Origin of the sequence: Citrobacter enshiensis, assembly GCF_029338175.1 — a bacterium.
GTDB lineage: Bacteria > Pseudomonadota > Gammaproteobacteria > Enterobacterales > Enterobacteriaceae > Citrobacter_D > Citrobacter_D enshiensis.
Window position 1 is genome coordinate 3,391,983 of sequence record NZ_CP119862.1, and the last position, 115,343, is coordinate 3,507,325.

A 115,343-nucleotide genomic window follows, 5' to 3' on the forward strand; every position below is an offset into this window, starting at 1 on the left:
GCAAAGCCTGTTGTAAATCAACGCCCTTCCGGTCACAGCGTAACAGAAGATAATTCGCCTGACCGGGATACACCGTCAGTCCCGGTAATTCACGCAAAAACGCATAAAATCGCGGCCCCTCTTGCGCCAGCCACCGCCACGTCGCCTGTTGATAAGCGGTATCCTGCAAGATAATCTCACCGGCCAGCGCCGCAAACGCATTGATAGACCACGGCATTTGCTGATTGCGCATCTTCGCCACGGCACATTCGTCACTGTTGACCAGATACCCCAGACGCAGACCCGGCATGGCGTAAAATTTGGTGAGCGAGCGTAGTACCCAGATGTGCGGATGTTTTTCCAGCAGCGGAATAAATCCCTGCTGGTCAGAAATAAAATCAATAAACGCTTCATCCAGGATCAGGGCGATCCCCAACGTTTTACAGCGTTCAGCGATCGCCAGGATCAAATGGGGGTCAGGTAGCAGCCCGGTCGGGTTGTTGGGCGTACAAAGAAAGAGGCAATCCAGCTCAGGCGTCAACGCGTCAAGGATCGCGTCAGTCAACTGCCAGCCATCGGCTTCGCGTAGCGCAAACTCATGTATAGAACAATCCCCCCACTGTAGCGCCCGACGGTATTCGGCAAACCCTGGGGTCACAATCATCGCATGGCGTGGCCTGAGACCTTTCACCAGCGTAAAAATAGACTCCGTTTCACCATTGCCCGCCAGAATCCACGCAGCAGGAATGCGGTGATGTCGCGCCAGCGCCTGATGCAGGCTGAAATATTCCACATCAGGATATTTCTCTGCACTGGCAAGATTGTCGATGATCGCGCGTTTTAGACTCTCAGGCATACCCAGGGGATTGATATTTGCGCTAAAATCCAGCAGCTGTTCAGGCAAGATGCCCAACAATGCGGCGGCTTCCCGGGTGTTACCGCCATGTTCACTCTTCAGTAGAGACATCGTGCCGCTCCGGTTAAAAGCGTCTAGTTTATTGAAAAAACCTTGAGCAATCAGGGCGAATATCATGTTTTGCGTGAATCAGGTATCAAGAGGGGAAAAATGCGACTCTGGTTAGTACGTCATGGGGAAACCGAAGCTAACGTAGCCGGGCTATACAGTGGCCATGCTCCAACACCGCTGACAGACAAAGGAATAGCGCAGGCCAGCACGTTGCATACATTGCTGCGTGAAGTGCCTTTCGAGAAGGTGTTTTGCAGTGAACTGGAGCGCGCCCGCCACACCGCGCGGTTAGTCCTGCACGAACGCGACGTTCCGCTGCGTATTTTGCCGGAGCTTAATGAGATGTTTTTTGGCGACTGGGAAATGCGACACCACCGCGATCTGGCACGTGAAGACGCAGAAAGCTACGCCGCCTGGTGCGCAGACTGGCAAAACGCCATTCCCACCAATGGCGAAGGTTTCCAGGCATTTTCGCAGCGTATCGAACGTTTCATCGCACAATTATCTGATTACAAAGAATATAATAACTTACTGGTGGTCAGCCACCAGGGCGTGTTGAGCCTGCTGATTGCACGGCTATTATCGATGCCCGCCACCTCAATATGGCATTTCCGGGTCGATCAGGGCTGCTGGAGCGCCATTGATTTCTGTGAAGATTTTGCCACCTTAAAGGTATTGAACAGTCGGGCAGTCTGGAAGCCGGGTGAGTAAAACGCTCTTTTTTCACCTCAACGGCGTCGCGATCATTGACACCCCCTGACAGGCTGATATCCTCCGCAGCCAGACTTTTTTCGTCTTTCAGAGCTTCGCAGAAATTGTTTTACAAAAATGGCGATGCATTCTGTTGCGCGGGGTGGGATGATAGCCCACTTTCTAAAGCCTGTTCGGTGACTTTTGTCCCGACATCGCCTCTGGTTCAGGTATACTAACGGACCTTTTTATCTCTATTCATACCCCAGGGGGAAAACTTGCAGGGTAAAGCACTCCAGGATTTTGTTATTGACAAAATTGATGACCTGAAAGGTCAGGACATCATCGCCTTAGACGTTCAGGGTAAATCCAGTATCACCGACTGCATGATTATCTGCACCGGTACATCCAGCCGTCATGTTATGTCCATCGCCGATCACGTGGTACAGGAATCTCGCGCTGCCGGTATGCTGCCGCTCGGCGTTGAAGGTGAAAACGTCGCGGACTGGATCGTCGTTGACCTGGGCGATGTCATCGTTCATGTCATGCAGGAAGAGAGCCGTCGTCTGTACGAACTGGAAAAACTCTGGAGTTAATGCGTGAAGCTTCAACTTGTCGCTGTTGGCACGAAAATGCCTGACTGGGTACAAACGGGATTTACGGAGTACCTTCGGCGTTTTCCAAAAGACATGCCTTTTGAGCTGATAGAAATTCCAGCGGGAAAGCGCGGCAAGAACGCGGACATTAAACGCATACTCGATAAAGAGGGTGAGCAGATGCTGGCCGCCGCAGGCAAAAACCGCATCGTCACCCTCGATATCCCGGGCAAACCCTGGGATACGCCGCAACTGGCGACAGAACTGGAACGCTGGAAGCTGGATGGCCGCGACGTCAGCCTGCTGATTGGCGGCCCGGAGGGGTTATCTCCTGCCTGTAAAGCGGCGGCAGAACAAAGCTGGTCCCTCTCTGCGCTAACGCTTCCCCACCCTCTTGTTCGGGTGCTGGTCGCAGAGAGTCTGTACCGGGCGTGGAGCATTACCACCAATCACCCTTATCACCGTGAGTGATCGTTTAAGCCTTGAGTAGATTAAGCAGCGGATGAAACTACAGAATTCTTTTCGCGACTATACGGCTGAGTCCGCGCTGTTTGTGCGCCGGGCGCTGGTTGCCTTTTTGGGTATATTGCTGCTAACCGGCGTGCTCATCGCCAATCTTTATAATCTGCAAATCGTGCGTTTTACCGATTACCAGACCCGCTCAAATGAAAACCGTATAAAACTGGTGCCTATCGCCCCCAGTCGCGGGATCATATACGACCGCAATGGTATCCCCTTAGCCCTTAACCGCACCATTTACCAGATAGAAATGATGCCGGAAAAGGTGGATAACGTTCAGGAAACGCTGGATGCGCTGCGCAATGTCGTCGATTTAAACGACGACGATATCGCTGCCTTCAAAAAAGAGCGCTCACGCTCCCACCGCTTTACGTCTATTCCCGTTAAAACAAACCTGACAGAAGTTCAGGTGGCGCGTTTTGCCGTCAACCAGTACCGTTTTCCCGGCGTGGAAGTGAAAGGCTACAAACGTCGCTACTACCCGTATGGTTCTGCGCTGACCCACGTCATTGGCTACGTCTCGAAGATTAACGACAAAGATGTCGAGCGCCTTGATAAAGACGGCAAACTGGCCAACTATGCCGCGACGCATGATATCGGTAAGCTCGGTATTGAACGTTATTATGAAGAGGTCCTGCACGGTCAGACGGGTTACGAAGAAGTTGAAGTCAACAACCGTGGTCGCGTGATCCGCCAGCTCAAAGAGGTGCCGCCGCAGGCCGGGCACGACATCTACCTGACGTTGGATCTTAAACTTCAGCAATATATCGAAACGCTGTTAGCAGGCAGTCGTGCCGCCGTCGTGGTGACCGATCCCCGAACGGGCGGCGTACTGGCGATGGTCTCCATGCCAAGTTACGATCCTAACCTCTTTGTCGATGGCATCTCCAGCAAAGATTATTCAGGTTTGCTCAACGATCCGAATACGCCGCTGGTTAACCGCGCCACTCAGGGTGTTTACCCCCCGGCCTCGACGGTTAAACCGTATGTAGCGGTATCTGCGCTCAGCGCTGGCGTGATCACCCGCAATACCGGTCTGTTTGACCCAGGCTGGTGGCAGTTGCCAGGTTCCGAGAAGCGCTACCGCGACTGGAAAAAATGGGGGCATGGCCACCTTAACATCACGAAATCACTGGAAGAGTCGGCGGATACGTTTTTCTATCAGATTGCCTATGATATGGGGATTGACCGCCTCTCCGAGTGGATGAGTAAGTTTGGCTACGGCCATTATACCGGGATCGACCTCTCCGAAGAGCGTTCCGGCAACATGCCGACCCGTGAGTGGAAGCAAAAGCGCTTTAAGAAACCGTGGTATCAGGGCGACACCATTCCGGTGGGTATCGGTCAGGGTTACTGGACTGCGACGCCAATCCAGATGAGTAAAGCGCTGATGATCCTCATCAATGACGGTGTGGTGAAGGTTCCCCATCTGCTGATGAGTACGACAGAAAACGGTAAACAGGTTCCCTGGGAACAACCGCACGAAAAACCCGTCGGTGATATCCATTCGGGTTACTGGGAACTGGCTAAAGACGGGATGTATGGCGTGGCAAACCGTGGGAACGGTACTGCGCATAAATACTTCGCCAGCGCGCCTTATAAAATTGCCGCAAAATCCGGTACCGCGCAGGTCTTTGGTCTGAAAGCCAATGAAACCTACAACGCGCACAAAATTGCCGAGCGTTTACGTGACCATAAACTGATGACGGCATTCGCGCCATACAACGAGCCCCGGGTTGCCGTGGCCATAATTCTTGAAAACGGCGGCGCAGGCCCGGCGGTGGGGACGATTATGCGTCAAATCCTCGACCACATTATGTTGGGTGACAACAACACCAATTTGCCTGCGGAAAACCCAGCGGTTACAGCGGCGGAGGACCAATAATCATGACGGATAATCCGAACAAACGAACGTTCTGGGATAAGATTCATATCGATCCCACCATGATGCTTATTCTGCTTGCGCTGCTGGTTTACAGCTCTCTGGTTATCTGGAGCGCCAGCGGCCAGGATATTGGCATGATGGAGCGAAAAGTAGGGCAAATCGCCATGGGTCTGGTGATCATGGTGGTGATGGCGCAGATCCCCCCTCGTGTTTACGAAGGCTGGGCTCCTTACCTGTATATTTTCTGTATTATTTTGCTGGTGGCGGTCGATGCCTTTGGCGCAATATCGAAAGGGGCGCAACGCTGGCTTGATCTTGGTATCGTGCGCTTTCAACCCTCTGAGATTGCAAAAATAGCCGTCCCCCTGATGGTCGCGCGCTTTATCAACCGTGATGTCTGCCCACCGTCATTGAAGAACACGGCGATCGCGCTGGTATTGATCTTCATGCCTACGCTGCTGGTTGCAGCGCAGCCCGACCTTGGCACCTCAATTCTGGTCGCGCTTTCCGGTCTGTTCGTGCTGTTCCTTTCCGGCCTGAGCTGGCGCCTGATTGGCGTTGCCGTGGTGCTGGTCGCCGCGTTTATCCCCATCTTGTGGTTCTTCCTGATGCATGACTATCAGCGCCAACGCGTGATGATGCTTCTCGATCCGGAAACCGACCCTTTAGGTGCGGGTTATCACATTATCCAGTCTAAAATTGCTATTGGCTCTGGTGGTCTGCGCGGTAAGGGCTGGTTACACGGTACTCAGTCGCAGCTGGAATTCTTACCCGAACGCCATACTGACTTTATCTTCGCGGTGCTGGCGGAAGAGCTCGGTCTGGTCGGAATATTAATTCTGCTCACACTTTACATTTTGCTGATCATGCGCGGGCTATGGATTGCCGCCAGGGCGCAAACTACCTTTGGCCGGGTCATGGCTGGCGGTTTGATGTTGATATTATTCGTTTATGTTTTCGTAAATATTGGTATGGTGAGCGGTATTCTGCCCGTTGTCGGGGTTCCACTCCCGCTGGTCAGTTACGGAGGCTCCGCACTGATAGTGCTGATGGCCGGGTTCGGGATTGTTATGTCGATCCACACCCACAGAAAAATGTTGTCGAAAAGCGTGTAAGGGGTACGCAATGCGTAAGCAGTTGCCTGGAGTCTGCGTCGCAGCAGGAATTATGCTGCTCGCGGCATGTACGAGTGATGATGGTCAGCAACAAACGACCGTCGCACCGCAGCCAGCGGTATGTAATGGGCCGATTGTTGAAATCAGCGGAGCCGATCCGCGTTTTGAACCGCTCAACCCAACGGCAAATCAGGATTATCAGCGCGACGGTAAAAGCTACAACATCGTGCAGGATCCTTCTCGCTTTAGCCAGGCTGGGCTGGCCGCTATTTATGAAGCCGAGCCGGGCAGCAACCTGACCGCGTCAGGCGAAGCGTTCGATCCTATGCAACTTACCGCCGCGCACCCGACACTGCCGATCCCCAGCTATGCGCGAATCACTAACCTGGCTAACGGTCGCATGATCGTCGTTCGCATCAACGATCGCGGTCCTTACGGTAATGATCGGGTGATTTCACTCTCCCGTGCCGCTGCCGACCGACTGAACACGTCGAACAATACCAAAGTGCGGATTGACCCAATTATCGTGGCTCAGGATGGCTCGCTCTCCGGACCCGGTATGGCGTGTACGACCGTTGCGAAACAAACTTACGCTCTGCCCTCTCGCCCTGATCTCAGCAGCGGCATGGGAGGCGCGTCTTCCGCGCCAGAACCGACACAGCCACAAGGTGATGTTCGCGCGATCAGCAACTCGACGCTGAAGAGCGATGACTCTGCGGGTGCGCCAGTCAGCAGCAGCGGTTTCCTCGGTGCGCCGACCACGTTAGCGCCGGGCGTGCTGGAAGGTAGCGAACCCACGCCAGCCCCTGCACCCGCCACGACGACGCCCCCCGTCACCACACCAGCATCAAGCGCGGCAGTAACGCCAGTCTCATCGGCGTCTACCGGCGGCCGCTTTGTGGTACAGGTCGGTGCCGTGAGCGATCAGGCACGCGCACAACAGTATCAACAGCGCTTAAGCCAGCAGTTTGGTGTACCGGGTCGCGTGGTGCAAAACGGTGCCGTCTGGCGTATTCAACTCGGGCCTTTCGGCAGTAAAAACGAAGCCAGTACCTTGCAGCAACGTTTGCAATCCGAAGCTCAATTACAGTCCTTTATTACCGGCGCGTAGCGGTGTAAAGCAGGCATCTGAACTGTCAATTTTTGTTAATGACGTTAACAAAGTCATGCCGAAAGTCAGATGCCTGCGGGTATAGCATTTGCTATAGTAGGGCACTTTTTTTAATTCCATCACGGATGTCGTAGTTCAGACCATGAAGACCACTTTTTCCGCTCGTTTCCTGCAGCGCATGGCGCTCACCACGGCTCTTTGTGCAGCCTCCATTTCCGCTGTGCATGCCGATGACCTGAATATCAAAACCATGATCCCGGGTGTTCCGCAGATCGATGCGGAGTCATACATCCTGATCGATTACAATTCCGGAAAAGTCCTGGCAGAGCAGAATGCTGACATGCGCCGCGACCCGGCAAGCCTGACGAAAATGATGACCAGCTATGTCATTGGTCAGGCAATGAAAGCCGGTAAATTTAAAGAAACCGATCTGGTTACTGTCGGTAACGACGCCTGGGCGACAGGCAACCCGGTATTTAAAGGTTCATCCCTGATGTTCCTGAAACCCGGCATGCAAGTTCCGGTTTCACAGTTGATCCGTGGTATTAACCTGCAATCCGGTAACGACGCCTGCGTCGCGATGGCTGATTTCGCCGCGGGTAGCCAGGACGCCTTCGTCGGCCTGATGAACAGCTACGTTAGCGCACTGGGCTTGCAAAACACGCATTTCCAGACTGTTCATGGTCTTGATGCTGACGGTCAATACAGTTCTGCACGCGACATGGCGCTGATCGGTCAGGCCTTAATCCGCGACGTTCCTAACGAATACTCCATCTACCGGGAAAAAGAGTTTACCTTTAACGGTATTCGTCAGTTAAACCGTAACGGTCTGCTTTGGGATAACAGTCTGAAGGTCGACGGTATCAAAACGGGCCACACTGACAAAGCGGGTTATAACCTCGTCGCTTCTGCGACCGAAGGCCAGATGCGTTTGATTTCTGCGGTGATGGGCGGTCGTACTTACAAAGGGCGTGAAACAGAAAGCAAAAAACTGCTGACCTGGGGCTTCCGTTTCTTTGAAACTGTAAACCCATTGAAAGTCGGCAAAGAGTTTGCTTCTGAACCCGCCTGGTTTGGTGATACCGATCGCGCCTCGTTAGGCGTAGATAAAGACGTCTACCTGACGATCCCGCGCGGCCGAATGAAAGACCTGAAAGCCAGCTATGTTCTGAACACCACCGAATTACATGCTCCACTGCAGAAAAACCAGGTGGTCGGCACAATCAACTTCCAGCTTGATGGTAAAACCATTGAGCAACGCCCGCTGGTAGTGCTGCAGGAAATTCCTGAAGGTAACTTCTTCGGCAAAATCGTTGATTACATTAAGTTAATGTTCCATCACTGGTTTGGTTAAAAATTGAACACTTGAAAGTGTGATTTCCATCCCCATATACTAAGCATCAGTAAAACTCCCGCTTTTGGCGGGAGTTATTATTTTATTTACGTTACGCCGGAGCTGACATGAAAACCAAACTTAACGAACTGCTTGAATTCCCTACACCATTTACTTACAAAGTAATGGGGCAGGCGTTGCCTGAGCTGGTTGATCAGGTGGTTGAAGTGGTACAGCGCCATGCGCCAGGTGATTACTCCCCGACGGTAAAACCAAGCAGCAAAGGCAATTACCACTCGGTCTCTATCACCATCAATGCTACCCACATTGAGCAAGTAGAAACCCTGTATGAAGAATTAGGCAACATCGACATCGTTCGTATGGTGCTGTAAGTCGTATTACCGTGGTTACCCGGCGTCGTCCGGGTAACAGCATTCCCCTCTGTGTTATACTCTCCCCTCTTTTATTCATTCTCTACGGAGATGCCGTTTTGTATCAGGATAAAATTCTTGTCCGCCAGCTCGGTCTTCAGCCTTACGAGCCCGTTTCCCAGGCTATGCACGAATTCACCGATACCCGCGATGAAAACAACAATGATGAAATTTGGCTGGTTGAGCACCATCCTGTCTTCACGCAAGGTCAGGCCGGTAAAGCGGAGCACGTATTAATGCCGGGAGATATTCCCGTGATCCAGAGCGATCGCGGCGGGCAAGTCACTTACCACGGCCCTGGCCAGCAGGTGATGTATGTGCTGTTGGATCTTAAGCGCCGTAAGTTGGGCGTGCGTGAGCTGGTCACGTTGCTGGAACAAACTGTCGTCAATACTCTTGCAGAGCTGAATATCGAAGCGCATCCGCGTGCCGATGCGCCAGGTGTTTATGTTGGCGAAAAGAAAATTTGCTCATTGGGTTTGCGCATCCGTCGCGGCTGCTCATTTCATGGTCTGGCGCTTAACGTAAATATGGATCTCTCGCCATTCTTACGTATCAATCCTTGTGGTTACGCAGGGATGGAGATGGCTAAAATATCGCAATGGGATAGCGAAGCGACAACCGATAATGTACGCCCCCGATTACTGGCGAACATGTTAGCTTTACTTAATAATCCAGCACATGAATATATCCAGGCTTAATCCGTGAAATATAATGACCCAGATATTTTATGGGTCATTAACCATATACTATTTGAATGCTTTACTTCTCCGCCCGCTTTCTATATTTTCAATCAATCGACTATAACGTCATTAGGGGATACCCCTCATCTAACTGCATGATAAAATGACAGGTTATATGAAAAAAAGAATTTTTTATCGACTGCCTTATTGAACGGAATACAGATAGCAATACTGATTAATATTTAATCAAAAATATATATACAGAAGATGATATTTATTATTTTATTCACAAAATGAATAACTCCGGAGCAAAAAAGTGAATGACAATAACCCGTCTGAAAAACGAGCACCCGAGCATCTGCTAGAGGACAAACCTCAAATATTCAGGACGCTAAGAAATATCGACCTTAATCTTTTGACTATTTTTGAAGCGGTTTATGTTCATAAAGGTATTGTCAACGCCGCCAAAATTCTCAATCTGACGCCGTCTGCTATTAGCCAGTCTATTCAAAAACTACGGACGATATTCCCGGACCCATTATTTATTAGAAAGGGTCAGGGCGTTACGCCGACCACTTACGCCACACACCTGCATGAGTATATTAGCCAGGGCCTGGAGTCGATTCTCGGCGCACTGGATCTGACCGGCAGTTACGATAAGCAACGCACGATTACCATAGGCACAACCCCTTCGGTCGGCGCGCTGGTCATGCCAGAAATCTACAAAGCCATCAGAGCGCGTTACCCGCAACTTCTGCTGCGCAACATTCCCATCAGCGATGCGGAAAACCAACTGACCCAGTTTCAGACGGACCTGATCATCGACAACCATACCTATGACAATCGGGCGATACACCGCCACGTCTTGTTTACAGACTCCATGGAGCTCGTCTGTCGTCAGGATCATCCTTTGCTTTCGGCATCACTTACCGAAGACACTCTGAATAATGCAGAGCATACCCTGCTGATGCTGGAAGGTCAGAATCTGCACCTGTTACGTCAGCGCGTGCAAGAGATGTTCCCGGAACGACAGGTCAGCTTTAGCAGTTACAACATCTTTACTATCGCGTCGCTGATTGCGAACAGCGACGTGATTGGCATGATGCCTGCACGCTTTTACGCGTTGTTTAGCCATTGCTGGTCGCTTAAAAATATTCCTTACGCTGTTCTCAACGATGAAAAAATCGCATTTTCTCTGCATTACAACAAAGTGAGTCTGCGCGACCCTATTCTTGAGAACGTTATCGACATCATACGTGATGCTTTCCAGAATGAAGATGTTGCTGCTTAGCCACCAGGGATAGTGGATGAAGGGCACAAAACAACAACTATTTTACATTTTGCCAGCCACTCAGGCTGCTTTATGGCCCGTATCAATGATATACTGCGTATAGTTAATTCAAAAATAGTTGATAAATACAACATTTCCTTGAATTGAAACGCTTACCTTCGTTATTCGCAACTGGAACACGCACGCTATGAGTAAACCCATTGTGATGGAACGCGGTGTTAAATACCGCGATGCCGATAAGATGGCCCTTATCCCGGTTAAAAATGTGGCAACAGAGCGTGAAGCCCTGCTGCGTAAACCGGAATGGATGAAAATAAAGCTTCCAGCGGACTCCACTCGTATTCAGGGCATCAAAGCAGCAATGCGTAAGAATGGCCTGCATTCTGTCTGCGAGGAAGCCTCCTGCCCTAACCTGGCTGAATGTTTCAATCACGGTACAGCGACGTTCATGATCCTCGGCGCGATTTGTACCCGCCGTTGTCCGTTCTGTGACGTTGCACATGGACGTCCGGTCGCCCCGGACGCCAACGAACCGTCAAAACTGGCGCAGACGATTGCTGATATGGCGTTACGCTATGTTGTCATCACCTCCGTCGATCGCGACGATCTGCGTGATGGCGGCGCTCAGCACTTTGCTGATTGCATTACGGCCATTCGCGAGAAAAGCCCGACGATCAAAATTGAGACGCTGGTACCGGACTTCCGTGGTCGTATGGATCGCGCGCTGGATATCCTTACCGCAACCCCGCCGGATGTCTTTAACCATAACCTTGAAAACGTTCCGCGTATCTATCGCCAGGTGCGCCCAGGGGCTGACTACAATTGGTCCCTGAAGTTACTGGAACGCTTCAAAGAAGCGCATCCGGAGATCCCAACCAAATCGGGTCTGATGGTCGGCTTGGGTGAAACCAACGCTGAAATCATTGAGGTTATGCGCGATTTGCGTCGTCATGGCGTGACCATGCTGACGCTGGGTCAGTATCTGCAGCCAAGTCGTCACCACCTGCCGGTACAGCGCTATGTCAGCCCGGATGAGTTTGATGAGATGAAAGCGGAAGCAATGGCGATGGGCTTTACCCATGCCGCGTGTGGACCGTTTGTTCGTTCCTCTTACCATGCAGACCTGCAGGCAAAAGGACAGGAAGTTAAGTGATCGCGTAACACTCACTTACATTTCAGGCAAAAAAAACCGGCAAATCGCCGGTTTTTTTCTCTGTAGAGTATAACGTGCGGACATCCTGCTCCGGGTATTACTCTTTGTGAGAGAGTTTCTCTGCCTGAACGTCGCCGCTTGCGTCTTTCTTCGCTCCGGCATCTTCATCGTTCATCGCTTTCTTGAAGCCTTTAATTGCCGATCCCAGGTCTCCACCCAGCGTACGTAACTTCTTGGTACCAAACAGCAGAACAACCAGTGCGGCAACCACCAGCAATTTGGTAATACTAATCTCACCCATAGATACCTTCTTAACTTGAAACAGGCTGCGTAACGCGCCGTATTAACCTGAGAATTTTAACGGCCTTTTGGCGCGCGCACACAATAACAATCTGTAACAAGGTGAATCAAGCATTGTTTAAATAAACGTCATAATAATTGCGGTGGCGCAAATCGTCGGTTATGTAACACCGGGAGTTGCGCCCGGACCTGGCGAACCCGTTGCGCGGAAACCTCCGCCATAATCAATGTCGGCGTCTCGGCGGCGGCGGCTATCGTGACGCCAAACGGATCGATGATACGGCTTTGACCAATATTTTTGTTGCCGCACTCCCCTGCAGCAATCATATAGCATGTTGAGTCCAGCGCTCTGGCAGCCAATAACGTTGACCAATGATGCTCCTTAAGCGTCCCCCTGACCCACGCAGCAGGAAGCACCAGCACTTCCGCTCCCTGAAGCGCCTGCGCCAATGCCAGCTCAGGAAAGCGCAAATCGTAACAGGTCATCAAGCCAACCTTCATGTCATCCACCTCCAGCAGCGGCGCAATAGCGTCTCCTGCGTCCACATTGCGGGACTCCTGTATCGAGAAGGCATCGTAAAGATGAAGTTTCGCGTAATGTGCAACAATCTTGCCCGCACGCAGAGCGACCAGCATATTAAATGCCCGCCCCGGCGTGGAGGGAACATGAAGGGTCAGAATGGTCGTCATGGCATTGCTGGCGCTCTCACCTAACAAGTGGGTCAAAAAGCCCCCTTCCAGAAGTTGCGCTGATTTTACCGACAAGTCGGGGTCAAGATCGTCACGCGCCAATAACGCCTCTGGCAACACCAATAACGCTACCCCATTTTCTGCCGCCTGAGACATCAAGGAGACGCATGTTTGTGCATTCTTCTCCCACAGGGGACTCACCGCAAACTGCCCTGCTGCAACGAACATATTCCCTCCACTTACGTTTGTTGAACTCGCCAAAGAGGATTATTCAGCGTTACACTCACCCCTATACCAATCAAATAGCAGGATTGTGTTGTGTTACAACTTCTTTTAGCAGTTTTTATTGGTGGCGGTACAGGTAGCGTTGCACGCTGGCTGTTGAGTATGCGGTTTAACCCGCTGCATCAGGCGCTCCCTGTTGGCACACTCGTGGCGAACTTATTGGGCGCTTTTATCATTGGTATGGGGCTTGCGTGGTTCAATCGCATGACTCATATCGACCCGATGTGGAAGGTACTCATCACCACGGGTTTTTGCGGCGGTTTAACGACATTCTCTACATTCTCAGCTGAAGTCGTTTTTCTGCTACAGGAAGGACGTTTTGGCTGGGCTATGCTCAATGTGCTGGTCAACCTGTTAGGGTCTTTTGCGATGACAGCAATGGCCTTCTGGCTTTTTTCAACGTCAACAGCGCACTAGGAGCGAAAAAAAACCCGCAATTAAGCGGGTTTTGAATTCTTGCTGTCGTATGCTTACAGAGCGGTTACGTTTGCAGCAGAAGGGCCTTTGGCACCGTTAGTGATTTCGAACTCTACACGCTGACCTTCAGCCAGAGTTTTAAAACCATTGGTCTGGATTGCAGAGAAGTGTACGAACACATCTTTGCTGCCATCTTCCGGAGTAATGAAACCGAATCCTTTGGACTCATTAAACCACTTAACGTTACCTTTAATCTTAGACATCAAAATTACCTTTACATGAAAAATAGACACAAATGCTGTGTCGGGTATCAGTACATCAATTGTGGTGCATTTTGTCCAGTCGAACTTTGCCAAAAAGTGATAAATGTCGCGTTATTTTTTAGTGTGATGTTGTTACCATTTGTTTTTATTGATGTTTTTAGCTTAAGAAAAGTCCGGAGCTCAGGCATCAGAACTGAAAGCGCATCCATGCAAAGTAGACATTGCCGTTGTTATAGGTCCCAGGGATGTAAGTCATCTGGAACGTCGCGGGTCCATAGCCAATGGAAGCCAACGGTAATACAACGGGAACAGGGATATAATTCCAGTTATCACGCGCTGTGGCGCCCGCCGTAAAACCTAAACCCATATGAAAATTCTCATCCGCTAGCGGCCGCCAGGTTTTTTCCCAACCATAGCCTCCAATCGGCTCCCACTTATTGTAAGAATCCTTAAAGGCCATAATATAAAGACCGTGCCAGTTGCCTTTATCATCCCAGCGTGATTGACCAAACCCCGCGCCCCACGGACGTTCATTGTAACGATCCGTTTTCTCTTTATCGTAGGCAAATCGCGCATGCCAGGTAATCGCAGGGACATAAAGATCATAATGTTCAGGCTGTTGCCAGGTTTGCGCAACATTATCCTTCAGCGTATCAAACCACCCTTTATCCTCTGCAAAGACCTGAGGCAGGAGAATCAACTGAGCAAACAGAAATGAATAAATAAGAAGATATTTTTTAGCGACAATCACAATATAATTACCATTCTTGGGTTCGGCGGCGATCGTAGCAAAGCCAACTCAAATGAAACCTTAACAAAAAGGGAACTGAGAAAAATCGCAAAGTTCTGATTTTCTATTGTCTTCGACTGTATTTCTTCGCGGGAATAATGCTCACAGATGGCCTTTATTATTGTATGGAAATAGACTTAACCTTATTTAAATCCAGCCGCTCATTACTCAATTAACAATATTGCATCAAATTCATATCAAATTAAAAACAAATTAAACCTTATCTAAAAAAAGAGGCTGTGCGGCGTTGAATCCGTCTTTTTATTGATTTCAATCAGCAAGAGAATACGGTTTATTCGGCACATTTTTACCCTATTTTGAAGTCATTTGCTTCGTTTTCACTTTCTGGGTGTCCATGCGACAGGGGAAATAATGTTGACATTTATTGAACTCCTTATAGGAGTTGTGGTTATTGTGGGTGTAGCACGCTACATCATTAAAGGCTACTCAGCCACCGGCGTATTATTTGTGGGCGGGTTGGTACTGCTGATCATCAGCGCGCTCATGGGGCACAAAGTTTTACCTGCCAGTGAAACTGGTACAGGCTATACAGCCACAGATATCGTTGAATATATTAAAATTCTGCTGATGAGTCGCGGTGGCGATCTCGGCATGATGATCATGATGCTGTGTGGTTTCGCCGCCTATATGACGCATATTGGCGCCAACGATATGGTCGTCAAATTAGCGTCTAAGCCCCTGAAGTATATCAACTCACCCTATTTACTGATGATCGCCGCGTATTTTGTTGCCTGCCTGATGTCGCTGGCCGTCTCCTCCGCAACAGGGCTTGGCGTACTGCTGATGGCGACCCTCTTCCCTGTGATGGTCAACGTCGGTATTAGCCGTGGCGCGGCCGCGGCAATTTGTGCTTCTCCGGCAGCAATTATCCTCTCGCCAACCTCTGGCGATGTCGTATTGGCCGCAAAAGCAGCGGAAATGCCGCTGATCGATTTTGCATTTAAAACCACGCTGCCTATCTCAATCGCCGCCATTATCGGCATGGCGATCGCCCACTTTTTCTGGCAGCGTTATCTGGATAAAAAAGAGAATATTTCACATGAAATGCTCGATGTGAATGAAATCACCACCAGCGCGCCCTCTTTTTACGCAATACTGCCCTTTACGCCGATCATTGGTGTTCTGGTATTTGATGGCAAATGGGGCCCGCAACTGCACATTATTACCATTCTGGTTAGCTGCATGTTGTTAGCAGCTTTGCTGGAATTTGTTCGTGGCTTCAATACGCAAAAAGTATTTTCCGGACTGGAAGTGGCGTATCGGGGAATGGCGGACGCCTTTGCGGGCGTGGTCATGCTGTTGGTGGCGGCGGGTGTTTTCGCTCAGGGTCTGAGCACCATCGGTTTTATTCAGAGTCTGATCTCTATCGCTACTTCTTTTGGCTCAGCAAGCATCATTCTGATGCTGGTCCTTGTGATTTTGACCATGCTTGCGGCCATGACGACAGGCTCCGGTAATGCGCCTTTCTATGCCTTTGTGGAGATGATACCGAAACTGGCGCACTCTTCCGGCATTAACCCGGCTTATCTGTCGATTCCCATGCTGCAGGCGTCAAATCTGGGACGTACTATTTCCCCGGTATCCGGGGTGGTCGTTGCCGTTGCCGGTATGGCAAAAATATCACCCTTTGAAGTGGTGAAGCGGACATCTGTCCCGGTGATGGTGGGACTGCTGATCGTCATTGTCGCCACTGAAGTCATGGTGCCAGCCTCGTCCGCGATCGTCGGCGGCTAACGTATCAATGCCGGGTAGCAACGCTCATTGCACCGCTATCCGGCATAGCCGAATCATCCTCCGTGGTAGATTCGTTGCGGCCTGCCAATCTTACCGTGAACAATCTCTGCAATAATCAGATGGCGACCCGCACAGTATTCCAGATAGCGCCGGGAGGTCGTCCGGCTAATGGTCAGCGCCTGGGCCACGGTTTCTGCGGTATGCTGAACCGTCGGATCGCTAAACAGCTTGAGTATCGCATTAAGCGTTAATGCATCGATCCCCGTAGGCAAATCGCCTTTGGGTTCTCCCCGGGCATATGCATTAAACATTTCGTCAATTTGCCGCTGACTGGCACTGTCGTTACCCGCCAGCATGCGCCTGCGCTGCTGATACCGGGTGAGCGTTTGACCGAGTCGCTCATAGGCAATCGGTTTGATCAGATAATCAAACGCCCCACCGCGCACGGCCTCAGACACCGTATCCATATCGCTGGCCGCCGTGGTAAAGACCACGCCGCCCGGGTAGCGTGACTGCGTCAATTCATGGAGTAACGTGATGCCCTTTCCGTCTGGCAGATAGTTATCCAGTAAAATGAGCCCAGGCTTAAAACGCTCAATCATCATCCGGGCCTGCGCCAGATTCCCGGCAAGCCAGATCTGTGTAAAGCCTGGAATATGGCGAATATATTCCGCATGCATTTCCGCCAGCAGCGTTTCATCCTCAACGATCAGTATGCTTAATGGTTCCGTCATTGTTTTTTTTCACTTTCGGAAGAAATAGAGAAAACAAGGTGCCGCAAGGATCATTATCTTCCAGCGTAATGATCCCCCCACAGCGCCCCACATAACTTGCAATCAAATACAGTCCAATGCCATGTTCTCCAGGCTCGTCAGTTCGCGTACTGACACCCTGTTCGAATATTTTTTCGCGCAATGCCTCAGGAACGCCGCAGCCCTGATCGGCAACTTCTATGATGACTTCATCCCCTTCATCACTCAAAAAGAGCTCTACAACATTATTTCCTTGCGGAGTCCGCAAACTGGCTTCAAAGGCATTATCGAGCAGATTCCCGACAATCGCCGCAAACTCTGTGCTATCAAGCCCTTCCGGAAGTTGATGTAGCTGGCTACCGGGCACAATTGTCATCTGGAGTCCCAACTCCCGCGCACGCTGCACTTTACCAAACAGTAAACCGGCGACCTGACGGTCGGCAAACGCGCTGCGCAAGCTGTCGATTAGCTGTTGCTGCGCCTGCGATTCCCCCTGCACCATCTCCCGGACGCGATCATACTCCTTCATTTGCAGCAGACCATTGAGCGTGGACATCCAGTTTAGATGTTCATGGCGCAGAGTTCTGAGGCTCTCGACATATTGTTTTATTTGGGTCAGTTGCGCATTAAGGGTATAAATCTCATCCTTACTTCGAAAGCTGATGATCGCTCCAAGTAATTCGTCGCCAGAGCGGATCGCCTCACGGTTAGCAATAACACTGAGTCCATTAAAATTGGCCATCACATCCTGGCGTTGCTCTGCGATCTCCTGAGTGAAGAAATCCGCAGGTTTCACCACCTCTTCAATCGGTTTTCCCAGCCACTGCCGCCCGGGAGAAGACAAACCCAGCATTTTCCTGGCGCTACGGTTAATGGCGGTAATAAACCCTTCAGGATCAACGGCAATCAACCCTTCATAGACGGAACTAAACAACGCCTCCTGCTGGCGTACCACGCGCGCGATTTGCTTTGGCTCCATCCCCAACATCTGGCGGCGAATATGGGAAGCAAATAACCACGAAAGTAGCATCAATAGCAGCAATAACAGGACAAATACGCCCGCCATCGGCAATAAAAAGTCCAGTCGCCAGCTATCGATTTTGCTGACCAGATAACCAATCGACACCACACCGATCACCTGACCGTTTTCATTGAATATTGGCGTCTTGGCGCGCATCGCCATGCCGATAGACCCCTCCCCCATAATAAAATAGCTTTCACCCTTTTCAAGCGCGCCGGGTTTGGTGAACTGCATGGGCTGACCAATTTTTTTCGGGTTTGGGTGGTAGAGGCGAATCGAATTGCGGTCGCCGATCACGACGTAGTCAAAATCGGTATCGCTCTGCAGTTTATCCGCAATGCTGGCTAATCGTGGGTAATCACGATGTTCGACGGCAGAGATTATGCTGTCATTCGAAGCAATGATCTTCGCCTGGTTCATCGCCATATCCCTGACATGGGTAACCAGATAGTCCTCGAAACTTGCAGAAAAGTACCGGGCCAGGGCCGCGATGATAAAAACAGAAACCACCAGAATAAGGAGGAAAATTCGTAACGGGAACGCAAGGCGCCGAAAAAAAAGAAACTGCTTTTTATTTTTATGAGCGGGCATTATTGTTCCTTACGTATGTCAACCGGTACACTTAACGCATATATGTAATAAAAATGTTTTCTTCCGAAAGAAGAGAATAATCTAAGATCGTTACAAATTCCCCACCTTAAATCAATTAAACAAATTAAAACCACGCCTTAAATGATCGTTAAGTTAATTAAAAAACTTAAAACCATAAAACACATAAAAACCATCTAACTCTTTGTGAAATAAATCAAAATTTACCTCTTTAATACTCCTTACGATGTATATGTCAGGGCAAAAGTGGTCGTTCAGCTAATAAAAAAAGAAAAACCCCATGACGTAAACAAAATGTTATCAACTGACAACATTGCACAACAAACACAAAAACCCAGCAACAACATATATCTTCAGGACCCTTTTCACTATGTTTGAAAATAATGTGTTCACACAAGTAAAACGCTCTGAAAATATAAAAATGGCGGCGATCACGCAATTCCTGAAAGAGAATGATCTGAGCGTAGATACCACCGTTGAAATATTCATTACCGTTATGCGTGACGATCGTCTGATCGCCTGCGGCGGCATTGCTGGAAATATTATAAAATGCGTGGCCATCAGCGAATCCGTACGGGGCGAAGGTTTAGCACTAACTCTGGCGACTGAGCTTATCAATCTCGCCTATGAAAGGCACTGCACGCATCTCTTCATCTATACAAAGACCGAATATGAAGCGCTGTTTAAACAGTGTGGCTTCGCTACGCTGACCAGCGTACCCGGTGTGATGGTGTTGATGGAAAACAGCACCACACGATTAAAACGCTACGCGGAATCCCTGGCAAAACAGCGGCGGGACGGCAAAAAAATTGGCTGCATCGTGATGAATGCCAACCCGTTCACACAAGGTCATCGGTACCTGATCCAGCAAGCCGCAGCACAATGCGACTGGTTGCACGTGTTCTTAGTCAAAGAAGATACATCCCGTTTTCCGTACGAAGACCGATTTGATTTAGTGCTCAAAGGGACTGCGGATATCCCGCGATTAACCGTCCATCGTGGCTCCGAATACATCATCTCCCGCGCCACCTTCCCGTGCTATTTCATCAAAGAGCAGAGTGTTATCAACCACTGCTACACCGAAATCGACCTGAAGATTTTCCGTCAGTACCTGGCGCCCGCACTGGGTGTCACCCACCGTTTCGTGGGTACTGAACCGTTTTGTACCGTCACCTCTCAGTACAACCACGATATGCGTTACTGGCTGGAGACGCCCGCGCTTCCCGCCCCACCCATTGAGCTGGTGGAAATTGAGCGGCTGTGTTTTCAGGAGATGCCGATTTCCGCCTCCTGGGTACGCAAGCTGCTGGTTAAAAAAGATCTCACGGCTATCGCGTCGCTGGTGCCTGAAGCCACTCTGCACTATCTGCAGAACATGCTTGAGCGCAACCCATCCAGCGCGACAGTCCGCCAAAAGACCCCCGCATTAGAAACAGGTGAAAAATGAAAATAAACCAGGCAGCCGTCGCCGGCACACTTGAGTCTGGAGATGTGATGATACGCATCGCTCCGCTCGACACGCAGGAAATCGACCTGCAAATCAACAGCAGCGTTGAAAAACAGTTTGGCGATGCTATCCGCACGACCATTCTGGAGGTGCTCTCACGCTACGATGTGCGCGGCGTACAGCTGAATGTCGATGATAAAGGCGCGCTGGACTGCATTTTACGCGCTCGACTGGAAGCACTGCTGGCACGCGCCAGCGGTATCCAGGCACTGCCCTGGGAGGATCGCCAATGATTTCCGCCTCCTTACAACAACGTAAATCCCGCACCCGTCGCAGCATGCTGTTCGTGCCTGGCGCCAATGCCGCCATGATCAGCAATTCGTTCATCTATCCGGCAGATGCGCTGATGTTCGATCTGGAAGACTCTGTCGCACTGCGTGAAAAAGATGCCGCACGTCGTCTGGTGTACCACGCCCTGCAACATCCGCTTTATCGCGATATTGAAACCATTGTGCGCGTTAATGCCCTCGACTCTGAATGGGGTATCAACGACCTGGAAGCCGTTGTCCGCGGTGGCGCCGATATTGTGCGTTTACCGAAAACCGACACCGCGCAGGACGTTATCGATATTGAAAAAGAGATCCTGCGTATTGAGAAAACCTGCGGTCGCGAAGCAGGCAGCACCGGCTTATTAGCCGCCGTGGAATCACCGCTGGGCATCACCCGCGCGGTCGAAATTGCGCATGCGTCTGAGCGTCTGATCGGTATTGCGCTGGGTGCGGAAGACTACGTACGTAACCTGCGTACCGAGCGTTCGCCAGAAGGTACCGAGCTTCTGTTTGCCCGCTGCTCCATTTTGCAGGCGGCGCGTTCCGCGGGTATTCAGGCGTTTGACACTGTCTATTCCGATGCCAACAACGAAGCGGGTTTCCTTAATGAAGCTTCGCACATCAAGCAATTGGGTTTTGATGGCAAGTCGCTCATTAACCCGCGTCAGATTGAACTGCTGCACAACCTGTATGCCCCGACGCAGAAAGAAGTGACCCATGCCCGTCTGGTGGTGGAGGCCGCTGAAGCCGCTGCCCGTGAAGGCCGTGGCGTCGTTTCTCTGAACGGCAAGATGGTAGACAGCCCGGTCATTGAACGTGCTCGTCTGGTGCTTTCCCGCGCAGAACTTTCCGGCATCCGCGAAGAATAAGGCAAAAAAAATGACGCAGAAAATCGAACAACTTCAACGACAAGAACGGGTGACAGCCTGGAGCCGCCGCGCTGAAAGTGAACTTTCCACCTGGCAGAGCAGCTCAAAACAGAACCTGCAGGCGCAAAAACCGCGCAACAAAAAACTGTGTGCCGATCTCGAAGAAGCCATTCGCCGTTCCGGTTTGCAGGACGGTATGACGATCTCTTTCCACCACGCTTTCCGTGGCGGCGATCTGACGATCAACCTGGTCATGGACACGATCGCCAGAATGGGCTTTAAAAATCTGACCCTGGCCTCCAGTTCGCTGAGCGACTGCCACGCGCCGCTGGTCGGTCATATCCGCAAGGGTGTGGTTAGCCGTATCTATACCTCCGGTCTGCGCGGACCGTTGGCGGAAGAAATTTCCCGCGGATTGCTGGAAGAACCCGTGCAAATCCACTCACACGGCGGTCGTGTACACCTCGTACAAAGCGGCGAATTGAGCATTGATGTGGCATTCCTCGGGGTTCCCTCCTGCGATCCTTTCGGTAATGCCAATGGTTATACCGGTAAAGCCTGTTGCGGTTCTCTGGGCTATGCGAAAGTCGATGCCGAAAACGCGAAACAGGTCGTGCTGCTGACCGAAGCGTTACTGCCCTATCCGCATAACCCGGCCAGCATTGCTCAGGATCAGGTGGATCTCATCGTGCAGATAGACCAGGTAGGCGATGCCGATAAAATCGGCGCTGACGCGACCCGTATGACCACCAACCCACGCGAACTGCTGATTGCCCGCAGCGCGGCAGAAGTGATCACCAACTCTGGCTACTTCAAAGAAGGATTCTCCCTGCAAACCGGAACCGGCGGCGCGTCTCTTGCCGTCACCCGTTTCCTGGAAGACAAAATGCGCAGCCGCGATATTCGCGCCGATTTCGCGCTGGGGGGGATCACCGCCACCATCGTTGACCTGCATGAGAAAGGGCTGATCCGCAAGCTGCTGGATGTACAAAGCTTTGACCGCAATGCCGCCGAATCACTGGCCCGCAACCCGAATCACATCGAAATCAGCGCCAACCAGTACGCCAACTGGGGTTCTAAAGGGGCATCGGTTGACCGTCTGGATGTCGTGGTACTGAGCGCGCTGGAAGTGGACACTCACTTTAATGTCAACGTGCTGACCGGTTCTGACGGCGTATTGCGTGGCGCATCCGGTGGTCACTGCGATACCGCCGTTGCCGCAGCCCTGTCTATTATCGTCGCGCCGTTGGTACGCGGTCGTATCCCGACGCTGGTAGACAATGTCACCACCTGTGTGACCCCAGGTTCCAGCGTTGACATTCTGGTGACAGACCATGGCATCGCCGTCAACCCGGCGCGTCCGGAACTGGCCGAACGTCTGAAAGAAGCGGGAATGAAAGTGGTGTCTATCGAATGGCTGCGCGAGCGCGCGCAACTGCTCACCGGTCAGCCTCGCCCGATTGAATACACCGACCGCGTGATTGCCGTGGTGCGTTACCGCGACGGTTCGGTCATTGATGTCGTTCATCAGGTGAAGGAATAAACCATGCGCCTGCTCCCGGTTAACGCCACCCGTCATCCGGTTTCGATTCCCGAGCTGCTCGCCAGCCGTGATGAGAGACAAGCAAAGCAACACGCCTGGCTCGTGCGCCACGCTACACCACTGATCTCCTTTACCGTGGTAGCGCCGGGGCCGATTAAAGACAGCGAAGTCACTCGCGGCATCTTTAATCACGGCGTGGAAGCTCTGCACACAATGATGCAGACGTCTGGTTGGTTTATCAGGGAGCAGTCCATCGTGGTTTCCGCCAGCGGGCCGGAAGCGCTGTTTGCGCTTGAAGGTCCGGTCCGCGACATCAAGCTTGCCACGATCGAACTTGAACATCAGTCCCCGCTGGGACGTTTGTGGGATATCGATGTGCTGACCCCTGAGGGGGTCATCATGTCCCGCCGCGATTTTTCGCTTCCACCTCGCCGCTGTCTGCTGTGCGAGCAAAGCGCCGTTGAATGCGCGCGGGGTAAAACCCATGCGCTTTCCGATCTTCTCATTCAGATGGAGGCGTTGCTGCATGATGCCCAATAACGCAACGTCGACCACGACCACGACCACTGCCCTGTCCCCCTCTTTGCTCGAAGGCTGGGCAACGCTGGGATGGCGCGCCATGATGACCGAGGTGAATTTATCGCCCAAACCCGGTCTGGTGGATCGCCTCAACTGCGGTGCGCACAAAGATATGGCGCTGGAAGATTTCCACCGTAGCGCCCTGGCAATCCAGGCCTGGCTGCCACGCTTTATCGAATACGGGGCTTACAGTGCGCAAATGCTGCCAGAAGACGTTCTAAAAGGTCTGCGTCCGATTGGGATGGCTTGCGAAGCGGACATGTTCCGCGCGACCGCAGGGGTAAACACACACAAAGGCAGCATTTTTTCACTGGGATTGCTGTTTGCCGCCGTGGGTCGCCTCCATCAACAACACTCCCCGATCACCCCTGAGACGCTCTGTCACACCGCCGCCGCCTTTTGCGCGGGCATGACACAGCACGAACTGCGCCAGAACAATCAACAACTCACCGCAGGTCAGCGTCTCTATCAACAATTGGGGTTAACCGGTGCGCGAGGTGAAGCTGAAGCTGGCTATCCGCTGGTGATTCATCATGCGCTGCCGCACTACCGTGCGCTGCTGGCTCAGGGGCGAGATCCTGAACTGGCGTTACTCGATACCTTACTGCTGCTGATGGCGATGAATGGGGATACCAACGTCGCGTCTCGCGGTGGGGAGCAGGGGCTGCGCTGGTTACAGCAGCAGGCAAATATTTTGCTGCAAAACGGGGGAATACGAACCCCCGCAGATCTTCATTCTCTACGCCAGTTTGACCAGCAGTGCATTGAACGCAACCTCAGTCCTGGGGGTTGCGCCGATCTACTGATTGTCACCTGGTTTTTAGCTCAAATTTCGCAAATCAACCATTAACACAATTACATAAAAGATCCTTTCCGGAGAATCACTCATGTCTTTATCTAAAGATAATATATGGAAGTTGTTGGCCCCATTGATAGTGATGGGCGTCATGTTTCTTATCCCCGTCCCTGATGGAATGCCCCCTCAGGCCTGGCACTATTTCGCCGTTTTTGTGGCGATGATTGTCGGGATGATTCTGGAGCCGATTCCGGCGACAGCCATCAGTTTTATTGCTGTTACCATTTGTGTGATTGGCAGCAACTACCTGCTGTTTGATGCCAAAGAGCTGGCAGATCCCAGTTTTGATGCCGGTAAACAGGCGTTGAAATGGGGGCTGGCCGGTTTCTCCAGTACCACGGTATGGCTGGTATTTGGCGCGTTTATCTTCGCTCTGGGTTACGAAGTGACAGGCCTGGGACGTCGAATCGCACTGTTCCTGGTGAAATTCATGGGTAAGCGTACCCTGACGCTGGGCTATGCCATTGTCATCATTGACATTCTGCTGGCGCCGTTTACGCCGTCTAACACAGCGCGAACCGGGGGTACTGTATTCCCGGTAATCAAAAACCTGCCGCCGCTGTTTAAATCATTCCCTAACGATCCCTCCTCGCGTCGTATCGGTGGGTATCTGATGTGGATGATGGTCATCAGTACCAGCCTCAGTTCTTCCATGTTTGTCACCGGCGCTGCGCCGAACGTACTGGGTCTGGAGTTCGTCAGCAAAATCGCAGGTATTCAAATTAGCTGGCTGCAATGGTTCCTGAGCTTCCTGCCGGTGGGCATTATTTTGCTTATCGTTGCGCCGTGGCTCTCGTACGTGCTCTACAAACCGGAAATCACCCACAGTGCGGAAGTCGCCGCCTGGGCCGGTGATGAACTTAAAACCATGGGCAGTCTGACCCGTAAAGAAACCACGTTGATCGGGCTGGTACTGCTCAGCCTGGGTCTGTGGGTCTTTGGCGGCGAAATGATCGACGCTACCGCCGTTGGTTTGCTGGCAGTATCTCTGATGCTGGCGCTGCATGTTGTACCGTGGAAAGACATTACCCGTTATAACAGCGCGTGGAACACCCTGGTCAACCTCGCTACACTGGTGGTGATGGCTAATGGCCTGACCCGCTCCGGCTTTATCGACTGGTTTGCTTCCACCATGAGTACTCACCTGGAAGGCTTCTCGCCTAACGCAACGGTGATTGTGCTGGTGCTGGTGTTCTATTTTGCGCACTACCTGTTCGCCAGCCTCTCCGCACATACCGCGACCATGCTGCCGGTTATTCTGGCGGTCGGTAAAGGTATCCCGGGCGTGCCGATGGAACATCTTTGTATTCTGCTGGTTCTGTCTATCGGTATCATGGGCTGTCTGACGCCTTATGCAACCGGCCCTGGCGTTATCATTTACGGCTGTGGCTATGTGAAATCCAAAGACTACTGGCGTCTGGGCGCGATCTTTGGCGTCATCTATATCTCGATGCTGCTGCTGGTGGGTTGGCCGATTCTGGCGCTGTGGAGTTAATCCCCTTCCCGAAAGCAGTATGAAAATGATGCCAGTCAGATAAACCTGACTGGCATTTTTTATGGTTAAATAGATGATATACAGTATTTCTATATATCAGAATTAATCATGAAACCAATATGGCGTTACAGTCCTCTACTGGCCGCATTTCTGCTGCCAGTCTCCACGGTGAAAGCCGACGAACTTCAGGCGAAACAGTACGGTGATTTTGACCGTTATGTGTTGGCGCTCTCCTGGCAAACGGGTTTTTGCCAAAGCCAGCATGAACGCCAGCGTCAGGAACCTGACGAATGCCGCCTGCAAAAAGAAACGCAGGACAAAGCCGATTTTCTGACCGTACACGGACTGTGGCCTGGTCTGCCTAAATCCATTGCCGTCAGAGGCGTGGATGAACGCCGATGGATGCGCTACGGCTGTGCGACCCGCCCGATCCCGAACCTGCCGGAAGCCCGCGCCAGCCGTAAATGCGCCGCTCCTCAAACAGGGCTGTCGCTGGAAAGCGCCGCGAAGCTGAGCGCGGTGATGCCCGGTGCCGGAGGACACACTTGCCTTGAACGCTACGAATACGCCAAACACGGCGCCTGTTTTGGTTTTGATCCGAATATCTATTTCAACACCATGGTGCGCCTGAACAACGAGGTTAAGCGCAGCACGCTGGGCGATTTTCTGAGAAACCATTACGGCAAAACCGTCAGCCGCGCTGACTTTGATGCCGCCGTGGCAACGAGCTGGGGCAAAGAGAGCGTCAAAGCGGTGAAGTTGAGCTGCCAGGGAAATCCCGCCTACCTGACGGAAATGCAGTTTTCATTACATGCAAACGCCATCAACACGCCGCTGGCAGCCGCCTCTTTTGCACCGCAACCGCATCCCGGCAACTGCGGCAAACGTTTTATACTGGATAGCGTCGGATATTAAGGCCATGAAACCGGTGCATAAGCCGCACCGGTTTTACACCAATTGCACTTCGCTCATCTCCCTGTTGAATAAAGAGGATCAGCGCAGAACAATCCGTCAGCAATTATGACTGGATAAACGTCAGCAGGTCCTGATTAATCTGGTGTTTATGGGTGGTACAAATACCGTGCGATCCCCCCTCGTAGATTTTCAACTGCGCGTCAGGCAACATCGCCGCAGCCGCTTTACCGCACGTTTCCAACGGGACGATTTGATCATCATCGCCATGAATAACCAGCGTCGGAATCGTCATTCTTTTGAGATCGCCTCGTAGGTCGGTCTCTGAAAACGCCTTAATACAGTCGTACAGGGCTTTTATTGACCCTTGTAAACCTTGCTCGACAAAGCTCTCACGCACCGCTTTTGACTCTTTTTCTCCGGCCCGATTGTAGCCATAAAACGCCGCGGTAAGTTCATAGAAAAATGCGGCGCGATCGTTGACAACGCCCTGCCGGATGCCATCGAACACCTCTTTCGGCACGCCGTTGGGGTTAAAATCGGTCTTGACCATGATGGGCGTCACGGCGCCGATCAGTACGGCTTTCGCGACGCGCTGTGTCCCATGGCGGCCAATGTAGCGTGCGACCTCGCCACCGCCTGTCGAATGCCCGACATGTACCGCATCTTTTAAATTCAGATGTGACGTCAGCTCGGCCAGGTCATCGGCATACTGATCCATATGGTGACCGTCCCAGGGTTGTGCCGACCGGCCATGTCCCCGCCGATCGTGAGCAATCACGCGAAACCCTTTCGATCCCAGAAAAAGCATCTGATCTTCGAACGCATCTGCCGTCAACGGCCAGCCGTGGCTAAAGACGATGGGCTGCCCGCTGCCCCAATCTTTAAAGTACAGATAACTGCCATCTTTTAACGTGAGTTTGTCGTACTGGCTCATGAGATCTCCTTCAAGGAAACGCTGAGGGTGTGGACCCGCCCGCGGCGAGCGCTTAAAAAGCATAATGCAAATTTGAGAACGATCACGTTTTTAGGCTAAAATTCACCCAATGCTATCAACACCATCAATGTTAAGGATTTGCCCGAATGTGAACTAAATCACTTCAAAGAAGGGGTAAGTCTCAGTATCATCAGGAAAGCTAAACCCTCGCCGCCAGACGGTGAGGGTTTTCTTTTGGAATTATTTACCTGCGCTACTCGCAGTATCGACGACATGGAGTAATAAATGTCCAGACCAACTATTATCATCAACGACCTCGACGCCGAACGCATCGACCGCCTGTTGGAGCAACCTGCGTTTGCCGGTTTACCGATTGCTGATGCGTTAAACGCAGAGCTGGATCGCGCCCAAATGTGTTCACCAGAAGAGATGCCGCATAACGTCGTGACCATGAACAGTCGAGTGAAATTCCGTAACCTTGCCGACGGCGAGACGCGCGTTCGCACGCTGGTCTATCCGGCGAACATGACGGACAGCAGCACCCAATTGTCGGTGATGGCTCCGGTTGGCGCTGCCCTGTTAGGTCTGCGCGTTGGCGACACCATTCACTGGGAACTTCCAGGTGGAACATCCACGCACCTTGAAGTGCTGGAGCTTGAATACCAGCCTGAAGCTGCGGGCGATTACCTGCGCTAACTCTGTCCTTTCGAAGCCAACCGCTTTATCTTGCAGAGGATGCATTAGCATCCTCTTTCCGGTTAAATATCAACCAAACTTATCATTCCTGCTTTTTTTGCGACAAACTAACCTGATTGGGGTATCTGTCGGTGGAATAGCGTATGGCTGAGGTTCTCGGTATCACGGTAGTGTATATCCTGATAGCAGCGATTCTCGTTGCCGCTGTGCTATTTCTCGAACAACACTGGTAATCACGTATTATCAGTATTGTCTCCTCTTTGATCCTTTAAAAACCTAAATCTGTGCCGTGACTGACAGAATCATATTCATTAATATGATGTTATATGTTCATGCGATAACAAGGAGAGACTGCTTATGTACAAAACAATCATTATGCCGGTTGATGTTTTCGAAATGGAACTGAGCGACAAGGCCGTACGCCACGCTGAATTTCTGGCGCAACAGGATGGCGTCATTCATCTGTTGCATGTCCTGCCGGGTTCCGCCAGTTTGAGTTTGCATCGGTTTGCCGCCGATGTTCGCCGTTTTGAGGAGCATCTGCAGCACGAAGCGGAAACCCGCCTGCAAACGATGGTCGGTCATTTCAGTCTTGATCCTTCGCGGATTAAGCCGCATGTTCGTTTTGGCAACGTGCGGGACGTGGTCAACGACTTAGCGGAAGAACTGAAGGCGGATGTGGTGGTCATTGGATCACGAAACCCGTCAATCAGCACCCATCTTCTCGGTTCTAATGCGTCAAGCGTTGTCCGCCATGCCAACCTGCCCGTGTTGGTCGTGCGTTAATTCGCCCGCGTCTGATACTGAAAAGCCCTGCCAGGAGAGAGTCCGGCAGGGCTTTTGTGGTTACTGGGGGGTAATAAAAAACCGCCTGGAATTTCACAGGCGGTTTTGAGCTTGCAGGTGACAGTCTTACTGTCTTTTTTTTATGCGGTCTTGGTGCGAATCAGATAATCAAACGAGCTCAGGGAAGCTTTGGCGCCCTCGCCTGTCGCTATGATTATCTGCTTGTACGGTACGGTGGTGCAGTCACCGGCGGCGAATACGCCCTTCACGCTGGTTTCACATTTCGCATCAATGATGATTTCACCCATGCGGTTACGTTCAACAGCGCCTTCCAGCCAGTTAGTGTTCGGTAACAGGCCAATCTGAACAAAGATCCCCGCCAGAGCAACGTTGTGAACATCGCCACTGACACGGTCGCGGTACTCAAGCCCAGTGACTTTGCTGCCATCGCCTTTCACTTCAGTGGTCTGCGCGTTCAGGATGATATCGACGTTTTTCAGGCTGCGTACTTTATCCTGCAGTACCTGATCGGCTTTCATCTCAGGCGCAAATTCCAGCAACGTCACGTGCTCCACAATGCCTGCCAGATCGATAGCCGCTTCCACACCGGAGTTACCACCGCCAATCACTGCCACGCGTTTGCCTTTAAACAGCGGGCCGTCGCAGTGCGGGCAGTACGTCACGCCTTTGGTACGATATTGATCTTCACCCGGCACGTTCATATTGCGCCATTTGGCACCCGTCGCAATGATAATGCTTCGGGCTTTCAGCACCGCACCGGATGCCGTTTGAATCTGATGCAGGCCACCTTCTTGCGTAGCTGGCACCAGTTTGCTGGCGCTCTGGCTATCAATCACATCCACATCGTAATCATCGACGTGCGCTTTTAATGCCCCCGCCAGCTTTTGACCTTCGGTTTTCGGCACCGAGATGTAGTTTTCGATGTCCACGGTATCGAGTACCTGACCGCCAAAGCGTTCGCCCATCAACCCCGTGCGAATACCTTTACGCGCTGAGTAAACAGCCGCCGCAGCGCCCGCCGGGCCAGAGCCGACAATCAGCACATCATACGCATCACGCTTGTTCAGCTCTTCTGCTGCGCGTTTTTCTGCGCCGGTATCCACTTTCGCGACGATTTCCGTCAGGGTCATACGCCCCTGACCGAACTCTTTCCCGTTAACGTAAACCGCCGGAACGCCCATCACGTTACGTTCGGTGATTTCGTTCTGGAATGTCCCGCCGTCGATTGCCGTATGCTTAATACGTGGGTTCAGCACCGCCATCAGGTTCAGCGCCTGCACCACGTCCGGGCAGTTGTGGCAAGAGAGCGAGTAATAGGTTTCAAACTCAAAATCACCGTCGATTTCGCGGATCTGCTCAAGCAGCGTCTGCGCTTCTTTCGACGGATGACCACCGGTCCACAACAGTGCCAGCACCAGAGAGGTAAATTCATGCCCCAACGGGGAGCCGGCAAAACGCGGTCCCTGGGTTGAACCCGGGTTGGTGATCAGGAATGACGGCTTGCGTACGGCTAAGCTGTTATCTTCTTTAAAGGTGACTTTCTCTGACAGTTCGGCAATTTCAGCCAGCAGTTCCTTGATTTCTGCCGATTTGGCGCTGTCATCCAGCGTGGCAATCAGCTCAACAGGTTTCGTCAGTTTCTCAAGGTACGCCTTGAGCTGGGTTTTCATGTTAGCGTCGAGCATCGTTAATCTCCTGCTTTAAAAACATCATCATGCAAGCTGCCTTGCGGGCGGCCTGAATGCGGCTTGCATCATGGGGTTTGGAGTGAAACGGGTGCGTAATGCACCCGTTGATTGCCGGGTGGCACTTCGTTTACCCGGCCTACGATGTTGTAGACCCGGTTTGTAGGCCGGATAAGCGTAGCGCCATCCGGCTTCGAAGCACCTTAAAGGCTTAGATTTTACCAACCAGGTCTAAAGAAGGTGCTAAGGTCGCTTCGCCTTCTTTCCATTTCGCCGGGCAAACTTCACCTGGGTGAGAAGCCACATACTGAGCCGCTTTGATTTTACGCAGCAGGTCAGACGCATCGCGGCCAATGCCTTCAGCGGTAACTTCGATAGCCTGGATGATACCCTGCGGGTCAACAACGAAGGTTGCGCGGTCAGCCAGACCTTCATCTTCACGCATGTTGTCGAAGTTACGGGTCAGGGCGCCAGTCGGGTCGCCGATCATCGCATATTTGATTTTCGCGATGGTTTCAGAGCTGCTGTGCCATGCTTTGTGAGTGAAGTGGGTGTCGGTAGAGACAGAGTAAACGTCTACGCCCAGTTTCTGCAGTTCATCGTAATGGTCAGCAACGTCGCCCAGTTCAGTCGGGCATACGAAAGTAAAGTCAGCCGGGTAGAAGAAGAAGACACTCCAGCGGCCTTCGGTATCTTTTTCGGTAACTTCGATGAATTCACCGTTTTTGAACGCCTGGTTTTTGAAAGGTTTAATTTTAGTGTTAATCAAGGACATCTATACTTCCTCCGTGTTTTCGTTGAGTTGTAAGTTAACGAAATTTTTCCGATTCGGCTAATGCGTTTCCATTATCAAATCAATAAGCGTTATCTAACAACCGACGCATGACAACTTTGTGAACCCTAAGCCGCCACCGGCGACAAAAAGTAAAAAGGCCCCCTTTTCAGGCGGCCCCATTACCTGAACTACCCGTAGGTAACTTCAGTGCCAGTGAAACTGGCTATGTGTTGCGCTCTACATTACCTTAACAAAGGCTGTAACAGCGAAGGGGATTACAACACCCCACTGAAGAAAGGGCAATCATCCGGCTTAAGGTCTTATCTATGGCTGTGATAGGTTTGATCTGCGCCCTTTCTTTCGCACTGATTTTTAAGGAAAAATAATGCTAAAACGAACGCTATTGCTGACTCTCCTCCCTCTCATCGCTCAGGCGGAAGAACTGCCAGCGCCGGTCAAAGCCATCGAAAAACAAGGTATTACAATCCTGAAATCCTTCGATGCGCCGGGCGGGATGAAAGGTTACCTGGGAAAATATCAGGACATGGGCGTCACCATTTATCTCACCCCGGACGGCAAACAGGCGATCTCCGGGTACATGTATAATGAAAAAGGCGAGAACCTCAGCAATGCATTGATAGAAAAAGAGATCTATGCGCCAGCCGGGCGAGAACTGTGGCAGCGCATGGAAAAGTCATCCTGGCTGTTAGACGGTAAAAAGGATGCGCCCGTCGTACTTTATGTGTTCGCCGATCCTTTCTGCCCTTACTGCAAGCAATTCTGGCAACAGGCCCGTCCCTGGGTAGAATCCGGCAAAGTACAATTGCGAACCCTGCTGGTTGGCGTGATAAAACCAGAAAGCCCGGCAACTGCGGCGGCGATTCTGACCACGAAAGACCCGGCAAAGACCTGGCATGACTATGAAGCCTCGAACGGTAAACTCAAACTTGAAATCCCGACATCCGTTCCTCCTGAGGCGATGCGTATTCTGAACGTCAATCAAAAAATCATGGACGATCTGGGTGCTAACGTCACACCCGCCATCTACTATTTGAATAAAGAAAACACGTTGCAGCAGGTTGTAGGATTGCCAGAAAAAGCACAGCTGGATGCGATGATGAATAGCCGTTAACGTAATATTTAGGGTGATTGTTCTCATTCCAGTCACCCGGTTAAATCACTCACTTCGCTTATCGCATAATGCAGCAGTCAGCACTCAAGAAAGCATCGTCATTGACTACCTACAGATTGTGATGTTCCGGGGCGTCCATACATCATTATTTTTATTCAATGTTATAATGCGTCGTTAATTAATAATTGATTTAAGCAATATATATTTCGAATTAACTAACTGCATCAATCAGAAAACATTACCTCCCTCAGCTCAACGAAAATTAATTCATATTTTTTATTGGTCACCCCAAAAACATTCATAAATACTATATTTTTTAACTGTTGCATGTTTACATAATTAGCATATCTTATAATAAAATATTTCGAGCAAAATCAATTTAATATTGAGAGACACCTCAAAAATGTCCATGTATAAATATCCGCTTGACCAAAATGTCCTGGAGGCCGCGCTAGAGCGCATCACGTGGACGCTTGAAACGCTCCCACGGGTCTGCGTTTCATTTTCTGGCGGTAAAGATTCTGGTCTCATGCTGCACCTGACCGCGACCCTTGCCCGTCAATTACAGAAAAAAATATGCGTATTATTCATTGACTGGGAAGCGCAATTCTCTTGTACCATTGAGTATGTCCAGGCGCTGCGAAATGATTATTCCGATGTCATCGACGATTTTTATTGGGTTGCCTTGCCGTTGACGACACAAAATGCATTATCCCAATACCAACCCGAATGGCAATGCTGGGCCCCAAATACAGACTGGGTGCGCCAACCACCACCGGATGCTATTACCGATCCCGGCTATTTTCCTTTTTATCAACCGAATATGACCTTTGAGCAGTTTGTTCGTTTTTTTGCCGACTGGTTTTCTAATAACCGGCCAGCCGCCATGTTAATCGGTATCCGGGCCGACGAGTCTTACAATCGATTTGGCGCCATCGCCTCCTTACATAAGCAGCGTTTTGCTGATGACAAACCCTGGACAACGTCCGCGCCGGGTGGACACACCTGGTACATTTACCCAATGTATGACTGGAAAACCGCAGACATCTGGACCTGGTTCTCAAAAACAAAAAAACGCTGTAATCCTTTGTATAACCTGATGTATCAGGCAGGCGTACCCACCCGCTACATGCGGATTTGCGAACCCTTCGGTCCGGAACAGCGCCAGGGACTGTGGCTGTACCATGTCGTCGAACCCGAACGCTGGGCTGCCATGTGCGCGCGCGTAAGCGGTGTGAAAAGCGGCGGTATCTATGCCGGTCACGACAACCATTTTTATGGCCATCGAAAACTCTTAAAACCCGACCATCTATGCTGGAAAGAGTACGCCTTACTGCTGCTGAACAGCATGCCGGAACAAACCTCCGAGCATTACTGCAATAAAATCGCCGTCTATTTACAGTGGTATAAAAAGAAAGGTCTGGACGATATTCCCCAAACGCAAGACGGCGATATTGGTACAAAAGACATCCCGTCATGGCGACGTATCTGCAAAGTGCTGCTGAATAATGATTACTGGTGCCGAGCGCTCTCTTTCAGTCCGACAAAACCGAAAAGTTACCAGCGTTATAACGAACGCATGAAAGCAAAACGTCAGGAATGGGGAATACTATGCAACAACGATTAACTCAGGAATTAACCCACTTTCTCTCGGCGCTGCCGGAAGAGGAACGGATCCGCGCCATTAATGAGTTCAGAATGGCAATCCACCACGTCAGCCCTTTTCGTCATGAACCTGTCGACTGCGTGTTGTGGATTAAAAATGAGCAAATCATCCCTAACGATTACAACCCGAATAATGTGGCGCCGCCGGAGAAAAGGCTGCTGCTAAAATCAATTGAAGCAGACGGTTTCACACAACCTATTGTCGTGGCGCAATCCAGTGCAGAGAAGTACGACATTATCGATGGTTTCCATCGGCATGAATTAGGGAAAGGAAAAGCGGCACTAAGAGCGCGTCTGAAAGGCTATCTGCCCGTCACATGCCTGGAGCGCACTCGCCATGAACGTATTGCGTCCACGATTCGCCATAACCGCGCGCGGGGCCGACACCAGATCCACGCCATGTCCGAGATCGTTCGTGAGCTCTCACTACTGGGCTGGGACGAGCAAAAAATCGGCAAAGAGTTAGGAATGGATGACGATGAAGTGTTGCGTCTGAAACAAATCAACGGCCTGCAGGAGTTATTTGCAGGTCGCCAATTTTCGAAAGCCTGGACAGTGAAATAACGACAAGGGAGATCTGCGTTCAGCCGCTGACGGCAGCATCACCGCTTAAGAAAAAATGAAGAGCATCCATTAGCAACAACGCGCGCCGCCTTTTCCCCCATAGCGCGCGTCCTGCCGCTCACGGAAAAACTCTTCATAGGTCATCGGCGTTTGGTCCGGATGCGTGACGCGCATGTGCTCAACATAGTTGTCGTAGTCCGGCACACCAATCATCAACCTTGCCGCCTGGCCTAAGTATTTCCCGGCTTTTGAAAGCGTATCAAACATAGCGGTTACCTGTTATGCAAACGCCCTCTCCGGCCGGAGAGGGCTCAATAGTTGAAGATTAGTGCGCGCCTTTCGCCTGCGCCACAATCTCTTCCCCATTTTCCGGCATCGACTCATACGGCGTCTCTTTCGCCGTCGGTTTGTCTACCTTCAGGGCAGCCAGCGCTGTCTTGATAGAGAACAACGCCAGCACCACCACCACCACCATGAAGAAGACGGTCAGACCGGCGTCCAGACGGTTGTTAAACACCAGTTGCGTCAACTGTGACTCGGTGTACTGCGATGGAATGTTGCCGCTGTCGATCATCGCCTGGAACTTATTGGCGATAGCCAGGAAGCCCACTTTTGCATCGGCGCTGAACGCTTTCTGCCAGCCAGCTGTCAGGGTACAAATCAGCAGCCAGGACGTAGGTACGAGCGCGACCCACGCGTAACGCTGACGTTTCATCTTGAACAGGACCACAGCGCAAAGCATCAGCGCCATACCCGCCAGCATCTGGTTGGCAATCCCGAACAGCGGCCACAGGGTGTTAATACCACCCAGTGGGTCAACCACCCCCTGATGCAGGAAGTAGCCCCAGGCCAGTACGCAGAGCGCTGTCGCCAACAGGTTGGCAGGCAGTGAATCGGTGCGTTTCAGCCCCGGAGAGATCACGCCCAGCAGATCCTGCAGCATAAAGCGTGCTGCGCGGGTCCCTGCGTCCACCGCCGTCAGAATGAACAGCGCTTCAAACAGAATCGCAAAGTGATACCAGAATGCGACATCCATCATGCCGCCGAGCGCGCCATGCAGAATGTAAGCCATCCCCACCGCCAGCGTCGGTGCGCCGCCCGCACGCGAGATAATGGATTGTTCACCCACTTCATTGGCGATTTGATGCAGCGTGTCCGGCGTGATCGCAAAGCCCCAACTGCTCACCACTTGCGCCGCAGAAGCCACCACATCGGTGGTACCGGCTGGCGCCAGGACGGCCATTGGGCTGTTCATGGCAAAGTAGACGCCCGGATCGATAATACAGGCGGAAACCAGCGCCATAATGGCAACGAAGGATTCCATCAGCATACCGCCATAACCAATAAAACAGGCCTGGCCTTCGTTCGCCAACATCTTCGGCGTGGTGCCGGAAGCGATCAGCGCGTGGAATCCGGACACCGCCCCACAGGCAATCGTGATAAACAGGAACGGGAACAGGTTGCCCGTCCACACCGGCCCGGTCCCATCGACGAATTTGGTCAGCGCAGGCATAGTCAGCGTGGGTCGCATAATCAGAATGCCAACCGCCAGACCCACGATGGTGCCAATTTTCAGGAAGGTGGAAAGGTAGTCACGCGGTGCCAGCAGCAGCCATACGGGCAGCACTGCCGCCACAAAACCGTACCCCACCAGCATCCAGGTCAGCTGTACGCCCGTGAAATCAAAGTACGGCGCCCAGGTGGGGCTTTGGGCCACCCAACCACCGGAAATGATGGCAAAGACCAGGAATACCAGACCGATGACCGACACTTCGCCAATCCGTCCGGGGCGCAGATAACGCAGGTAAACCCCCATGAAGATCGCCAGCGGAATGGTAAACGCCACGGTATAGGTTCCCCACGGGCTGTGGGTCAGGGCTTTGACGACAATCATCGCCAGCACCGCCAGGATAATCACCATGATCATAAAACAGGCCACCAGCGCAATGACGCCTGCTGTGGGTCCCATTTCCTCTTTGACCAACTCCCCCAGCGAGCGACCGTCGCGGCGAGTCGACACAAACAGCACCATAAAGTCCTGCACCGCCCCGGCTAGCACTACGCCAGCCAACAGCCAGATCATACCGGGCAGGTAGCCCATTTGCGCCGCCAGCACCGGTCCTACCAGTGGACCCGCTCCGGCGATTGCGGCAAAATGGTGACCGAACAACACTTTTTTATCGGTAGGGACATAATCCAGACCGTCGTTATGACGCACGGCAGGCGTCATACGCGTCGGGTCAACCGCCAGCACATTTTTGGCGATATACAGACCATAAAAACGGTAGGCAATGAGATAGACACAGACCGACGCCACCACAATCCACAGCGCGTTGATCTGTTCACCACGGTTTAACGCAATATATCCCAGCGCAAATGCTCCCATTACAGAGAGCACTGTCCAGACGAGGTATTTCCCTGATTTATTCATGGTTGTTGTCCGTTTGCGTGTTCCAGAGAGATGTTACATTTTGTTTCTATAACACCTTTGCTGGTTTTAACAACGTAACAACTTCATAAACCAGAGATATCACTGATTATTTACATTGCATTGTTAACTGGATCACTCCATTCACCTGCTAACCCTGCAATATCATTTTATTTTGCCGCGTTACCCCAGAACGGCAGTTCCTAAACGGCAGGTGCAGCAACGCCGTCCTTGTTCATCAAAGACAACGATTTCCCAGCTCTGACTTTGCCGTCCAAGATGCAGCGGCTGGCACACACCGCGTACTTTTCCCTGTGACACCGCCCGGTGGTGAGTGGCGTTCAGTTCGGTGCCGACAACGCACTGCCCGTCGCGGGTCATCAGATACCCCGCCATTGAACCCAGCGTCTCCGCCAGCGCCGCTGACGCTCCGCCATGCAGTAAACCAAACGGCTGATGAGTCCGGGCATCAACGGGCATTTCCGCTTCCAGTACATCGTCCCCCAGTTGGGTATACACAATGCCAAGGTGCGCCACCATCGTGTTCTGGCTGGTGGCATTCAGTTCTTCAAGCGTTAAATGGCGTTTCCAGATCATCGTTATGCCCCCAGCGTTGAGCCGCCATCAACCACAATATCCTGCAGCGTAATGTGGCTCGCCATATCGGAAGCCAGAAACAGAATGGTATTGGCGATCTCCTGCGGGCGCGCGATTTTCCCCAACGGAATACCGAGCTTAAACTGTTCGCCAAAACCGCGAATACGTTGCTGTTCGGCATCGTCACTGACCCACAGCGTGCGCTGCATGTCGGTGTCCGTTGAACCCGGTGAAACGAGATTACACCGCACGCCGCTGGCGGCCAGTTCCAGCCCGACGGTCAGCGCCAGGCTTTTCAACGCCGCTTTCGATGCGCCATAGGCGCTCATGCCAATCCGCGGCGTATGTGCGGCATCGGAAGCCACGGTAACGATGGCTCCCCCCTGCTGGCGACGAAACTGCGCCATCGTCTGCTGGAAGAGATTAAACGCGCCGCCCACGTTGACGGCAAAGGTCTGCTGCCATTCATCAGCGCTGAGTTCATCCGTAACCCCCATGCGCAAAATCCCCGCAGCGTTAACCAGCACATCCAGGCGTTCGGTTTTTTGCAGCAGGCGCTGGCACACCTGCGCCACCTGCTCACGCTGTGCAATATCCAGCACCTGGGTCGCAAACGGATAGTCGTCGCGCGTAAATTCACGATCGAACCCTGTGACGCGCGCGCCAGCGTCGACAAACGCCCGCGCCGTCGCATAACCAATGCCTTTTCCGGCGCCGGTCACCCAGACGGTTTTGCCCTGAAAATCAAAACCAGCCATCATTTCACCTCGCGGGAAAGCAGTGCCCACCAGGCGTCAATCGTCGGGTTCTTCGCTAACATGACAAAATCGATGTCGCTGTGCACCTTACGCCAGCGTGCCGCCAGCGCCATCATGCGTACCGAATCCAGGCCGTAATCGATCAGGTTTTCATCGTCCATCGGCTCGTCGGACTCATCCAGCAACGGCAGGATAGCCGCCCGCAGCGCCTGTTTGCTGGCAGGAACCGGCGTAGGCAACAGTTCTTGCGTCATGACTACGCGGCCGGTACGTCCCGCCACATAATTCAGCGACATCAGATGTTCGTCACGACTAAAGTCGGCCAGCGCATCCGCCACCATAAACGGCTTAATATCACGCATGAAGGCATCGGTTGCGGTGGTCATACAACCAATGTGCGCATACACCCCGGTAATGATCAGCTGGTTGCGGCCGGTTTCTTTCAGCATTTGCTCTAGCGGAGAACGGTGGAATGCGCTGTAACGCCATTTCACCAGCACGTTATCGGCCTCATCCGGCGCCAGCGGCCCGACAATTTTTTGTTGCTCAGGAGAGCGTGTCAGCCCCGGTCCCCACATATCGTTCAGCAACGCCCTGTCTTCATCACTTTGCTCTTTAGGCTGAGCGGTGTAATAGACCGGAATATGGTTCTCTTTACAGTACTGACGCAGCGCGGCGATATTGGCGATCACCTGCTCCATCATCGGACAATTATCGCCCCAAAAGCTGACGAAATAGTCCTGCATATCATGGATAAGCAGCGCGGCCCGCTCCGGTTCAAAGTCCCAGTTCACTTTGCTGGAGGGAATATCAAGTGCGGTGGGCAGTGCGTAAGCCTGCAGTTTAGGAATAGCCATTTTTATTTTCTCCTTCAGGCAGGTGCCCGTGACGCCAGCCACTGACGTAATTGTTTTTTATCGACTTTACCTACCGGGGTCAGAGGCAGAGCCTCAACGCATTCCACACGGTCCGGTAATTTGAATTCCGCAACGCCCTGTTCACGCAGGAAACGTCGTACCTGTACCGCGCGCAGCGGCGATTTCACCACCAAATACGCGCAGCTTTTCTCCCCCATCAGCTCATCTTCCATGCTGACCAACGCCGCGTGGATCACCGAGGGATGACGCAATAACAGGTTTTCGATCTCTTCGGCGGCGATCTTCTCCCCACCGCGGTTGATCTGATCTTTTTCTCGCCCCTGCACCGTGATGTATCCGGCTTCGTCGATCGAGATCAGATCGCCGGAGCAGTAAAAACCGTCGGCATCGAATGCATTGGCGTTATGCTCAGGACTTTTGAAATACCCGCGAAAGGTGTACGGCCCACGCGTCATCAGGCGACCGGTTTCCCCTTGCGGCAGAGGATTGCCCTCGGCATCCGCCACCCAAACTTCATCATCCGGACACATCGGGCGCCCCTGGGTATGAATAATGCGCTCCGGGCTGTCGTCCAGACGGGTGTAGTTCACCAGTCCTTCGGCCATTCCAAACACCTGTTGCAACTGGCAACCAATTTCGGCCGGAATGCGTGCAGCCAGCGTGGCGGAAAGCCGCGCGCCCCCCACTTGCAGCAGCTTCAGCGACGCCAGCTGCGCGTTACTCCCCCATTCGCCAATGGCCTGAAGCCACAGGCTGACAGCCGGAGGCACCAGCGCCGTTGAATTGATCTGATGTTTTTCAATCAGCGGGAAGCACAGCGTGGCGCTCGGATCGGCGGCCAGCACCACGGTTCCCCCCGCGAGGAACACGCCCAGCGCTCCCGGAGAACTCATGGCATAGTTATGTGCCGCCGGAATGGCGCACAAATAGCGTGTCTCTTCGCTGAAATGGCAGATTTCGTTACTACGACGCACGCTGTAGTAATAGTCATTATGGGTACGCGGGATCAGTTTCGGCGTGCCGGTTGTGCCGCCGGAAAGCTGAAAGTACGCCACTTCATCGGCAGTCGATGGTGTCGCAGTGAAATGTGCGGCGGGCTGATTCATCGCCGTGCGCAGATTGTGCCCGCCCTCGTCATTAAGCAATTGCACGACGCGGACAGAAGCGTGTTCAGCCATAAACGCATTAAGGAAATCATCCCCGGCGAACAACGCATGCTGGCGATCGGCAATCAGCAGCGTCGGTTCGATTTGCTTTGCGTAGGCATTCAGTTCGGTTCTCTGATGGCTGAACAGCGCCAGAACCGGGGCCGCGCCAATCTTCAACAGGGCGAAAAAAGTGATGTATAACTCGGCCACATTGCCCAGTTGTACCAGCGCAGTCTCGCCCGCGTTAATCCCCTGACGACGCAGACTGCAGGCCAGATTCTCTGAGGCTTGATTGAGTTGGCGATAGCTCAGGTGACGCTCGCCCTCAATCACCGCCGTTTTATCGCTCTGCGCATGGCGGGTCAGAATGTCCGTTAAGGGCAAATCCTGCCAGTACCCTTTTTCACGGTAGCGACGGGCAAATTCGTCTGGCCACCGGGTGAAAGGAATGCTCATCATTGCTCCTTAATGCAGTCCGAACACATTCAACATGGTGGAAAGTTTCGTGCCCGTTTCACGCCACTCCGCAATTGGGGAGGAGGCAGGCACAATTCCCGCGCCCGCAAAGAAGCGCACCTGATTCTGGCGTAACGTCGCGCAGCGGATCGTCACAACCCATTCGCCGTTGCCTTCGGCATCACACCAGCCGACGATGCCGCCAAACAATTCACGGTCAAACGGTTCAAGTTCCGCGATCCACTTTTTCGCGACCTGATGCGGGAAACCGCTCAACGCCGGGGTTGGATGAAGCAGACATGCCAGCGTAAGGGCGTTCTCCTGGGCGTTCGCTTTGCCCTCAAACGGCGTGCCAAGGTGCCACAGCGTGGGGGTGGCTACCAGTTGCGGGGAGGACGGAAGCTGCAATTCGCGGCTGCGATCGCGCAGCACTACTTTCATTGCCTGAGTGACCAGGTCGTGTTCATGACGGTCTTTTTCAGACGCCAGCAGACGATTACCCGCCTCTCTGTCCAGCACATCATCAGGCTGGCGGCGAGCCGACCCAGCCAACGGCAGAGAACTGAAATGATCGCCCTCTTTACGCAGCAGTAATTCCGGGCTGGCACCGAGCAACACCCCGCCGTCTTCCAGCGGGACATGGAAGTTGTAACTAACAGGGTTCTGCGCTACGAGGCGTTCCAGCAAGGCTCCGCTATCGATATTGTCGTCGGTGGTGATATCAATCAGACGCGACAACACCACTTTGTCAACTTCCGGCGTCGCCGTCAGCGCCGCCGCTTTCGCCACCATCTCCTCAAAATCATCCTGCTCAGGAATGGCTTTACGCGCAACGACGTTCAACGACGGATACTCAGTGAAATAGCGCGATGACTGTTGCTTTGCCGGGCGAGAAAACGTCTGCCAGGACTCCGGTATAAACAGCGACGAAGGCTGGCGTGTATCAAAGGGAATCGCGCCTACCATGACCGGGTTTTTAATCCCCTGCGATTTGGCCCTGGCAAACAGCGCATGTAATTTTTGTTGAAACGGGCTGTCCGGGGAATCCCCATCCACAGCGGGTTCATCAAAGCGGGCGAAGCATCCGGACGTCGTAAAACTGCGATACGGCGACATAAAGAAAAAATGATCGGGGGCAAGCGTTGCCATTTTCTGCTGTACATCCTCGGCCAGTGACGTATCCATATCATCCTCCAAAAATGATAAAGGTTTTAATAATGATTATCATTTATATTTTCGGTCGCTAACCTAAAAGCAAACAGACGGCATGTCAACTCTTGAGCTAACACATTGTGCGACTTTGACTTGCATCCCTTCTCGCTAACAATGAAAATGAGAAGCATTAACTTCACTGATAACAGGAACTGATTTGTGAGATTACCTTTTCTGCCTGGCCTGCTGATTGGGCTATTTGTTTTCGGATTCTCCTCAGCCCACGCCGCTGACTGGCCACGTCAGGTAACCGACAGCCGTGGAACACACACGCTGGAGCACAAACCTGAGCGTATTGTCTCGACCAGCGTCACACTGACCGGCTCGCTGCTGGCCATTGACGCCCCGGTCATTGCCAGCGGAGCCACCACGCCCAACAACCGCGTCGGTGACGATCAGGGATTCCTGCGCCAATGGAGCGAGGTCGCGAAAGCGCGCAAGCTGAACCGTCTGTACATTGGCGAACCCAGTGCTGAAGCAGTGGCCGCACAGATGCCCGATCTCATCCTGATCAGCGCCACCGGCGGCGACTCTGCGCTGGCGCTTTACGATCAGCTCTCTTCTATCGCACCGACGCTTATCATCAACTATGACGATAAAAGCTGGCAGTCGTTGCTGACGCAACTGGGCGAGATTACGGGCCAGGAAACACAGGCGGCGAAACGCATTGCTGAATTTGATCAGCAGATGGCGGCAGTCAAACAGCAGATTAAACTGCCGCCACAGCCGGTCAGCGCGCTGGTGTACACCGCAGCCGCGCACACCGCCAACTTATGGACGCCTGAGTCTGCACAGGGCAAGATGATGGAACAACTCGGCTTCACGCTGGCGGCATTGCCAACGAACATGCATACCAGCACCAGTCAGGGTAAACGCCACGACATCGTCCAGCTTGGCGGTGAAAATCTGGCGGCGGGTCTGAACGGCGAGGCGCTGTTCCTGTTTGCTGGCGACAGCAGCGACACCGATGCCATTTATGCCAACCCGTTGCTGGCACACCTGCCTGCGGTACAAAGTAAACGCGTTTATGCACTGGGCACCGAAACGTTCCGTCTGGACTACTACAGTGCGACGCTACTGTTGAACCGTCTTGCCGCCCTGTTTTCGTAATCCTCAACCTTCAGACGCTGCCACTTCCGGCGGCGTCTGGCGAAAACGCCGCAACTCACTCAGCAACAGCAGCAGTAATAACCCCACAATCACCAGTCCGAATCCACTTACGCTTGCCGAGGCGATCGGTGTCATCATCGCCCCCAGACCGCCTAACAGCGCCGCGCCGATTGCATCCCCAGTGACGTTTTGCGCAGTCCAAAGGCCATTGATCCTGCCGAGCATCGATTCCGGCGTTTGCGTTTGTAGCATCGTGTATTGCAGTAACGAACTGATGGCGCTGAGCCAGCCAAACAGCGCGAGGCAAATGACGCCCAGCGCCCAGACAGGCATCAGACCAAACAAGCCAATCGCCAGGAAGGAACCTACCGTGGAGGCCAGCATAATCAGACCGGGACGTACGCTGCGAGCCAGTTGTCCGCTGGTCAGCGCGCCGACCGCTGCACCGAGGGGAATGGCGGCATAGAGGAAACCAATTTGCGCTGCAGACATGTGCCAGTTCAGCGCCAGCGCCGGATAGAGCACCCGCACCGCGCTCGCCATGGTCAGCAAACCGCCGAGCAGTGCAATACCGCCGATAAGCGGGCTGGCAAACAAAAAGCGGAACGCCGCCAGCAGCGATTTAAGCGGATGTTCACGCGGTTGAGGCGGTGGAGGCAACAGAGGAAGTCGCAATAACGGCAGCAGTGTTATAAAGGTGCCAGCAGCCGCCAGACCATAGTTCCAGGCCACGCCCCCCGAAGCTAATAGCAGCCCGCCCAGCATGGGAGAGATCACCGACCCCAGGCGAACCGTCAGCATTGTTATGGCCCCCGCCTGCATCAGATTTTCACGGCCAACCAGTGCTGGCGTCGCCGCCAACAGCGCGGTGACCCCCAGCGACGCAAAGAAACCATCCCATAAGCCAAGCAGATAAATCGCCAGCAGCGAAGGTTCCGGCAGCAGCGCGTTCAGACACAGGCCGATGAAGCCGATACCACAGGTACCGCGCGCCAGCAGGATCACTTTTTTACGCTCATAGCGATCGGCCAATACGCCGCCCACCATCAGACCCACAAACATTGCGCTACCGGTCAGCGTCACCGACAAACCGACCTGCCACGTTGAGTGGGTCATCATTTGGATCTGTACCGGAACCGCCACACCGAGCAAACCCAGCGAAACGATGGAGATAAAACGGGCAAGGAAAACCGCACGGAATGCCGGGTGCGTCTTCAACAGGCTGAGATTCAACAGCCAGGATTGTCGATTCATTACAACGCCTTAATACGAGCTTTTTTAAATATCCATTCAGAGGCTGCACATGCTAACATAACCAAATAAGATCGATAACGATAATTACTATCATTATCAGGGAAGTTGATATGTCATGCTCTGTTTCCGTGACGCGCGCAATCGCCGTCCCCGGATTGTTGTTATTACTTGTTCTCGCCACTGCATTAAGTCTGGCTATCGGCGCAAAATCACTGCCAGCCTCTGTCGTTCTGGACGCACTGACCGGTCGCTGTCAAAGTCCTGACTGCGTTATCGTACTGGATGCGCGACTGCCGCGTACGCTGGCCGGATTACTGGCCGGTGGCGCGCTGGGTCTTGCCGGTGCCTTAATGCAAACGCTCTCCCGCAACCCGCTTGCCGATCCGGGCATTCTTGGCGTTAATGCCGGCGCCAGCTTTGCCATTGTTCTGGGCGCCGCACTTTTCGGCTATTCCTCCGCAGAAGAACAACTCTTGATGGCATTTGCCGGTGCCCTTGCGGCGTCGCTGATTGTGGCGTTTACCGGCAGTCAGGGGGGCGGTCAGTTAAGTCCGGTACGGCTGACGCTGGCAGGTGTCGCGCTCAGCGCGGTGCTGGAAGGGCTATCCAGTGGAATTGCCCTACTTAACCCGGATGTATACGACCAACTCCGCTTCTGGCAAGCGGGCTCGTTGGATATCCGCAGTTTGCACACGCTTAAGGTGGTGCTGGTGCCGGTACTGGTAGCAGGCGTCATCGCGTTATGCCTGAGTCGGGCGCTCAATAGTCTGAGTCTGGGCAGCGATACCGCCACGGCGCTCGGCAACAAGGTGGCGCGTACTCAGATTATCGGTCTGCTGGTGATTACCGTGTTATGCGGGAGCGCAACGGCAATTGTCGGCCCTATTGCGTTCATTGGTCTGATGATGCCGCACATGGCACGCTGGCTGGTGGGAGCCGATCATCGCTGGTCTTTGCCTGTCACACTGCTGGCTACCCCCGCCCTGCTGCTGTTTGCCGATATCATTGGCCGTGTGATTGTCCCTGGCGAATTACGCGTTTCCGTCGTCAGCGCGTTTATTGGCGCGCCGGTACTCATTTTCCTTGTCCGACGCAGACAACGCGGAGGCGCCGTATGAAACACGTTTCCCGCCGTCTGATCCTCTGCTGTCTGTGGCTGCTGTTCGGCGCGATATGCGTCAGTTTATGGAGCCTGCGCAGCGGCGCCGTCACGCTGGATACCTCGCAAATTATCGCTGCATTGTGGGGAGACGCTCCGCGCAGTATCACGCTGGTCGTCACCGAATGGCGTTTACCGCGCGTGCTGATGGCGCTGCTTATCGGCGCAGCCCTTGGCGTCAGCGGCGCGATTTTCCAGTCGCTAATGCGTAACCCGCTGGGAAGCCCGGATGTGATGGGGTTCAACACCGGCGCATGGAGCGGCGTGCTGATTGCCATGGTGCTGTTTGGTCAACATCTGACGGCGATCGCGCTGGCCGCGATGTTGGGGGGGATACTCACGTCACTGGTGGTCTGGGCGCTTGCCTGGCGTAACGGCATTGAGACCTTCAGGCTGATTATTATCGGCATCGGCGTACGCGCGATGCTGGTGGCATTCAATACCTGGCTGCTGCTGGAAGCCTCCTTAGAGACAGCGCTTACCGCCGGTTTATGGAATGCGGGTTCGCTCAACGGTCTGACATGGGCGAAGACCTGGCCCTCTGCCCCGCTGATCATCGTCATGCTGGTGTGTGCGGCGCTTCTGGTACGGCGTATGCGTCTGCTGGAGATGGGGGATGACAGCGCCTGCGCACTCGGCGTTAGCGTGGAGCGATCCCGTTTGCTGATGATGCTGATAGCGGTGGTCCTGACCGCCGCCGCCACGGCTCTCGCTGGTCCTATCTCTTTTATCGCGCTTGTCGCGCCGCATATTGCGCGTCGCCTCAGCGGCACCGCTCGCTGGGGATTAACCCAGTCAGCCCTGTGCGGCGCGTTATTACTGCTGCTCGCCGATCAGGTTGCCCAACAACTGTTTATGCCTTATCAGCTCCCGGTGGGCGTTGTTACCGTCAGTCTTGGCGGCATTTATCTTATCGTCTTGTTAATTCAGGAGTCCCGCAAAAAATGACCGAATCAGTAGCCCGTTTGCGTGGCGACCAGTTAACACTGGGCTACGGTAAATTTACCGTGGCAGAAAATCTGGATGTCTCAATTCCCGACGGCCATTTCACCGCCATTATCGGACCGAATGGGTGCGGAAAATCGACGTTGCTGCGTACGTTGAGTCGCCTGATGACCCCCGCCAAAGGACACGTCTGGTTGGATGGCGAGCATATTCAGCACTACGCCAGTAAAGAAGTCGCACGTCGTATCGGTTTGTTAGCGCAAAATGCCACCACGCCCGGTGACATCACCGTACAGGAGCTGGTGGCGCGTGGCCGCTACCCGCATCAACCTTTGTTCACCCGTTGGCGCAAAGAAGATGAAGAGGCGGTCATGCGCGCCATGCGCGCCACGGGGATCACAAATCTGGCGACTCAAAGCGTGGACACGCTTTCCGGAGGGCAGCGTCAACGCGCCTGGATAGCCATGGTGCTGGCGCAAGAGACGTCCATCATGCTACTTGATGAACCGACAACATGGCTGGATATCAGCCACCAGATTGATCTGCTGGATCTACTGAGTGAACTGAATCGTGAAAAAGGCTATACCCTCGCCGCAGTCCTGCATGATTTGAATCAGGCCTGTCGGTATGCCACGCATCTGATTGCGTTACGTGAAGGCAAAATAGTGGCACAGGGCGCGCCGAAGGATATTGTGACGTCGGAACTGATTGAAGAAATCTATGGGCTGCGTTGCATGATCATTGAAGACCCGATCGCTGGAACGCCTTTAGTCGTACCGCTTGGACGTTCCGGAAACTCGTCTCCGGACGCCCTGTCATGATAGCCGGAGGGCTCCCCCCTCCAATCCTGCACCTGCAATTTCGTCAGGGTTTTCTCAAGCCCCTGCCACTGAATAGGTTCAGGCGGCGTGACAATCACCTCGCTGGTCCACTTTTGCGGCAGGAGAAAAGAGATCAGTAACCCGATACACGCAAAAGCAACAACGACAGCAACAATTCGATTTTTCGCACGCCATAAAACATCAATGAGGTTTAAAAAATCAATCTCATTACCGGTTGCCGATGCGGGTTGCCAGGCAGTAAATTCCGATTTTTTTCTTGAAAAACAAAAACCCATAATAATTGGCTCTCATTATGGGTTTGCAAAAGATATTATCTGAAAGCGTCCAGAAAACGTCCGTTATTTGCTAAGTAGCTCACGGATTATTGGCCCAATATTCTCAAACGCGGACGGCGAAATAATATCGACATGTGCGCAGTCCTGACGGTAAATATCCAGTCCCGCTATCCACGGAGCCCAGCTCCGCTCAGGGCTAACGCCTTCTGGCAGCGTCCGTTGAGCCACAAAGAGTGTAGCCCGGCCATCAAACGGTACGCTATGCGCCGTGGTGAGCAAACGTACCGCATCCGCATAATTTCCCTCTATGGCCGAAAACAACGCCTCGCTTGTATGCCCACGCTGAGCAGACAGAAACGCTTCCCGCTCGCGGTCGATCTCTGCCAGCACTTCCGGATCTAATCCGTTGGCCTCTTTCTCCTGCCAGTTTTGCGTTTCTGGCGGCCAGGTATCCAGCAGACCGAGGAACGCGACGTTTTCCCCCCGGGCGCGTAAGCGCGCAGCGATTCCCTGCGCCAGCGTCCCTCCCAGAGAATACCCCAGTAAATAGTACGGACCATGTGGCTGCTGTTTCAGCAGCGTCGCCAGATGATGCTCACAGATCTCATCAAGGTTCGCCGCCGTCTGCATTGGACCATGGGGTCGTGGCGACTGAATCCCCATGATTGACCACTGCGGCGCGAGGTAGCGCGCCAGGACGCTAAACTGCCAGGCAAAACCGGAAGCCGGATGGAAACAAAACAGCGTCGGCCCATCGCTTTCGCGCAGCGGCAACAGCGCTTCAAATCCCAGTCGCCGGGAGTGCTCGTCTTCAACGGTATCCAGCAGCGCACTCAGTTGTGCGACGGTGGACGCCACCATAATCTGACCCGGCGTGACCTGGCGCGCGAATGTCTGACTCAACTGCGCGGCCAGTTTCATCGCCAACAATGAGTGCCCCCCCAGCGCGAAGAAATCGGCTTCCACATCGTTGACCTCGCATCCCAGCATTTGAGCAAAGGCACTAGCGATTGTCATTTCCGTTCCGGGAAGCGGCGCACGCCCTTGCGTACGTTGTGTCACCTGCGGCATCGGCAATGCTTTGCGATCCAGTTTTCCGTTGGCGCTCAGCGGCAGTTCCGCCAGCTGAAGCAGTACGACCGGAACCATATGCTGCGGAAGTTTTTCACGTAGACGCTCTTGCAGCGCGGTCACATCCAGCGGTAAACCAGAACGTGATACCAGATATCCCACCAGTTGCCGGGCATCACCGCCCGTCGCCGCCGCCTGATTAAACACACAGGCATGGGCGACGGCATGCTCGACATCCGGCAGCATTTGCATCACACGGTCGATTTCCCCCAGTTCAATACGCTGACCCCGGATCTTAAGCTGATCGTCACTGCGCCCCAGATACTCTACAGCGCCAGAGGTGAGCCAGCGCGCCACATCACCGGTGCGGTACATCCGTTCACCCGGGGCAAACGGATCGGCAATAAAACGACTTGCCGTTAAATCCGCCCTTCCCAGATAACCTTGCGCCAGTTGGATGCCGGTCAAATACAAATCCCCCGCCGTTCCCGGAGGCACCGGGCGCATCATGGCATCGAGGATCCGCAGGCCGGTATTCCAGACCGGATAACCGATCGGCACGCTACTTCCGGTCACCGCGGCAAGTTCATCGCCACAGGCCGGATACCAACTGACGTCCACTGCCGCTTCCGTGGGCCCATACAAATTATGCAGCGGTGCGCCAGTCAGTTGTTGCCACTCGCGACACAGGTCGCTGGGCAGAGCCTCTCCGCTGCAAAAAACACGCTGTAACGAGGCACAACGTTTGCGGGCGGTTTCAGACGTCAGCGAGGCGACAAAAGCCGCCAGCATTGACGGTACAAAATGGGTGGTGGTCACGCCGTAGCGTGCAAAGAAATGCTGCATCGCCAGCGGATCGCGATGCGCCTCCGGCTCCGCCATCACCAGCCTGGCGCCGACAATAAACGGCCAGAAAAACTCCCACACCGAAACGTCGAAACTGCAGGGCGTTTTTTGCGCCACCACATCGTTCGCCGTCAGCGAATAGTGATCCTGCATCCACAGCAAACGGTTCACGATAGCCGTTTGCCCCACCATCACCCCTTTCGGTCTTCCCGTCGAACCCGAGGTGAAAATGATATACGCCGTATGGTGTGGCTGAGACAGTGCTAACGGCGCGGTGCCGCCAGCCGCCAGCGGCTCGCTGTAGCACAGACTTTCCAGACCTGGAATACCGCTAAACCGGGCCCGTTGCTCATCGGTGGTAATCAACAGTTTCGGCTGTGCGTCTTCCAGCATCATTCGCAGTCGATCGTCCGGATATCCCGTATCCAGCGGTAGCCAGGCGGCGCCAGCTTCGACAATGCCATGCAACGCTAACGTCAGGAACACCGAGCGCGGCAACGCCACCGCCACACTGTCCCCCGGCTTCACCCCACGTTCACGCAGTAAATTCGCGAGCGCTACCACCTGTTCACGCATTTCACGATAGCTGAATTGATAGCGCGTATCTGCCAGCGCAGGGGCATCCGGCGTTTTACATGCCTGTTCCGCCACCAGCGCGCTGAGCGTGGTCGACGGGATATTCACCGCCGTCGCATTCACCTTCGCAAGCTGTTCATACTCGGCAGGCAACAGCATGTCGGCATCGCCACAGCGCAGCGAAGGATTCGCCGCAAACTGGTTGATCAGCGCCATCAGACGCGAAGCGTGCTGAACTAAGGATGCCTCCTCATAGCGCTGTTTGTTGGCGAGGATTTCAATACTCAGACCGCCCTCTTCATCAGGGAATAGCGCCAGTTCCAGATCGTTAACCGGTCCCGTCGCCAGCGTGTGGGTAATAGCCTGAACGCCAGGAATATCCAGCTGATAGTCAAATACTTTCACGTTCAGGACGGGGCCGAATAACGGTTCGCCGCCTGCCGCGCGTCCGCTGTCGCGGACAATCTGTTCGGCGTCATAACGTTGATGGCGACGCATTTTTTTCAGTTGTCCGGCAAGACGCGTCGCCAGTTCCGCAAGCGTTTCTGCCGCCCTGATGTTCACACCCAGCGGCAGAACATTCAGCACCGGGCCCGTCGCGGTCAACGCTGCCGACCCCATCCGCCGCATAAAGATAAAGCCGGCGGTATAATCAGGGCGTCCACATATGCGCCCCAGCCATAGCGACACCAGCGCCAGCGCGAGATCTGCGCGCTGTACATGGGGCATACGGGCTGCCAGTTGGCGGAACATGCCTTCAGACGCGTTCAATTTCATGCGCAGAACATCAGCGCTGGCGGCACCGCCAGACAAGGGGGCGGAAGAGAGCGATGCGGGAGGTGGTAACTGAGTGCGCTGTTGCGACCAAAATGCCCCATCACGTTGATACGCTTCACTGTCACGGTAGCGTTGATACTCTTCCACGACCTCGGCAAAGGGGGTAAACGGGGAGTCCGGCGTCGGTTCTCCCCGTTGCCATGCGCGGTAAACGGCGGCGATCTGCCGGGTAATGGCAGGGAAACTAAAGCCATCCACCAGCAAATGGTGATAACGTTGATACCAGTACCAGCGAGTGTCAGCCACCTGAATCAACAGGTGCAGGGCAAGCGGTTTTCCGCCATCGGCCCGCAGATTTTGCCCGAGATCGGCGTGCATCACCGCCAGCGCGGCGGCGACGGGCGCCGATTCACCGCGCAGGTCGATAATCTCCGGTTCGGCAATCGGTAACTGTGGATCAACCCATTGCCAGATGTCTCCGTTATCTTCCGTAAACCGCAAACGCAGTGTATCTGCCTGTTTCATCCCCGCGACGACGGCTTTCGCCAGTAAAGGCGCATCCAGCTCGCCGTGCAGTTCCACGTAATGCGCCACACTCCAGGCGGAAGGCAGAGATGAGAGTTTTTCCGCCATCCAGATCCCCGGCTGCGCGGCGACCAAAGGTAAACGTTGGGTCATTGTGCCTCCTGCACATCGGCATAATGGGTGGGCGTCAATGTCGTCCAGTGGGTCGCCAGCCATTGTTGACAGGCTTCTTGTGATTGCGGCTCGCACACCACCTGCCAACCCGCAGGCAGTGAACACTGCTGAGGCCAGAGACTAAACTGGCGCTGTGCATTTTGCAGAATGTAAAACTGTCCCTGCGGATTATCGAAGGGATTACTGAATTCCATATTCAACTCCTGTCGTGGAAACTCGCCTGGCTCAGGCCTGATTGTTTTGATGCCCGTAGGGGTCAATCAGCGGTTGCCATAACGTCATCAACCCCTGCATTAATCCGCCGCGCCAGCAAAGCGCATCGTGTCCGCCGTCAACCTGACGCCAGTACACCGACGGCTGCACGTTATGCAGTTGGCGGTAAAGCGCCTGATTCGCCTCAAAAATAACCGGTTCTCTGATGCCTGCTTCCAGCACAATTCGCAATCCCTGTGCCGAAACGGTGCCCGTCTTCAATTGCTCAGTAACGATCCCTTCCTGGTGCGCGCCGCGATGCGGCCACCAGTAAGATCCCGATTGACTCAACACACAGCCAAATCGCTCAGGCCAGTGCAGTCCTGCGTACAGCGACGAAAGTCCACCAAAACTTTGTCCGGCAACGATCGTCTGCTCCGGTCGATCGCTAAAGGGCGCGACGGACTGCACTTGCGGCAATAACTCCTGCTGCACCGCCAGCCAGAAGTCGGCGTTGCACGGCAATTCCCGGCTACGGTGAGTGGTGTCGATGGCATCGATAAGCAGATAAACCGCGGCAGGAAGCTGCTGTCGGGACGTGAGCGAGGTGAGCGCGGGCCAGACGGGCATACTCTGCGCCCAAAACTGCCCGTCCAGCAGAATCGCCAGCGGACGTTTCTCCCCGGAATTTTTCCCGGTGGTGAACACCCACACACGTCGGGTGTTGCCCAGACGTTCGCTACGCCACTGCAAACAACGTGGGGGAGAATCCGGCTTTTCAGGGTGATCCCATCCAGGCTGTGCTGGTGCATCGGGCATTTCAAGCGCCGAAACGGCATGCCCCCTCCCCCCGGTCCAACTGACGGGGTTGAGAGGATCGGCAATCGCCTGCGGTAAAAGTTGTCGCCATCCTTCGCGAAGCGCCGTACGGTCAGGCGCTTCACCGGCTACCAATGGGGTAAAAATATCGTCGCGCGCAGACGGGATAAAACAGTAACTGCCCCGCCAGTGGGCGCTGAGATCCGTGCTCCACTGCCAGACATCCGTCCCGGCAATGCGCTGCATTGACTGCGGAATGGCATTTTGATGATGATCGGTGACACCCGTGATGTAGACCCATACACGGCGTATCGGGGAGTGGTTTTCTGTTCCCTGCGGGTCGCGCCACCAGAAAGTGACCCGGCAATCACCGTTTTCCGTACGTACCCATTCAGGTCCATTTTTTGACTGCCACCAGCTATCACTTCCCACCGAAAACGCTGCCACCAACATAACCCCATGTTTATTGTGCAATTTTTCATTCATCGCTGAAATATATTGATAATATTATTGATAACTATTTGCATTTGCAATAGCGTATTGTCGCGCTGTGGGAAGCGCGAACAGTATTTCACCACTTATAAACGCTCTGGCACTGCGTGCTTTTCTGGAATGGAGGGTCTTCGCAGAGGCGGGCGACATCAGGCTAACTCCCCTTTACCGGGCGACGTTGGCACACGTGGCTAAAAAAAGCAGGACATACAATGAACAAGAAGATTCATTCCCTGGCCTTACTGGTCAATTTAGGGATTTATGGGGTAGCGCTGCCCGCACTGGCAGAAGAGACAGCAGACACCTCTGCCGTCGCCAATGAAGACACCATCGTGGTGACCGCCGCCCAACAGAACTTACAGGCACCGGGCGTTTCCACCATCACCGCGGACGAAATCCGCAAAAATCCTCCCGCCCGCGATGTGTCGGAAATCATCCGCACCATGCCTGGCGTCAACCTGACGGGTAACTCCACCAGTGGTCAGCGCGGGAACAATCGTCAAATTGATATTCGCGGGATGGGCCCGGAAAATACCCTGATCCTGATTGACGGCAAGCCGGTCACCAGCCGTAACTCCGTGCGCCTTGGCTGGCGCGGTGAACGTGATACCCGTGGTGATACCTCATGGGTGCCGCCGGAGATGATTGAGCGTATCGAAGTGCTGCGCGGTCCTGCCGCAGCCCGTTACGGTAATGGCGCCGCCGGTGGCGTGGTGAACATCATCACCAAAAAGGGCAGCAGCGAGTGGCACGGTTCGTGGAACACCTATTTCAACGCGCCGGAACATAAAGAAGAAGGTTCAACCAAACGCACCAACTTTAGCCTGAACGGCCCGCTGGGCGGGGATTTCAGTTTCCGTCTGTTCGGTAATCTCGACAAAACGCAGGCCGATGCGCGTGACATCAACCAGGGCCATCAATCGGAACGTACTGGCAGCTATGCCGACACGTTGCCTGCGGGTCGTGAAGGGGTGATCAATAAAGATATCAATGGTGTTGTACGCTGGGATTTCGCCCCGCTCCAGTCTCTGGAATTCGAAGCCGGTTACAACCGCCAGGGCAACCTCTACGCCGGTGATACGCAGAACACCAACACCAACCAGCTCGTGAAAGATAACTACGGGGAGGAAACGAACCGTCTGTATCGCCAGAACTACGCCCTGACCTGGAACGGCGGCTGGGATAACGGCGTTACCACCAGCAACTGGGTGCAGTATGAACATACCCGTAACTCCCGCACTCCTGAAGGTTTAGCGGGGGGGACTGAAGGGATCTTTGACCCGAAAGCATCGCAGAAATATGTCGATGCCGATCTGAACGACGTGACGCTGCACAGCGAAGTGAGCATTCCGTTCGATCTCTTCGTGAATCAGAACCTGACGGTGGGTACCGAATGGGCCCAACAGCGCATGAAGGATATGCTCTCCAACTCGCAAACCTTTATGGGCGGCGATATTCCGGGATCGTCCAGTACTGACCGCAGCCCGTACTCCAAAGCAGAGATTTTCTCGCTGTTTGCCGAAAACAACATGGAGCTGACCGACAGCACCATGCTAACGCCGGGCCTGCGTTTCGATCATCACAGCATTGTCGGCGACAACTGGAGCCCGTCCCTGAACCTGTCGCAAGGTCTGGGCGATGACTTCACCCTGAAGATGGGGATCGCGCGCGCCTACAAAGCGCCAAGCCTGTACCAGACTAACCCGAACTATATTCTGTACAGTAAAGGTCAGGGTTGTTATGCCACGGGGGCTGCCACCGGCATCGGTTGCTATATGATGGGCAACGATGACCTGAAAGCTGAAACCAGCATCAACAAAGAGATTGGCCTGGAATTCAAGCGTGACGGTTGGCTGGCTGGCGTGACCTGGTTCCGTAACGATTATCGCAACAAGATAGAAGCCGGTACGACACCGCTCAGCAGAACATCCATCACCAACAAAGGAAAAACCACCTACACCGATATCTACCAGTGGGAAAACGTCCCGAAAGCGGTGGTCGAGGGGCTGGAGGGGACGTTGAACGTGCCGGTTAGCGAAACCGTTAACTGGACCAATAACATCACTTACATGCTGCAGAGTAAGAATAAAGAAACCGGCGAACGCCTGTCGATTATTCCGGAGTACACGCTGAACTCGACCCTCAGCTGGCAGGTACGTCAGGATGTTTCTCTGCAATCAACGTTCACCTGGTACGGCAAACAAGAGCCGAAGAAATACGATTACCAGGGCAAACCGGTGACGGGTACGGATAAACAATCCGTCAGTCCGTACAGCATTGTCGGCCTGAGCGCGACCTGGGACGTGACGAAAAACGTCAGTCTGACCAGCGGCGTGGATAACGTCTTTGATAAACGTCTGTGGCGTGAAGGTAATGCGCAGACCGTCAGCGATACTAAAACCGGTGATTTTATGGCAGGCGCCGGCGCGCACACCTATAACGAACCGGGTCGTACGTGGTTTATGAGCGTGAATACTCACTTCTGATGCTGATTCCCCCCTCTCCTTTTGGCGAGGGGGATTTCCTGAAAAACCATGCTAACTCATCACTCAACCCTCTCTTTTGCCGGGCATACGCTGCACTGTATTGCGTTCGACCCTGACAGCTTCCATGAGCACGATCTCTTCTGGCTCCCGCATCACGCACAGTTACATGCTGCCGGACGAAAACGCAAAGCCGAGCATTTAGCCGGGCGCATCGCCGCCGTCCACGCGTTGCGTGATTACGGCAGTAAAACCGTTCCCGGTATCGGTGAACAGCGCCAGCCGTTATGGCCTGCGGGTTTATCGGGCAGTATCAGTCATTGTGCGACGACCGCACTGGCCGTTGTGTCGAGGCAGCCTGTGGGTGTGGATATAGAGGCGATTTTTACACCGCAGATGGCAGAAGAACTAAAAGGCAGCATAGTTGATAACGAGGAGCAGGAGATTTTACTCTCCAGCGCCCTGCCTTTTACGCTCGCCTTAACGCTGGCCTTTTCCGCCAAAGAGAGCCTGTATAAAGCGTTTTGTGGAAGGGTCAATCCCTTGCCGGGATTCGACAGCGCGAAAATCACTGCGATAAACGCAAGCCGTATTAGCTTGCGTTTAACCGCACTTTTTTCACCCAACGTCGTCGATCATGTCGTTAACGTCCAGTGGCAAACTTATGATGAATGCGTCATCACGTTATGCCAGCCGCGTCCTACATTCCAGGAAACAGGACCCCATTCCCCGGAGCTTCGCGATCCAGATGGATAAAGTTCAGATGCCGCTCGTACTGATCGAGAATATCGGTGATCACCTGCTCTTTGCTGTAGTCCATCAGGTCGTTCCCCTGACTGCCTTCAAGCAGAAAGGTTTCCAGCCGGTAGTAGGTCGATTTCCCGCTACGCGCCCGATAAGTAAAACCGGGGATCGCATACTTTTGCGGCCAGATTTGATAAACGAAGTTACGTTCATCGCCCAGATTGACCCGCAGATCGAGATGACCGAGCGCTTCCCCCTCTTCCGGCGGCAGGCTTGATAACACAACATTCGCGCCGCGCAGTTTCAGTTCATGCGCCACCTCTTCCATGGCCGGAAAACAGACCGTCTCCATCATCTCGCGGGTATACCGGGTTCCCGGATAGTTCATCAGTCGCGACAACCGTTTTTTCCAGCTCAACCGGTCCTGAACGCCCATCGGGCGCGGAGCGGTGTTCCGGTTGGCGCTTTCCCGGCGGTAATCTTCAACCTTCAGCGATTTATACAGTCCGGCCATAATAAAGAAGATCACAAAGCTGAAGGGCAGTCCCATGATCACCGTCGTGTTCTGTAGCGCTGAAATCCCATTGGTCATCAGCATTCCCAGCGTCAACAGACCAATTGCCACCGACCAGAACACGCGCAGCCAGGCGGGTGCATCACTGTTGATATCTTTCAGTTTCGACGTGAAGTTCCCCAACACCAGCGCGCCGGAATCTGCCGAGGTCACATAGAACAGCAGCCCGGTTATCGTGGCGACAGACGCACTAAAGGTAAACGCCGGATACTGCGCCAGCAGGCTGTAGAAGCCACGCTCAGGATGGGTCATCGCCTCTTCGGCAAAACCCGCGTCACCGTGGATTATCTCGTACAGCGCGCTGTTACCAAACACCGACAGCCACAGCAGGGTGAAGGTGAACGGAATAATCAGGGTGCCGAAAACAAACTGGCGAATCGTACGCCCACGGGAAATGCGCGCCAAAAACAGGCCGACAAACGGCGACCACGCCACCCACCACGCCCAGAAAAACAGCGTCCAGCTATTCATCCACTCGACCGGACGATCAAAGGCAAAGCTGTTGAGCGTCATGCCCATAAAGCGGTTCACGTAGTCGCCCACGTTCAACACCAGCGCGTTAAGCAGAAACGAGGTTTCGCCCATAAACAGCACAAAGAGGATCAACCCCAGCGCCAGCAGCACGTTGAGTTCCGACAGCACGCGGATCCCTTTATCTACTCCCGAGGTCACCGAGATCGTGGCGATCACCACCGAGAGCACAATCAGCGCCGCTTTCGCCGCCATGGAATCAGGAATATCAAACAGCACGCTCAGCCCGTAGTTAAGCTGTACCACGCCAATTCCCAGCGTGGTGGCGATACCGAAAATCGTGCCGATCACCGCCGCGATATCGACGCTGTGACCGATAGGTCCGTTGATGCGCTTACCGAAAATCGGATACAACGCCGAGCGGATCGTCAGCGGCAGATTATAGCGGTAGCTAAAGTAGCCGAGCGCCATCCCCATCAGCGCATACATTGACCAGCCGGTCAGCCCATAGTGGAATAGCGTCCACACCATCGACTGGCGAGCCGCTTCAATGGTCTGCCCCGCGCCTTCCGGCGGCTGCATATATTGGGCGACAGGTTCAGCCACCGAGAAGAACATCAGATCAATACCAATCCCCGCCGCGAACAGCATCGCTGCCCAGCTTAACAGGCTGAATTCTGGTTTCGATTGTTCCGGTCCCAGCTTGACCGAACCGAAGCGTGAACAGGCAATAAAGATAACAAAAACAATATAGAGCGTGGCGGCGAGCAGGTAATACCAACCGAACGTTTTGGAAACCCAGTTGAGGGTACGGCCAATCCAGATGGCGGAAAAATCACTAAAGAAAATGGTGGTCAGGGAAAACAACAAAATCAGTCCGGCTGATGTGTAAAAAACAACGGGATTGATTTTGTCCTTTTCTCCGTCGGTAACAAGGTTCGTCATCGATTACCTCAGATTAAGTAACGCTGACTACTCTGTTGAGCAGCAAACTCCTGGAGACTCTGTAAGGTCATTGTACGCTTACCAAAAATAACCTTATACACAGAAATGAAATATGAATAATTATTTGTTTTTAAATGAAAAAATTAAACACCCTTGAATATCTCCTTAACGAAATCAGCCAATCAATATAACAATTAATACACATTTTATATTGAACGTCCAATCAAAAAACGGTTAAATACATAAACACAACTGATGATTGGAGCAGTAAAAAATGCCCAAAGTGGGGATGCAAACCCTTCGCCGCAGGCAGTTGATCGACGCCACGCTGGACGCGATTAATGAGGTTGGCATGCACGATGCCACCATCGCGCAAATAGCCCGCCGCGCCGGTGTTTCGACCGGCATCATTAGCCACTACTTCAAGGATAAAAATGGGCTGCTGGAGGCGACGATGCGCGACATCACCAGCCAGCTTCGCCACGCAGTTTTGCGTCGTCTGCATGCGCTGAAAGGCGCCCGCGCCGAGTTACGATTGCGCGCCATTGTGGCGGGGAATTTCGATGACAGTCAGATAAGTCAGGCGGCAATGAAAGCCTGGCTGGCCTTCTGGGCGAGCAGTATGCATCAACCGATGCTGTTCCGGCTGCAACAGATTGCCGGGAAACGTCTGCTCTCCAACATCGTTTACGAGTTCAGGCGTGAGCTTTCGCATCAACAGGCGCAACAGGCGGGCTACGGGCTGGCGGCCCTGATTGACGGACTGTGGCTACGTGCCTCACTCAGCAACGAGCCGTTCAATCTGAGTCGCGCTCAGGCGCTGACCACCCATTTCATCAATCAACATTTGCCGAAAACCACTGACTAACCGAGGAGAGCGTATGTCCCGAATGGCAGAACAACAGCTTTATATTGACGGTAGATACACTGTCGCCGCCAGCGGTCGCACCTTTGAGACTACCAATCCCGCCAACGGTGAAATCCTGGCCACCGTGCAGGCGGCTGGCCGCGAGGATGTCGATCGCGCCGTGAAGAGCGCCCAACGTGGGCAGAAAATCTGGGCGGCGATGACCGCCATGGAACGCTCGCGGATTTTGCGCCGGGCGGTGGATATTCTGCGCGAGCGTAACGACGAACTGGCAACACTGGAGACGCTCGACACCGGGAAGCCGTTCAGCGAAACCGCCAGCGTCGATATCGTGACCGGCGCCGATGTGCTTGAGTATTACGCCGGGCTGATCCCGGCGCTGGAAGGCACGCAAATCCCGCTGCGTGAAACCTCTTTTGTTTACACGCGCCGCGAACCGCTGGGCGTCGTCGCGGGCATTGGCGCGTGGAACTATCCGATCCAAATTGCCCTGTGGAAATCCGCTCCGGCGCTTGCCGCAGGCAATGCGATGATCTTCAAACCCAGTGAAATCACCCCGCTCACCGCCTTAAAGCTGGCAGAAATCTACACTGAAGCGGGTCTGCCGGACGGCGTCTTTAACGTGCTACCGGGGACCGGCGCCGAAACCGGGCAATGGCTGACGGAACATCCGGGCATCGCGAAAGTCTCCTTCACCGGCGGTGTCGCCAGCGGCAAAAAAGTGATGGCGAACTCAGCGGCATCCTCGCTCAAAGAGGTGACGATGGAGCTGGGCGGGAAATCACCGCTGATTATTTTTGAGGACGCCAACCTCAATCTTGCCGCAGACATCGCCATGATGGCGAATTTCTATAGCAGCGGTCAGGTTTGCACCAATGGCACCCGCGTGTTTGTTCCGACACGGATGAAAAGCGCCTTTGAACAAACCATCCTCGCCCGCGTGGCGCGCATTCGCGCAGGCGATCTGTTTGACCCGGCCACCAACTTTGGCCCGCTGGTCAGTTTTTCGCACCGCGAAAACGTTCTGCGCTATATCGACAGCGGCAAGGCGGAAGGCGCAACGCTGCTCTGCGGCGGTGAGGCACTGCAAGGCAGCGGTTTTGACCACGGCGCGTGGGTTGCTCCGACGGTCTTCACCGACTGTCATGATGAGATGACCATTGTGCGTGAAGAAATCTTCGGCCCGGTGATGTCAATCCTGACCTACGAAGACGAAGACGAGGTCGTGCGCCGCGCTAACGATACGGACTACGGACTGGCGGCAGGCGTCGTAACTCACGATCTTAACCGCGCGCACCGCGTGATTCACCAACTGGATGCGGGGATCTGCTGGATCAATACCTGGGGAGAATCCCCCGCCGAAATGCCGGTAGGCGGTTACAAACACTCGGGCATTGGTCGCGAAAACGGCGTGATGACGCTGCAAAGTTACACCCAGGTGAAATCCATCCAGGTTGAGATGGGTCAGTTTCAATCCCAATTCTAACCAGGAGGTTTATTTGCATTTTGACTACATCATTATTGGCGCCGGCTCCGCCGGCAACGTGCTGGCGACACGCTTAACAGAAGACAACGATACCACCGTACTGCTGCTGGAAGCAGGCGGTCCGGATTATCGCGCCGACTTTCGCACCCAGATGCCCGCCGCCCTCGCCTTCCCCTTACAGGGCAGGCGCTATAACTGGGCCTATGAAACCGAACCGGAACCGTACATGAACTATCGCCGCATGGAGTGCGGGCGAGGAAAGGGGCTGGGCGGTTCGTCACTGATTAACGGCATGTGTTATATCCGCGGCAATGCTCTGGATCTTGATAACTGGGCGCAGGAGCCGGGTCTCGAGCACTGGAGCTACCTCGATTGCCTGCCCTACTACCGTAAAGCGGAGTCCCGTGATACCGGCGCGAACGACTATCACGGCGGCGAAGGCCCGGTGAACGTCACCACCCCAAAGCACAATAACAATCCGTTGTTCCATGCGATGGTTGAAGCTGGCGTCCAGGCCGGATATCCACGTACCGACGATCTCAACGGCTACCAGCAGGAAGGTTTTGGTCCGATGGACAGAACCGTCACGCCGCGAGGTCGTCGCGCCAGCACCGCGCGGGGCTATCTTGATCAGGCCCGGAAGCGCCCGAATCTGACCATCATCACCCATGCCCTGACCGACCGTATTCTCTTTGACGGTAAAAAAGCGATGGGCGTGGAGTGGCTGGAAGGCGACAGCACGATTGCGAACAAAGCGACCGCACGCAAAGAAGTGCTGCTCTGTGCCGGGGCGATTGCCTCGCCGCAGATCCTGCAACGTTCCGGCGTGGGCGACGCGGCGCTGCTCAACGCCTTTGCTATTCCGCTGGTACACCCTCTGCCTGGCGTCGGCGAAAACCTGCAGGATCATCTGGAGATGTACCTGCAATATGAATGCAAAGAACCGGTGTCGCTCTACCCTGCCCTGCAATGGTGGAACCAGCCGAAGATTGGCGCCCAGTGGTTATTCGCCGGCACTGGCACGGGCGCCAGCAACCATTTTGAAGCGGGAGGTTTTATCCGCAGCCATGACGGGTTTGCCTGGCCGAACCTTCAGTACCATTTTCTGCCGGTCGCCATTAATTACAACGGTTCTAACGCCGTCAAAGAGCACGGTTTTCAGTGCCACGTGGGATCGATGCGCTCCCCCAGTCGGGGCCATGTGCATCTGACATCCCGTGACCCGCGTGAACACCCGGCCATCCTGTTCAATTACATGTCGGCGGAGCAGGACTGGCAGGAGTTTCGCGACGCGATTCGCATCACGCGGGAAATCATCAACCAGCCCGCGCTGGATAAATACCGCGGCCGGGAGATAAGCCCGGGAATTGACTGCCAGACCGATGAACAACTGGACGCCTTTGTGCGCGATCACGCCGAGACGGCGTTCCATCCCTGCGGGACCTGTAAAATGGGGTATGACGAGATGGCGGTGGTGGATGGCGAAGGGAGAGTCCATGGCGCAGAGAATCTGCGCGTGGTGGACGCCTCTATTATGCCGCACATCATTACCGGCAATCTGAACGCCACCACCATCATGATTGGCGAGAAAATTGCCGACGCCATTCGCGGTCGTACACCGCTGGCCAAAAGTACCGCCCGTTATTATGTGGCAGGCGATACGCCAGTACGAACAGCGCCGCAACGCTAACACAGACTCCGCTCTGGGCGCAGAGCGGAGACGCACTTATGCTTCGCGACACGTCACCAGCGTTTTTCTCTGTCGGCCGTGCTCATCAAAATTCTCCGGCGCCAGCCAGCGTTGCAGCGCCCGATCGCACTGCGGCCATTCGCCGTCAATCATCGACAGCCAGTCGCTGTCGCGATTGCGCCCTTTGCGCACAATTTTTTGCCGAAACCGACCTTCATAGACAAAACCTAATCGCTCTGCCGCCTGGCGCGATGCCGTATTCAGCGAATCGCATTTCCATTCAATGCGACGGTATCCTTGCGCAAACGCATGGCCCAACAGTAGCCAGATTGCTTCTGAACCCAACACCGTCTGCTTCATTCGCGGCGACCAGGTCACGTGCCCAATCTCGACCGACCCATGCTCCTGCTCAATCGCCATATAACAGACCAGCCCGACCGCACGCGCCGAGCGGGCATCAATCACGGCAAAAGGAACCAGCGTCTCGTCACGGGCTTTGCCGTCGAGCCAGCGGGTTGTCGCCTGCACGCTTTCCGGGCGTTCGCTGGCAAGCCAGGTCCAGTCACGCTCATCGACGGCCTGCGCATAAGCATCGAAAAGGTCAGCTGCATGGCGTTCAGGTTCGAGGGGTTCCAGTCGACAATAACGCCCGTCAAGCGCAACACGGGAAAGCAGCGCTGCCCCCGTCCAGTCCGGCAGTGCGTCGCCCACCGTTTGTCCATACAGATTAATTTCCGGCACAGTTCACCCCAGCAGATTGGTCGTTAAATTTTTATATCAGTTTGCTTGCGGCAAGAAAAGACGCCGCTCAGGAAATCATCAGCCTGATGAATGAATACCGTCTTCTATAATGAGGAATAAACACCCACACACGAGCCCGCTATGCCGCTACCCGACTTTCATATCTCCACACCGTTTACGCTGGGCATTGAGCTGGAAATGCAGGTGGTTAACCCGCCGGGTTATGATTTGAGCCAGGATTCCTCACACCTTATTGATGACGTCATCCCCCATCTTCAGGCCGGAGAAGTAAAGCACGATATCACCGAAAGTATGCTGGAGATGGCAACCGGCATCTGCCATAACATCGACCAGGCTGCCGCACAGTTTTCGGCGATGCAGCAGATTATCCTAAACGTTGCAGCAAACCACCATCTCGCCATTTGCGGCGGCGGCACCCATCCGTTTCAGACGTGGCAGCGCCAGCAAGTCTGCGACGATAAACGCTATCAACGTAACCTGGAATGCTTTGGTTATCTGATCCAACAAGCGACCGTATTTGGTCAGCATGTGCATGTCGGTTGCGCCAGCGGTGATGACGCCATCAACCTCCTGCACGGCTTGTCCCGCTTTGTGCCGCATTTTATTGCGCTCTCCGCCGCATCGCCCTATATGCAAGGTTCGGACACCCGCTTTGCCTCCTCGCGGCTGAATATCTTCTCTGCCTTTCCGGATAACGGCCCCATACCGTGGGTCAGTAACTGGCAGGAGTTTGAGGGACTGTTTCGCCGTCTGAGCTACACCAGTATGGTCGACAGCATCAAAGATTTGCACTGGGATATTCGCCCCAGCCCTCACTTTGGTACGGTAGAGGTCAGAGTCATGGATACACCGCTGACCCTGAGCCACGCGGTCAATATGGCGGGGTTGATTCAGGCCACCGCCTGCTGGTTGCTCTCTGAGCGCCCGTTTAAACATCAGGAACGGGATTACCTGCTGTATAAATTCAACCGTTTTCAGGCTTGTCGGTACGGTCTGGAAGGTATTCTGACGGATGTACACACCGGCGAGCATCACCCACTGGCGGACGACACACTGCGTCTGCTGGAAAAAGTCGCCCCCTTTGCTGACAAGGTCAATGCCACCAGCGCGATTGAGGCACTGCATCTGCAGGTGAAAAATGGGCTGAACGAGGCGCAGCAAATGCGTCATTTCATCGCGGAAGGCGGTTCGTTAACCGGTCTGGTAAAAAAACATACAGAGATCTGGGCTGGACTTTAACGGCGAGGTTTGCGTTACCTGACGATATCCCGGACAATGGCTTTTTAACTCAAGTTTAACAATGCCATGAAACACCCCCTTGAATCGTTGATGACCGCTGCCGGTATTCTGCTGATGGCGTTTCTCTCTTGTTTGCTGCTGCCCGCGCCGTCGCTCGGCCTGGTGCTGGCGCAAAAGCTGGTTGCGAGCTTTCATTTGATGGATCTCAACCAGTTTTACACCCTGTTGTTTTGCCTGTGGTTCCTGGTGCTTGGCGCCATCGAATATCTTGTGATTCGTTTTATCTGGCGACGCTGGTTCTCACTGGCGGAGTGAGTCGCAAAGGCAGTGCTAGTGCGCCTCCCGACGGTGTTTAGTGCACACGGCTATGATTTTCTTTGCGATACGCGCCCGGCGGCTGGTTAAACGTGCGGGTAAACACCCGCGTAAACGTCTGCTGCGAATCAAAGCCGTACTTCAGACAGATGTCATACACTTTCTGGTCTGTATCGCGCAAATCACGCGCGGCCAGTCGCAGTTTACGCTGCCGAACGTAGCGCCCCAGATTCTCACCTTTGTACTGCAAAAACAGGCGTTGCAGATGCCACTTTGAATAGCCCGCATGACGCGCAATATCATCAATGCGTAACGGCTGATTTAAATTATCATCAATCCACGCAACAATTGTTTCGATAACCCGAGCGGAAATCGTCATGGTGATCTTCCCTCTTTAAAAAGAATCCTTATTCCCACCAGGCCGTAAACGACTGCGTTGGGTCAGCCAGATTTACCTGCTCGCCTAACGTCGGCGTCAGCAACCGGTAGTCTTTATTGCGACTCGCAAACGCCAGACGTTTATACGGATCGTCCCAGGTATGTTTCGCCAGCACAAAGCGCCCTGCATGGCCGGGTAAAACCGCCTTTGCATGCAGGTCCTGCGCAGCCCTCGCCGTTTCTTCCGGCATCATATGGATGTACTTCCAGTCCTGGTCGTACTGGCCGTTTTCCATGATCGCCAGATCCACGGCGCCAAACTGCTCCCCTATCGCTTTAAAATGCGGTCCGTAACCCGAGTCGCCGCTGTAGTAAATTCTCTGTTCTGGCGTCTCAAACATAAAACTCGCCCACAATGTCTGATTACGTTTAATGCCCCGGCCAGAAAAATGCCGGGCAGGCAAGACATGCACCATCAGTGAGTCGTCGACTCTGACTGACTGGTTCCAGTCACGCTCTTCAATGATGTTGCTGTTCATGCCCCAGTAGCGCAGATGCGAACCGACGCCCAGCGGCACGATCGCCCGCTTAATCTTCGGCATTAATGCCTTGATGGTGGCGTAATCCAGATGGTCGTAGTGATCGTGCGAAATAATCAGCAGATCGATGTCCGGCATCGTGTGTGCCGTCCAGGGGTAATGTCCGGCAAACGCTTTGTTTAAAAACGAAAACGGCGCGGCGTAGTTGCTGAATACGGGGTCAATCAGAATGCGTTTGCCGGACAGTTGCAGATACCAGGAAGAGTGCCCCAGCCAGATAAGCGTCTCCTGTGCCTGCGGCAAACCGGCAATATCGGTGGGCACCAGCGGCAAGGGTTGAGGCGGTCGCGCATTTTCCCGCTTCGCCACCAGAAACTCCCACCACGCGGCAATCATCCCCTTATCTCCGGTATAACCCGGCGTAGGCAACATATTGTGAAACGCGCCATCACGATAGTGCGGCGACTGTTCAACCTGGGTTAATTGGCTGCCTTGCGGCGCCTGACCAAACCCGGGATTAAGGACAAACGGCAAACTGGCTGCTGAGGCAATAAGCATAATAAAAACCACACAAACTGTGAGACGCTTCATATCCTGACCCGAAAACGCTCCCCTTTCCGATGGTTTGCGCGGCTGACCCTTGAATATGAGTGAGTAGGCACTCATTATAGAAAACGAACGTTTCCCGTCAAGATGATTTTCAATCTTTGACATTCACCGTTGCGGCGCTGCACATGCCGTGATTCAATCGTATTTTCTTACAGACTTAAGGGTAAAGTGTAGTGGCTCGTCCGAAGAGTGAAGACAAAAAACAGGCATTACTGGAAGCCGCAACTACCGCGATTGCGCAATCTGGCATCGCGGCATCGACTGCCGTCATCGCCCGGGGTGCGGGGGTTGCAGAGGGAACGTTGTTTCGCTATTTCGCGACAAAAGATGACTTAATCAACGCGCTTTATCTCCACCTGAAACAGAATCTCTGTCAGTCCATGATGGCGGAACTGGATCGTTCGATTACCGATGACAAGACCCTGACCCACTTCATCTGGAAGAGCTACATCAATTGGGGTCTGAACAACACCACCGGGCATCGCACCATTCGCCAGCTCGCGGTCAGTGAAAAGATCACCAAAGAGACAGAGCAGCTGGCTGATGACATGTTCCCTGAACTGCGCGATCTCTGCCATCGCTCCGTGCTGCCGGTTTTCATGTCTGAGGAATACCGCGCGTTTGGCGATGCGCTGTTTCTTTCTCTGGCGGAAACGACCATTGAGTTCGCCGCCCGCGATCCCGCCCGCGCCGATGCGCTCATCTCGCTGGGTTTTGAAGCGATGTGGCGCGCCCTGACCCGTGAGGAAAGATGATGGATGGGCAAACCCTGCATGAATGCGCGAAACGCATCGCGCTTGAACTGCCCTTTACCGAGCTCTGCTGGCCATTTGGTCCGGAATACGATGTCTTTAAAGTGGGGGGCAAAATTTTCATGATTGCCTTAGCGCATCAAAGCCGCCCACTCATTAATCTGAAGTCCGATCCACAAAAATCACTGCTTAATCAGCAAATTTATCCCAGCATTAAGCCTGGCTATCACATGAACAAAAAACACTGGATCTCCGTGTATCCGGGCGACGATATCAGCGAGTCGTTGCTTCACGATCTGCTGAATGACTCATGGAACCGGGTGGTCGATGGCCTGGCGAAAAAAGATCAGAAACGGCTGCGCCCCACCTGATTTATCGTTGGCGCGGATAAGTGTTTTTGCATTTTTCTCTCTTATCTTTTCTGCGCCAACCCTGTACTCTGCTGGCACATAACGCACCCGCAGAGGGTGCCAAAACACTCAGGAGTATTTATGGATATCGTTTCTGTCGCCTTAAAACGCTACTCCACTAAGGCGTTCGACCCCAGCAAAAAACTGACCGCAGAGGAAGCTGAAAAGCTGAAAACGCTGCTGCAATTCAGCCCGTCCAGCACCAACTCACAGCCGTGGCATTTCATCGTTGCCAGCACTGATGAAGGTAAAGCGCGCGTTGCGAAATCTGCCGCCGGGAGTTTTGTGTTTAACGAACGCAAAATGCTCGACGCGTCCCACGTGGTGGTCTTCTGTGCCAAAACGGCTATGGATGACGCCTGGCTTACGCGCGTCGTGGATCAGGAAGAGATCGATGGCCGCTTCGCCACGCCAGAAGCCAAAGCCGCTAACCACAAAGGCCGTACGTTCTTCGCCGATATGCACCGTAAAGAACTCAAAGACGACAACCACTGGATGGCAAAACAGGTTTACCTCAACGTGGGTAACTTCCTGTTGGGCGTGGCGGCAATGGGTCTCGACGCGGTTCCCATCGAAGGTTTTGCTGCCGACATTCTCGATGCCGAGTTTGGTTTGACGGAAAAAGGCTACACCAGCCTGGTCGTCGTTCCTGTCGGACATCACAGTATCGAAGATTTTAACGCTGCCCTGCCGAAATCGCGTCTGCCTCAGGAAACCACCCTGACGGAAGTCTAAAACGCGCTCTCCGTGCCGGATCACGGCGTAGCCTGAAATCCGGCCGGTCAATGCGCTGCGCGTTGCCTCCCCTGCCCGCATTTGCATAATTTCTCTACAGCCGTCATCATAGGTCTCTGTTTATTAAGGAGACATTATGCAGGAATTGATATCTCAGGTAGAGGAGTTAGGCATTGAAATGAATCACACCACCTCGCTGGTGATGATTTTTGGCATTATTTTTCTGACAGCCGTGATTGTGCATATTATTTTGCACTGGGTGGTGCTGCGTGCCTTTGAGAGGCGTGCAACGGCCAGTTCCCACCTGTGGCTGCAAATTATTACCCAGAACAAACTTTTCCACCGGCTGGCGTTTACCTTGCAGGGTATTATCGTCAACATCCAGGCCGTACTTTGGTTACACAAAGGCAGCGAAGCGGCAGACATCCTGACCACCTGCGCGCAGTTGTGGATCATGATGTATTCCCTGCTGTCGCTGTTCTCCCTGCTGGACGTGATTTTAAACCTGGCGCAAAAATTCCCCGCCGCTTCTCAGCTTCCGCTGAAGGGGATCTTCCAGGGCATTAAGCTTATCGGCGCCATTCTGGTCGGTATTCTGATGATTTCGCTGTTAATTGGTCAATCGCCCGCGATTCTGATCAGCAGTCTCGGTGCCATGGCCGCCGTGTTGATGTTGGTGTTCAAAGACCCCATTCTCGGGCTGGTCGCCGGGATCCAGCTTTCCGCCAACGATATGCTCAAGCTGGGCGACTGGCTGGAGATGCCGAAATACGGTGCTGACGGTGCGGTGATCGACATCGGCTTAACCACGGTGAAAGTGAGGAACTGGGATAATACCATCACCACGATCCCGACCTGGTCGCTGGTGTCCGACTCGTTTAAAAACTGGAGCGGCATGTCCGCGTCCGGTGGCCGTCGAATCAAACGCAGTATCAATATTGACGCCACCAGCATTCATTTCCTCAATGAGGAGGAGCTGCAAAAGCTGAATAAAGCGCACCTGTTAGCGCCTTATTTAACCTCGCGCCATCAGGAAATTCATGAATGGAACCAACAGATGGAAGCGCCGGAGTCGGTACTCAATCACCGTCAGATGACCAATATTGGCACCTTTCGCGCCTATCTGAATGAGTATTTACGTCATCACCCACGGATTCGCAAAGATATGACGATGATGGTGCGCCAGCTGGCGCCGGACGATCACGGCTTACCTATCGAGATTTATGCCTTCACCAATACCGTCGTCTGGCTGGAATACGAGAGCATTCAGGCCGATATTTTCGATCACATTTTTGCCGTCATCGAAGAGTTCGGTTTGCGCATCCACCAGTCGCCAACCGGCAATGATATTCGGTCGTTATCAGGCGTGATTCAGCGCTAATTACTGGCAGACATCTGGGGAAGACGCCGATCTCCAGCAAGATGAGATCGGCGATTCGTTAGCGGGTTTTACGGCGCAGCAGTTTGAAGGTCACAAACAGGAACAGAACCCACACGGGCAGTAACATCGCCGACAGACGCATATCGTCGATCGTGCACATCAGAACCAGAATCATCGCTAAAAAAGCGATACACAGGTAGTTCCCGGCAGGATAGAGAAGCGCCTTGAACTGCGTGTCACGTCCCTTACGACGCATTGCCGCACGAAAACGCAGGTGCGCGAGGCAAATCATTACCCAGTTCAGCAGCAGGGTCGCCACCACCAACGCCATCAACAGACTGAACGCCTTTTGCGGCAGCAGGTAGTTAATCAAGACCACCAGCGAGGTGACCGCCCCGGAAAGCAGCAACGAGTTCACCGGCACGCCACGGTGGCTGACACGGGTTAAGAACTTCGGCGCATTGCCCTGAACGGACAGCCCAAACAGCATCCGGCTATTGGAATAAACGCCGCTGTTATAGACCGACAGCGAGGCCACCAGAATGACAAAATTCAGCGCAGAGGCCACCACGTTGCTGTCCAGATTGTGGAAAATCATCACAAACGGACTGCTGTTGGATTTCACCTCTACCCACGGATAAAGCGCTAACAGCACCACCAGAGAACCGATATAAAACAGCAAAATACGGTAAACCACCTGATTCACCGCTTTCGGGATGCTTTTTTGCGGATCGCACGCTTCAGCCGCAGTAATACCAATCAGTTCCAGCCCGCCGAAGGAGAACATAATCACCGCCAGCGAGAGGATCAAACCGTTCCAGCCGGTGGCAAAAAAGCCGTTATAACGCCAAAGGTTGTCGATACTTGCGTGCTCGCCGCCGCTGCCGGAAAAGAGCATCCACAGCCCGAAACCGATCATGCCGATGATCGCCAGCACTTTAATTAACGCAAACCAAAACTCCGTCTCGCCATACAGACGCACGTTCACCAGGTTTACCGCATTAATCATAACGAAAAAGACAGCGGCCCAGATCCAGGTCGGGACATCAGGCAACCAGTATTGCATGTAAATACCGGCCGCCGTCAGCTCCGCCATGCCGACCAGCACAAACATCACCCAGTAGTTCCAGCCGGAAAGGAAGCCTGCGAACGGTCCCCAATACTTGTACGCAAAATGGGCGAAAGAGCCAGAAACCGGCTCTTCAACGACCATTTCGCCCAACTGACGCATGATTAAAAAGGCAATGATCCCGGCAACACCATAACCCAGCAAAACGGCCGGGCCGGCCATCTGAATGGCAGGGCCAATTCCCAGAAACAGACCCGTGCCAATAGCGCCCCCGAGGGCAATCAATTGAATATGACGGTTTTGCAACCCTCGATGAAGCGTCGGTTCACTGTTCGACGCGGCATCTGACACACTGGTGTCAGATGCAGTTGACGCGTTTTTCACGCCCTACCCCTGTGTCGTTTTTATTGAGGGGCTCCTTTTAACATTTCGACTTCGTTGTCGCAAGGCACAATCCGACGGAGCTGAGAACGCGAAAACAGGCGTTTAAAGCGCCACAGAAGCCCTAATATTGCGGGAAACAGATAATTTTCATGAATTCCAGTGGACGAAAAGGCGTCGCAGACCACAGAATGCGTTTTAATATTTTTTCTGTATTTTCAAACGGGTGTCTCAGAACTATTCTCTGTCACTCATTTTTAAGCCATGCCAGGCAACAGTTTTCATGAATAAGATCATTAAACGGCTAGAGATCGTCAAAAGCGCCATCGAACTTGAAGATGAAGAGATCATCTTGCAGCAACTTGTTTACCTGAAAGACGACGCTCTGGATGCCGCCATTGGGTCGATTGCCCATGCCATCGAAGAGAGACGCTTCAGCGATGCCATGCGTGAGATTACTGCCTGGCTACACTCTCAACACGCGGTGGCAACATGGCAGGATCCGGCTATCGCGGCCGCCAAACTGGAGCTGAAAGCGCTCGAGTCTCAGCTACACGAACTGATCGACAAGCGTAATACCCGTATTCAGGTCCTCGATGACTTCAATGATCTGTACCACCTCCGCCTTGGTCCACTCATGAGCCGCATTTTGGAATTACGCAAGCAACTGGCCGCCAGCGCGCAACGCAAACAAGAAGCCGAGCTCAGGCGCAGAGAAAAGGACTATCAATCCTGCCAGCAGTACATTTCACAGGCGATTGATCAACTGGCGACGCTCAAGCGGCACTGGGTGAGTCTCAGTTCAACGTCCCGGGAAGCGGCGGAGGTTCGAAAACGTATTCAACAGCAGACCGAACTTATCACTGCCCTGCTGGCTGAGATTCGCGAACTGGAAAATGATTTTACCCGTCAGGATGACAACACCGCGCGCCAGGCGCGCGAAAACGCCGATAACGAATATGATGAATTCCGGGAGCAGCAGCAGGATGCACAGCATCGCCACGACCGGGATCTACAGCTCTCTGCGGATGAACGTAACGAGCTTAAGCGTCTGTGGCGTCAGGCAAGCCGACTCTGTCACCCGGACGTCGTCGCTGACGAGTTAAAGGAAAAAGCGCATCAGATGATGGTTCAGCTTAACCAGGCCCGCCAGCATGCTGATCTGGCGACCATTCGCGCGTTGCTCAGCCAACTTCAGCATGGTCTGGAACCTATGATGGCAAGCGACAGACTGAACAATTACGAACACCTGCGCGTCAGAATAGAGCAGCTCAGAACACACATTGATGCCTTGCGAAAAGAGATTACTGAACTGGAGTCTGAAAACGCCTGGCGTCTTGCGACGTCCGTCCTGGATAAAGAGGCCTGGTTATCTGAGCAAGAACGCACCCTGACGGGCATCCGCGACACGCTGGAAGGACAAATGAAACAGGCCGAGCAGGAGATCCTGGCAGGCTAAATCGCGAAAAATCGCTACATGCCAAAACGATTCTTAGCAAGTTACATTTTGTTATTTAGCATTAATTGCAAAATTAAAAGCAAAACGCCACATCAAGGTTATTTCACAAATTAAAATACCAAAAATTTTACAAAAATCAGAATTTATAACCAAAAACTGCTTCTTACTCTGCGTTTTTCTCTTTTCCCCGCCTTTCCCCCCTCAGAATGCCAGGAATTTTCTTAGCCATCTCCCTCCTCTCGGAAATGTGACAAAAATCACACTGAAATATAAGGGCTCTTAATAAATCTCATCCTGACAACGTAGGATTTCGCTGGGTTTTGCCCCGTAACTGCCAGCTGGCGCTGGCGATCCATAAGTGAAATCTATCAATCATACCCAGCGGACTGAAATAAACGATTTATCTTACATTTTAGCCAGGAGTAATATTCATCCTAAGAATAGTTACAAATTCAAATAAAGACAGCGAATATCGAATAAATCAGGATGCCTGAACAGCGTTCAGTACGCACACGAATATACGCCTGTATCTAACCGTATTTATAAAGTGAGACAGACCCTTTTTTAATGGTTAAAAAAAGGGGCGGTATGCTGTACCCAAATTCAAGGAGAACGTTATGTCAAAAGCTATTTTTTTAGGTGAGTCATTTTACACCTGGCTAGGCATGCGAAATATCCTGCGCGGTACAACGTTATTCTTCGATATGGAATTTCACTCCTCCCAGACACTTTCGACGGGAAAAGAAATATCTCGTAATGCTGATTACCTCATCATTAACCCGAGTGAAAGTGAGGCTTTAAAATACGCTGAAATCATCCGCGCCATATCATTACGCCCCTCTGCGACGATCATCGTATTAGCCGACAAAAACACGTTCTCGCTCTTCCAGACCGTGTGCGGGATGCGCCTGGAGTTTCTGGATGATCGTGATTCTCTCGACGCCATCCTGCAAAAAATAACCAACATTATCAATGGTAAAAAGCCATGCGCGCCTAAGCCATTAGCGAACCCAATGACGGTCAACGAGTTCAACGTGATGATGCTGTTTGCCCGCGGCTGGTCGCTGTCCCAAATCGCCGGGGCATCGCACAAAAGCGAGAAAACCATCAGCGCCTATAAAAGCAATATTGCCAAAAAACTGGGACACAATAATACCCGACTGAAATATATGATTTCTCAGTATAGCCAACTGTAGCGCACTGGCTTAAGGAATTCACCACCAGATATTTTTAATAACGTGTTTTATCTTCACCATTTTAATTCCGCTTCGTTCGGAAGGGCTATCTATTTTCAAAAATCGACACTCAGGCAGCACTCCGCGAGCCAAACACAGCCAACAAATCAACGTATTAACACATGCAAAACAGAAATGCAGATGAGGGTTATATATGAATAAGGTTTACAGCATTATTTGGAACGCGGCGCTCGGTCTCTGGGTCGTCGTTTCCGAATTATCCCGTGGGAAGAAAAAAAGCAGCACGCGTAAATCTGTGAGCATCATCGCGGCGACCGCATTAACCGGAGTCTCCATGGTCGCCACCGCAAATCCAATTAATACCTACGGTAACCGTAACATTTCTAACGATTTCCAAAATCAGGAAATCTCAGCAGGCGTACACAACGGGGTCTATGACTACGGTTTCTTATATGAAGACCAGAACGCCGGCAAACAGCTGAACATCAGCGGTGCTCTCCCTACCATTGAGTACGGTCAGAGCGGCGTCGTTGATTCCACCACCATCAAGGAACTGCTGGAAGCCGGTAAAATCACCCTGACCGCCACCAGCGCCGATGGTCAGACCACCTCGAAGATCACCACCGTCGACCAACTGGCGGGCTACCTGTTCCATTATCAATCCTCCACGCCATCGCAAAACGTTGATTTCGCCATTTCCGATCCTGCCGACCCGGAGAACACAGCGTCGATAAAAGTGTTCGACACCAGTGATCTGGCGAACTTTCTTAGCGTGATGGATTTGGGCTCCGTCATTTTAAATACCTACGACGCCAATCAGGCAAAAATTTATAAGCAGTTTGGCTTTGCCCTTGCCGATAAGGGCGCGACGGCCAACCTGAACATCGGCGATGACACGCTGAATGCCAGCGCGAAGGAAAATACCATTGAGTTAATGGCCAAAGACTCCTCGCTGCTGGAAGCGCAAAACGCGGGTAGTAAGGTCAACTGGCAATCGGATAACTACGTCAAGTTTGGCGCAGCGCCGGTCGTTCCGGGTAAAGAATTTCAGAGCGGCACGACAACCGATACCTTCGGCCACGACGTCACCATAATGACCTACGGCTATGACAAAGACGGAAAAGTGGTCGAGACCGGCAACAAGACCTTTTCGATCAGCGATGTCACAGGTTTAGCCCAGTTCAATGACTGGTTGCTGGGCAACAGCAGCGATGCGGCCACCTCTCCTGATGGCAAAAAAGTCAGCCAAATTCAGCTGTGGCTGGACGCGGGCGTCGTCACGAAAGTCTCTGACGCACAGGCCAAATATGCCTCGCTTATCGACGACCTGCTGAAGTCCGACCAGGCCGCCGACAGCGTCAACTGGGATTATGACGTCTGGACCGACGGGCTAGCCCATAACAACAATGCGACAGCCGGTAGCGGCGAGTTACATGCTGTCTACGCCAACGGTCAGGGAACCACCGGTACGATACAAGATGGTTCGATCCTGGCGGTTGACGGCAGTATCAACGGCGTCATGAAAGCGTCGGGCGGCGGCGTCATCAATAACCAGGGCCAGCTTAACGCGTTACGCACCTCTGGCGGACTGAGTCTGGCTGTCGGTATGCTGGCCGATAATTCGACCGCCACCAACAACGGCATCATCAACTCCGGGCTGTTTATCGACAAGAACGGCAACCAGAACGTCAACAGCTATGGCGCGTACGGGATGCAGGGACTGGGAGCCAGTACCGTCACTAACAACGGCACCATCAACCAGGCGATTACCACGGATGACTACGGTACCGCCTCTGCCGCCGACCCCTGGAACAACTCCAGACCTAACTCCTCGCTGACGCTGGCTATCGGGATGCAGCTGTCCGGCGAAACGACCGGGGTTAACAAAGGACAAATCAACGTTGTGGACGGGCGCAAAGATGGTCAGTCCTTTGGCAAAGGCACCGCCTACGGTGTTGAAGTGGATGGAAAATCCACGTTCGTCAACGAAAAAGGCGCCTCCATTTCTCTGGGACGCAATGCCAACGATACGACTCAGGATGTGTTAATGCCTGGCGGCTCCAGCCAAAGCGCCGGGATCCTCACCAAAAGCGCGGGCGATGTCACCAACAACGGCACCATCACGCTCGGCACTGGCGTACGTAATGCCGCAGGTATCCTGATAGGCAACGCCACCGGTAATGTGATTAACACCGGCACCATCACGGTGAACGGTGACAAATCAGCTGGCGACAGCAAAAACTTCGGGATCTCTGTGCGTGACAGCGGCGCTGAGAACAACCAGGTCATTCGCAATGATGGCCAAATTAACGTCAACGGCACCAATAACGTCGGTATTCACATCAGCGCGAGTAACAAAGCGGCTGAAGCCACCACCAGCGCCACTGGCACGATTACCGTCGCTGGCACTGGCGGAACTACCGACCGCAACTATGCCGTTTGGGTTGAAGGGAACGATGCGAATCGCGCCACCGCCAATGTGAATTCTCACATTACGCTGCAGCAGGTCGGTAATATCGGCGTGCATGTGCGCGACAACGCCGTGGCCAACGTCGACAGCATCAGTAGCCCTACCTTCAATAATACTGACCAGATTGGCTACTATCTGTTTGGTAAGGGTGCGACGGCCAACATCGGCAAAGCGGTGATGGATGACAACGGTAAGGCGCGGACGACCATTTTCCGTATCGCCAAGGGCGCGGAGTTTGACGGTAACACTGAAAACCCGGTCACTCACATCCCCTCTAATCTTGAACTGACCTTAAAGGGTAAAAATTCAACGGGCGTTCTCGCCACCGGTGTGGGCAGTACGGTCGATACCGGCGAGGCCAAATTCACCGTGGAAGGCACTGGCGCCGCCGCCCTGCTCATCGAAGGCGGGGCCAGCGGGACCATCAGCGATCAAACGACCATTAATTTGACCGGTACCGACACCACCGCCGGGATTGTCGACGGCCAGGCGCATAAGTTGAACGGCAAAGATAACGACGGTAATCCGAGGGACACCACACTCACGTCCAACGCTAATATCACCTCTGTCGCTGGCGGTAATAACGTGATTGCCTACGTCACCAGGAATCTGGGTAATCTGATTCTCGGCAATAACGGCAGTATCAATCTCGCCAGCAAAAACAGCATCGGGGTGGATGTGCAACAGGGCGGACGCTTTACCAACAATTCCACGTCTGCGCTGCACGTCGCCGATGGCATTGGCGTTCGCGCCTCCGGCAACGATGCGCAGATTAAAAAGCTGGGCACCATTTTGGTGGATGACGGCACGGCCGGTGTTCTGTTAGCCAAAGACGCGCGCCTGAGTATCTCCTCTGGCACGGGCGGTCAACCCGACAAGATTACCACCAACGGCACCGCTGACGGCATCCGTCTGGAAGCCGGTGCAGGATCGTTGAGCGCACAGGGCGTTACCATCAGCGCACTGGGCAGCGGTGCGGGGATTCAGAATAATGCGGAACGCTCAGACATTACCCTTAACAAGGTCACCATCAACGCCAACGACGGCCCGGGCATCCGCACCAGCGTTGAGCTGAATGTGAAAGACGGCGCCGACAATGAACTGAATGTGACTGGCGCAGGTACCGGTTTTGCCTTTGAAAAACAAGATGGCAGCGCCACCACCGGCAATTTGAACATCGGCACGGGCTACACCGTACTGGTGCATAACGACGCTAACAACGCCACGGGTAGCGGGATCCTCGCCAAAACCAACGGCAATCTCACTACTAAGGCCAACATCACCGTTCAGGATACGACCGGGGATTCCGCCATCATTGCCAAAAATGTCTCGGCATTGAGCAACAGCGGAATCATTATCTCCAACAGCACCAGCGGCAAAGCCGTGATTGATGCCAGCGGTGATAACGGTAAAACGATCACCAACAGCGGAACCGTACAGGCGGCCAGCGATCGGGCGATTGCAATCCAGTCAGGTCTCGGAAATGACACCATCAATATCAGCGGCAAAACCGTCGGGATCATCAACACCGGTCGCGGCAGCGATAGCTTTACCTGGAATAACGGCACCTTTGCCGGTGAAGTGAATTTCGATGGCACCAACGGCAACAACAAAGCGAACATCGGCAACGTCTCACTGAAAGAGACTCGCCATATCACCACCCAGGCGGGAAGCGGTAACACCCTCACCTTCACCGATACTCACGGCGATGCGGCCAAAATTGGCAGCCTGACGGCAGATAATCTCAACTCCGGCACCAACATTGGCACCGGCTGGGATTCGTTGACCCTCACTGGCGCGCAGGCAGACATGCGTATCGTTGAAGATCTGGTGCTGAAAAGCGAAACCATTGCCGTTAACGATGGCGCGACGCTGCGCACGGGCGATCACCGTGAGGCAAGCAGCAGCGCGGCAACGATCAACAATTACGCGGTGAAAACCAGCGGTAGCGGCAGTCGGGTGATCTTTGATACCCAGGGCGACGGCGTCGGCGCACAGCAAGTGTATTCCGGGATTATCAGCGGTGACGGTCGCTTTGAACGCGCGGCTGGCGGCACCACTATTTTTACCGCCAATAACACCTATACCGGCTCCACCACCATTGATAATACCGGGACGCTTCAGTTAGGCGTTGGCGGCACCAGTGGGGGAATTGCTGAAGTTTCCACTATTCTCGATAACGGCCTACTGGCGATTAACCGTTCTGACGACGTACGGTTAAATGGGGTCATTTCCGGGACTGGCGCATTGCAGCAGATTGGCGACGGTACGACGCGTCTGACGGGTGACAACACCTATCAAGGGCAGACCACGGTAAAAACCGGGACGTTGCTGATCAATGGCGATCAGAGTGCAGCGACCGGCGCGACGGACGTCAACGAAAGTGCCACGTTGGGCGGGGTTGGCGTGATTGGCGGCGACGTTGCCATGAATAACAGCACGACCATCAGCGCAGGCGATGGCGGCGCGGGTACGCTGACCATTAAAGGCGATCTGAAACTGGGCAACCAGACCACCTCCGATTTCCAGCTTGGACAAGCCTTTGTGCCAGGCGGCGCGCGTAACGATTTAATCGATGTTGCAGGCGACCTGAAGCTGGACGGTACGCTGAACGTCACCGAAAGCGCTGGCGGGCAGTTCGGCCCTGGCGTCTACCGCATTTATAACTATGGCGGCAACCTGGACAACCAAACGCTGGATCTGGGAAGCGTGCCGAGTGGTCAGGATAAGAGCAATATTTTTGTTCAGACCATCCTGAAAAATCAGGTGAACCTGGTCAACGCCAACGGCGTCACCCTGCAATTCTGGGACGGACAAACGTCAGGCAGCAATCACGGTAAATCCGGTATTGAAGGCAACGGCGCGATTGACGGCGGCGACGGCAAATGGATGGCTATCGGCGACAACGGCGACAATAACTGGACGCAACAAGACGGCAATGGCAACGCACCGTGGGCGCAAAAAGCCTTCGCTATCTTTACCGGCAAAGCAGGCACCGTTGAGGTGGATGATGCCGCAGGGAAAGTTGCGTTCTCCGGCGCGCAGTTTGGCACCGACGGTTACGTGGTTAAAGGCGATGCGCTGAACGGTTATGCCACCACCGCAGGCGGCAACGAACTGATGCTGCGCGTCGGTGAAGGTGCTGCAGGGGCTGACGTTACCGCGACCATCGAATCTCGTATTCTCGAAGGCGACAGCGCCGATAAACTGACGCTGGTGAAAACGGATTTGGGCCGTCTGATCTTAACCGGCGAGAACGAATACCGTGGTGGAACGCGCATTGACGGCGGTACGCTGCAAATCTCCAGCGACAAAAACCTGGGTCAGGCAGGTACGGGGCTCGCCATTAACAATGCCTCAACGCTGCAACTGGGCGCCGATCTGAGCAGCGACAGGACCATCACCCTGGGCGCGAATAAAGATGCCGAGGTCTTTGATCTGAACGCGCATCACTTCACCCCAACCGGCGATATCACGGGTGCGGGTAAACTGAAGGTAACCAGCAGCTCCAGCACGGCGGGCAGCACCCTGACGTTTGACCGAGCCAACAGCTACCAGGGCGCAACCGAAATTGCCGGGACAGGTAACGCCAACAACGTCACGGTAAACGTCAGTAAAACCGGTGCATTCGGCAGCAACGCCAGCAGCACGGTGGAGATGAACAAAGGCGCTACGCTCAACGTCAGCGGCGCAGATACCAGCCTGCAATCACTCACCATGAACATTGCAGACAGTCTGTTAACGCTGGCCGATACGGTCACTGCCGCCGGTTCAACCCTGAATTTGACCGAGAAAGCGAAAGCCATCTTCTCGCAACAGGCGACAGCGGAAAACGCCAAAATCAACCTGAACAGCGGCTCAACCGCGCTGTTTACTGAAAACACCACCGCAGGAAATTCACGTATTGCGGTTTCCAGCGACAGCACCCTGGCACTGCAGGATGACGCCAGCGGCGGCACCGCGATAGTGACCAACAGCGGGCTGATGACCTTTGCCGATAACGCCATGGCGGAAATGGCTCAGGTGAAAAACCAGGCGGGCGGTAACGTCGATATTCGTGGCGTCAATAGCGCAACCTCTATCGGTTCACTTTCCGGTGCCGGTAACGTTGAGCTGGGCGATAAGCGTTTGTCACTGGGCAATCTGAGTCTTGATGACACCATCAGCGGTATCATCAGCGGCACTGACGGCAGTCTGGTGAAAATCGGCGACGGTACGCTGACCTTAACCGGCGATAACACCTACACCGGCACCACCGATGTCGACCAGGGCGTCCTGCTGGTGAACGGAAATCAGTCTGCGGCAACGGGTCTGGTAACGGTGAAATCCGGCGCGACGCTCGGCGGCGACGGAATTATCGGCGGTACCGTTAATGTGAACGACAACGGCCACATCACGGCGGGCGCCGCGCTGAATAGCGTCGGTAAACTCACCACCGGTTCCCTGAACCTGAGCGACAATTCACAACTGGATTATCAGTTCGGCCAGGCCAACACGCCGGGGGGCGCATTTAACGATCTGATCAACGTGAATGGCGATCTCACCCTCGACGGTAAGCTGAATATTGAGACCACGCCAGGCGGAAGTTTTGACGTTGGGGTTTATCGCGTCATCAATTACACCGGCACATTGACCAACAATGTGATGGATATTGCCGATGCGCCGGAAGCGGCAGACAGTCTGTACGTGCAGACCTCGGTCAAAAACCAGGTCAACCTGGTCAATCACGCCGGACTCACCCTGCGCTTCTGGGACGGTACCGGGGGTGAAAATGGCGAGCTGAAAAACAATGGCGTGATCAACGGCGGCGACGGCATCTGGCAGTCCAGCAAAGGCAACGACAACTGGACCACCGACGAATCCACACCGGAAGGTATTCTCAACGCGCCGTTCACCGATGCCGCATTTGCCGTCTTCGAGGGTGAAGCGGGCAATGTGACCGTTGATAACAGCAAAGGTGATGTGATCATCAGCGGGGCGCAGTTCGCCACTGGCGGTTATCACGTCGGCGGTGAAGCGATTACGACCAACACGGCGAATACGTTGATTCGCGTCGGCGACGGCACCGTAGATGGCGCGAAATACACCGCCACTATCGACAGCCAGATTCGCGGCACCGGCGGTCTGAATAAGGGCGACCTGGGGACGCTGATCCTCAATGGCGACAACACCTACAGCGGCGGCACCACCATTACGGCCGGTACGCTGCAGGTTGCCGGTGATAAGAATCTGGGTGCGCCAGAGACAGGCATCACCTTTAATGGCGGTACGCTGAAATATGGCGAAGCGTTCAACACGGCGCGTCAGGTCACGCTGGAATCCGGCGGCGGCACCTTCGACACCAACAGCCACAATGTGGCGCTGCTGACGGAAGTGGAAGGTAACGGTCATCTCACCAAAACCGGCAAAGGGACATTGACGTTAACCCAGGACAACACCTACACCGGTGGCACCACCATCGCACAGGGCACCTTGCAGCTGGGCACCGGCGGCAATATCGGCAGCATCCAGGGCGACATCGTTGATAACGGCGCGTTAAATATCAACCGTGCCAATACCTATGCCATCAGCGGCAATATCAGCGGTACAGGCATGTTGCTGCAAACCGGTAGCGGTACGACGGTACTGGAAGGTTCCAACAACTACAGCGGCGTCTCGCTGGTAGCCAATGGCGTGCTGCAAGCCGGTGGCGAAAACACCCTGAGCGCGGCATCGCAGCACTATGTTCTGGAAGGTACGACCCTGAACACCCAGGGTTACAACCAGACGGTCGCAGGACTGGATAACAGCGGTGATGTTTCACTTCTCGGTCAACAGGTCGGCTCAACCTTAACTGTTAAAGGGGATTACATCGGGAAAGGCGGCACGCTGAAAATCGCGGCTTCGCAGGACGCCAGCGGTAAAGGTACTGCAGACCGTTTGGTCATCGACGGCGGTAAAGCGAGCGGGAGTACACTGCTGGATGTGGACGGTTCCGGACTGGGCGCGCCGACCGTCGGCGATGGTATCGAAGTCGTTACCGCGCTGAACGGCGCCACCACCACCGCGCAAAGCACGCAGGATGCCTTCCATCTGGCCTCTGACCGTATGGCGGCCGGTGCCTTTGAATATCAACTGCACGCCGGTAACGCACAGGGTCAAGGAGAAAATTGGTACCTGAGAAGCGAATACCGTCCGGAAACGATGCTGATCAACGGCCTCGCGAGCGTAGTACGCCAGGGCGATCTCAGCTTGCTGGGTAATATGCACCAGCGTATGGGGGATGACATCAAGCCAGGCATCGATGAAGACAACCGTGCCTGGGCACGGATGATCGGTTACTCCGGAAAAACCAAACTGGATGATGCAACGGGGACTGAAACCAGCAGCCATACCTCCGGGATTCAGGTCGGTGCCGACCTCTACGGCGGCGCGAACTGGAAAGCCGGGGTTTATGCCAGCGTCCTGGATATCGACAGCAGCGTGAATGGCACCAACGTTGGCAGCGCCGGTAAAGGCGGCAATATCGACGACAATGGGTTCTACATTGGCGGCTATGCCACCTGGTTCTCTGAAACCGGCATGTATGTTGATAACGTTCTGCAGTACGGCAACCATGATTCCCGCCTGGCGGCATCGGGTAATAGCGATTCGTACACCGTGAAAGGCAACACGCTGACGGCGTCAACAGAAGTGGGCAAACCGTTCCGCTTAGGCGCCAGCGCCTGGAGTCTGGAACCGCAAGCTCAGTTGATCTATCAGTACAGTGATTTTGACGACAGCACGCTGAATGGCTCAACCAAAACGAAGGTGAAAATGGATACGGCAGATTCGTTCACTGCCCGCCTCGGCGTTCGTCTGGTGGGGGATTACGACACGAATCACGGCAAAATCCAGCCTTACGGTCGTGTAAACCTGTGGCAGGGTCTGGGTTCAAAAGACAAAACGCACTTCAGCAACGCCGTGACAACCACGACACTGGAATCGTCTCAGCAGTATTCCAGTACCGAAGTGGCGGCCGGTATGACCTGGACGATTGACAGAGATTTGCAGGTCTACGGTGAATTGGGCACTCAATTCAGTAATGGCGGAAGTAAATCGCAGGTTGAAGCGCCGATCAATGCCTCCATTGGCTTTAAAAAGATGTTTTAATCAAAGCCAGAAATAACTGTTCACCACCTCAAAGAGATGTGGTGAACAGTTAAAATCAAAAGCCTTCTGTTTTAACAGAAGGCTTTTTTATGGTCTGGATTTAGGGGGAAGTGGTCGTTGCAGAAGTGAACGATTAAGGGCCTATCCCAGTAGGCGTAATTGGCGTAGTCAGTTTGGACACGGACAGCGCGGAAAAACCGGAGCGTACACGTAGTACGTGAGGATTTGATTCGCTACGCTCACCCTTACGGGCCGCCCAGGGGCGTTCAAAGGTAAACCTTTGTGAGCACTGCCCAGGGCCAAAATGACAAGTAAAATAGCCTAATGGGATAGGCTCTAATAATTGAATTGTGTTAAAAGTGCGGGAATGTTTTCTGCCGGGACAGGATGCGAAATATAATAGCCCTGCGCTTTATCACAGCCAATACGAATTAACCGGTCTAACTGTTCCTTACTTTCAACACCCTCAGCCAGAACGTCAATACCAAAATCATGGGCCAACACGATAATACCTTCCACAATCTTTGCCGATTTTGTATCAGGCTCAATCTCAGCCACAAACGCTTTGTCAATTTTTAAGGTATCGAACGGATATTTCAGCAGATAATCAAGATTGGCATGTCCGGTACCAAAGTCGTCAAGGGACAATTTTACCCCCATGGCTTTAAGCGCAGACATATTCGCTGAGGCGACCAGGCTGTCACGAATCGGTGCGGTTTCGGTGACTTCAATTTCGCAGCGACTGGCGGCAAGTCCTGAGAATGCCAGATTTCGCCTGACACGCTCAGGTAACTGGGGATCGCTGAGTTCCAGCGCGGAAAAATTGATTGAGAGCGAAATATTTTCTGGCCACCGGACCGCGACATCCCAGGGGGGATTCGAAACCATCTCTTCGACTGACGCAATACTGCCGCTTTTTTCCAGCAGCGTAATAAAGATATCAGGAGAAATCATTCCCATGTCAGGACTATTCCAGCGCATTAATGCCTCAAACCCACAAATCTTTTGAGTATGTAAATTCAAAATGGGCTGATAGACCATATAAAGTTGACTGGTATTCAACGCTCCCTGTAGCGCTATGAGTACATCATTGGAATTAAACACCCTCCTCCTCCTTAAAAATACAGCTAAAATGACGACTTCCGCCAAATAAAAATGACGACACGCTCAGCCCCTGTGAATATTATAGACTCTACATTATTCGAGTTGCAGGAAGGAGTAAGCCCAGGAGCATACTAAAGTAAGCCACTGGGGTGAGCGAACGCAACCTCAGCACATGCAACTTGAAGTATGAAGAGTATAATTCAAAATCTTCTGACCCAATATGATTCAGGGTAAAAAAGATAAACAATGATTAAATCTGACGATCAATTTATTCAGATCTGAAGTGTTCGTTAATCCAAGCTTGAGGACAATCTTCATCTTATGAGTTTGAATTGTTTTATAATTCAGGTTGACTAACTCGGATATTTCTTTAGCACTGTAGCCGCCGACCAATAAACTCAGTATTTGTTGTTCCCGGTCGGTAAGTTTTTTTTGTGAGCGGAAGGTGCGGGAATGACCTGGCCCCTGTGACAATGACGCGATTTGATTAAAATCGCGTAATGGTGACTTTTCAGTTAATACGATTGCTTTCTCGACATAGAGTAACTCAACACACAGTTTCGCCACCAGACTGTCGGTGATGATGACAATGTTGTTGTCATAGACCTTGAATCTATTTTTATTTAAAAAATCAACAAAATCAGCACAAGACTGCCCGTTATCAATGATATTGAAGAGCATCGTATGATGCCGATACAATGATGACTGACTGATCATCTCTTCGCGCCTGAAGGTTCTAATCGGTACATCTTTACTTTTCAGGAATTCAGAGACGCCACGCCCTACAAAATTATCATTGCCACACATCAACATCCAGTTCACCTTCCTTATAAACTTCTAATTTTATTGCTCATCAAAAAGTTGATAATGATTTTTTCAACTTCAGACTCCTCACGGTGATTTTTAAAATCAAACTTGCACGAAATTTGATGGCAGGAATACAGTTGATTATCATCATCAAACTCATTGATCTCCACAACATCAATAACACTCATATCGAGCTGCAGGTTGCCGAACTGTTCGAACTCCAGCGATGAACCTTTGATTACCGCATCTTTATACAGAAAGCGCGGATTCACCTCTTCGGCAATAAGCGCACAACCGCCACGCGAAATGTTTTTAATTTTAAATACGTAATTTTCACCGTTTTTGTAGCGCCCAAAGCAGGTAAAACTAAATCCCTTTAGAAACGAGAAACGCTGATGCTGCCTGCGTTGAACAAAAAAAATCATGTCAGGGATAAAATAAACTAATCCACCCGCGTTATCATCTGAGGACTCGCGGTCGAATCGGGCATTGAATTTAATAATTCCGGCTTCACTGTGCAGAATAAAACCTTGAATTTTTTCAGTGACGATATCTTCATGGTGGGAGATGGCGAAGTGTTCGAAGTCGACCTTTTCCAGTTGCGTTACTATGCTATTGTTTTTATAGACTATTTCAAGTTTCGTCTTCTTGAGAAGTTCTTCACGAATGATGGCAATAATTTCAAATCTATCATCCTTCGCCATACCAAAACTCATCATTAAATCCTTATTTTTGTATTTGAGAAACTTCTCATTCTCGTTTGAGATAAACACGAGACAGGCTTCCATCCCTGGTTTCGGATAACCATAATGGATCTCATGTCGATTATTTTGAGCAAAATTAAGTTTTTAGCTATTTTTACTGTTTTATTGATATGTAAAAACATTCATATGTGATGGGGCCTGGCGTACGGTGTGCCTTAAACCCGTAAACTTAACCCAAACTTTATAACAAAATTGAATAAAATGGCTCGTACCATCGCGATTCTGAAATAAAAAAGGGCAGATTGCAATATAAACAGTGTAGCGGGTATCCGTGGTTTCTTTTCGTTCACAAACGTTTTTTTAATGTAGCATTTAGTTTAAATCAAAAAAGGTCAACAAACATAAGTGCAACCTGAAATAGAGAATCAAGCTACCTGAATTAAGGGTAACATTTTAGTTAAGGCGAGTACCGGTCAATCAACACATGCTTTACAGGGGTATTTCGCATATTTTCTGTGCTTTGAAAAATAACCACTTTATACGCGTGGTTTAATGCAGGAACACAGGGAAAAAGACCAGCATTACCTATGCTGGTCTTAAATAGTTTCGTGAGATGATTATATAATTATTGAGAAACAATCATCCTGGACATTACGTTTGCTGATTTCGGTGCCTGCGCAACCACATCAATTTATACGCCGCCGGAATGATAAACAGCGACAGCAGCGGCGCGGTAATCATGCCCCCAATCATTGGCGCAGCAATGCGGCTCATAACTTCTGACCCGGCGCCGGCGCCCCACAAAATGGGCAACAAGCCCGCGATAATGACCGCCACAGTCATGGCCTTCGGTCTGACACGCAGAACCGCACCGTGGTACAGCGCCTCATCCAGTTTCTCGGGCGTGAAGGTCTGCGGGTTTTCCAGCGTAGGTTCGGCTTCAATGGCATGACGAAGGTACATCAGCATCACCACCCCAAACTCCGCCGCGACGCCCGCCAGCGCGATAAACCCGGTTCCGGTCGCCACCGATAAATGGAATCCCATCCAGTACAGGAACCAGATTCCCCCCACCAGCGCGAACGGCACGCTGGTAATGATCAGCAACGCTTCTCCCACTCGACGGAAAGCCAGATACAGCAGCACAAAAATGATCATCAGCGTCGTCGGCACCATCAGTTTCAGCTTGTGGTTCGCCCGCTCAAGGAGCTCAAACTGGCCGGAAAACGCCACGCTGGTGCCGGGCTTCAGCTGCACCTTTTCCGCTATCGCTTTTTTGAGATCGTTAACCACCGACACCATGTCACGATCGCGGGCATCAATGTAGATCCAACTGGCCGGACGGGCATTTTCCGTTTTCAACATCGACGGCCCCGCAACCACCTTCACTTCAGCCACATCCGCCAGCGTAATTTGTTGCTTCATCGGCGTCAGAATCGGTAACTGACGCAGCGTTTCCGGGCTGTCGCGATAACTTTGCGGATAACGCAGATTTATCGGGTATCGCGCGATCCCTTCCACCGTTTCACCGACCATTGCGCCGCCCACCGCCGAGGTGATGAACAGCTGCACATCGCCGACCGTCATGCCATAACGCGCGGCTTTTTCACGCTGAATATCAATATTGATATAGCGCCCGCCTTCCAGCCGTTCCGCCAGCGCAGAGGCAACCCCGGGCACGGTTCGCGCCACCTCTTCAATTTGCTCTGCGGTAGCATCGATATCGGCCAGCACCGTGCCGGACACTTTTATCCCGATAGGACTTTTTATCCCCGTAGACAACATATCAATTCGGTTACGGATTGGTGGCACCCACAAGTTGGCCAGCCCCGGCAAGCGCACCGTTTTATCCAGTTCCTCGATGATTTTGTCCATCGTCATTCCCGGACGCCACTGGTCTTGCGGTTTGAGCTGAATGGTCGTTTCCACCATCTCCAGCGGCGCCGAATCCGTTGCCGTTTCTGCTTTCCCTGTTTTGCCAAACACCCGCGCCACTTCCGGTACGGTCATGATCAGTTTGTCGGTTTTTTGCAGCATATCAGCCGCCTGCGCCGCCGAGATCCCCGGCAACGTAGAAGGCATATACAGCAGATCGCCCTCGTTAATTTGCGGCAAAAACTCCCCGCCGATATTTTTGAGCGGCCACAGCACGGTCAGGATAGAGAACACCGCCACTAATAGTGTGGTCTTTGGCCAGTGTAATACCTTCAACAATAACGGATGGTAAACGCGAATCAAAAAGCGGTTGAGCGGATTGCTGTTTTCTGCGGGGATCTTCCCGCGGATCCAAAAGCCCATCAGAACCGGCGTCACCACAATCGCCAAAAATGCCGCCCCCGCCATCGCCCAGGTTTTGGTGAACGCCAGCGGTCCGAACAACCGCCCTTCCTGTCCTTCGAGGGTAAAAATGGGGATAAAAGAGAGTGTGATAATCAGCAGACTGATAAACAACGCCGGTCCCACTTCCACCGCCGCATGGGTGATCACGTTCCAGCGGGTGTCGTTATCCAGTTTTTCGCCAGGGTGCAGGTGCCCCCACTCTTCCAGGCGTTTGTGGGCGTTCTCAATCATTACAATGGCGGCATCTACCATCGCCCCGACCGCAATGGCGATGCCCCCTAGCGACATAATGTTGGCGTTGATCCCCTGAAAATGCATCACGATGAAGGCGATACACAGTCCCAGCGGCAACGAAATAATCGCCACCAGCGCCGACCGGATGTGCCACAAAAAGAGCGCACAGACCAGCGCCACGACAATAAACTCTTCCAGCAATTTATAGCTGAGATTGTTAATCGCCCGGTCAATCAACTGACTACGATCGTAGGTTGTCACCACCTCGACGCCTGCGGGTAAACTGCTTTTCAGCGTCGCCAGTTTCTCTTTTACCGCCGAAATCACCTCCCGCGCATTTTTGCCGGAACGCAGGATAACCACCCCGCCCGCGACTTCGCCTTCGCCATTCAGCTCAGCAATACCCCGGCGCATTTCCGGACCGATTTGCACACGTGCGACATCCCGCAAATAGACCGGGACACCGTTTTCAGCGGATTTCAATACGATGTTGTTGAAGTCATCAAGGGTTTGCAGATAACCGCTGGCGCGGACCATGTACTCCGCTTCAGACAGTTCAACAGACGAGCCTCCCGCTTCCTGATTCGAGGAATCCAGCGCCGATTTCACCTCTGACAGGCTGATACCGTACTGGGTGAGTTTCATCGGATCGATAACGACCTGATACTCTTTCACCACGCCCCCCACCGAGGCGACTTCCGCCACGTTAGGGATCGTTTTCAACTCATACTTCAAAAACCAGTCCTGCAAGGAGCGCAGTTCCGCCAGATCGTGTTTGCCGCTACGGTCCACCAGCGCATATTCAAAGATCCAGCCGACGCCCGTGGCGTCCGGCCCCATCTCGGCGCTAACGCCCTGGGGTAATTTCCCCTGCACCTGGTTGAGGTACTCCAGTACGCGCGAACGCGCCCAGTACGGGTCGGTACCGTCTTCAAAAATCACGTACACATAGGAGTCGCCAAACTGCGAGAAACCGCGCACGGTTTTCGCACCGGGCACGGACAGCATGGTGGTCGTCAGCGGGTAGGTCACCTGGTTTTCAACAATTTGCGGTGCCTGACCGGGATAGCTTGTTTTGATGATAACCTGCACATCCGAGAGATCGGGCAGTGCGTCAACCGGGGTATTGATGATGGTCCAGGTTCCCCAGACGCTGAGGAACAACGCCCCCATCATCACCAGGAAACGATTTGCCACTGACCGGCGAATAATCCATTCAATCATTTACGATTCCCTCAGTGTGAATGGGTCGCCGGAGCGGAGGTGTCTGCTAGCGTGTGCGCCCGCATGCGATCCAGGGCGCCGGAAATATTCGCCTCGGAGTCGATCAGGAACAGGCCGCTGGAAACGACCTTTTCACCTTCGGTCAGCCCGGAACGAATGGCCGTCATCCCTTGCGATTCGTGAAATACCCAGACGCGTTTCGGCACAAAACGTCCGTCGCTATCGACGGTGATCACCCGCTGCTCTTTGCCGGTATCAATCAGCGCTTTTGACGGGATCAGCAGCATCGGCTCGCTTTCGGTATTCAGTTTCAGATAGGCATTCATACCCGGTTTCAGCGCTTCATCGGGGTTATCCACCAGCAAGCGCAGTTGAAGCGTTCGGGTGGTGGCGTCGAGGCTTGGCAGGATGCTCCACTTGCGAATGGTGAACGATTTATTCGGCCAGGCCGGAATGGTTAGCGCAAACTGGGAGGCATCTTTTATCAGCCAGGCGACAGATTCCGGAACGGCGGCGGCGACCCACACCGGATCCATCCCCTGAATTTTCGCCACCACGTTATCTTTGGCAATGTTCATGCCGGTGCGTAAATCAAAGGCGGTAATCACCCCATCAATCGGCGCTTTGAGCGTAAATCGCGTCTGAATTTTACGGGTCGCTGTTAAACGGCGGATATCCTCTTCCGGCATACCCGCCAGTCGTAGCCGCTCCAGAATCCCCTCCACCTGGGTTGCCGTGCCGCCCGTCTCCCGCAGGAGCAAGTATTCACTTTGCGCTTCCACCCAGTCGGGGATCGTCAACTCTATCAGCGGCGTGCCTTTCTTGATTTTGTCGCCGACCGTCAGCGGGTAAACCTTGTCAATAAATCCGGCAGAACGCGCCTGCACAATCACAAACTGGTATTCGTTAAAACTGACATTCGCCGGAAACGTCTGCGCATAATTCAACGGTCCACGGCGTACGGTTTCGGTTTTCAGTCCCAAATTCTGGGTCTGGACAGGATCGATGCGCACGCCCGGCGTTGAGACATCACCCGCCTCTTCATCGGCATATTTCGCGACCAGGTCCATATCCATAAACGGAGATTTCCCCGGTTTATCAAAACGGGTATTTGGGTACATCGGGTCATACCAGAACAGAACTTTCCGCGCCTCTTTTTCCGGCGCAGGTGTCATATCAGCAGTTCCGTGCGTTGAAGAATAATATGCATATCCCCCGACAGAAATAATGCCGCCGACAAGCATGCTGGCAAAAATAAGCGCGAGATTATTGAGTTTAAAAGACGCCATAGTGTTTTCCATTTCTTATCTACGCTTACCCGCGTTCTACTGAACGCAGGCAAGAATATCGGTGGCGAGCCATACCTATTACTGACTGACGTTAATATCCAGCAGCTGCGACAAATTTCCCTGTTGCACAAAATTAAACGCCACTTTGTCACCGACCTTAATATCACCGAGCTGCGTTTGCGGCGTCAGCGTAAAGCGCATCGTCATTGCCGGCCAGTTCACGGAAGGAATGGGATCGTGGTTAATCGTGATTTTTTTATTTTCCATATCGATGGCTTTCACGATACCCGTCGCGCTGATTGCTTGCGTCTGCTCAGCAGCAGGGGTCGCGTTCATCATCCCTTCATGTTGATGTTCATTGGCCTGCGCATTCGCTGCGACGAGCGTAAAAAGAGTAAAAACAGCGGCTTTAATCGTTGTGGTCATCATATTGTCTCCTGAGTTTGTATCCTGGTTTTATTCCGCCCAACCGCCGCCCAGTGCAGTGAACAACCTAATTTCATTCACCTGCCGGGCATAATTGAGATCAAGTAAGGTTTGCTGCGTGGTAAACAGCGAACGTTCTGCATCCAGCACGTTGATGTAACTCACCGCGCCGTTCTGATAGAGCACTCTGGCGCGTTGCAGCGTAATATTCAGGGAATCCAGATAGCGTTGTTGCGCGGTAATTTGATCCGCCAGGCTTTGGCGTAATGCCAGTGCATCCGCCACCTCTTTAAAGGCGTTCTGGATCTTTTGTTCGTAATTCACCACCGACTGCTGCTGGCGAATTTCGGCTAAATCGAGATTGGCCTGGTTACGACCGGCATTAAAAATCGGCAGCTCCACTTTAGGGATAAAATTCCACATCCCATTACCGGGATTAAATAAACTGGAAAGATCGCTGCTACTACCTGAAAGCGAACCGGTCAGCGTAATGGAGGGGAAAAATGCCGCACGCGCCGCGCCAATATTGGCATTGGCCGCCATTAATGCGTGTTCAGCTTCCATAATATCCGGACGCTGTAATAAGATTTGCGAAGAGAGCGAAGGCGGTAATTTGACGCCGTTAATATCTCCGGCGTTACCCACGTTCTCATTCGGTAACGTTGTGTAGCTCCCCAACAGCAGTTGTAAGGCATGCGTGGCCTGCGCCAGCTCTCCCTGCCGTTTTGCGATGTCAGCCCGCGTACTTTCAATCACGCCCCGCGCCTGCTCCAGCGCCAGCACGTTGGTGCTGCCGGTCAGCAGTTGTTTTTCGACAAACGCGTAGGAGCGTTGATAGTTTTGTAATGTTTCCCGCGCGACCTGCAGTTGCGCATAGGCCAGGCGCTGGTTGAAATAACTTTGCGAGACGTTGGAGATTAATAAAATATGCACCGCGCGACGGGCTTCTTCACTGGCGAAAAAGTTCTGTCGGTCAGCTTCGCTCATATTCTTCAAGCGGCCAAAGAAGTCCAGATCGAAACTCAAATTCAACCCGGCTTCATATTCGCGGGTCGTACGGGAGTCCCCTTCGACTTTACGACTCCAGCTACCGCTCGAGTCTGCGTCGAGCTGCGGATATCGGTCGGCATCCGTCACCTGATATTGCGCTCGCGCTTCCTGCACCTTCAGCGTTGCCATGCGCAAATCGCGGTTGTTGCGCAGCGCCTCGCCAATCAGCACTTTCACCTGCTGGTCAACGAAAAAAGTCCGCCAGCCGGTTTCCTGATACCCCGTTGTCGCGGGGACCATCGCATTTTGCGAGAGGGAAAATTGTTGCGGCACGGGGGATTCCGGGCGCTGATAATCCGGCGCCAGTGAACATCCTGTCAGAACAAATAAAGCACTGAGGGTAAGACGCTTAAATGTGTACATAATCCTTTTCGCCCGCCGTGGACCCGTAACCCTAATGTGAATGTGAACTGATGCCCCGTACCTTACCGAAATGACTCTGGCTAACCCGTGACAGCAAAATGACAAAACTGTCATTTTCCCAATAACCGATTGCTATCCGATCCGGCTTCTCTAGAATTGAGAGCCCGCACAGTCAATGCGTGAAGGAATAAGTGATGAAGATTTTGATAGTCGAAGATGAAAACAAGACCGGCGAATATCTGACTAAAGGTCTGACAGAAGCCGGATTTGTGGTGGATTTGACCGATAACGGGCTGAACGGATATCACCTCGCGATGACCAGCAATTACGATCTGCTCATCCTCGACATCATGCTGCCAGACGTGAACGGCTGGGATATCGTGCGTATGCTGCGCGCCGCCAACAAAGGGATGCCAATCCTCCTGCTCACGGCGCTGGGCACCATTGAGCATCGGGTTAAAGGTCTGGAACTGGGCGCAGATGATTATCTGGTGAAACCGTTCGCCTTCGCCGAATTGCTGGCCCGCGTCAGAACCCTGTTGCGCCGGGGCGCGACGGTGATAGTGGAGAGTCAATTTCAGGTGGCTGACTTAACCGTGGATCTGGTCAGCAGAAAAGTTACCCGCAACGGAACGCGGATCACCTTGACCAGTAAAGAGTTCACATTGCTGGAGTTTTTCCTGCGCCATCAAGGGGAAGTGTTACCGCGTTCGCTGATTGCCTCCCAGGTATGGGACATGAATTTTGACAGCGACACCAACGCCATCGACGTGGCGGTTAAACGCCTGCGCGCCAAAATAGACAACGAATTTGAGCCGAAACTGATCCAGACCGTTCGCGGCGTTGGCTATATGCTTGAGGTGCCGGATGGCCACTAAGCGGTTTCGCCGCCCTTTCTCGCTGGCGACACGACTGACGTTTTTTATCAGCCTGGCGACCATCGCCGCCTTTTTCGCCTTTGCCTGGGTCATGATCCACTCGGTAAAAGTCCACTTTGCCGAGCAGGATATTAATGACTTAAAAGAGATAAGCCAGACGCTGGAGCGAATTCTCAACCAAGGCGAAGAGCCGGAATCCCGCCGTCTGGAAAACCTGCGAAATGTGGTTTCAGGCTACTCAAATGTGATGATTTCTCTCGAAGATGCTAATAAAAAGGCCATTTTTCATTCACCAGGTGCGCCTGACCTGCGCGAGTTTATCGGTCGTGCAACGCCGGATAAAAATGCCGGTAACGGCGACGTCTTTTTGCTTTCCGGCCCAACCCTGAACATGCAGGGGCACAATCAGGGACACGGCGCTCACTCTACCTGGCGGATGATCCGTCTGCCGGTGGGGCAATTACCTGACGGCAAACCCGCCTGGACGCTGTATATGGCGTTATCGATAGATTTTCATCTGCACTATATTAACGACCTGAAAAACAAGCTGATTATGACAGCCTCATTGGTCAGCATACTGATTATTTTTATCGTCCTGCTTGCCGTGTATAAAGGCCACGAACCGATCCGCAGCGTGAGCCGGCGCATTCAAAACATGACTTCAAAAGATCTTGATGTCCGCTTAGATCCGCAGGCCGTGCCGATCGAGTTGGAACGTCTGGTTATCTCGTTTAATCACATGATTGAGCGTATTGAGGATGTTTTTACTCGCCAGTCCAACTTCTCCGCCGACATCGCCCATGAAATCCGAACCCCGATCACCAATCTGGTGACGCAAACCGAGATTGCGCTCAGCCAACCCCGCAGCCAGAAAGAGCTGGAGGATGTGCTGTATTCCAATCTCGAAGAGTTTGGCCGTATGTCGAAGATGGTGAGCGATATGCTGTTCCTCGCACAGGCAGACAACAATCAGCTCATTCCGGAGAAAAAGGCGCTGAACCTGGCGGATGAAGTGGGCAAAGTCTTCGACTTTTTCGAAGCCTGGGCTGAAGAGCGCGAGGTGAGTTTACGCTTTGAAGGCCGCGCGTGCTGGGTGTCTGGCGACCCCATTATGTTGCGCCGGGCGTTAAGTAATTTACTCTCCAATGCGATGCGTTACACCCCGAAGGGAGAATCCGTCACCGTGCGGCTTTTTGAGGCGCAGAATCAGGTGCAGATTATCGTTGAGAACCCTGGCACCCCTATTGCACCGGAACATTTACCGCGTCTGTTTGACCGGTTTTACCGCGTCGATCCCTCCCGTCAACGTAAAGGCGAAGGCAGCGGCATTGGACTGGCGATTGTGAAATCAATTGTCATCGCCCATCAGGGAACCGTCGCCGTCACCTCTGATTTACGCGCCACCCGTTTTATTCTGACGCTGCCAAAACATGCTGCGTTTTAATATCGCGTTGTTCTTGATGTCGCAAAGTCCAGAGCCATCCCACTCAGATGGCTCTGACCGTAAGCGAAACCTTACCAGAAGCGTTTTCTGAGGGCGGTTTCAATCTCAATATCCACCCGATAGAACTGCAAAATGACCCAAACCGCATCGACCAATGCTTCGGTCAGTGCCGGATAATCATCCTCAATGAGAGTGTTGATCTGCCCGACGGTTTCATCGATATATTCCTGAACGCCTTCTTCAAATTCCTCTTTGGTGGCCTGATTGCGAAAAAAGCTGAAGTTATCCAGTTTTTCAATTAACAGGTCTACCTGTTCTTCAATACCGTTTAATTGAGTAGCCGTAATATCGGGATCGCTGGCTACCGGTTTAAAGAAACTTTTCACTTTGGCTTTCAGTTCGATAATCGTCGGAATTTGGCTTCTCTGCGAGGCCGCACTGCAGGCCTCTGGGCTGGCTTTTATTACCCGCGGTTGTGGTTCCATTGCCTCAATGGCGGGTTTATCTTCGCCTGCAGGCAAGACGGGTTGCTCTGGTTCGCTTTCTGCTTTGGTGGGAATGGGCGCAGTTTCCCCATTGATCTGCTGCTGTAGACGGCGGTGGAAATAGCTCTCTGGCTCAGAGATGGCGAGCGCGTGTTCAAGCTGCGCCTGGCTATACGGCACCATCTGGAGAAGTGCCTCAAATATCTCTTTATAATTCAACCGGATTACTACCACGAGCGGACTGTTGCCATGGCAATCCTCCACCGTTAAATTAGCACCATACTGCTGTAATAGCTTCAGGATCCGCACAGCCGTGGATTCAAAACGAGGAAACTCATTTGAGCCACCGCCGGTGATGGCACACAGGGCAGGCGTGGTGCCCTCACCATTAAGCGCATTAGGGTTAGCCCCCTGCTCTAACAGAACGTCGACGCAGGATTGGGCACCGTAGTAGCAGGCGCACATCAACGGCGTAAATTGTTCATCGACTGAAAACTCTTCAAGTTTCGCGCCATGTTGTAACAGAAGCTGAACGGTCTGACGGCGTATAGGTCCGGTTATTTCAGCTAACGAGTAGGTCGAAATGGCTTTATGTAAGATAGGGGAGTTATCGTGACCACAATGAGTATGAATATCGCCCCCCTGGTGAATCAACCATTCAAGCAGCTGAGTACGACAAGAAATAGCGGCGGCTGAGACGAAATTAGTGTCGTAAATATTGGTGAGGCTTAAATCAAGTCCCAATGGCAGCAAATACTCCATCACCTTAATGATCGTTTCCTGGTCTTCTTTCCATGAACCGCGCTGAGTGATGGTCAGTAAGGTCGGTTCTTCTACGGAGCCAAATTTCTTATTGATATCCAGACCATACTGCAAAAAGAGATCGAGAAATTGGGGTAAGAACGTTCTTTTTTCTACCATTGGGTAAATGAGTAATCGTAAATTTGACCAGCTCAACATCTCATACGGTTTACCGTTGTTGACGAACTCACTATTTGGGTCAGCGCCATATTTGAGTAACAGTTCAAGGGCCTGATAGATGTAATCGCGCTTATTGGGATCGGTAAAATGAGGATTATTCAGATACTGGCTAATCAACGGTGCCTGATAAGCGTCTGGTGGCGTCATCTTATAGATGCGATTGATATCGACAGTGACTTTAAGCAGTTTTTCGATAATTCGCAGATCAAACTCTGATGTCAGCGCCGTGTAGACCAAACTTTTGGCGCGAGAGTCTGCTTTCAGTTCTGGATAATTGTCGAGCAAATATTCACAATAGTCCGCAGCTTTTTCATAAACACACAATTCCAGCAGATTGGCGTCATCCCAAAAGCTGCTATCATTGGCCATAATGTAGCGCTCTTTTTTATAATCCGGATAGCGTTTCACCAACGGTACAAATGCCTCAAGACCCCAAAATTGGTTTGATCGAATAATATCCTCAATCAGCGTGGTCTCTTCAATATTCAGCGTGATATCTTTATTTATGATATGTAAAAACAGCTCTTTGCTTTGTTCTGAATATAATATTTCCAATGGGTGGTTTAGCTCCCCATTGGTCCAAAAACTTACCGGTTTATTGATATCCAGGTGAGACTCAAGCAGAAGATCTATCATGTCTTTACGTTGACTTTCCTGATAGACATACTGTGGATCAGGATGAAAAAGGTAGTTGAGCCAACAATTATTAAATTTATTCTGATAATAAAGATCTGCGCCAGCATTGAGATAAAGTGTCACTAGCTGTGTATTATTGAACTCGATAGCCGAATGAAACGCGCTGAAACCATTACACTCAATGTGTGCCCCTTTATCGAGCAGGTATTGCACCAGAGAGACATCTGACTCTGGGTTACGCGTCAGGGGAACCAGCACGTTACACGGAGAAATTTCGGGGTCAATAAAATTAATATCACCACCATTCGCCAGGTACTTATCGATTTTCTGTATTTTTTTAGCTGTCGATAGTTTGCTGTCTAAGCAAATTTGCCGTAGCGTGAGTTTATTATCATTAAAAATCCAGTTTAGCATAGAATTCCTTATAACCTGTTAATAATAAAGAGTTTTCATACATTCAGGTAAATCGTAACTTTGCTTATTATCGCGGGTCTGAAACATCCGCATAAACCAGCGCCATTAATAACGGTCCCGCCGTTTCCAGTCCTTTTAATCCGTCCTTAATCCAGACTCCTTTCCCGCTCCAGTCTAACCGTGCTGCATGATCAAACTGGTCATAATCCACCGGATACACCAGCGCCGGAATATTCTTCTCCAGGCAATGCCACATAATCCCGGCGCCGCCGTGGTGAATGACCGCATCATAGCGCGTCAGCCAGTTGTCATAATTCACCCAGGACAGGCGGTAAACATTGTCCTGTTGCTGCTGTCCCGCGACGGTCTGATGCCCATCGGTGAAATGGAATACCCAGTCAGGCAGGGTGCTCGCCAGCGCAATAACCGCGTTCATCACTGCATCTTTATGCCAGTCCAGGTGTGTACCGAGTGTCACCAGCACGTGGCGTTTATTGGCTTCGAATGGCGGTGCGGCACACTGCGTTGGCGGCGTGTAGAGTGCCGGGCCGATAAAGCTGACAGCCGCAGGCCAGCTGCGCGGGAATTCGAATGTTTCTTCGCTGAGCGCCAGAATGCGCAGCGGCGAGTAAGCGCTTTCGCTGCCATCCTGCCGATACAGGCTCTCGATCCCTGTCTGGCGAATAACGTCGCGAAACAGCCAGAATACGGCGTGTTTAAACAGTCGCACTTTTTTTCGTTGCAAGGTGTGCCACAAACGCTGATACCCGTTCTGCGCAGGCATTAACCCGCCGCAGTACGCAGGCGCGCCATCGGGAGTGTCAAGCACGCAGGGTGACGGCAAACTGCTCCACCACAGGACGTCACGCCGGCGACAAACTTCACCGACAACAGGCAGTGTAAAATCAGCGATTGCCAGATCGGGCACACCTTCACGCAGCCACAGTTGTTCCAGTTCATCGCCGAAATTCTTCAATAACCCCACAACCTGGCGAAACTGCCGATACAACCGCAGCGGATGGGAGCCTACCGCATATTTCGGATTCACGACCGACAACAGCGGCGTATCGTAATCGCCAGGCAGCGACAGCCCCATCAGCCCCGCCGCCGCGACAGAAGACGCAACACCGCGGGTGCTGATAATGCGTACCTGATAACGTTCGGACAGCACGCGTCCCATCGCCAGCACGGGATGTAAATGGCCGGAAAACGGCGGTGCCAGCAAATCAATGCGGGTTACACCTGCGGGGATCAGATCGAATAAACGCTGCATCTACGCTCCCTGTCTGCCTGGTTCATCAATAAACTGGCGACACAGCGCCGCCAGTTGCGGCTGTTCAAGATAATTCATATGACCGCAGGCAATGCGTCTGTCCGCGTGTCGAAACCAGCAGCGCGAAATCCAGTCCTGCTCTCCTTGTACCAGCAAATGACGGCAGTCCGGTCGGCGACGCGCAACCGGACCAAAGGCAAAAACACTGATACGCGCCAGCCATTCAGGCGGTAAGCGCAACTGATTAAGCAACTCCAGTCCACAACTGCCACAGAGCAGTACCGTATGGTTTGCTGACGCCAGCATCTCCAGCGCCTGCGCCTGGTAACGCAAGGCAAAGCCTGACTGCCGCGCACCAAGATATTCCCGTGCATTATTGACGCTGGCGCGCAGCAGGCCAGTTGCCAGCCACGGCACGGGTTGAGCACTCCACGGAAAATTCACCGCAACCGGCTGATGATGGCCGACAACCCGCTGCAAAAACGCCGCCTGCGAAGGACTGAGCGACGCGTTATCCGGACGACTACGGCCGGTAATAAAAGCAATCTGTAAATCAGGTTTTGTCATAGCGACGTAAAACAATCGTTGCTGAAAATACGGTAGCGACGCGAACGCCAGTAAATGGTGCGATTAACCAGCGCATGCAGCAGATGGAAAGGCTGGAGTAATTCGGACAACAATGACAGCAACGGATGCGCAGGAATTTCCGGTGCTACGGCGCGCTGGACACCACGTAGCGCCAGATGGCGTATCACAACGATTCCCACCAGAAGAGCGCCGTGTGTCGCGCTGCCGAACGCCATAACCAGCAGCGTCCAAAGTAGCAGCGGGTGCAGTCCCTGCAGCAGAAAAATCGACAGATTGACTGCCGCGCTTTTTTCACGCATCAGCAGCGTGGCAAACAGGAACCAGCGATGCATCTGGCGGAAATAGCGTGTACCGTCGGCCACGCTGGTCTGCACACGCACCGCCGCAGTCGACTGCACAATGCGTACACCATGATGCGTTAACAGCGTCGCCATCGCCAGATCGTCCGTCAGGTGATGCAGCACTGGCGCAAAACCACCAGCGCGCTCCAGCGTTTCACCGCGGATGGCATAACACATCCCATTCAGCGTCAGCGGCGGTGCGAACGTTAACAGCGGCAAATAGGTCAGCGCAGCATTATCGTTAACAAACTGCGCCAGCAAACGAGAAGGCAGGTTGTCCGCCGCACGATACCAGGGAAGCGCGGTCACCAGAGTATTATCCGTCAGTTCACTCAACATGTGGCGCAATGACGCCGCGCTCAATACAGCATCATCGTCCAGCACCAGAATAACGTCGCGGGCCACCTGCGCCCTCACCTGCTCCAGCTTAAACAGCTTGGGATTAACGCCTTCCGGCGCCTGAGGAAAAGAGAAAACCACAATATGCTGCTGTGGATAGCGCTGTTGCAAACGCTGCGTCACCTGCGCGGCTTCTGCATCGTCATCATCGATAAGCCAGAAAAATGCCGCGCCGCGCAACTGCTCAACGGTTGACGCCAGGACGCTTTCCAGCGCCGGATCGCCGCTGAGGATCGGTTGCATCACCGTCACCGCCTCCAGTTCGCCATGACAACCACGATCTGCTGTACGTAATATCCTGAGCGCAAAAAAGAGCTTAAAGAGCAGGATAAGCAGCCAGAGGAGAGCAATCAGCAGCATGCGTTCACCGTCCGATAATGTTGTAAAAAATCCTGCACACTTTGCGAAAGGGTGCCGTCTGGCGCGCCAAAGTCTTCGCGCATTGCAGTGATATCCAGCGTAGCGGCATAACTAAACACCCCGATGCCAAAACGGGTGATCGGCGGTTCGCCCCCCAGAGGAAGCCAGCGCCATAGCCACTCCAGCGCCCCCGCAACGCGCAACGCGGTGCCAGGACGCACTGTTTTTACCGGTAACGGCAGACCCAGTTGTCGCAGCACATCATCCAAAAATGCGGCCGTCTCAACGGGTTGTCCCGCCGAAATGTTATAGCAGCTTCTCAACTGTGGGTGGCGAGCCGCCCGCAGCAGATAATCACACAGCATCCCAACCGGCATAATATCGGCCTGCGCTGGCGTGACATCGTTTCGCAGCCTGACAAGCTGCCCTTTTCTGGCCGCGCTCAGCAATGGCGGGAACAGTAATCGATCGCCCGCACCGAACACCGCGCAGGGGCGAAAAATTGTTTTCTCACCACGGTAGGCCTTTACTAACGCTTCAGCCTGATACTTACTGCGGCCATACTCACTGGTAAACTGCGGCCCGATTTCCGCGTTTTCACGCACGTTGAATTGATGGGCAAAGCGCGAATAGACCGCTGAACTCGACAGCAGTATCAAGCGGGGAAAATTGCGTTGGTTGCAAAAGTCGATCACCTGCCGGGTCGTTTCAACATTATCGCGTTCATAGTCCTGTGGCGATCCCCAGGGCGAGGTTCTGCCTGCGGCGTGGATGACCACATCCGGCGTAACGTTGAGTTCTGCAAGCTTCTCCAGCGGCAGCGCGTGATAACGCACGGTGGGCGGGAAATCGTTTACCGCTCGCCGTCCAACACCACAGAGTTCAAGATCGGCACGGTCAGCAAAGCGGCGCAGAAACGTGCTGCCAATAAACCCCGATGCGCCGGTCAGCAATATCTTCACCCTCACCCTCCTGGCGTGCGCAATCGCGCTTCACGACAACCGGGCAAACACCGTGTGGTCAGTCTCATTCCCTTCTCCACTGGCAAATAATTCGTCGACGCTTACTGTCAAATTGCGTCGGGGGTGTTTGCGATATTAACGACCAGCTCAGACGTGACGTGTCGATGCCCTGACGGACAAACAGTTGTTCCAGCGCACGACGGCACTGTTCCAGGCGCGGCAAGTCGCAATCGGCCATCAACCGGAGATGACCGGCCGTGGTTTGCACCAGCCGATAATCCGCCGTCAACGGTAACACCTGCGCCAGCACACGGCTGCATGGGTCGGCAAACACTGTATGCACACAATCGTCGTCACCCGGCAGTAAGAGTTGGTCATCCTGACGCCCTTCAATCCGTTCAAGAGTCCGCGTCACGCTGCCGCACGCGCACGGCGTATCGCTGACAACCAACACATCATCCAGTCGGTAACGGACAATCGGCTGCGTGGTGCGGGTAAAATCGGTAATAATCGGTACAAAACGCCGCTCATCAAGCCATTCAGGCTCGATATACATAAACTCTTCATTCAGATGCAGCGTGCCACAACGACAGGTTGTTGCCAGAAAGCCTTCAGTGGCCTGATAGATTTCCCCTACATCGCCAAACACCTGCTGCAACAACTCACGATCTTGCGCCTCCAGCACCTCCGCCACGGAAATGACCTTTTTGACGTTCAGCGACAACTCCCCCGTCATCACCGCCAGCGCCAGTGCACGCAACACCTGGGCGGGCGCGACAAGCAACGTCGGTGACTGCTGCTCAAGCTGTGACCACTGCTGGCGAAACGGCGCAAACAGATCGTAGAACATCAGGCTTAACCAACGGTTGTTGACGCTATGATAGAGATGGTTGTCTGCACGCAGAAATAGCGCGACGCGCTCTCCGGCAAACAGGCCGTCTGGCAGCACTTTCGCCAGCATGCCCGCCGCCCAAATTTGTTGCTCCTGCGGGCTGACGACAAACAACCCACGCCTGCCGGAACTGCCTGACGATAACCCGACGCTGAATCGGCCTACCTTCGGCGTAAAATCGCGGCTTCGCTCGCTGCTCAACGCACAGTCCATCAGCGCCTGCTGGTGCAAACCGGCCGTGTTCATCTCGTCAAAGTGGGTCATCATTAGCGCTTTATCCATCAGCGGCCATTGCTCAAACGGCAGCGAGAGCCAGCGCCGGAACCACGGACTGTTTTTCAGCACCCGACGCCGAAATGCGCGCAGTTTTTTTTCCTGCCACGCCTCCAGCTGTTCGCGTCGGGTAAAGCGTAGCTGGCGAAAACGAAAATATCGCCACAGCGTCATCAGCGGGATCACAGATCCCCCTCGTGACACAGACGAATGGTTACAGCGCCTGCACGCCACAACTGGTTCAGTTTCTCGAGGGTGCGCCCGTAAACGGCAGAATCGGCCAGCACCAGATTGGCCAGTCGCGACGGGCCGCGCAGTTCCTGATAGTTAGCGGGCGCCCATGCGGCATCTCCGGCCAGCAATGTCCAGCCCTCATCCGTCAACACAAACGCGCCGATGTGGCCCACCGCATGTCCGGGGAGATCGACCAGGATGATTTGCCCATCGCTATCGGGCAGCAAGTAACCCCGTTCAAACGGCGCCAACGCCGCAGGGAGCGTCAGGGTGTTGAAGCTTTCGATAAAGCGTAATGACGTTTCAAAGTCAGAGGGGATCAGCCCCGGAATAAACGCTTCGCGTAACGCCGCCAGACCCCGTAACGGGCGTACATGGTGCCATCCCTCACCGGAACAGACACAGGCAACGTCAGGGAAATCACGCAGCCCGGCAATATGATCGGCATGAAAGTGCGAAAGAATAATGCCGTCGATATCGTTGCCTGCCAGCCCGAGTGCATCCAGTTGATTGACTAACGACAGTTTCTCGTCGAAATAGACCGGGGTAAGGTGGCGGTATACACGAAAAATACCGGTGCGAGTGTAGCGATCAAACCAGGACGAATAGCCCGTATCCCACAACCAGCGGCGATCGCCGACTTCCAGCAGCCAGACTCGTGCAGGAAATTTACACACCCGGAATCCGGCACCTTTCACCGCCATACAACCGATGTGTGTACAGTAACCTATTTCAAACTCGCTGATTTTTGCCATGTGTCCTCAGCCACTCACCGGTCAGGGCTACCCCTTCTTCCATTGAAAATCGGGGCCGGTATCCCAGCTCATTAATTGCGTTTTCCGCGCTCAGCGTCATATCAAAACTAAGGGTTCCCGCACTGTAGCGGGTGACCGGCGGTTCCCTGTCGAGACATTTCCCGACCAGTTCCATGCCACGCGCCACCAGCGACAGCAACGGCCAGGGCACGGTTTTGATCTGATAATTCAGCTGCAGTTGCTGATGCAGTAGCGCTTCCAGCATCGCGTTCAGCCGCTGCGGCTGATGATTCGTCACGTTATACACACCGCCGGAACGCAGCATCGGTTTGCACGTCGCCAGTTCCATGGCATACACCACGTTTTGAACAAAGGTTAAATCCAGCAACGTCGCACCGCCGCGCGGCAAACGCAACACCCCGCCATCACGCTGCAGTTGCTGCAATAAGCGCGGAATGATGACGTTATCGTGCGGCCCAAACAGACCACGCGGGCGCAGCCGTACAAAGGTGGTAGCAGGGAAACGCGTTACGGCGGCGCTAATCTCCTGCTCCGCCTGAAACTTGCTGCGGGCATAATGGCTGGAAAAAGATCGCGCGCGGTAGCTTTCCGCCAAATCGTAATGATGCTGAAAATCAAAGTAGACTGCGGGGGTCGAAATATGGATAAAACGCGGTGTCTGAGCGTGCCCGGCGGCCTGGGCCAACATGCGCGAGGCGTGAACGTTCGCCAAGAAAAATTCGGACAATTTTCCCCACGGCGACGATTTGGCAGCACAGTGCCACACCGCGTCGCAGCCCGCCATCAGCCGGATGCAGTCATTCTGATGCGCCTGCGTCAGATCCAGCGGAGTAAAATGCGCACCCGCTTGTGCCAGCTGTTTCCCCACCTCCCGGTTACGTCCTGTCGCCACGACATGATGACCGTTTTCCAGCAAATATTGTGCCGCATTGCGCCCAAGGCCGCTGGTTGCGCCGGTCACCAGAATTTTCATGGCAACAGAACCATACCGGCCAGCGTCAGACCGGCTGCAGTGCCAATCAGCATCACGGGATTACCCGGCGTAAACCGGCCGCTGTTAACGGCTTCATGCAGCGCCGTTGGGATTGAGGCGGCAACCTGATTGCCATAGTAACGATAAATATCCACCAGCGCTGTAGCGGGCACATGCAGGCGTTTGCGCATATGTTCGAGAGAAAGGTGGCTCGCCTGGTGGGGCACCACAGTAGTGATATCAGCCAGTGTCAGGCCGCTTTTTTGCAGCAGCCGGGCGAAATAGTCCTCAATCAGCGAGGAGGCATAACGAAACAACGGCTTGCCCTGCATTTGAAAGAGAAAATCGCTTTCAGTCATACCGACGCGCGGATTACACCGGGTGCCACCCGCACGGATTTCGCAAAACTCGCTGCCGTCGGGATACATTTCAATCAGGCTGGCGACAATACCGCTGCGCCCGTTGCCGCGTTCGACAATCGCGCATGCCGCGCCATCGCCGAAAATGAGTGAAGATTCTTCGTGATTCCAGTCGATACCACGCGAGGCCAGATCCGCAGAGACGATCGCTACCCGTCGGTAAGCACCGCTGTTCAGCAATCCGGCGGCCACTTCCAGCGCCGAAATAAAGCTGACGCAGCTGCTATTAATATCAAATCCCGCCACACCGGGCGGCATACCCGCCGCTTTCAGAATATGGATAGCACTACACGGCAGCGCCTGCACGGCCACCGCAGAGGCGCAAATCAACAGATCAATAGAGGAAGGTGCAAGGCTACCTGCTTTTAGCGCCTGATGTAGCGCCTCTGCCGCCAGCCCCGCCTGGCTGTCGTGATGATCGGCGTGATAACGGTAGACAATGCCACAACGTTTTTCCACATAACCCGCCGCTTTGCCAAGTCGGCTATCCAGCTCGGCAGAGGTGACGCGCGTCGACGGTAAGGCAATCCCTGTCGCAACAATTTTACACATTGTGACCGGCGAGTCTGAGTGTGTTTTTTCCATTAAACCAACTGTCGCCTTATTTTGTTCAATAAGTAAAAAAATCAATCCCGTCAGTCAGTTATTCTCGCCGGGGCAGAATAAGCACTATACCGCCAGAAGGCTTAAAAGCAACTATGAAACATGATGATTATTGTGCGTAAATATTCTTTATTTCCTGTTAATAATTCGTCAACTACAAATTATCCTGGGCTGACTTTCATCGCTAATCGTGCCCTGCTGGCAATACCGTATTTACCGGGATATCCATTCTTCTCTTATTTATTTAGCAAGTCATAGATGTGGACAATAGAAAATAGCACCATTGCGCATCACCCTGTAATGGCTCAGAGAGTCTAGCCAGCTCACAACTCTGCTTTTGCCTGATTACGCCGCGCATTGCGGCATGGTAGGCTCCGCGAATGTCTCTTTTTTGTATTCCTGCCGCAGGTCGTATGAAACGCAGACTCCCTTTTCAGGTGAAGCTTTTTTTGTCTCTGGTGGCCTTTTCCTGCCTGTTATTAATTCTGCTGGGCGCGATCCTGTTTCATTTTATTGACCGGCAACTGCACCACGATCTCGGGCAGCGAGCACGCGTTCAGGCCAGCGAGATTGCGTTAATGCCGGGGCTTGCGGAAAAAATCGCCGCCCGGGATATCGCCGGCATTGCCCGCTTAATTCAGCCGCTGCGCGCGCAAAGCGACGCCAGTTATATTGTCATTGGCGATGTCAACGAACAGCATCTCTACCATTCAGAGTCCCCGGAGCGTCTTAATTTACCCATGATCGGTGGGGATAATGCGGAAGTTTTACAGGGGAAAACCATTATTTCGGTGCGCAAAGGTGGGATCGGCGTTTCATTGCGCAGTAAATCCCCGGTCTTCGATGCCGATCATCAGGTTATCGGTATCGTCTCGGTAGGCTATCTTACGTCGTATATTGCCAATATTAATGCCCGCATTCTCTGGCAGGCGGGATTATATGGCATCGCCCTTTTGCTTCTGTTGTTTCTCTTTTCCTGGATGTTTACCCGCAATCTCAAAAAACAGATGTTCCGGCTCGAGCCCAAAGATATCGCCCTGTTGGTCCGCCAACAAAAAGCATTGCTTGAAGCAATGTATGAAGGCGTATTTGCGGTTAACGGCGAACGGCAGCTGATATTAATCAACCGTGCCGCCAGGGAATTACTGGATATTCATCAGTCGGAAAAAGATCTCATCGGTAAACCGCTGGAGAACGTATTACAGACCTCTCCGGACTTTTTTTCTCAGCCTCCGGCCTCAAAAAGCAGCGACCGCCACGACCACATTGCCGTGCTGAATCAGCGCCAGGTGATCGTCAATCGCGTCGCCATTGAACTGGAACCCGGCATTGAAAGCGGCTGGGTATTTAGTTTCCGCGATAAAAACGACATTAACACCCTCAGCAGTCAGTTAAGCCAGGTAAAACGCTACGCCGACAACTTGCGCATCATGCGCCATGAACAGCTGAACTGGACCGCGACGCTGGTAGGCCTGTTGCAGATGCAGCATTATGACGAAGCCATTCGCTATATTCAGGCGCAGTCAGAAGGTGCGCAGAAAGTGCTGGATTTCGTCTCGGCCCATTTTGCTTCTCCGGCGCTGTGCGGACTGCTGTTGGGAAAATACGTCAGCGCGCGGGAGAAAGGCATCGAACTCCAGTTTGACCCTGCCTGCCAGTTAACCCGCCCTCCGGCCATGCTCAGTGAAACAGAATTGATGTCTGTCATTGGCAACCTGCTGGACAATGCCGTCGATGCTACGCTAAAAGCCGCCAATTCCGCCGCGCCCGTGGAACTGTATATTTCGGACAGAAATCAGGAACTGCTGATCGAAGTCGCCGACCAGGGCTGCGGCGTGGATGATGCGGCAAAACCCCATCTCTTCACGCAGGGGTTCAGCAGTAAACCCGAAAACGGTGATGACATCATAGGATCAGAACACGGTATCGGCCTGTATCTGGCGGCAGGCTATATTAGTAAGGCGGGCGGCAGCATCGAAATCACTAACAACATACCGCAAGGCACTATTTTTTCGGTGTTTATTCCCTACACTCACTCCAGTTCGACAGGGCTAAAACATGACAAACTCCCGGGCGCTTGATGTCGTCATTGTTGAGGACGAACCCCATCTCGCCGAACTTCATCGCGAGTATATCGAACAGCATTTTCATTTACGCGTTGTGGGGATCGCCACCACTCTCGAAGAGGCCCGCACGTTGATTAGCCGACATCGGCCGCGTCTGGTCCTGCTGGATAACTATTTGCCGGATGGTCAGGGCGTCGAACTCATCGACAGCCCATTGCTGAAGAGTTTTGAGTGCTCAGTGATTTTCATTACCGCGGCAAGCGACATGCAAACCTGCAGTCATGCGATGCGTAGCGGCGCGTTTGATTACCTCATTAAACCGGTGTTCTTCCAGCGTCTGCGCGCATCACTGGAACGTTTTATGCTGCTGGTTAACGCCATGCGTCAGGTGAAGGTGGTTGATCAACATGCCCTGGATCGGTTGTTCAATCTGCCTACCGGCGATGTTCCGCCCACACCGTCCACCAAAGGGATTGAATCCAATACGCTGGAGCGCATTCAGCGCTTTTTTACCGACAACCCGGAAAACAACTGGTCGGTGGAAGAGGTGGTGGAAAACGTGGGGATCAGCAAAACCACCGGTCGTCGCTACCTGGAATATTGCGTGGAAGTGGGGTTTATCCGCGTCGAAATGCTGTATGGCAACATCGGCCATCCGAGGCGGCTGTATCGCAAAGCAGCAGCCGAGTAATCGGCAACAAAACACCTCGGTTTCCTGATCCTTCTTCGCGGTTTTAATGGTGTTAATTGTCTAAACAATGCCCATAATCACACTTCAGAAACGGAACCCTTGCCCCCCTATTGTCTGACTGACGACATACGCTATGTTGACCATTAGTTCCTCAAATGTAACTAAAAGGTTAATTATAATGTCGAGCACATTCCGCATCTCTCTGATCGCTACTGCTGTGCTGATCTCTACTTCTGCAATGTCTGCATTACCGCAAGGCTACCCGGCTGACTATCAAAACGTCGTCGATGCTGCGACCAAAGAAGGTAAATTAGTAGTCTACTCCACCACCGATACCAAATCCGCCGACCCGCTGATTAAGGGTTTCGAAGCCACTTATCCCGGCATTAAAGTTGAATACAACGATATGAACAGTACCGAACTGTACAACCGTTTTATCAGCGAACAGGCTTCCGGTAGCAGTAGCGGTGACGTGGTCTGGAGCTCATCGATGGATACCGCATTGAAGCTCGCCGCCGATTACGCGCAGGAATACACCTCCCCCGAGCAAAGCCAGTTGCCGAAATGGTCTGTCTGGAATAATAAAGCGTATGGCACCACCTATGAGCCGGTGGTTTTCATCTATAACAAACGCCTGATCCCGGCAAATGAAGTTCCCGACTCCCACGCTGCGCTGGCGAAACTTGTCGCCAGTCAGACAGACAAATTCAAAAGCAAAGTGACCACCTACGATGTTGAGAAATCCGGTGTTGGCTTCATGCTCTCTGTTCAGGATTCCAAAGCCGATCCGAACTACTTCAAAACGCTGGCAGAGGTCGCGAAAGGTGGCTTAGCGGTGCAATCTTCAACCGGTACCATGATGGAAAGGGTCTCCTCGGGCGAAAACCTGATTGGTTACAATATCCTGGGTTCCTACTCTGAAGCGCGTGCTAAAACGGATCCCTCGTTAGGTATCTCTTATCCAAAGGATTACACCCTGGTCCTGTCACGTGTTTCCTTTATCAGTCAGCAGGCGCAAAACAGCAATGCCGCCAAACTGTGGCTGGACTATGTGTTGTCTGAAAAAGGGCAAAGTATTCTGGCGAATCAGGCTGATATCCCGTCAATTCGTAACGATATCGAAGGGGATAATGACATCAACGGGATGACTCAAATGCTCGGCCAGGCCCTGAAACCGATCCCGGTGGATGAAAGCCTGCTGGAATACCTGCAGCCGAAAAAACGTCTGGAATACATCAAATTGTGGCGCGAAGCCGCCGCTAAATAAGACCAACCTTCACAGAAGCGCGGCCCACCCGGCGCGCTTCGCTTCGCTTTCCTGATGTCGTTATTCTGGGTTTCGGAACCAGGGATACACTATGAATGTAATACACAGAAAGTGGCAAAGTCTGCCGCGTGGCGCGGTGGTGCTGATAACGGCGCTGGTTATCTATATTCCACTGTCGTTCATTATGATACAGAGTTTCTTGTCGGCCCCCTTCTTTTCCCCGACAAAAGCCTGGAGCCTTGAATCCTTTGGCTTCATTTTCACCGATCCTGATTTCTATAAAGCCCTCAAAAGCGGCTTTATTCTCGCCTTCGGTCTGGTGGCCATCGCCATTCCGCTCGGCGGTGTGCTGGCCTTTCTGATGGTACGCACCGATTTGCCCGGCCGACGCCTCATTGAACCGCTGATTCTGGTACCGATTTTTGTTTCTCCGATGGTGCTGGGGTTTGGTTATGTGGTGGCAGCCGGACCGGTGGGGTTCCTCTCTTTATGGGCGCAGTCGCTGATTGGCTTTGTTCCGTGGAATATCTACGACATGTCGAGCATCGTGGTGATTGCTGGCCTGACGCATGTTCCCCACGCCTATCTTTACATCTCGTCGGCATTGCGCAGCGTGGGTTCCGATGTTGAGGAAGCCGCGCGTATCACAGGCGCATCGCCGCTTCAGGTGATGACGTCAGTCAGTCTGCCGATGGTTCGCCCGTCGATTCTGTACGCGACCGTGCTGCTGTTTTTCCTCGGACTGGAAGTGTTTGGTCTGATGCTGGTGCTGGGCGATCCGGAAGGCAATATGGTGCTGGCGACCTATTTGTATCAATTGACCAATAAACTCGGTACGCCGTCTTATCACCTGATGGCCGCGGTGGCGGTGGTGTTGATTTGCATTACTGTTCCGTTGGTCATGCTACAGCGTCGCCTGATGCGCACCGCCAACCGCTTTGTCACCATGAAAGGCAAAGCATCGCAGGCGCGCGCGTTACCGCTGGGGAAATGGCGTTGGGTCGCCGGTGCTGTCGTGGCGTTCTGGCTGACCGTGACCATCGGCGTTCCGTTGCTGGGGGTCGTACTGCGCGCCTTTATCTCCAACTGGGGCGTTGGGGTATCCCTGTGGGATGAACTCTCACTCAGCACCTTCCATACTATCTGGTCACAGCCTAACCTGCTGCGCGCCATTGTGAACTCCATGTCTATCGGCGTGGTTGGCGGCGCGCTGGCGGTTGCCTGTTATCTGTTTGTCGGCATCGCCATGCACCGTAAACCCGACAGCACCACCCGCTTTTTGGATTACAGCGTACTGGTGCCACGCGCAGTGCCCGGTCTCCTCGCGGGCCTGGCGTTTTTGTGGGTGTTTCTGTTCCTGCCGATGTGGCTCGATAACGCCCTGAAATCCGGCTGGCTTTCCGGTATGCCGTGGTCGCAGTGGCTGCGCGATAACCTGATTGTCTGGCTGCGATCGTTGCGCAGTACCATTTTCAGCGTTTGGCTGGCGTATACCGTGGTGTGGATGGCATACGGGCTTCGACTGATCTCCTCAACGTTACTGCAAGTGGGGCCAGAGCTTGAAGAGGCCGCACGCAGCACCGGCGCCACACGCGGGCAAATTACCCGTCACGTGACGATCCCATTATCGCGCTACGGTCTTATCGGTTCATGGCTACTGATGTTCCTGATCTTCGAGCGTGAATATTCAACCGGCGTATACCTGCTTTCGCCAGGCACGGAAACCATTGGCTCAATGCTGGTTTCTCTGTGGGCGGCGGGCGCGATTGATATTGTGGCAGCGCTCTCCTTTATTAACATCCTGCTGGTGGTGGTAGGTCTGGGTATTGCCCTTCGCTTTGGAGTCAAATTACATGATTGAATTATCGGTCGAAAACCTGCACTTAACCTACGGCGACAATCCGGTGTTAAAAGGAGTGTCCATGAACCTGAAGCGCGGCGAGGTGGTCTCTTTGCTCGGCCCTTCAGGCAGCGGCAAAACGACGTTGCTGCGGGCGGTCGCCGGGCTGGAAAAACCCACTCAGGGCTCCATTGTCATCGGCAAAAGCAAAGTTTACGACGGCACGCCTCGCAGCGAGATCCCGGCTGAAGAACGTAATCTTGGGCTGGTATTCCAGTCCTATGCGCTGTGGCCCCATAAGACCGTTTTTGAGAACGTGGCGTACCCGTTGAAGCTTCGTAAAGTTGCCGCAAAAGAGATCACCCAGCGGGTTCAGGATGTTCTGGATCAGCTGGGTCTCGGTCATCTGGGTAAACGTCATCCGCATCAGCTTTCCGGTGGTCAACAACAGCGCGTCGCCATTGGCCGGGCACTGGTCTACAACCCCCCCGTCATCCTGCTCGATGAACCGCTGTCGAATCTGGATGCCAAACTACGGGAAGAGGCCCGCGTATTCCTGCGTGAACTGATCATCAATCTGGGCTTATCCGCACTGATGGTGACGCACGACCAAAACGAAGCGATGTCCATTTCTGACCGGATCCTGCTGCTGAATAACGGCAAGATTGAACAACAGGGTACGCCGCAGGAGATGTACGGTAACCCGAAAACGTTATTTACGGCGGAATTCATGGGCAGCAATAACCGCCTGCACGGCAAAGTCACTGAACTCCGTGACGGCAGAGCACGTATCGAAGGGTCCGGCTGGACTTTATGGGGACACGCTGGCGAAGGCGTACAAGTGGGTCAACCCGGTACGGCGGTGATTCGTGTAGAGCGTGTCGCGTTAGTCGACGGTCCTGGCGAAAATCAGCTTGAGCTGCCTCTGCTCACCAGCATGTACCTTGGCGATCGCTGGGAATATCTTTTCCGCACCTCCGGGGATGATTTTGTCATCCGGGCCTATGGTAATGAGGTTCGCGATCCGCAGCATTGCCACCTGGCATTGCCGGAAAAACACGTCTGGATCTTCCCGAAATCCTGATACTGCAAGGGAGCGGTATTTGCCGCTCCCTGACGTTGCTGGCGATGGGTACACGTTTTTATTGAACGCGGATGTACCCGCACATAGACCAACAGGTACGACTTGATGCGGGTAGAGGTAGGTATGTAAATTGACCCATTTTAGCGCCATGCACTTTTTGATATCACGACCACACAGCACACGGGTATTTATCGGCATTAATTTACCGGAAGACGAGATCAGAGCGGCGTTTACGCCGCCATCCGGCACGGTAATTCCCTCATCACTCGGTAATCACAAAACGTGTCGCCGCAAGGCAATTCAAAATCCGGTGCACCAGAAACACCATCGTTAATGTTGCCACTAACGCGACGGTCACCGAGGTGATGCGGTACAGATCGCTGAACACCAGGTCCTGATCCGGGTGCAGGTTCTGACCAAACATAATGCCGATAGTGGTGATGCTGGCAAAGCCAACGCCTGCGCCGACTTTCTCCATTACATGCAGTCGGGCGCTGAAGGCCAGCCCAAGACCGATAAGCGGCATCATCAGCACCATATGGTTGCTGAAATCATAAATAAGCAACTGCACCAGCAGAATATAAAAGCAGGCCAGCACCACACCGACCACGCGCCAGACTGAGCTTATCACTGCGCCGCGATAGTGCATCGGAAAGAGGATCAAAATTCCCGCCATCAGCGCCGACAGGGAATCGCTCAGATCGCAAATCTGGAAAATCACAAAGATCATGGTTGCCACCGTACCAGAGAGCAGCGACTCATGACGAACCCGGGCGGCATCTTTCTCAATACGCGGCGGTGGCTGGCGCGGCTCTACATCCGGAATCAAATAGTGCAACAGCGCGCTCAGCGCCACCGCCATCACGCAAGCTTCCATATTGGAGAACACCAGCGTATGCCAGTTCGTGGTGGGATAGCTCATAAAATTGAGCATCGTGCTTTGACACACCACGCCCATCGAGCCGAGCAGAAACAGCGGTCCTTTACTCATAAAACGAAAACGCATCACGTACAGTCCAAACACCACCAGCGTCATAATCAGCGGCCACTGCGAGAGATAGCCGACGATTAGTACCATTTCGACGCAGTTCACCGCTGCGCTGAAGACAAACTGTCTTGCGACATGGCGGTTGAATACCGGCACCAGCGACAGCAGCATCAGCGGATAAACCACAAAGAACACGCCATACTGGACGTTGTAGAACGTCGAGATGCTCAGCGCTATCGTCCCGGCAACGGAGATGCGCAGGGTCTGGCGAAAATCATTGGGGGTGTAGACGATGTTCCCATGCGGGGTAAATGCATGGGCCAGCGTATTAATAGACATAGTGAAGCCAGCTTACCAGGTGGATCTGTGCCCCGGCAAAGGTGCGGGCAAACATCCCTTCGCTGTTGTAAAGCTGCACAGTAGCACGCGCGCCGGTCGGGAGCGGTGTATCGAGCGGTTCGTTCAGCGCTACGTGAATACGCATACGCTGAGCATCGCGCACCCAGCGGGTGGACTGTTCCGGCTGCGACAGCTGGCCGTTGACCTGTTCCTGACCGGCCAGAATACCGGCATCCCTGCTGGCGACCCGCGCAGAGAAAACCTTGCCCGGCATGGCGTCAAATACCACGTCGGCATCGGTATCTACGCGGGTATGGCGCAAGCTTTTCTCACGAAAATCAGCCACTATATCCGTCTGGTGGCTGACCAGCGCTAACACCGGCGTAGCGGCGGTGGCGTAAAGTCCGGGGCTAAGCTGGAGGTTACTCACCGTACCGTCGGTCTCCGCATGCACTTTGCTCCAGTTGAGATTCAACTGAGCTTCTTCCAGCGCGTTACGATATTTTTGCAGCGTTACGTTGCGGTTGTTGTCGCGCTCACCACGCTGAATCAGCAGATTCTGGATACTGGCATTGAGTGCCGCAACCGACTGCTCGCTGGTCTGCCAGGTGGTGCGCACCTTGTCGAGATCCGACTGCGACACATTCTGCATGGTGCTTAATCGCTGATAGCGATCAAAGGTCGTTTTATCGTTGCGGGCGGTGAATTGCGCAGTGCGCAGGTTGGCACGTGCAGAAGCGAGCTGCGCGTCCAGCTGTTGGTTGCTCAGCTTCGCCTGCTCAAAAGCAATCTGCGCAGCCTCAACCTTATTGATAAACGGCGCTGGATCCAGCTCGTACAGCAGATCGCCCTTCTTCACCTGGCTATTGTTGTGCACATAAACCTGTGAGACATAGCCGGAAACGCGCGAGGAGACAGGCGTTACCACTCGCATCACCGTAGAGTCCGGCGTCAGCGGGATCCAGATATCGGCAACGATAAACCAGGCGAATATTACCAGGAAAGCGGCAATACTCACCCTTACCCAACGGGCAAATTTTTGTTCTGGG

96 protein-coding genes and 1 pseudogene (2 of these 97 cut by a window edge) are annotated in these 115,343 nt (G+C 53.3%); 52 read left to right on the forward strand and 45 right to left on the reverse strand.

The window, feature by feature from the left end; translation table 11 throughout:
* Nucleotides 1-946, reverse strand: partial view of a threonine-phosphate decarboxylase CobD gene (gene cobD, locus P2W74_RS16340; RefSeq protein WP_276292432.1) — the 5' portion only. Its footprint begins 149 nt before the window's first position; only the first 946 of its 1,095 coding nucleotides appear in the window; it begins with the start codon at nucleotides 944-946; its stop codon lies off the left edge, out of view.
* A 99-nt stretch (nucleotides 947-1,045) separates the two neighbouring features.
* On the opposite strand from cobD, the gene P2W74_RS16345 reads away from it, so the two are divergent.
* The 11 genes from P2W74_RS16345 to lipA all read left to right on the forward strand — a co-directional run bounded on the left by P2W74_RS16345 (nucleotide 1,046) and on the right by lipA (nucleotide 11,753).
* Nucleotides 1,046-1,657, forward strand: a complete 612-nt coding sequence (locus P2W74_RS16345) for an adenosylcobalamin/alpha-ribazole phosphatase (RefSeq protein WP_276292433.1) — start codon at nucleotides 1,046-1,048, stop codon at nucleotides 1,655-1,657.
* Nucleotides 1,658-1,914: 257 nt separating this feature from the next.
* Entirely contained in the window at nucleotides 1,915-2,232 is a 318-nt protein-coding gene (gene rsfS, locus P2W74_RS16350) for a ribosome silencing factor (RefSeq protein WP_162382576.1), read from the forward strand.
* Between the two features lie 3 nt (nucleotides 2,233-2,235).
* Entirely contained in the window at nucleotides 2,236-2,703 is a 468-nt protein-coding gene (rlmH, locus tag P2W74_RS16355; protein WP_003022725.1) for a 23S rRNA (pseudouridine(1915)-N(3))-methyltransferase RlmH, read from the forward strand.
* Nucleotides 2,704-2,734: 31 nt separating this feature from the next.
* Entirely contained in the window at nucleotides 2,735-4,636 is a 1,902-nt protein-coding gene (gene mrdA, locus P2W74_RS16360) for a peptidoglycan DD-transpeptidase MrdA (protein ID WP_276292434.1), read from the forward strand.
* A gap of 2 nt (nucleotides 4,637-4,638) precedes the next feature.
* Nucleotides 4,639-5,751, forward strand: coding sequence for a peptidoglycan glycosyltransferase MrdB (gene mrdB / locus P2W74_RS16365; RefSeq protein WP_276292435.1), 1,113 nt, complete (start codon nucleotides 4,639-4,641; stop codon nucleotides 5,749-5,751).
* Between the two features lie 10 nt (nucleotides 5,752-5,761).
* Nucleotides 5,762-6,862, forward strand: coding sequence for an endolytic peptidoglycan transglycosylase RlpA (gene rlpA, locus P2W74_RS16370; RefSeq protein ID WP_276292436.1), 1,101 nt, complete (start codon nucleotides 5,762-5,764; stop codon nucleotides 6,860-6,862).
* Nucleotides 6,863-7,004: 142 nt separating this feature from the next.
* Nucleotides 7,005-8,216: a D-alanyl-D-alanine carboxypeptidase DacA gene (gene dacA / locus P2W74_RS16375; RefSeq protein ID WP_192611535.1), complete on the forward strand. Its 1,212-nt coding sequence runs from the start codon at nucleotides 7,005-7,007 to the stop codon at nucleotides 8,214-8,216.
* Between the two features lie 107 nt (nucleotides 8,217-8,323).
* Nucleotides 8,324-8,587: a DUF493 family protein YbeD gene (gene ybeD / locus P2W74_RS16380; protein ID WP_000850547.1), complete on the forward strand. Its 264-nt coding sequence runs from the start codon at nucleotides 8,324-8,326 to the stop codon at nucleotides 8,585-8,587.
* 98 nt (nucleotides 8,588-8,685) lie between these two features.
* Entirely contained in the window at nucleotides 8,686-9,327 is a 642-nt protein-coding gene (lipB, locus tag P2W74_RS16385) for a lipoyl(octanoyl) transferase LipB (RefSeq protein WP_276292437.1), read from the forward strand.
* Between the two features lie 298 nt (nucleotides 9,328-9,625).
* Nucleotides 9,626-10,600, forward strand: coding sequence for a YbeF family transcriptional regulator (locus P2W74_RS16390; RefSeq protein WP_276292438.1), 975 nt, complete (start codon nucleotides 9,626-9,628; stop codon nucleotides 10,598-10,600).
* Between the two features lie 187 nt (nucleotides 10,601-10,787).
* The gene (gene lipA, locus P2W74_RS16395; RefSeq protein ID WP_276292439.1) at nucleotides 10,788-11,753 is read left to right on the forward strand and encodes a lipoyl synthase; all 966 of its coding nucleotides are present in this window, start codon (nucleotides 10,788-10,790) and stop codon (nucleotides 11,751-11,753) included.
* Nucleotides 11,754-11,850: 97 nt separating this feature from the next.
* Here the strand turns inward: lipA and tatE are convergent, their stop codons facing one another.
* Nucleotides 11,851-12,054 (reverse strand): twin-arginine translocase subunit TatE, encoded by a 204-nt coding sequence (tatE, locus tag P2W74_RS16400; protein ID WP_192611531.1) that lies wholly within the window; start codon nucleotides 12,052-12,054, stop codon nucleotides 11,851-11,853.
* A 128-nt stretch (nucleotides 12,055-12,182) separates the two neighbouring features.
* Nucleotides 12,183-12,971 carry a deaminated glutathione amidase gene (locus P2W74_RS16405; RefSeq protein ID WP_276292440.1) on the reverse strand — a complete coding sequence of 263 codons (789 nt, stop codon included), beginning with the start codon at nucleotides 12,969-12,971 and terminating at the stop codon, nucleotides 12,183-12,185.
* 90 nt (nucleotides 12,972-13,061) lie between these two features.
* Here P2W74_RS16405 and crcB point away from each other — a divergent pair, with 90 nt between their 5' ends.
* Nucleotides 13,062-13,445, forward strand: a complete 384-nt coding sequence (gene crcB, locus P2W74_RS16410; protein WP_276292441.1) for a fluoride efflux transporter CrcB — start codon at nucleotides 13,062-13,064, stop codon at nucleotides 13,443-13,445.
* Nucleotides 13,446-13,498: 53 nt separating this feature from the next.
* Here crcB and cspE read toward each other — a convergent pair whose 3' ends face one another.
* Nucleotides 13,499-13,708, reverse strand: a complete 210-nt coding sequence (gene cspE / locus P2W74_RS16415; RefSeq protein WP_000034826.1) for a transcription antiterminator/RNA stability regulator CspE — start codon at nucleotides 13,706-13,708, stop codon at nucleotides 13,499-13,501.
* Between the two features lie 187 nt (nucleotides 13,709-13,895).
* Nucleotides 13,896-14,459 carry a lipid IV(A) palmitoyltransferase PagP gene (pagP, locus tag P2W74_RS16420; protein ID WP_407649436.1) on the reverse strand — a complete coding sequence of 188 codons (564 nt, stop codon included), beginning with the start codon at nucleotides 14,457-14,459 and terminating at the stop codon, nucleotides 13,896-13,898.
* A 411-nt stretch (nucleotides 14,460-14,870) separates the two neighbouring features.
* Between pagP and dcuC the strand changes: the two genes are divergently transcribed.
* Nucleotides 14,871-16,253 carry an anaerobic C4-dicarboxylate transporter DcuC gene (gene dcuC / locus P2W74_RS16425; RefSeq protein ID WP_276292442.1) on the forward strand — a complete coding sequence of 461 codons (1,383 nt, stop codon included), beginning with the start codon at nucleotides 14,871-14,873 and terminating at the stop codon, nucleotides 16,251-16,253.
* 53 nt (nucleotides 16,254-16,306) lie between these two features.
* Here dcuC and dpiA read toward each other — a convergent pair whose 3' ends face one another.
* Both dpiA and dpiB read right to left on the reverse strand, forming a co-directional pair.
* Complete coding sequence (dpiA, locus tag P2W74_RS16430; RefSeq protein WP_276292443.1) at nucleotides 16,307-16,987, reverse strand: two-component response regulator DpiA; 681 nt, start codon at nucleotides 16,985-16,987, stop codon at nucleotides 16,307-16,309.
* Nucleotides 16,956-18,617: a sensor histidine kinase DpiB gene (gene dpiB / locus P2W74_RS16435; RefSeq protein ID WP_276292444.1), complete on the reverse strand. Its 1,662-nt coding sequence runs from the start codon at nucleotides 18,615-18,617 to the stop codon at nucleotides 16,956-16,958. The genes dpiA and dpiB overlap by 32 nt, the downstream gene beginning before the upstream one ends.
* 388 nt (nucleotides 18,618-19,005) lie before the next feature.
* Between dpiB and citC the strand changes: the two genes are divergently transcribed.
* The 8 genes from citC to rna all read left to right on the forward strand — a co-directional run bounded on the left by citC (nucleotide 19,006) and on the right by rna (nucleotide 26,668).
* On the forward strand, nucleotides 19,006-20,082 hold the full coding sequence (gene citC / locus P2W74_RS16440) for a [citrate (pro-3S)-lyase] ligase (protein ID WP_276292445.1): 1,077 nt from the start codon (nucleotides 19,006-19,008) through the stop codon (nucleotides 20,080-20,082).
* A complete protein-coding gene (citD, locus tag P2W74_RS16445; RefSeq protein ID WP_276292446.1) occupies nucleotides 20,079-20,375 on the forward strand; it encodes a citrate lyase acyl carrier protein in 297 nt (98 codons plus the stop codon). The genes citC and citD overlap by 4 nt, the downstream gene beginning before the upstream one ends.
* On the forward strand, nucleotides 20,372-21,280 hold the full coding sequence (gene citE / locus P2W74_RS16450; RefSeq protein ID WP_276292447.1) for a citrate (pro-3S)-lyase subunit beta: 909 nt from the start codon (nucleotides 20,372-20,374) through the stop codon (nucleotides 21,278-21,280). The genes citD and citE overlap by 4 nt, the downstream gene beginning before the upstream one ends.
* A gap of 10 nt (nucleotides 21,281-21,290) precedes the next feature.
* Nucleotides 21,291-22,823 (forward strand): citrate lyase subunit alpha, encoded by a 1,533-nt coding sequence (gene citF / locus P2W74_RS16455; protein ID WP_276292448.1) that lies wholly within the window; start codon nucleotides 21,291-21,293, stop codon nucleotides 22,821-22,823.
* Nucleotides 22,824-22,826: 3 nt separating this feature from the next.
* Entirely contained in the window at nucleotides 22,827-23,363 is a 537-nt protein-coding gene (citX, locus tag P2W74_RS16460) for a citrate lyase holo-[acyl-carrier protein] synthase (protein ID WP_276292449.1), read from the forward strand.
* Entirely contained in the window at nucleotides 23,350-24,252 is a 903-nt protein-coding gene (gene citG, locus P2W74_RS16465) for a triphosphoribosyl-dephospho-CoA synthase CitG (protein WP_276292450.1), read from the forward strand. Before citX ends, citG begins: the two co-directional genes overlap by 14 nt.
* Before the next feature lie 37 nt (nucleotides 24,253-24,289).
* A complete protein-coding gene (citT, locus tag P2W74_RS16470; protein WP_276292451.1) occupies nucleotides 24,290-25,753 on the forward strand; it encodes a citrate/succinate antiporter CitT in 1,464 nt (487 codons plus the stop codon).
* A 108-nt stretch (nucleotides 25,754-25,861) separates the two neighbouring features.
* Nucleotides 25,862-26,668 carry a ribonuclease I gene (rna, locus tag P2W74_RS16475; RefSeq protein ID WP_276292452.1) on the forward strand — a complete coding sequence of 269 codons (807 nt, stop codon included), beginning with the start codon at nucleotides 25,862-25,864 and terminating at the stop codon, nucleotides 26,666-26,668.
* Nucleotides 26,669-26,771: 103 nt separating this feature from the next.
* Here rna and P2W74_RS16480 read toward each other — a convergent pair whose 3' ends face one another.
* Entirely contained in the window at nucleotides 26,772-27,602 is an 831-nt protein-coding gene (locus P2W74_RS16480) for an alpha/beta fold hydrolase (protein WP_276292453.1), read from the reverse strand.
* A gap of 285 nt (nucleotides 27,603-27,887) precedes the next feature.
* On the opposite strand from P2W74_RS16480, the gene rnk reads away from it, so the two are divergent.
* The 3 genes from rnk to uspG all read left to right on the forward strand — a co-directional run bounded on the left by rnk (nucleotide 27,888) and on the right by uspG (nucleotide 29,084).
* The gene (gene rnk, locus P2W74_RS16485) at nucleotides 27,888-28,298 is read left to right on the forward strand and encodes a nucleoside diphosphate kinase regulator (RefSeq protein WP_192611516.1); all 411 of its coding nucleotides are present in this window, start codon (nucleotides 27,888-27,890) and stop codon (nucleotides 28,296-28,298) included.
* A gap of 143 nt (nucleotides 28,299-28,441) precedes the next feature.
* Nucleotides 28,442-28,531, forward strand: coding sequence for a small membrane protein YldA (gene yldA, locus P2W74_RS16490; protein ID WP_271443684.1), 90 nt, complete (start codon nucleotides 28,442-28,444; stop codon nucleotides 28,529-28,531).
* A gap of 124 nt (nucleotides 28,532-28,655) precedes the next feature.
* Nucleotides 28,656-29,084, forward strand: coding sequence for a universal stress protein UspG (gene uspG, locus P2W74_RS16495; protein WP_203358527.1), 429 nt, complete (start codon nucleotides 28,656-28,658; stop codon nucleotides 29,082-29,084).
* Between the two features lie 140 nt (nucleotides 29,085-29,224).
* Here uspG and ahpF read toward each other — a convergent pair whose 3' ends face one another.
* Together ahpF and ahpC are read right to left on the reverse strand one after the other, a co-directional pair.
* Nucleotides 29,225-30,790: an alkyl hydroperoxide reductase subunit F gene (ahpF, locus tag P2W74_RS16500; RefSeq protein WP_276292454.1), complete on the reverse strand. Its 1,566-nt coding sequence runs from the start codon at nucleotides 30,788-30,790 to the stop codon at nucleotides 29,225-29,227.
* 211 nt (nucleotides 30,791-31,001) lie between these two features.
* Nucleotides 31,002-31,565 carry an alkyl hydroperoxide reductase subunit C gene (gene ahpC / locus P2W74_RS16505; RefSeq protein WP_162379580.1) on the reverse strand — a complete coding sequence of 188 codons (564 nt, stop codon included), beginning with the start codon at nucleotides 31,563-31,565 and terminating at the stop codon, nucleotides 31,002-31,004.
* Between the two features lie 385 nt (nucleotides 31,566-31,950).
* Here ahpC and dsbG point away from each other — a divergent pair, with 385 nt between their 5' ends.
* The 3 genes from dsbG to P2W74_RS16520 all read left to right on the forward strand — a co-directional run bounded on the left by dsbG (nucleotide 31,951) and on the right by P2W74_RS16520 (nucleotide 34,926).
* Complete coding sequence (gene dsbG / locus P2W74_RS16510; RefSeq protein ID WP_276292455.1) at nucleotides 31,951-32,697, forward strand: thiol:disulfide interchange protein DsbG; 747 nt, start codon at nucleotides 31,951-31,953, stop codon at nucleotides 32,695-32,697.
* Nucleotides 32,698-33,100: 403 nt separating this feature from the next.
* Nucleotides 33,101-34,324, forward strand: a complete 1,224-nt coding sequence (locus P2W74_RS16515; RefSeq protein WP_276292456.1) for a phosphoadenosine phosphosulfate reductase — start codon at nucleotides 33,101-33,103, stop codon at nucleotides 34,322-34,324.
* Nucleotides 34,309-34,926, forward strand: a complete 618-nt coding sequence (locus P2W74_RS16520) for an IbrB-like domain-containing protein (protein ID WP_276292457.1) — start codon at nucleotides 34,309-34,311, stop codon at nucleotides 34,924-34,926. The genes P2W74_RS16515 and P2W74_RS16520 overlap by 16 nt, the downstream gene beginning before the upstream one ends.
* 69 nt (nucleotides 34,927-34,995) lie before the next feature.
* Here the strand turns inward: P2W74_RS16520 and P2W74_RS16525 are convergent, their stop codons facing one another.
* From P2W74_RS16525 to entC, 7 genes are all read right to left on the reverse strand, one after another.
* Nucleotides 34,996-35,193: a YbdD/YjiX family protein gene (locus tag P2W74_RS16525; protein WP_192611510.1), complete on the reverse strand. Its 198-nt coding sequence runs from the start codon at nucleotides 35,191-35,193 to the stop codon at nucleotides 34,996-34,998.
* A gap of 58 nt (nucleotides 35,194-35,251) precedes the next feature.
* On the reverse strand, nucleotides 35,252-37,357 hold the full coding sequence (gene cstA / locus P2W74_RS16530) for a pyruvate/proton symporter CstA (RefSeq protein ID WP_276292458.1): 2,106 nt from the start codon (nucleotides 37,355-37,357) through the stop codon (nucleotides 35,252-35,254).
* A 180-nt stretch (nucleotides 37,358-37,537) separates the two neighbouring features.
* Nucleotides 37,538-37,951, reverse strand: coding sequence for a proofreading thioesterase EntH (gene entH / locus P2W74_RS16535; protein WP_276292459.1), 414 nt, complete (start codon nucleotides 37,949-37,951; stop codon nucleotides 37,538-37,540).
* Between the two features lie 2 nt (nucleotides 37,952-37,953).
* Nucleotides 37,954-38,709 carry a 2,3-dihydro-2,3-dihydroxybenzoate dehydrogenase EntA gene (entA, locus tag P2W74_RS16540; RefSeq protein WP_276295209.1) on the reverse strand — a complete coding sequence of 252 codons (756 nt, stop codon included), beginning with the start codon at nucleotides 38,707-38,709 and terminating at the stop codon, nucleotides 37,954-37,956.
* Complete coding sequence (locus tag P2W74_RS16545; protein ID WP_276292460.1) at nucleotides 38,709-39,566, reverse strand: isochorismatase; 858 nt, start codon at nucleotides 39,564-39,566, stop codon at nucleotides 38,709-38,711. The genes entA and P2W74_RS16545 overlap by 1 nt, the downstream gene beginning before the upstream one ends.
* Before the next feature lie 14 nt (nucleotides 39,567-39,580).
* The gene (gene entE / locus P2W74_RS16550; RefSeq protein WP_276295210.1) at nucleotides 39,581-41,191 is read right to left on the reverse strand and encodes a (2,3-dihydroxybenzoyl)adenylate synthase EntE; all 1,611 of its coding nucleotides are present in this window, start codon (nucleotides 41,189-41,191) and stop codon (nucleotides 39,581-39,583) included.
* 9 nt (nucleotides 41,192-41,200) lie between these two features.
* On the reverse strand, nucleotides 41,201-42,376 hold the full coding sequence (gene entC / locus P2W74_RS16555) for an isochorismate synthase EntC (protein ID WP_276292461.1): 1,176 nt from the start codon (nucleotides 42,374-42,376) through the stop codon (nucleotides 41,201-41,203).
* Nucleotides 42,377-42,562: 186 nt separating this feature from the next.
* Here entC and fepB point away from each other — a divergent pair, with 186 nt between their 5' ends.
* Nucleotides 42,563-43,513: a Fe2+-enterobactin ABC transporter substrate-binding protein gene (gene fepB / locus P2W74_RS16560; RefSeq protein ID WP_412767196.1), complete on the forward strand. Its 951-nt coding sequence runs from the start codon at nucleotides 42,563-42,565 to the stop codon at nucleotides 43,511-43,513.
* A gap of 3 nt (nucleotides 43,514-43,516) precedes the next feature.
* Here fepB and entS read toward each other — a convergent pair whose 3' ends face one another.
* The gene (gene entS / locus P2W74_RS16565; protein ID WP_276292462.1) at nucleotides 43,517-44,767 is read right to left on the reverse strand and encodes an enterobactin transporter EntS; all 1,251 of its coding nucleotides are present in this window, start codon (nucleotides 44,765-44,767) and stop codon (nucleotides 43,517-43,519) included.
* 110 nt (nucleotides 44,768-44,877) lie between these two features.
* On the opposite strand from entS, the gene fepD reads away from it, so the two are divergent.
* From fepD to fepC, 3 genes are read left to right on the forward strand one after another with little or no spacing between them, the layout of a single operon-like run.
* Nucleotides 44,878-45,885 (forward strand): Fe(3+)-siderophore ABC transporter permease, encoded by a 1,008-nt coding sequence (gene fepD / locus P2W74_RS16570; RefSeq protein ID WP_276292463.1) that lies wholly within the window; start codon nucleotides 44,878-44,880, stop codon nucleotides 45,883-45,885.
* A complete protein-coding gene (fepG, locus tag P2W74_RS16575) occupies nucleotides 45,882-46,874 on the forward strand; it encodes an iron-enterobactin ABC transporter permease (RefSeq protein WP_276292464.1) in 993 nt (330 codons plus the stop codon). The genes fepD and fepG overlap by 4 nt, the downstream gene beginning before the upstream one ends.
* Nucleotides 46,871-47,692 (forward strand): iron-enterobactin ABC transporter ATP-binding protein, encoded by an 822-nt coding sequence (gene fepC / locus P2W74_RS16580; RefSeq protein ID WP_276292465.1) that lies wholly within the window; start codon nucleotides 46,871-46,873, stop codon nucleotides 47,690-47,692. Before fepG ends, fepC begins: the two co-directional genes overlap by 4 nt.
* A 23-nt stretch (nucleotides 47,693-47,715) precedes the next feature.
* Here the strand turns inward: fepC and P2W74_RS16585 are convergent.
* From P2W74_RS16585 to fes, 4 genes and pseudogenes are all read right to left on the reverse strand, one after another.
* Nucleotides 47,716-47,988, reverse strand: a pseudogene (locus tag P2W74_RS16585) (Wzz/FepE/Etk N-terminal domain-containing protein); the annotation flags it as partial.
* A 63-nt stretch (nucleotides 47,989-48,051) separates the two neighbouring features.
* Nucleotides 48,052-51,936, reverse strand: a complete 3,885-nt coding sequence (entF, locus tag P2W74_RS16590; RefSeq protein WP_276292466.1) for an enterobactin non-ribosomal peptide synthetase EntF — start codon at nucleotides 51,934-51,936, stop codon at nucleotides 48,052-48,054.
* The gene (locus tag P2W74_RS16595; protein ID WP_276292467.1) at nucleotides 51,933-52,151 is read right to left on the reverse strand and encodes an MbtH family protein; all 219 of its coding nucleotides are present in this window, start codon (nucleotides 52,149-52,151) and stop codon (nucleotides 51,933-51,935) included. Before P2W74_RS16595 ends, entF begins: the two co-directional genes overlap by 4 nt.
* Nucleotides 52,152-52,182: 31 nt before the next feature.
* Nucleotides 52,183-53,415, reverse strand: a complete 1,233-nt coding sequence (gene fes / locus P2W74_RS16600; protein WP_276292468.1) for an enterochelin esterase — start codon at nucleotides 53,413-53,415, stop codon at nucleotides 52,183-52,185.
* A gap of 257 nt (nucleotides 53,416-53,672) precedes the next feature.
* Here fes and P2W74_RS16605 point away from each other — a divergent pair, with 257 nt between their 5' ends.
* Together P2W74_RS16605 and entD are read left to right on the forward strand one after the other, a co-directional pair.
* A complete protein-coding gene (locus P2W74_RS16605; protein ID WP_276292469.1) occupies nucleotides 53,673-55,946 on the forward strand; it encodes a TonB-dependent siderophore receptor in 2,274 nt (757 codons plus the stop codon).
* Between the two features lie 48 nt (nucleotides 55,947-55,994).
* Entirely contained in the window at nucleotides 55,995-56,699 is a 705-nt protein-coding gene (gene entD / locus P2W74_RS16610) for an enterobactin synthase subunit EntD (protein ID WP_276292470.1), read from the forward strand.
* Here entD and P2W74_RS16615 read toward each other — a convergent pair.
* On the reverse strand, nucleotides 56,644-58,677 hold the full coding sequence (locus tag P2W74_RS16615; protein ID WP_276292471.1) for a choline transporter: 2,034 nt from the start codon (nucleotides 58,675-58,677) through the stop codon (nucleotides 56,644-56,646). The genes entD and P2W74_RS16615 overlap by 56 nt on opposite strands.
* Before the next feature lie 274 nt (nucleotides 58,678-58,951).
* Here P2W74_RS16615 and betI point away from each other — a divergent pair, with 274 nt between their 5' ends.
* From betI to betA, 3 genes are read left to right on the forward strand one after another with little or no spacing between them, the layout of a single operon-like run.
* Nucleotides 58,952-59,545 (forward strand): transcriptional regulator BetI, encoded by a 594-nt coding sequence (betI, locus tag P2W74_RS16620; RefSeq protein ID WP_276292472.1) that lies wholly within the window; start codon nucleotides 58,952-58,954, stop codon nucleotides 59,543-59,545.
* A gap of 13 nt (nucleotides 59,546-59,558) precedes the next feature.
* On the forward strand, nucleotides 59,559-61,031 hold the full coding sequence (gene betB, locus P2W74_RS16625) for a betaine-aldehyde dehydrogenase (RefSeq protein ID WP_276292473.1): 1,473 nt from the start codon (nucleotides 59,559-59,561) through the stop codon (nucleotides 61,029-61,031).
* A gap of 13 nt (nucleotides 61,032-61,044) precedes the next feature.
* Nucleotides 61,045-62,721 (forward strand): choline dehydrogenase, encoded by a 1,677-nt coding sequence (betA, locus tag P2W74_RS16630; RefSeq protein WP_276292474.1) that lies wholly within the window; start codon nucleotides 61,045-61,047, stop codon nucleotides 62,719-62,721.
* 36 nt (nucleotides 62,722-62,757) lie between these two features.
* Here the strand turns inward: betA and P2W74_RS16635 are convergent, their stop codons facing one another.
* Nucleotides 62,758-63,462 carry a GNAT family N-acetyltransferase gene (locus tag P2W74_RS16635; RefSeq protein ID WP_276292475.1) on the reverse strand — a complete coding sequence of 235 codons (705 nt, stop codon included), beginning with the start codon at nucleotides 63,460-63,462 and terminating at the stop codon, nucleotides 62,758-62,760.
* Between the two features lie 141 nt (nucleotides 63,463-63,603).
* Between P2W74_RS16635 and P2W74_RS16640 the strand changes: the two genes are divergently transcribed.
* Together P2W74_RS16640 and P2W74_RS16645 are read left to right on the forward strand one after the other, a co-directional pair.
* A complete protein-coding gene (locus tag P2W74_RS16640) occupies nucleotides 63,604-64,722 on the forward strand; it encodes a YbdK family carboxylate-amine ligase (protein WP_276292476.1) in 1,119 nt (372 codons plus the stop codon).
* A gap of 66 nt (nucleotides 64,723-64,788) precedes the next feature.
* Nucleotides 64,789-65,037 (forward strand): DUF1158 domain-containing protein, encoded by a 249-nt coding sequence (locus P2W74_RS16645; RefSeq protein ID WP_276292477.1) that lies wholly within the window; start codon nucleotides 64,789-64,791, stop codon nucleotides 65,035-65,037.
* A 37-nt stretch (nucleotides 65,038-65,074) separates the two neighbouring features.
* Here P2W74_RS16645 and P2W74_RS16650 read toward each other — a convergent pair whose 3' ends face one another.
* Both P2W74_RS16650 and P2W74_RS16655 read right to left on the reverse strand, forming a co-directional pair.
* Complete coding sequence (locus P2W74_RS16650; RefSeq protein ID WP_276292478.1) at nucleotides 65,075-65,416, reverse strand: RamA family antibiotic efflux transcriptional regulator; 342 nt, start codon at nucleotides 65,414-65,416, stop codon at nucleotides 65,075-65,077.
* A gap of 28 nt (nucleotides 65,417-65,444) precedes the next feature.
* Entirely contained in the window at nucleotides 65,445-66,545 is a 1,101-nt protein-coding gene (locus tag P2W74_RS16655) for an MBL fold metallo-hydrolase (protein ID WP_276292479.1), read from the reverse strand.
* 191 nt (nucleotides 66,546-66,736) lie between these two features.
* On the opposite strand from P2W74_RS16655, the gene P2W74_RS16660 reads away from it, so the two are divergent.
* From P2W74_RS16660 to P2W74_RS16675, 4 genes are all read left to right on the forward strand, one after another.
* The gene (locus P2W74_RS16660) at nucleotides 66,737-67,318 is read left to right on the forward strand and encodes a TetR/AcrR family transcriptional regulator (protein WP_276292480.1); all 582 of its coding nucleotides are present in this window, start codon (nucleotides 66,737-66,739) and stop codon (nucleotides 67,316-67,318) included.
* Nucleotides 67,318-67,686 (forward strand): MmcQ/YjbR family DNA-binding protein, encoded by a 369-nt coding sequence (locus P2W74_RS16665; protein ID WP_203361301.1) that lies wholly within the window; start codon nucleotides 67,318-67,320, stop codon nucleotides 67,684-67,686. Before P2W74_RS16660 ends, P2W74_RS16665 begins: the two co-directional genes overlap by 1 nt.
* Nucleotides 67,687-67,806: 120 nt before the next feature.
* Nucleotides 67,807-68,460, forward strand: a complete 654-nt coding sequence (gene nfsB, locus P2W74_RS16670) for an oxygen-insensitive NAD(P)H nitroreductase (protein ID WP_203358555.1) — start codon at nucleotides 67,807-67,809, stop codon at nucleotides 68,458-68,460.
* Nucleotides 68,461-68,596: 136 nt separating this feature from the next.
* On the forward strand, nucleotides 68,597-69,841 hold the full coding sequence (locus tag P2W74_RS16675) for a mechanosensitive ion channel family protein (protein ID WP_276292481.1): 1,245 nt from the start codon (nucleotides 68,597-68,599) through the stop codon (nucleotides 69,839-69,841).
* A 58-nt stretch (nucleotides 69,842-69,899) separates the two neighbouring features.
* Here P2W74_RS16675 and pheP read toward each other — a convergent pair whose 3' ends face one another.
* On the reverse strand, nucleotides 69,900-71,294 hold the full coding sequence (gene pheP, locus P2W74_RS16680) for a phenylalanine transporter (protein ID WP_276292482.1): 1,395 nt from the start codon (nucleotides 71,292-71,294) through the stop codon (nucleotides 69,900-69,902).
* Between the two features lie 280 nt (nucleotides 71,295-71,574).
* Between pheP and P2W74_RS16685 the strand changes: the two genes are divergently transcribed.
* From P2W74_RS16685 to P2W74_RS16695, 3 genes are all read left to right on the forward strand, one after another.
* Nucleotides 71,575-72,750, forward strand: a complete 1,176-nt coding sequence (locus P2W74_RS16685; protein WP_276292483.1) for a coiled-coil domain-containing protein — start codon at nucleotides 71,575-71,577, stop codon at nucleotides 72,748-72,750.
* A 617-nt stretch (nucleotides 72,751-73,367) separates the two neighbouring features.
* Nucleotides 73,368-73,946: a helix-turn-helix transcriptional regulator gene (locus tag P2W74_RS16690; protein WP_276292484.1), complete on the forward strand. Its 579-nt coding sequence runs from the start codon at nucleotides 73,368-73,370 to the stop codon at nucleotides 73,944-73,946.
* 193 nt (nucleotides 73,947-74,139) lie between these two features.
* A complete protein-coding gene (locus P2W74_RS16695; RefSeq protein ID WP_276292485.1) occupies nucleotides 74,140-83,547 on the forward strand; it encodes an autotransporter outer membrane beta-barrel domain-containing protein in 9,408 nt (3,135 codons plus the stop codon).
* A 336-nt stretch (nucleotides 83,548-83,883) separates the two neighbouring features.
* On the opposite strand, the gene P2W74_RS16700 is transcribed toward P2W74_RS16695, so the two are convergent.
* The 7 genes from P2W74_RS16700 to P2W74_RS16730 all read right to left on the reverse strand — a co-directional run bounded on the left by P2W74_RS16700 (nucleotide 83,884) and on the right by P2W74_RS16730 (nucleotide 93,088).
* Nucleotides 83,884-84,696 (reverse strand): EAL domain-containing protein, encoded by an 813-nt coding sequence (locus P2W74_RS16700; protein ID WP_276292486.1) that lies wholly within the window; start codon nucleotides 84,694-84,696, stop codon nucleotides 83,884-83,886.
* 180 nt (nucleotides 84,697-84,876) lie between these two features.
* The gene (locus tag P2W74_RS16705; RefSeq protein WP_276292487.1) at nucleotides 84,877-85,464 is read right to left on the reverse strand and encodes a helix-turn-helix transcriptional regulator; all 588 of its coding nucleotides are present in this window, start codon (nucleotides 85,462-85,464) and stop codon (nucleotides 84,877-84,879) included.
* 14 nt (nucleotides 85,465-85,478) lie between these two features.
* Nucleotides 85,479-86,174: a flagellar brake protein gene (locus P2W74_RS16710; RefSeq protein WP_276295212.1), complete on the reverse strand. Its 696-nt coding sequence runs from the start codon at nucleotides 86,172-86,174 to the stop codon at nucleotides 85,479-85,481.
* Nucleotides 86,175-86,813: 639 nt separating this feature from the next.
* On the reverse strand, nucleotides 86,814-89,960 hold the full coding sequence (locus tag P2W74_RS16715; RefSeq protein WP_276292488.1) for a CusA/CzcA family heavy metal efflux RND transporter: 3,147 nt from the start codon (nucleotides 89,958-89,960) through the stop codon (nucleotides 86,814-86,816).
* Nucleotides 89,961-89,971: 11 nt separating this feature from the next.
* Complete coding sequence (locus P2W74_RS16720; protein ID WP_276292489.1) at nucleotides 89,972-91,249, reverse strand: efflux RND transporter periplasmic adaptor subunit; 1,278 nt, start codon at nucleotides 91,247-91,249, stop codon at nucleotides 89,972-89,974.
* A 78-nt stretch (nucleotides 91,250-91,327) separates the two neighbouring features.
* A complete protein-coding gene (gene cusF / locus P2W74_RS16725) occupies nucleotides 91,328-91,675 on the reverse strand; it encodes a cation efflux system protein CusF (RefSeq protein WP_276295213.1) in 348 nt (115 codons plus the stop codon).
* 30 nt (nucleotides 91,676-91,705) lie between these two features.
* Nucleotides 91,706-93,088, reverse strand: a complete 1,383-nt coding sequence (locus P2W74_RS16730) for an efflux transporter outer membrane subunit (protein ID WP_276292490.1) — start codon at nucleotides 93,086-93,088, stop codon at nucleotides 91,706-91,708.
* Between the two features lie 194 nt (nucleotides 93,089-93,282).
* On the opposite strand from P2W74_RS16730, the gene cusR reads away from it, so the two are divergent.
* Together cusR and P2W74_RS16740 are read left to right on the forward strand one after the other, a co-directional pair.
* On the forward strand, nucleotides 93,283-93,966 hold the full coding sequence (gene cusR / locus P2W74_RS16735) for a copper response regulator transcription factor CusR (RefSeq protein WP_276292491.1): 684 nt from the start codon (nucleotides 93,283-93,285) through the stop codon (nucleotides 93,964-93,966).
* Nucleotides 93,956-95,410, forward strand: coding sequence for a Cu(+)/Ag(+) sensor histidine kinase (locus P2W74_RS16740; RefSeq protein WP_276292492.1), 1,455 nt, complete (start codon nucleotides 93,956-93,958; stop codon nucleotides 95,408-95,410). The genes cusR and P2W74_RS16740 overlap by 11 nt, the downstream gene beginning before the upstream one ends.
* 71 nt (nucleotides 95,411-95,481) lie before the next feature.
* Here the strand turns inward: P2W74_RS16740 and P2W74_RS16745 are convergent, their stop codons facing one another.
* From P2W74_RS16745 to P2W74_RS16785, 9 genes are all read right to left on the reverse strand, one after another.
* A complete protein-coding gene (locus tag P2W74_RS16745) occupies nucleotides 95,482-97,926 on the reverse strand; it encodes an ankyrin repeat domain-containing protein (RefSeq protein WP_276292493.1) in 2,445 nt (814 codons plus the stop codon).
* A 67-nt stretch (nucleotides 97,927-97,993) separates the two neighbouring features.
* Nucleotides 97,994-99,199 (reverse strand): glycosyltransferase family protein, encoded by a 1,206-nt coding sequence (locus tag P2W74_RS16750; RefSeq protein WP_276292494.1) that lies wholly within the window; start codon nucleotides 99,197-99,199, stop codon nucleotides 97,994-97,996.
* Nucleotides 99,200-99,766, reverse strand: coding sequence for a hypothetical protein (locus P2W74_RS16755; RefSeq protein ID WP_276292495.1), 567 nt, complete (start codon nucleotides 99,764-99,766; stop codon nucleotides 99,200-99,202).
* On the reverse strand, nucleotides 99,763-100,887 hold the full coding sequence (locus P2W74_RS16760) for a glycosyltransferase (protein ID WP_276292496.1): 1,125 nt from the start codon (nucleotides 100,885-100,887) through the stop codon (nucleotides 99,763-99,765). The genes P2W74_RS16755 and P2W74_RS16760 overlap by 4 nt, the downstream gene beginning before the upstream one ends.
* Entirely contained in the window at nucleotides 100,878-101,849 is a 972-nt protein-coding gene (locus tag P2W74_RS16765) for an NAD-dependent epimerase/dehydratase family protein (protein WP_276292497.1), read from the reverse strand. Before P2W74_RS16765 ends, P2W74_RS16760 begins: the two co-directional genes overlap by 10 nt.
* A gap of 64 nt (nucleotides 101,850-101,913) precedes the next feature.
* The gene (locus tag P2W74_RS16770) at nucleotides 101,914-103,200 is read right to left on the reverse strand and encodes a F390 synthetase-related protein (RefSeq protein WP_276292498.1); all 1,287 of its coding nucleotides are present in this window, start codon (nucleotides 103,198-103,200) and stop codon (nucleotides 101,914-101,916) included.
* Nucleotides 103,197-104,003: an MBL fold metallo-hydrolase gene (locus tag P2W74_RS16775; protein ID WP_276292499.1), complete on the reverse strand. Its 807-nt coding sequence runs from the start codon at nucleotides 104,001-104,003 to the stop codon at nucleotides 103,197-103,199. Before P2W74_RS16775 ends, P2W74_RS16770 begins: the two co-directional genes overlap by 4 nt.
* Complete coding sequence (locus P2W74_RS16780) at nucleotides 103,981-104,997, reverse strand: NAD-dependent epimerase/dehydratase family protein (RefSeq protein WP_276292500.1); 1,017 nt, start codon at nucleotides 104,995-104,997, stop codon at nucleotides 103,981-103,983. The genes P2W74_RS16775 and P2W74_RS16780 overlap by 23 nt, the downstream gene beginning before the upstream one ends.
* Nucleotides 104,994-106,001, reverse strand: coding sequence for a 3-oxoacyl-[acyl-carrier-protein] synthase III C-terminal domain-containing protein (locus tag P2W74_RS16785; protein ID WP_276292501.1), 1,008 nt, complete (start codon nucleotides 105,999-106,001; stop codon nucleotides 104,994-104,996). The genes P2W74_RS16780 and P2W74_RS16785 overlap by 4 nt, the downstream gene beginning before the upstream one ends.
* A 431-nt stretch (nucleotides 106,002-106,432) precedes the next feature.
* Here P2W74_RS16785 and P2W74_RS16790 point away from each other — a divergent pair, with 431 nt between their 5' ends.
* The 5 genes from P2W74_RS16790 (at nucleotide 106,433) to P2W74_RS16810 (ending at nucleotide 112,967) form a co-directional block, all read left to right on the forward strand.
* A complete protein-coding gene (locus tag P2W74_RS16790; protein ID WP_276292502.1) occupies nucleotides 106,433-108,100 on the forward strand; it encodes an ATP-binding protein in 1,668 nt (555 codons plus the stop codon).
* A complete protein-coding gene (locus tag P2W74_RS16795; RefSeq protein ID WP_276292503.1) occupies nucleotides 108,078-108,776 on the forward strand; it encodes a response regulator in 699 nt (232 codons plus the stop codon). The genes P2W74_RS16790 and P2W74_RS16795 overlap by 23 nt, the downstream gene beginning before the upstream one ends.
* A 178-nt stretch (nucleotides 108,777-108,954) precedes the next feature.
* Entirely contained in the window at nucleotides 108,955-110,043 is a 1,089-nt protein-coding gene (locus P2W74_RS16800; protein WP_276292504.1) for an ABC transporter substrate-binding protein, read from the forward strand.
* A gap of 91 nt (nucleotides 110,044-110,134) precedes the next feature.
* Nucleotides 110,135-111,904 (forward strand): ABC transporter permease, encoded by a 1,770-nt coding sequence (locus tag P2W74_RS16805; protein WP_276292505.1) that lies wholly within the window; start codon nucleotides 110,135-110,137, stop codon nucleotides 111,902-111,904.
* The gene (locus P2W74_RS16810) at nucleotides 111,897-112,967 is read left to right on the forward strand and encodes an ABC transporter ATP-binding protein (RefSeq protein ID WP_276292506.1); all 1,071 of its coding nucleotides are present in this window, start codon (nucleotides 111,897-111,899) and stop codon (nucleotides 112,965-112,967) included. The genes P2W74_RS16805 and P2W74_RS16810 overlap by 8 nt, the downstream gene beginning before the upstream one ends.
* A gap of 262 nt (nucleotides 112,968-113,229) precedes the next feature.
* Here the strand turns inward: P2W74_RS16810 and P2W74_RS16815 are convergent, their stop codons facing one another.
* Together P2W74_RS16815 and P2W74_RS16820 are read right to left on the reverse strand one after the other, a co-directional pair.
* Nucleotides 113,230-114,294 (reverse strand): DUF2955 domain-containing protein, encoded by a 1,065-nt coding sequence (locus P2W74_RS16815; protein WP_276292507.1) that lies wholly within the window; start codon nucleotides 114,292-114,294, stop codon nucleotides 113,230-113,232.
* Nucleotides 114,284-115,343 carry the 3' portion of an HlyD family secretion protein gene (locus P2W74_RS16820; protein WP_276292508.1) on the reverse strand. 8 nt of this gene lie beyond the right edge of the window, so the window shows 1,060 of its 1,068 coding nt (coding positions 9-1,068); its start codon lies beyond the right edge, outside the window; the stop codon is at nucleotides 114,284-114,286. The genes P2W74_RS16815 and P2W74_RS16820 overlap by 11 nt, the downstream gene beginning before the upstream one ends.

Excerpts from the sequence above, each read along its gene's own strand:
- P2W74_RS16755 (WP_276292495.1), bottom strand. The coding sequence starts at position 99,766 with ATGACAAAACCTGATTTACAGATTGCTTTTATTACCGGCCGTAGTCGT.
- dpiA (WP_276292443.1), bottom strand. The coding sequence starts at position 16,987 with ATGACGGAACCATTAAGCATACTGATCGTTGAGGATGAAACGCTGCTG.
- betB (WP_276292473.1), top strand. The coding sequence starts at position 59,559 with ATGTCCCGAATGGCAGAACAACAGCTTTATATTGACGGTAGATACACT.
- P2W74_RS16615 (WP_276292471.1), bottom strand. The coding sequence starts at position 58,677 with ATGACGAACCTTGTTACCGACGGAGAAAAGGACAAAATCAATCCCGTT.
- citX (WP_276292449.1), top strand. The coding sequence starts at position 22,827 with ATGCGCCTGCTCCCGGTTAACGCCACCCGTCATCCGGTTTCGATTCCC.
- citF (WP_276292448.1), top strand. The coding sequence starts at position 21,291 with ATGACGCAGAAAATCGAACAACTTCAACGACAAGAACGGGTGACAGCC.
- betI (WP_276292472.1), top strand. The coding sequence starts at position 58,952 with ATGCCCAAAGTGGGGATGCAAACCCTTCGCCGCAGGCAGTTGATCGAC.
- P2W74_RS16665 (WP_203361301.1), top strand. The coding sequence starts at position 67,318 with ATGGATGGGCAAACCCTGCATGAATGCGCGAAACGCATCGCGCTTGAA.
- mrdB (WP_276292435.1), top strand. The coding sequence starts at position 4,639 with ATGACGGATAATCCGAACAAACGAACGTTCTGGGATAAGATTCATATC.
- P2W74_RS16745 (WP_276292493.1), bottom strand. The coding sequence starts at position 97,926 with ATGCTAAACTGGATTTTTAATGATAATAAACTCACGCTACGGCAAATT.
- P2W74_RS16780 (WP_276292500.1), bottom strand. The coding sequence starts at position 104,997 with ATGAAAATTCTGGTGACCGGCGCAACCAGCGGCCTTGGGCGCAATGCG.
- mrdA (WP_276292434.1), top strand. The coding sequence starts at position 2,735 with ATGAAACTACAGAATTCTTTTCGCGACTATACGGCTGAGTCCGCGCTG.
- rlpA (WP_276292436.1), top strand. The coding sequence starts at position 5,762 with ATGCGTAAGCAGTTGCCTGGAGTCTGCGTCGCAGCAGGAATTATGCTG.
- P2W74_RS16595 (WP_276292467.1), bottom strand. The coding sequence starts at position 52,151 with ATGGAATTCAGTAATCCCTTCGATAATCCGCAGGGACAGTTTTACATT.
- P2W74_RS16695 (WP_276292485.1), top strand. The coding sequence starts at position 74,140 with ATGAATAAGGTTTACAGCATTATTTGGAACGCGGCGCTCGGTCTCTGG.
- cstA (WP_276292458.1), bottom strand. The coding sequence starts at position 37,357 with ATGAATAAATCAGGGAAATACCTCGTCTGGACAGTGCTCTCTGTAATG.
- P2W74_RS16675 (WP_276292481.1), top strand. The coding sequence starts at position 68,597 with ATGCAGGAATTGATATCTCAGGTAGAGGAGTTAGGCATTGAAATGAAT.
- P2W74_RS16740 (WP_276292492.1), top strand. The coding sequence starts at position 93,956 with ATGGCCACTAAGCGGTTTCGCCGCCCTTTCTCGCTGGCGACACGACTG.
- P2W74_RS16545 (WP_276292460.1), bottom strand. The coding sequence starts at position 39,566 with ATGGCTATTCCTAAACTGCAGGCTTACGCACTGCCCACCGCACTTGAT.
- rnk (WP_192611516.1), top strand. The coding sequence starts at position 27,888 with ATGTCCAGACCAACTATTATCATCAACGACCTCGACGCCGAACGCATC.
- citG (WP_276292450.1), top strand. The coding sequence starts at position 23,350 with ATGATGCCCAATAACGCAACGTCGACCACGACCACGACCACTGCCCTG.
- P2W74_RS16800 (WP_276292504.1), top strand. The coding sequence starts at position 108,955 with ATGTCGAGCACATTCCGCATCTCTCTGATCGCTACTGCTGTGCTGATC.
- cusF (WP_276295213.1), bottom strand. The coding sequence starts at position 91,675 with ATGACCACAACGATTAAAGCCGCTGTTTTTACTCTTTTTACGCTCGTC.
- P2W74_RS16655 (WP_276292479.1), bottom strand. The coding sequence starts at position 66,545 with ATGAAGCGTCTCACAGTTTGTGTGGTTTTTATTATGCTTATTGCCTCA.
- P2W74_RS16750 (WP_276292494.1), bottom strand. The coding sequence starts at position 99,199 with ATGCAGCGTTTATTCGATCTGATCCCCGCAGGTGTAACCCGCATTGAT.
- P2W74_RS16605 (WP_276292469.1), top strand. The coding sequence starts at position 53,673 with ATGAACAAGAAGATTCATTCCCTGGCCTTACTGGTCAATTTAGGGATT.
- cusR (WP_276292491.1), top strand. The coding sequence starts at position 93,283 with ATGAAGATTTTGATAGTCGAAGATGAAAACAAGACCGGCGAATATCTG.
- ahpF (WP_276292454.1), bottom strand. The coding sequence starts at position 30,790 with ATGCTCGACGCTAACATGAAAACCCAGCTCAAGGCGTACCTTGAGAAA.
- P2W74_RS16730 (WP_276292490.1), bottom strand. The coding sequence starts at position 93,088 with ATGTACACATTTAAGCGTCTTACCCTCAGTGCTTTATTTGTTCTGACA.
- dpiB (WP_276292444.1), bottom strand. The coding sequence starts at position 18,617 with ATGCCCGCTCATAAAAATAAAAAGCAGTTTCTTTTTTTTCGGCGCCTT.
- citT (WP_276292451.1), top strand. The coding sequence starts at position 24,290 with ATGTCTTTATCTAAAGATAATATATGGAAGTTGTTGGCCCCATTGATA.
- P2W74_RS16690 (WP_276292484.1), top strand. The coding sequence starts at position 73,368 with ATGTCAAAAGCTATTTTTTTAGGTGAGTCATTTTACACCTGGCTAGGC.
- P2W74_RS16650 (WP_276292478.1), bottom strand. The coding sequence starts at position 65,416 with ATGACGATTTCCGCTCGGGTTATCGAAACAATTGTTGCGTGGATTGAT.
- P2W74_RS16685 (WP_276292483.1), top strand. The coding sequence starts at position 71,575 with ATGAATAAGATCATTAAACGGCTAGAGATCGTCAAAAGCGCCATCGAA.
- P2W74_RS16805 (WP_276292505.1), top strand. The coding sequence starts at position 110,135 with ATGAATGTAATACACAGAAAGTGGCAAAGTCTGCCGCGTGGCGCGGTG.
- P2W74_RS16480 (WP_276292453.1), bottom strand. The coding sequence starts at position 27,602 with ATGAGCCAGTACGACAAACTCACGTTAAAAGATGGCAGTTATCTGTAC.
- entA (WP_276295209.1), bottom strand. The coding sequence starts at position 38,709 with ATGGCTGGTTTTGATTTTCAGGGCAAAACCGTCTGGGTGACCGGCGCC.
- citD (WP_276292446.1), top strand. The coding sequence starts at position 20,079 with ATGAAAATAAACCAGGCAGCCGTCGCCGGCACACTTGAGTCTGGAGAT.
- dacA (WP_192611535.1), top strand. The coding sequence starts at position 7,005 with ATGAAGACCACTTTTTCCGCTCGTTTCCTGCAGCGCATGGCGCTCACC.
- P2W74_RS16705 (WP_276292487.1), bottom strand. The coding sequence starts at position 85,464 with ATGTTGATGTGTGGCAATGATAATTTTGTAGGGCGTGGCGTCTCTGAA.
- P2W74_RS16795 (WP_276292503.1), top strand. The coding sequence starts at position 108,078 with ATGACAAACTCCCGGGCGCTTGATGTCGTCATTGTTGAGGACGAACCC.
- ybeD (WP_000850547.1), top strand. The coding sequence starts at position 8,324 with ATGAAAACCAAACTTAACGAACTGCTTGAATTCCCTACACCATTTACT.
- entF (WP_276292466.1), bottom strand. The coding sequence starts at position 51,936 with ATGACCCAACGTTTACCTTTGGTCGCCGCGCAGCCGGGGATCTGGATG.
- P2W74_RS16645 (WP_276292477.1), top strand. The coding sequence starts at position 64,789 with ATGAAACACCCCCTTGAATCGTTGATGACCGCTGCCGGTATTCTGCTG.
- P2W74_RS16710 (WP_276295212.1), bottom strand. The coding sequence starts at position 86,174 with ATGAGTTTTGGTATGGCGAAGGATGATAGATTTGAAATTATTGCCATC.
- fepC (WP_276292465.1), top strand. The coding sequence starts at position 46,871 with ATGACCGAATCAGTAGCCCGTTTGCGTGGCGACCAGTTAACACTGGGC.
- entC (WP_276292461.1), bottom strand. The coding sequence starts at position 42,376 with ATGGATACGTCACTGGCCGAGGATGTACAGCAGAAAATGGCAACGCTT.
- P2W74_RS16345 (WP_276292433.1), top strand. The coding sequence starts at position 1,046 with ATGCGACTCTGGTTAGTACGTCATGGGGAAACCGAAGCTAACGTAGCC.
- entD (WP_276292470.1), top strand. The coding sequence starts at position 55,995 with ATGCTAACTCATCACTCAACCCTCTCTTTTGCCGGGCATACGCTGCAC.
- tatE (WP_192611531.1), bottom strand. The coding sequence starts at position 12,054 with ATGGGTGAGATTAGTATTACCAAATTGCTGGTGGTTGCCGCACTGGTT.
- cspE (WP_000034826.1), bottom strand. The coding sequence starts at position 13,708 with ATGTCTAAGATTAAAGGTAACGTTAAGTGGTTTAATGAGTCCAAAGGA.
- P2W74_RS16790 (WP_276292502.1), top strand. The coding sequence starts at position 106,433 with ATGAAACGCAGACTCCCTTTTCAGGTGAAGCTTTTTTTGTCTCTGGTG.
- P2W74_RS16520 (WP_276292457.1), top strand. The coding sequence starts at position 34,309 with ATGCAACAACGATTAACTCAGGAATTAACCCACTTTCTCTCGGCGCTG.
- P2W74_RS16760 (WP_276292496.1), bottom strand. The coding sequence starts at position 100,887 with ATGCTGCTGATTGCTCTCCTCTGGCTGCTTATCCTGCTCTTTAAGCTC.
- P2W74_RS16720 (WP_276292489.1), bottom strand. The coding sequence starts at position 91,249 with ATGGCGTCTTTTAAACTCAATAATCTCGCGCTTATTTTTGCCAGCATG.
- P2W74_RS16815 (WP_276292507.1), bottom strand. The coding sequence starts at position 114,294 with ATGTCTATTAATACGCTGGCCCATGCATTTACCCCGCATGGGAACATC.
- citE (WP_276292447.1), top strand. The coding sequence starts at position 20,372 with ATGATTTCCGCCTCCTTACAACAACGTAAATCCCGCACCCGTCGCAGC.
- lipA (WP_276292439.1), top strand. The coding sequence starts at position 10,788 with ATGAGTAAACCCATTGTGATGGAACGCGGTGTTAAATACCGCGATGCC.
- nfsB (WP_203358555.1), top strand. The coding sequence starts at position 67,807 with ATGGATATCGTTTCTGTCGCCTTAAAACGCTACTCCACTAAGGCGTTC.
- rna (WP_276292452.1), top strand. The coding sequence starts at position 25,862 with ATGAAACCAATATGGCGTTACAGTCCTCTACTGGCCGCATTTCTGCTG.
- entE (WP_276295210.1), bottom strand. The coding sequence starts at position 41,191 with ATGAGCATTCCTTTCACCCGGTGGCCAGACGAATTTGCCCGTCGCTAC.
- entS (WP_276292462.1), bottom strand. The coding sequence starts at position 44,767 with ATGAATCGACAATCCTGGCTGTTGAATCTCAGCCTGTTGAAGACGCAC.
- P2W74_RS16640 (WP_276292476.1), top strand. The coding sequence starts at position 63,604 with ATGCCGCTACCCGACTTTCATATCTCCACACCGTTTACGCTGGGCATT.
- P2W74_RS16810 (WP_276292506.1), top strand. The coding sequence starts at position 111,897 with ATGATTGAATTATCGGTCGAAAACCTGCACTTAACCTACGGCGACAAT.
- ahpC (WP_162379580.1), bottom strand. The coding sequence starts at position 31,565 with ATGTCCTTGATTAACACTAAAATTAAACCTTTCAAAAACCAGGCGTTC.
- P2W74_RS16775 (WP_276292499.1), bottom strand. The coding sequence starts at position 104,003 with ATGGCAAAAATCAGCGAGTTTGAAATAGGTTACTGTACACACATCGGT.
- P2W74_RS16515 (WP_276292456.1), top strand. The coding sequence starts at position 33,101 with ATGTCCATGTATAAATATCCGCTTGACCAAAATGTCCTGGAGGCCGCG.
- P2W74_RS16785 (WP_276292501.1), bottom strand. The coding sequence starts at position 106,001 with ATGGAAAAAACACACTCAGACTCGCCGGTCACAATGTGTAAAATTGTT.
- P2W74_RS16525 (WP_192611510.1), bottom strand. The coding sequence starts at position 35,193 with ATGTTTGATACGCTTTCAAAAGCCGGGAAATACTTAGGCCAGGCGGCA.
- yldA (WP_271443684.1), top strand. The coding sequence starts at position 28,442 with ATGGCTGAGGTTCTCGGTATCACGGTAGTGTATATCCTGATAGCAGCG.
- uspG (WP_203358527.1), top strand. The coding sequence starts at position 28,656 with ATGTACAAAACAATCATTATGCCGGTTGATGTTTTCGAAATGGAACTG.
- entH (WP_276292459.1), bottom strand. The coding sequence starts at position 37,951 with ATGATCTGGAAACGCCATTTAACGCTTGAAGAACTGAATGCCACCAGC.
- fepG (WP_276292464.1), top strand. The coding sequence starts at position 45,882 with ATGAAACACGTTTCCCGCCGTCTGATCCTCTGCTGTCTGTGGCTGCTG.
- fepD (WP_276292463.1), top strand. The coding sequence starts at position 44,878 with ATGTCATGCTCTGTTTCCGTGACGCGCGCAATCGCCGTCCCCGGATTG.
- P2W74_RS16715 (WP_276292488.1), bottom strand. The coding sequence starts at position 89,960 with ATGATTGAATGGATTATTCGCCGGTCAGTGGCAAATCGTTTCCTGGTG.
- dcuC (WP_276292442.1), top strand. The coding sequence starts at position 14,871 with ATGTTGACATTTATTGAACTCCTTATAGGAGTTGTGGTTATTGTGGGT.
- dsbG (WP_276292455.1), top strand. The coding sequence starts at position 31,951 with ATGCTAAAACGAACGCTATTGCTGACTCTCCTCCCTCTCATCGCTCAG.
- P2W74_RS16405 (WP_276292440.1), bottom strand. The coding sequence starts at position 12,971 with ATGTTCGTTGCAGCAGGGCAGTTTGCGGTGAGTCCCCTGTGGGAGAAG.
- citC (WP_276292445.1), top strand. The coding sequence starts at position 19,006 with ATGTTTGAAAATAATGTGTTCACACAAGTAAAACGCTCTGAAAATATA.